The 115343-nt window shown below is 65.9% G+C and carries 108 protein-coding genes and 5 pseudogenes (2 of these 113 cut by a window edge); 39 read left to right on the top strand and 74 right to left on the bottom strand.

The genetic code is table 11. The annotated features are described in order from the left end of the window. Both ACFWUP_RS16375 and map read right to left on the bottom strand, forming a co-directional pair. Positions 1-1279, bottom strand: the 5' portion of a protein-coding gene (locus ACFWUP_RS16375) for a cobyric acid synthase (protein ID WP_379235006.1). 314 nt of this gene lie to the left of the window's left edge; the window shows 1279 of its 1593 coding nt (coding positions 1-1279); the start codon lies at positions 1277-1279; its stop codon lies off the left edge, out of view. Positions 1280-1287: 8 nt separating this feature from the next. Beyond that, entirely contained in the window at positions 1288-2151 is an 864-nt protein-coding gene (gene map, locus ACFWUP_RS16370; RefSeq protein WP_379234977.1) for a type I methionyl aminopeptidase, read from the bottom strand. Positions 2152-2174: 23 nt separating this feature from the next. On the opposite strand from map, the gene ACFWUP_RS16365 reads away from it, so the two are divergent. From ACFWUP_RS16365 to fdhD, 7 genes are all read left to right on the top strand, one after another. Next, positions 2175-3107, top strand: a complete 933-nt coding sequence (locus tag ACFWUP_RS16365; protein ID WP_379234975.1) for a LysR substrate-binding domain-containing protein — start codon at positions 2175-2177, stop codon at positions 3105-3107. A gap of 250 nt (positions 3108-3357) precedes the next feature. Continuing rightward, positions 3358-4755 (top strand): OFA family MFS transporter, encoded by a 1398-nt coding sequence (locus ACFWUP_RS16360; RefSeq protein WP_379234973.1) that lies wholly within the window; start codon positions 3358-3360, stop codon positions 4753-4755. A 21-nt stretch (positions 4756-4776) separates the two neighbouring features. Further along, on the top strand, positions 4777-4905 hold the full coding sequence (locus tag ACFWUP_RS16355; protein WP_379234971.1) for a hypothetical protein: 129 nt from the start codon (positions 4777-4779) through the stop codon (positions 4903-4905). Between the two features lie 9 nt (positions 4906-4914). Next, positions 4915-5388, top strand: a complete 474-nt coding sequence (locus ACFWUP_RS16350) for an NAD(P)H-dependent oxidoreductase subunit E (RefSeq protein WP_379234969.1) — start codon at positions 4915-4917, stop codon at positions 5386-5388. Continuing rightward, positions 5388-6944: a formate dehydrogenase beta subunit gene (locus ACFWUP_RS16345; RefSeq protein ID WP_379234967.1), complete on the top strand. Its 1557-nt coding sequence runs from the start codon at positions 5388-5390 to the stop codon at positions 6942-6944. The genes ACFWUP_RS16350 and ACFWUP_RS16345 overlap by 1 nt, the downstream gene beginning before the upstream one ends. After that, entirely contained in the window at positions 6944-9946 is a 3003-nt protein-coding gene (fdhF, locus tag ACFWUP_RS16340) for a formate dehydrogenase subunit alpha (RefSeq protein WP_379234965.1), read from the top strand. Before ACFWUP_RS16345 ends, fdhF begins: the two co-directional genes overlap by 1 nt. Positions 9947-9978: 32 nt before the next feature. Next, on the top strand, positions 9979-10815 hold the full coding sequence (fdhD, locus tag ACFWUP_RS16335) for a formate dehydrogenase accessory sulfurtransferase FdhD (protein ID WP_379234963.1): 837 nt from the start codon (positions 9979-9981) through the stop codon (positions 10813-10815). Positions 10816-10863: 48 nt separating this feature from the next. Here the strand turns inward: fdhD and ACFWUP_RS16330 are convergent, their stop codons facing one another. The 4 genes from ACFWUP_RS16330 to ACFWUP_RS16315 form a co-directional block, all read right to left on the bottom strand. Further along, positions 10864-13140, bottom strand: coding sequence for an FdhF/YdeP family oxidoreductase (locus ACFWUP_RS16330; protein WP_379234961.1), 2277 nt, complete (start codon positions 13138-13140; stop codon positions 10864-10866). A gap of 148 nt (positions 13141-13288) precedes the next feature. Then, positions 13289-14254: an AAA family ATPase gene (locus tag ACFWUP_RS16325; RefSeq protein WP_379234959.1), complete on the bottom strand. Its 966-nt coding sequence runs from the start codon at positions 14252-14254 to the stop codon at positions 13289-13291. A gap of 4 nt (positions 14255-14258) precedes the next feature. Beyond that, positions 14259-14684, bottom strand: a complete 426-nt coding sequence (locus ACFWUP_RS16320) for a ribulose bisphosphate carboxylase small subunit (protein WP_379234957.1) — start codon at positions 14682-14684, stop codon at positions 14259-14261. Between the two features lie 10 nt (positions 14685-14694). Continuing rightward, entirely contained in the window at positions 14695-16158 is a 1464-nt protein-coding gene (locus ACFWUP_RS16315) for a form I ribulose bisphosphate carboxylase large subunit (RefSeq protein ID WP_379234955.1), read from the bottom strand. Between the two features lie 109 nt (positions 16159-16267). Here ACFWUP_RS16315 and ACFWUP_RS16310 point away from each other — a divergent pair, with 109 nt between their 5' ends. Then, a complete protein-coding gene (locus tag ACFWUP_RS16310) occupies positions 16268-17179 on the top strand; it encodes a LysR family transcriptional regulator (RefSeq protein ID WP_379234953.1) in 912 nt (303 codons plus the stop codon). Positions 17180-17214: 35 nt separating this feature from the next. Next, entirely contained in the window at positions 17215-18210 is a 996-nt protein-coding gene (locus ACFWUP_RS16305) for a class I fructose-bisphosphate aldolase (RefSeq protein WP_379234951.1), read from the top strand. 89 nt (positions 18211-18299) lie between these two features. Here ACFWUP_RS16305 and ACFWUP_RS16300 read toward each other — a convergent pair whose 3' ends face one another. Further along, positions 18300-18905 (bottom strand): TetR/AcrR family transcriptional regulator, encoded by a 606-nt coding sequence (locus ACFWUP_RS16300; RefSeq protein WP_379234949.1) that lies wholly within the window; start codon positions 18903-18905, stop codon positions 18300-18302. An 88-nt stretch (positions 18906-18993) separates the two neighbouring features. On the opposite strand from ACFWUP_RS16300, the gene ACFWUP_RS16295 reads away from it, so the two are divergent. Beyond that, positions 18994-21153 (top strand): MMPL family transporter, encoded by a 2160-nt coding sequence (locus tag ACFWUP_RS16295; RefSeq protein ID WP_379234947.1) that lies wholly within the window; start codon positions 18994-18996, stop codon positions 21151-21153. Here the strand turns inward: ACFWUP_RS16295 and ACFWUP_RS16290 are convergent. From ACFWUP_RS16290 to ACFWUP_RS16280, 3 genes are all read right to left on the bottom strand, one after another. Then, positions 21135-21320 (bottom strand): hypothetical protein, encoded by a 186-nt coding sequence (locus ACFWUP_RS16290; protein ID WP_379234945.1) that lies wholly within the window; start codon positions 21318-21320, stop codon positions 21135-21137. The genes ACFWUP_RS16295 and ACFWUP_RS16290 overlap by 19 nt on opposite strands. Before the next feature lie 144 nt (positions 21321-21464). After that, complete coding sequence (locus tag ACFWUP_RS16285) at positions 21465-22634, bottom strand: GAF domain-containing sensor histidine kinase (protein WP_379234943.1); 1170 nt, start codon at positions 22632-22634, stop codon at positions 21465-21467. After that, positions 22631-23299, bottom strand: coding sequence for a response regulator (locus tag ACFWUP_RS16280; RefSeq protein ID WP_379234941.1), 669 nt, complete (start codon positions 23297-23299; stop codon positions 22631-22633). Before ACFWUP_RS16280 ends, ACFWUP_RS16285 begins: the two co-directional genes overlap by 4 nt. Before the next feature lie 105 nt (positions 23300-23404). Here ACFWUP_RS16280 and rpe point away from each other — a divergent pair, with 105 nt between their 5' ends. From rpe to ACFWUP_RS16265, 3 genes are read left to right on the top strand one after another with little or no spacing between them, the layout of a single operon-like run. Further along, positions 23405-24127, top strand: coding sequence for a ribulose-phosphate 3-epimerase (rpe, locus tag ACFWUP_RS16275; RefSeq protein ID WP_379234939.1), 723 nt, complete (start codon positions 23405-23407; stop codon positions 24125-24127). After that, the gene (gene tkt / locus ACFWUP_RS16270; protein WP_379234938.1) at positions 24124-26085 is read left to right on the top strand and encodes a transketolase; all 1962 of its coding nucleotides are present in this window, start codon (positions 24124-24126) and stop codon (positions 26083-26085) included. Before rpe ends, tkt begins: the two co-directional genes overlap by 4 nt. Further along, positions 26082-26771, top strand: coding sequence for an HAD family hydrolase (locus tag ACFWUP_RS16265; protein WP_379234936.1), 690 nt, complete (start codon positions 26082-26084; stop codon positions 26769-26771). The genes tkt and ACFWUP_RS16265 overlap by 4 nt, the downstream gene beginning before the upstream one ends. Positions 26772-26790: 19 nt before the next feature. Here the strand turns inward: ACFWUP_RS16265 and ACFWUP_RS16260 are convergent, their stop codons facing one another. From ACFWUP_RS16260 to ACFWUP_RS16245, 4 genes are all read right to left on the bottom strand, one after another. After that, positions 26791-27666, bottom strand: a complete 876-nt coding sequence (locus ACFWUP_RS16260) for a phosphoribulokinase (protein WP_379234934.1) — start codon at positions 27664-27666, stop codon at positions 26791-26793. A gap of 11 nt (positions 27667-27677) precedes the next feature. Then, positions 27678-28754 (bottom strand): class 1 fructose-bisphosphatase, encoded by a 1077-nt coding sequence (locus ACFWUP_RS16255; protein WP_379234932.1) that lies wholly within the window; start codon positions 28752-28754, stop codon positions 27678-27680. A gap of 81 nt (positions 28755-28835) precedes the next feature. Beyond that, complete coding sequence (locus ACFWUP_RS16250; protein ID WP_379234931.1) at positions 28836-30266, bottom strand: MFS transporter; 1431 nt, start codon at positions 30264-30266, stop codon at positions 28836-28838. Positions 30267-30337: 71 nt separating this feature from the next. Beyond that, positions 30338-30814 carry a MarR family winged helix-turn-helix transcriptional regulator gene (locus ACFWUP_RS16245; protein WP_379234929.1) on the bottom strand — a complete coding sequence of 159 codons (477 nt, stop codon included), beginning with the start codon at positions 30812-30814 and terminating at the stop codon, positions 30338-30340. A 109-nt stretch (positions 30815-30923) separates the two neighbouring features. Here ACFWUP_RS16245 and ACFWUP_RS16240 point away from each other — a divergent pair, with 109 nt between their 5' ends. Further along, complete coding sequence (locus ACFWUP_RS16240; RefSeq protein WP_379234927.1) at positions 30924-31934, top strand: LLM class flavin-dependent oxidoreductase; 1011 nt, start codon at positions 30924-30926, stop codon at positions 31932-31934. 93 nt (positions 31935-32027) lie between these two features. Here ACFWUP_RS16240 and ACFWUP_RS16235 read toward each other — a convergent pair whose 3' ends face one another. Then, positions 32028-32636, bottom strand: coding sequence for a DUF4126 domain-containing protein (locus tag ACFWUP_RS16235; RefSeq protein WP_379234925.1), 609 nt, complete (start codon positions 32634-32636; stop codon positions 32028-32030). 84 nt (positions 32637-32720) lie between these two features. Here ACFWUP_RS16235 and ACFWUP_RS16230 point away from each other — a divergent pair, with 84 nt between their 5' ends. After that, positions 32721-33479 carry an SMI1/KNR4 family protein gene (locus tag ACFWUP_RS16230; protein WP_379234923.1) on the top strand — a complete coding sequence of 253 codons (759 nt, stop codon included), beginning with the start codon at positions 32721-32723 and terminating at the stop codon, positions 33477-33479. A 70-nt stretch (positions 33480-33549) separates the two neighbouring features. Here the strand turns inward: ACFWUP_RS16230 and ACFWUP_RS16225 are convergent, their stop codons facing one another. Both ACFWUP_RS16225 and ACFWUP_RS16220 read right to left on the bottom strand, forming a co-directional pair. Next, complete coding sequence (locus ACFWUP_RS16225) at positions 33550-33888, bottom strand: hypothetical protein (RefSeq protein ID WP_379234921.1); 339 nt, start codon at positions 33886-33888, stop codon at positions 33550-33552. Between the two features lie 41 nt (positions 33889-33929). Further along, positions 33930-34931: a hypothetical protein gene (locus ACFWUP_RS16220; RefSeq protein ID WP_379234919.1), complete on the bottom strand. Its 1002-nt coding sequence runs from the start codon at positions 34929-34931 to the stop codon at positions 33930-33932. A gap of 229 nt (positions 34932-35160) precedes the next feature. On the opposite strand from ACFWUP_RS16220, the pseudogene ACFWUP_RS16215 reads away from it, so the two are divergent. After that, positions 35161-35319, top strand: a pseudogene (locus tag ACFWUP_RS16215) (transcriptional regulator); the annotation flags it as partial. A gap of 199 nt (positions 35320-35518) precedes the next feature. On the opposite strand, the gene ACFWUP_RS16210 reads toward ACFWUP_RS16215, so the two are convergent. Next, the gene (locus ACFWUP_RS16210; RefSeq protein WP_379234917.1) at positions 35519-40180 is read right to left on the bottom strand and encodes a hypothetical protein; all 4662 of its coding nucleotides are present in this window, start codon (positions 40178-40180) and stop codon (positions 35519-35521) included. A gap of 438 nt (positions 40181-40618) precedes the next feature. Here ACFWUP_RS16210 and ACFWUP_RS16205 point away from each other — a divergent pair, with 438 nt between their 5' ends. After that, positions 40619-41020, top strand: a complete 402-nt coding sequence (locus tag ACFWUP_RS16205; RefSeq protein ID WP_379234916.1) for a hypothetical protein — start codon at positions 40619-40621, stop codon at positions 41018-41020. A gap of 128 nt (positions 41021-41148) precedes the next feature. Here the strand turns inward: ACFWUP_RS16205 and ACFWUP_RS16200 are convergent, their stop codons facing one another. Further along, complete coding sequence (locus tag ACFWUP_RS16200) at positions 41149-41346, bottom strand: hypothetical protein (protein WP_379234914.1); 198 nt, start codon at positions 41344-41346, stop codon at positions 41149-41151. Between the two features lie 333 nt (positions 41347-41679). Here ACFWUP_RS16200 and ACFWUP_RS16195 point away from each other — a divergent pair, with 333 nt between their 5' ends. From ACFWUP_RS16195 to ACFWUP_RS16175, 5 genes are all read left to right on the top strand, one after another. Next, positions 41680-41961, top strand: a complete 282-nt coding sequence (locus ACFWUP_RS16195) for a hypothetical protein (protein WP_379234912.1) — start codon at positions 41680-41682, stop codon at positions 41959-41961. A gap of 433 nt (positions 41962-42394) precedes the next feature. Continuing rightward, entirely contained in the window at positions 42395-42835 is a 441-nt protein-coding gene (locus ACFWUP_RS16190) for an SMI1/KNR4 family protein (RefSeq protein ID WP_379234910.1), read from the top strand. 75 nt (positions 42836-42910) lie between these two features. Continuing rightward, positions 42911-43345: a contact-dependent growth inhibition system immunity protein gene (locus tag ACFWUP_RS16185; protein WP_379234908.1), complete on the top strand. Its 435-nt coding sequence runs from the start codon at positions 42911-42913 to the stop codon at positions 43343-43345. Positions 43346-43453: 108 nt separating this feature from the next. Then, entirely contained in the window at positions 43454-44047 is a 594-nt protein-coding gene (locus tag ACFWUP_RS16180; RefSeq protein WP_379234906.1) for an HD domain-containing protein, read from the top strand. 68 nt (positions 44048-44115) lie between these two features. Next, complete coding sequence (locus ACFWUP_RS16175) at positions 44116-44550, top strand: DUF6086 family protein (protein ID WP_379234904.1); 435 nt, start codon at positions 44116-44118, stop codon at positions 44548-44550. A gap of 423 nt (positions 44551-44973) precedes the next feature. Here ACFWUP_RS16175 and ACFWUP_RS16170 read toward each other — a convergent pair whose 3' ends face one another. Continuing rightward, on the bottom strand, positions 44974-46239 hold the full coding sequence (locus ACFWUP_RS16170; protein ID WP_379234902.1) for a serine/threonine-protein kinase: 1266 nt from the start codon (positions 46237-46239) through the stop codon (positions 44974-44976). A gap of 28 nt (positions 46240-46267) precedes the next feature. Between ACFWUP_RS16170 and ACFWUP_RS16165 the strand changes: the two are divergent. Further along, a pseudogene (locus ACFWUP_RS16165) lies at positions 46268-46779 on the top strand (transposase); the annotation flags it as partial. Positions 46780-46950: 171 nt separating this feature from the next. On the opposite strand, the gene ACFWUP_RS16160 reads toward ACFWUP_RS16165, so the two are convergent. The 4 genes from ACFWUP_RS16160 to murF all read right to left on the bottom strand — a co-directional run bounded on the left by ACFWUP_RS16160 (position 46951) and on the right by murF (position 53199). Then, positions 46951-48876 carry an AAA family ATPase gene (locus ACFWUP_RS16160; RefSeq protein WP_379234900.1) on the bottom strand — a complete coding sequence of 642 codons (1926 nt, stop codon included), beginning with the start codon at positions 48874-48876 and terminating at the stop codon, positions 46951-46953. A 760-nt stretch (positions 48877-49636) separates the two neighbouring features. Further along, positions 49637-50650, bottom strand: a complete 1014-nt coding sequence (locus ACFWUP_RS16155) for a DUF4365 domain-containing protein (protein ID WP_379234898.1) — start codon at positions 50648-50650, stop codon at positions 49637-49639. 286 nt (positions 50651-50936) lie between these two features. Then, complete coding sequence (locus ACFWUP_RS16150; RefSeq protein WP_379234897.1) at positions 50937-51716, bottom strand: phosphotransferase enzyme family protein; 780 nt, start codon at positions 51714-51716, stop codon at positions 50937-50939. A 103-nt stretch (positions 51717-51819) separates the two neighbouring features. After that, positions 51820-53199 (bottom strand): UDP-N-acetylmuramoyl-tripeptide--D-alanyl-D-alanine ligase, encoded by a 1380-nt coding sequence (murF, locus tag ACFWUP_RS16145; protein ID WP_379234895.1) that lies wholly within the window; start codon positions 53197-53199, stop codon positions 51820-51822. A gap of 358 nt (positions 53200-53557) precedes the next feature. Between murF and ACFWUP_RS16140 the strand changes: the two are divergent. Beyond that, positions 53558-53662, top strand: a pseudogene (locus ACFWUP_RS16140) (hypothetical protein); the annotation flags it as partial. Between the two features lie 2 nt (positions 53663-53664). Here ACFWUP_RS16140 and ltrA read toward each other — a convergent pair. From ltrA to ACFWUP_RS16125, 3 genes are all read right to left on the bottom strand, one after another. Beyond that, the gene (gene ltrA / locus ACFWUP_RS16135; RefSeq protein WP_379234893.1) at positions 53665-55155 is read right to left on the bottom strand and encodes a group II intron reverse transcriptase/maturase; all 1491 of its coding nucleotides are present in this window, start codon (positions 55153-55155) and stop codon (positions 53665-53667) included. An 809-nt stretch (positions 55156-55964) separates the two neighbouring features. Beyond that, on the bottom strand, positions 55965-56441 hold the full coding sequence (locus tag ACFWUP_RS16130; RefSeq protein WP_379234891.1) for a DNA-directed RNA polymerase subunit beta: 477 nt from the start codon (positions 56439-56441) through the stop codon (positions 55965-55967). 166 nt (positions 56442-56607) lie between these two features. Beyond that, on the bottom strand, positions 56608-56823 hold the full coding sequence (locus ACFWUP_RS16125; RefSeq protein ID WP_379234889.1) for a helix-turn-helix domain-containing protein: 216 nt from the start codon (positions 56821-56823) through the stop codon (positions 56608-56610). Between the two features lie 239 nt (positions 56824-57062). On the opposite strand from ACFWUP_RS16125, the gene ACFWUP_RS16120 reads away from it, so the two are divergent. Further along, the gene (locus ACFWUP_RS16120; protein WP_379234887.1) at positions 57063-58337 is read left to right on the top strand and encodes an XRE family transcriptional regulator; all 1275 of its coding nucleotides are present in this window, start codon (positions 57063-57065) and stop codon (positions 58335-58337) included. On the opposite strand, the gene ACFWUP_RS16115 is transcribed toward ACFWUP_RS16120, so the two are convergent. Further along, positions 58334-58981, bottom strand: a complete 648-nt coding sequence (locus ACFWUP_RS16115; RefSeq protein WP_379234885.1) for an HAD family hydrolase — start codon at positions 58979-58981, stop codon at positions 58334-58336. The two genes, ACFWUP_RS16120 and ACFWUP_RS16115, sit on opposite strands and share 4 nt — an antisense overlap. A gap of 168 nt (positions 58982-59149) precedes the next feature. Between ACFWUP_RS16115 and ACFWUP_RS16110 the strand changes: the two genes are divergently transcribed. The 3 genes from ACFWUP_RS16110 (at position 59150) to ACFWUP_RS16100 (ending at position 61283) form a co-directional block, all read left to right on the top strand. After that, positions 59150-59506 (top strand): hypothetical protein, encoded by a 357-nt coding sequence (locus tag ACFWUP_RS16110; protein WP_379234883.1) that lies wholly within the window; start codon positions 59150-59152, stop codon positions 59504-59506. Positions 59507-59580: 74 nt separating this feature from the next. Further along, entirely contained in the window at positions 59581-60426 is an 846-nt protein-coding gene (locus ACFWUP_RS16105) for a helix-turn-helix transcriptional regulator (RefSeq protein ID WP_379234881.1), read from the top strand. Between the two features lie 92 nt (positions 60427-60518). Next, the gene (locus ACFWUP_RS16100; protein WP_379234879.1) at positions 60519-61283 is read left to right on the top strand and encodes a glucose 1-dehydrogenase; all 765 of its coding nucleotides are present in this window, start codon (positions 60519-60521) and stop codon (positions 61281-61283) included. A 128-nt stretch (positions 61284-61411) separates the two neighbouring features. Here ACFWUP_RS16100 and ACFWUP_RS16095 read toward each other — a convergent pair whose 3' ends face one another. From ACFWUP_RS16095 to ACFWUP_RS16070, 6 genes are all read right to left on the bottom strand, one after another. Beyond that, complete coding sequence (locus ACFWUP_RS16095; RefSeq protein WP_379234877.1) at positions 61412-62209, bottom strand: ABC transporter permease; 798 nt, start codon at positions 62207-62209, stop codon at positions 61412-61414. Positions 62210-62211: 2 nt separating this feature from the next. Then, a complete protein-coding gene (locus tag ACFWUP_RS16090) occupies positions 62212-63108 on the bottom strand; it encodes a 2-aminoethylphosphonate ABC transporter permease subunit (RefSeq protein ID WP_379234875.1) in 897 nt (298 codons plus the stop codon). 286 nt (positions 63109-63394) lie between these two features. Beyond that, the gene (locus ACFWUP_RS16085) at positions 63395-64597 is read right to left on the bottom strand and encodes an ABC transporter ATP-binding protein (protein ID WP_379234873.1); all 1203 of its coding nucleotides are present in this window, start codon (positions 64595-64597) and stop codon (positions 63395-63397) included. 28 nt (positions 64598-64625) lie between these two features. Then, positions 64626-65657, bottom strand: coding sequence for a 2-aminoethylphosphonate ABC transporter substrate-binding protein (locus ACFWUP_RS16080; protein WP_379234871.1), 1032 nt, complete (start codon positions 65655-65657; stop codon positions 64626-64628). Positions 65658-65791: 134 nt separating this feature from the next. Next, positions 65792-66478, bottom strand: coding sequence for a phosphonatase-like hydrolase (locus ACFWUP_RS16075; protein ID WP_379234869.1), 687 nt, complete (start codon positions 66476-66478; stop codon positions 65792-65794). An 8-nt stretch (positions 66479-66486) separates the two neighbouring features. Continuing rightward, entirely contained in the window at positions 66487-67614 is a 1128-nt protein-coding gene (locus ACFWUP_RS16070; RefSeq protein ID WP_379234867.1) for a TIGR03364 family FAD-dependent oxidoreductase, read from the bottom strand. 97 nt (positions 67615-67711) lie between these two features. Between ACFWUP_RS16070 and ACFWUP_RS16065 the strand changes: the two genes are divergently transcribed. Beyond that, positions 67712-68434, top strand: a complete 723-nt coding sequence (locus tag ACFWUP_RS16065; protein WP_379234865.1) for a GntR family transcriptional regulator — start codon at positions 67712-67714, stop codon at positions 68432-68434. A 3-nt stretch (positions 68435-68437) separates the two neighbouring features. On the opposite strand, the gene ACFWUP_RS16060 is transcribed toward ACFWUP_RS16065, so the two are convergent. After that, positions 68438-68797: a DUF4254 domain-containing protein gene (locus ACFWUP_RS16060; protein ID WP_101468584.1), complete on the bottom strand. Its 360-nt coding sequence runs from the start codon at positions 68795-68797 to the stop codon at positions 68438-68440. A 399-nt stretch (positions 68798-69196) separates the two neighbouring features. On the opposite strand from ACFWUP_RS16060, the gene ACFWUP_RS16055 reads away from it, so the two are divergent. Next, positions 69197-70075, top strand: coding sequence for a helix-turn-helix domain-containing protein (locus ACFWUP_RS16055; protein WP_379234863.1), 879 nt, complete (start codon positions 69197-69199; stop codon positions 70073-70075). Here the strand turns inward: ACFWUP_RS16055 and ACFWUP_RS16050 are convergent. From ACFWUP_RS16050 to ACFWUP_RS16030, 5 genes are all read right to left on the bottom strand, one after another. Continuing rightward, positions 70069-70878, bottom strand: a complete 810-nt coding sequence (locus ACFWUP_RS16050; RefSeq protein WP_379234861.1) for an ABC transporter permease — start codon at positions 70876-70878, stop codon at positions 70069-70071. The genes ACFWUP_RS16055 and ACFWUP_RS16050 overlap by 7 nt on opposite strands. Continuing rightward, the gene (locus ACFWUP_RS16045; protein WP_379234859.1) at positions 70875-71747 is read right to left on the bottom strand and encodes an ABC transporter permease; all 873 of its coding nucleotides are present in this window, start codon (positions 71745-71747) and stop codon (positions 70875-70877) included. The genes ACFWUP_RS16050 and ACFWUP_RS16045 overlap by 4 nt, the downstream gene beginning before the upstream one ends. Next, positions 71741-72538, bottom strand: a complete 798-nt coding sequence (locus tag ACFWUP_RS16040) for a thioesterase domain-containing protein (RefSeq protein ID WP_379234857.1) — start codon at positions 72536-72538, stop codon at positions 71741-71743. The genes ACFWUP_RS16045 and ACFWUP_RS16040 overlap by 7 nt, the downstream gene beginning before the upstream one ends. A gap of 304 nt (positions 72539-72842) precedes the next feature. Next, on the bottom strand, positions 72843-73286 hold the full coding sequence (locus ACFWUP_RS16035) for a hypothetical protein (RefSeq protein WP_379234855.1): 444 nt from the start codon (positions 73284-73286) through the stop codon (positions 72843-72845). A 245-nt stretch (positions 73287-73531) separates the two neighbouring features. Continuing rightward, positions 73532-74875, bottom strand: a complete 1344-nt coding sequence (locus ACFWUP_RS16030; protein ID WP_379234854.1) for a TIGR03118 family protein — start codon at positions 74873-74875, stop codon at positions 73532-73534. 117 nt (positions 74876-74992) lie between these two features. Here ACFWUP_RS16030 and ACFWUP_RS16025 point away from each other — a divergent pair, with 117 nt between their 5' ends. Together ACFWUP_RS16025 and ACFWUP_RS16020 are read left to right on the top strand one after the other, a co-directional pair. Continuing rightward, entirely contained in the window at positions 74993-75490 is a 498-nt protein-coding gene (locus ACFWUP_RS16025) for a peroxynitrite isomerase (RefSeq protein ID WP_379234852.1), read from the top strand. Positions 75491-75752: 262 nt separating this feature from the next. Further along, positions 75753-75950 (top strand): hypothetical protein, encoded by a 198-nt coding sequence (locus ACFWUP_RS16020; protein ID WP_379234850.1) that lies wholly within the window; start codon positions 75753-75755, stop codon positions 75948-75950. Here the strand turns inward: ACFWUP_RS16020 and ACFWUP_RS16015 are convergent. From ACFWUP_RS16015 to dxr, 5 genes are all read right to left on the bottom strand, one after another. Further along, the gene (locus ACFWUP_RS16015) at positions 75944-77734 is read right to left on the bottom strand and encodes a penicillin-binding transpeptidase domain-containing protein (RefSeq protein ID WP_379234848.1); all 1791 of its coding nucleotides are present in this window, start codon (positions 77732-77734) and stop codon (positions 75944-75946) included. The genes ACFWUP_RS16020 and ACFWUP_RS16015 overlap by 7 nt on opposite strands. A gap of 56 nt (positions 77735-77790) precedes the next feature. Beyond that, positions 77791-78645: a GNAT family N-acetyltransferase gene (locus tag ACFWUP_RS16010; RefSeq protein WP_379235004.1), complete on the bottom strand. Its 855-nt coding sequence runs from the start codon at positions 78643-78645 to the stop codon at positions 77791-77793. Between the two features lie 88 nt (positions 78646-78733). Next, the gene (ispG, locus tag ACFWUP_RS16005) at positions 78734-79888 is read right to left on the bottom strand and encodes a flavodoxin-dependent (E)-4-hydroxy-3-methylbut-2-enyl-diphosphate synthase (protein ID WP_379234846.1); all 1155 of its coding nucleotides are present in this window, start codon (positions 79886-79888) and stop codon (positions 78734-78736) included. 223 nt (positions 79889-80111) lie between these two features. Further along, positions 80112-81302 carry a M50 family metallopeptidase gene (locus tag ACFWUP_RS16000; RefSeq protein ID WP_379234844.1) on the bottom strand — a complete coding sequence of 397 codons (1191 nt, stop codon included), beginning with the start codon at positions 81300-81302 and terminating at the stop codon, positions 80112-80114. A 39-nt stretch (positions 81303-81341) separates the two neighbouring features. Continuing rightward, positions 81342-82511: a 1-deoxy-D-xylulose-5-phosphate reductoisomerase gene (gene dxr, locus ACFWUP_RS15995; RefSeq protein WP_379234842.1), complete on the bottom strand. Its 1170-nt coding sequence runs from the start codon at positions 82509-82511 to the stop codon at positions 81342-81344. Positions 82512-82606: 95 nt separating this feature from the next. Between dxr and ACFWUP_RS15990 the strand changes: the two genes are divergently transcribed. Next, the gene (locus ACFWUP_RS15990) at positions 82607-82876 is read left to right on the top strand and encodes a DUF2631 domain-containing protein (RefSeq protein ID WP_379234840.1); all 270 of its coding nucleotides are present in this window, start codon (positions 82607-82609) and stop codon (positions 82874-82876) included. Positions 82877-82932: 56 nt separating this feature from the next. Here ACFWUP_RS15990 and ACFWUP_RS15985 read toward each other — a convergent pair whose 3' ends face one another. The 4 genes from ACFWUP_RS15985 to ACFWUP_RS15970 form a co-directional block, all read right to left on the bottom strand. Continuing rightward, positions 82933-83886 (bottom strand): LysR family transcriptional regulator, encoded by a 954-nt coding sequence (locus ACFWUP_RS15985; protein WP_379234838.1) that lies wholly within the window; start codon positions 83884-83886, stop codon positions 82933-82935. A 35-nt stretch (positions 83887-83921) separates the two neighbouring features. After that, on the bottom strand, positions 83922-85058 hold the full coding sequence (locus ACFWUP_RS15980) for a serine/threonine-protein kinase (protein WP_379234836.1): 1137 nt from the start codon (positions 85056-85058) through the stop codon (positions 83922-83924). A 95-nt stretch (positions 85059-85153) separates the two neighbouring features. Then, positions 85154-86815 carry a serine/threonine-protein kinase gene (locus tag ACFWUP_RS15975; protein WP_379234834.1) on the bottom strand — a complete coding sequence of 554 codons (1662 nt, stop codon included), beginning with the start codon at positions 86813-86815 and terminating at the stop codon, positions 85154-85156. Between the two features lie 168 nt (positions 86816-86983). Continuing rightward, complete coding sequence (locus tag ACFWUP_RS15970; RefSeq protein ID WP_379234832.1) at positions 86984-87406, bottom strand: uL11 family ribosomal protein; 423 nt, start codon at positions 87404-87406, stop codon at positions 86984-86986. Positions 87407-87512: 106 nt separating this feature from the next. On the opposite strand from ACFWUP_RS15970, the gene ACFWUP_RS15965 reads away from it, so the two are divergent. Both ACFWUP_RS15965 and ACFWUP_RS15960 read left to right on the top strand, forming a co-directional pair. Then, positions 87513-88316 (top strand): transglutaminase family protein, encoded by an 804-nt coding sequence (locus tag ACFWUP_RS15965; RefSeq protein ID WP_379234830.1) that lies wholly within the window; start codon positions 87513-87515, stop codon positions 88314-88316. Positions 88317-88938: 622 nt separating this feature from the next. Then, positions 88939-90159 carry a hypothetical protein gene (locus ACFWUP_RS15960; RefSeq protein ID WP_379234828.1) on the top strand — a complete coding sequence of 407 codons (1221 nt, stop codon included), beginning with the start codon at positions 88939-88941 and terminating at the stop codon, positions 90157-90159. A 5-nt stretch (positions 90160-90164) separates the two neighbouring features. Here the strand turns inward: ACFWUP_RS15960 and ACFWUP_RS15955 are convergent, their stop codons facing one another. After that, positions 90165-92111, bottom strand: a complete 1947-nt coding sequence (locus ACFWUP_RS15955) for a hypothetical protein (protein WP_379234826.1) — start codon at positions 92109-92111, stop codon at positions 90165-90167. After that, positions 92108-93190 (bottom strand): glycosyltransferase, encoded by a 1083-nt coding sequence (locus ACFWUP_RS15950; protein ID WP_379234824.1) that lies wholly within the window; start codon positions 93188-93190, stop codon positions 92108-92110. The genes ACFWUP_RS15955 and ACFWUP_RS15950 overlap by 4 nt, the downstream gene beginning before the upstream one ends. A gap of 51 nt (positions 93191-93241) precedes the next feature. Between ACFWUP_RS15950 and ACFWUP_RS15945 the strand changes: the two genes are divergently transcribed. Next, on the top strand, positions 93242-94123 hold the full coding sequence (locus tag ACFWUP_RS15945; RefSeq protein WP_379234822.1) for a pentapeptide repeat-containing protein: 882 nt from the start codon (positions 93242-93244) through the stop codon (positions 94121-94123). A 40-nt stretch (positions 94124-94163) separates the two neighbouring features. Here the strand turns inward: ACFWUP_RS15945 and ACFWUP_RS15940 are convergent, their stop codons facing one another. From ACFWUP_RS15940 to rlmN, 5 genes and pseudogenes are all read right to left on the bottom strand, one after another. Beyond that, complete coding sequence (locus ACFWUP_RS15940) at positions 94164-94454, bottom strand: hypothetical protein (protein WP_379234820.1); 291 nt, start codon at positions 94452-94454, stop codon at positions 94164-94166. Between the two features lie 206 nt (positions 94455-94660). Further along, positions 94661-95230: pseudogene (locus ACFWUP_RS15935) on the bottom strand (radical SAM protein); the annotation flags it as partial. 55 nt (positions 95231-95285) lie between these two features. Next, positions 95286-95881 (bottom strand): annotated as a pseudogene (locus ACFWUP_RS15930) (nucleotidyl transferase AbiEii/AbiGii toxin family protein). Beyond that, positions 95878-96084 (bottom strand): hypothetical protein, encoded by a 207-nt coding sequence (locus ACFWUP_RS15925; RefSeq protein ID WP_101466481.1) that lies wholly within the window; start codon positions 96082-96084, stop codon positions 95878-95880. Before ACFWUP_RS15925 ends, ACFWUP_RS15930 begins: the two are co-directional and overlap by 4 nt. A 667-nt stretch (positions 96085-96751) precedes the next feature. Next, a complete protein-coding gene (gene rlmN / locus ACFWUP_RS15920) occupies positions 96752-97861 on the bottom strand; it encodes a 23S rRNA (adenine(2503)-C(2))-methyltransferase RlmN (RefSeq protein ID WP_379234818.1) in 1110 nt (369 codons plus the stop codon). Between the two features lie 101 nt (positions 97862-97962). Between rlmN and ACFWUP_RS15915 the strand changes: the two genes are divergently transcribed. Continuing rightward, positions 97963-98331, top strand: a complete 369-nt coding sequence (locus ACFWUP_RS15915; RefSeq protein WP_379234816.1) for a lipopolysaccharide assembly LapA domain-containing protein — start codon at positions 97963-97965, stop codon at positions 98329-98331. On the opposite strand, the gene ACFWUP_RS15910 is transcribed toward ACFWUP_RS15915, so the two are convergent. From ACFWUP_RS15910 to rpsB, 5 genes are all read right to left on the bottom strand, one after another. Continuing rightward, positions 98328-99200 carry a phosphatidate cytidylyltransferase gene (locus tag ACFWUP_RS15910; protein WP_379235002.1) on the bottom strand — a complete coding sequence of 291 codons (873 nt, stop codon included), beginning with the start codon at positions 99198-99200 and terminating at the stop codon, positions 98328-98330. The two genes, ACFWUP_RS15915 and ACFWUP_RS15910, sit on opposite strands and share 4 nt — an antisense overlap. Before the next feature lie 111 nt (positions 99201-99311). Continuing rightward, on the bottom strand, positions 99312-99869 hold the full coding sequence (gene frr / locus ACFWUP_RS15905) for a ribosome recycling factor (protein WP_101468579.1): 558 nt from the start codon (positions 99867-99869) through the stop codon (positions 99312-99314). A 49-nt stretch (positions 99870-99918) separates the two neighbouring features. Further along, a complete protein-coding gene (pyrH, locus tag ACFWUP_RS15900) occupies positions 99919-100647 on the bottom strand; it encodes a UMP kinase (protein ID WP_379234814.1) in 729 nt (242 codons plus the stop codon). Between the two features lie 168 nt (positions 100648-100815). Next, positions 100816-101640, bottom strand: a complete 825-nt coding sequence (tsf, locus tag ACFWUP_RS15895; RefSeq protein ID WP_379234812.1) for a translation elongation factor Ts — start codon at positions 101638-101640, stop codon at positions 100816-100818. Between the two features lie 108 nt (positions 101641-101748). Further along, positions 101749-102639: a 30S ribosomal protein S2 gene (rpsB, locus tag ACFWUP_RS15890; protein WP_379234810.1), complete on the bottom strand. Its 891-nt coding sequence runs from the start codon at positions 102637-102639 to the stop codon at positions 101749-101751. Positions 102640-104029: 1390 nt separating this feature from the next. Here rpsB and ACFWUP_RS15885 point away from each other — a divergent pair. Further along, positions 104030-104611, top strand: coding sequence for a M23 family metallopeptidase (locus tag ACFWUP_RS15885; protein WP_379235000.1), 582 nt, complete (start codon positions 104030-104032; stop codon positions 104609-104611). Positions 104612-104672: 61 nt separating this feature from the next. Further along, positions 104673-105185, top strand: a complete 513-nt coding sequence (locus ACFWUP_RS15880) for a DUF1990 family protein (RefSeq protein ID WP_379234808.1) — start codon at positions 104673-104675, stop codon at positions 105183-105185. 12 nt (positions 105186-105197) lie between these two features. Here ACFWUP_RS15880 and ACFWUP_RS15875 read toward each other — a convergent pair whose 3' ends face one another. The 13 genes from ACFWUP_RS15875 to ACFWUP_RS15815 all read right to left on the bottom strand — a co-directional run. Next, on the bottom strand, positions 105198-105539 hold the full coding sequence (locus tag ACFWUP_RS15875; RefSeq protein ID WP_379234806.1) for a hypothetical protein: 342 nt from the start codon (positions 105537-105539) through the stop codon (positions 105198-105200). 139 nt (positions 105540-105678) lie between these two features. Continuing rightward, entirely contained in the window at positions 105679-105978 is a 300-nt protein-coding gene (locus tag ACFWUP_RS15870; RefSeq protein ID WP_379234804.1) for a DUF202 domain-containing protein, read from the bottom strand. Then, entirely contained in the window at positions 105975-106340 is a 366-nt protein-coding gene (locus ACFWUP_RS15865; RefSeq protein WP_379234802.1) for a YidH family protein, read from the bottom strand. The genes ACFWUP_RS15870 and ACFWUP_RS15865 overlap by 4 nt, the downstream gene beginning before the upstream one ends. Positions 106341-106653: 313 nt before the next feature. Next, positions 106654-107577: a tyrosine recombinase XerC gene (locus tag ACFWUP_RS15860; RefSeq protein WP_379234800.1), complete on the bottom strand. Its 924-nt coding sequence runs from the start codon at positions 107575-107577 to the stop codon at positions 106654-106656. Between the two features lie 159 nt (positions 107578-107736). After that, positions 107737-108918 (bottom strand): DNA-processing protein DprA, encoded by a 1182-nt coding sequence (gene dprA / locus ACFWUP_RS15855; protein WP_379234798.1) that lies wholly within the window; start codon positions 108916-108918, stop codon positions 107737-107739. After that, entirely contained in the window at positions 108915-110423 is a 1509-nt protein-coding gene (locus tag ACFWUP_RS15850; protein ID WP_379234796.1) for a YifB family Mg chelatase-like AAA ATPase, read from the bottom strand. The genes dprA and ACFWUP_RS15850 overlap by 4 nt, the downstream gene beginning before the upstream one ends. Beyond that, positions 110423-110779, bottom strand: coding sequence for a YraN family protein (locus ACFWUP_RS15845; protein WP_379234794.1), 357 nt, complete (start codon positions 110777-110779; stop codon positions 110423-110425). The genes ACFWUP_RS15850 and ACFWUP_RS15845 overlap by 1 nt, the downstream gene beginning before the upstream one ends. A gap of 91 nt (positions 110780-110870) precedes the next feature. After that, positions 110871-111176: a DUF2469 domain-containing protein gene (locus ACFWUP_RS15840; protein ID WP_011210678.1), complete on the bottom strand. Its 306-nt coding sequence runs from the start codon at positions 111174-111176 to the stop codon at positions 110871-110873. Between the two features lie 46 nt (positions 111177-111222). Next, positions 111223-111927: a ribonuclease HII gene (locus ACFWUP_RS15835; protein ID WP_379234792.1), complete on the bottom strand. Its 705-nt coding sequence runs from the start codon at positions 111925-111927 to the stop codon at positions 111223-111225. A gap of 78 nt (positions 111928-112005) precedes the next feature. Then, on the bottom strand, positions 112006-112770 hold the full coding sequence (gene lepB / locus ACFWUP_RS15830; protein WP_379234790.1) for a signal peptidase I: 765 nt from the start codon (positions 112768-112770) through the stop codon (positions 112006-112008). Between the two features lie 86 nt (positions 112771-112856). Then, complete coding sequence (rplS, locus tag ACFWUP_RS15825; RefSeq protein ID WP_062986944.1) at positions 112857-113198, bottom strand: 50S ribosomal protein L19; 342 nt, start codon at positions 113196-113198, stop codon at positions 112857-112859. Positions 113199-113354: 156 nt separating this feature from the next. Beyond that, positions 113355-114254 carry a hypothetical protein gene (locus ACFWUP_RS15820; RefSeq protein ID WP_379234788.1) on the bottom strand — a complete coding sequence of 300 codons (900 nt, stop codon included), beginning with the start codon at positions 114252-114254 and terminating at the stop codon, positions 113355-113357. 24 nt (positions 114255-114278) lie between these two features. Further along, positions 114279-115343, bottom strand: partial view of a Tex family protein gene (locus tag ACFWUP_RS15815; RefSeq protein ID WP_379234786.1) — the final stretch only. Its footprint extends 1311 nt past the window's final position; 1065 of the gene's 2376 nt are visible here — the last part of the coding sequence; its start codon lies off the right edge, out of view — the gene reads right to left on this strand; the stop codon is at positions 114279-114281.

Below are 115343 nucleotides of genomic sequence, written 5' to 3'. Positions count from 1 at the left end.
ATAGGTCGCCGGTGCGGATGACTCTGCCGTGGTGGATCTCGTAGCCGTGCACGGGAATCGGACCCGCGTTGCCGCTCACCTGGCGGGCGATCTTCGGGTTCGCGAATTCGATGTCGAGGTCGAGTAGGCCGAGGCCGGCCACCACGGAGAGGCTCGGCGAGGTCTCGCAGCGAAGCTCCCCGGCGTCTGGCGAATCCGCGGCGACCGGCGGTGGGGGGTGCTCGATCCCGTCGGTGATGCGGTGGCCCAGCATTTGGTAGCCGCCGCAGATGCCGAGGATGGGACGTCCCGCCGCCGCGCGAGCCTGGATGGCGTCGGATAGACCGTTGGCGCGCAACCACTCCAGATCAGAGACGGTGGCCTTGCTGCCGGGGATCACTACCAGGTCAGCGGTGGCGATCTGGTGCGGGCTGTCGGCCCAGCGCACAGCAACGCCCGGTTCGCAGGCGAGAGCTTCGATATCGGTCGAGTTGGAAATCCGAGGCAGCCGGATGGCGGCGACGGTCAGCCACTCGGTGCCGTGGGGTGGGCCCGGCCGACCGACGGGGGCACCGGAAATGGTGCCGAGGGAATCTTCGGCGTCGAGCCACAGGTCTTCGGCGAACGGGAGGACGCCGAGGGTCGGGCGACCGGTCATGGCAAAAAGCTGGTCCAGCCCGGGCTGCAACAACGACACATCACCGCGGAATTTGTTGACGATGAAACCCGAGATGAGTTGCTGGTCTTCGGGTTCCAGCACCGCGACGGTGCCGAACAGATGCGCGAGCACACCGCCCCGGTCGATATCGCCGACCACCAGAACCGGAATGTCAGCCGAACGCGCCAAACCCATGTTCGCCAAATCGGTGGCACGCAAATTGATCTCGGCTGGCGAACCCGCACCCTCACAGATCACCACATCGAATTCAGCACGCAGAGAAGCGAGTTCGCCCGCGACCACCGAGCGCAGTTCCTGCCGACGCGTGAAATAGTCACGCGCACCGACAGTTCCGACGGCCTGACCCCGAACCACCAACTGCGACCGGCGATCACTACCGGGCTTCAACAGCACCGGGTTGAACCGCACACTCGGCTCCAACCCGCAGGCCCGAGCCTGCAGAGCCTGTGCCCGCCCGATCTCCCCACCATCGAGCGTGACAACCGAGTTGTTGGACATGTTCTGCGCCTTGAACGGCGCCACCCGCACCCCGCGCCGCGCCAGCATCCGGCAGATACCAGCCACCACAACGCTTTTACCCGCGTCGGAGGTGGTACCCGCGATCAGCAGCGCCCCGCGCAAGGGCACACTCACGGCAGGGTGAGGATCTCAGCGCCCGTTTCGGTGACGACCAACGTGTGCTCGAACTGCGCCGTCCACTTGCGGTCCTGGGTGACCACGGTCCAACCGTCGTCCCAGATGTCGTAGTCGATCCCGCCGAGGTTGATCATCGGCTCGATCGTGAACGTCATGCCGGGTTCGATGACCGACTCGATGTTGGGCTGGTCGTAGTGCAGCACCACCAGACCGCTGTGGAAGGTCGGGCCCACACCGTGGCCGGTGAAGTCGCGGACCACGCCGTAGCCGAAGCGGTTGGCGTAGGCCTCGATGACGCGGCCGACCACGTTCAGGGCGCGACCCGGCTTGACAGCCTTGATCGCCCGGTTGGTGGCCTCCTCGGTGCGCTCGACGAGCAGGCGCACCTCCTCGTCGACATCGCCGGCGAGGAAGGTTTTGTTGGTGTCGCCGTGCACGCCGTGGATGAAGGCGGTGACGTCGATATTGACGATGTCACCGTCCTCGATCACGGTCGAGTCGGGGATGCCGTGGCAGATGACCTCGTTGAGCGAGGTGCAGCAGGACTTGGGAAAACCCTTGTAGCCCAGCGTGGAGGGGTAGGCGCCATGGTCGCACATGTACTCGTGGGCGATGCGGTCGAGTTCGTCGGTGGTGACGCCGGGCGCCACCGCCTTGCCCGCCACTTCGAGGGCCTGGGCCGCGATCTTGCCCGCGATCCGCATCTTCTCGATGGTCTCGGCGGTCTGCACCCAGGGCTCGTTGCCCTCGTTCGCGGTCTTCTTCCAGACGTACTCGGGACGCTCGATGGAGCGGGGAACTTCCCGGATCGGCGACTGGGTGCCGGGAACTAGTGGCTGACGGGTGCGCACGGACATAGAGGCAGTGTATCTATGGGCTCATGCTGCTGCGTCAGATGGAGTACTTGGTCGCGTTGGCGCACGAACAACACTTCGGTCGCGCGGCCCTGGCCTGTCACGTGACCCAGCCCGCGCTGTCGGCGGGCATCCGCAAGCTGGAGAGCGAGCTGCGGGTGCAGATCGTCCAGCGTGGGCAGCGATTCGCCGGGTTCACCGCCGAGGGCACGGAGGTCCTGGAATGGGCGCAGCGGATGATCGCCGAGCAGGAACAGCTGCATTCGACGTTGTCGAGCATGCGCGGCGGGCTCACCGGAGTGTTGCGCATCGGTGCCATTCCGACGGCGCTGACGGCCGCGTCGCTGGTGACCACTCCCCTGCACCTGCGACACCCGCTGGTCCGGTTCTCCCTGGAGTCGATGTCCTCGCGCGAGATCGCGACGCGGCTCAACGACTTCGACATCGATATCGGAATGACCTACGTCGACGGTGATCCGCTGGGCCGGGTGCGGGTGGTTCCGCTGTACCGCGAGCGCTACCTGTTCCTGACCCCGGCCGACGGCGAGTTCGGCGCCAGGGAGTCGATCAGCTGGGCCGATGCGGCCACCGCGCCGCTGTGTCTGCTCACGCCGGTGATGCAGAACCGCCGGATCCTGGACGGGCACTTCGCCGAGGCCGGGGCCCAGGTCGAACCGGTGGTCGAAACTGACACTGTTTCCGCGATCTACTCTCATCTAGAGTCGATGAGACTGTCCAGTGTCATTCCACACGCGTGGTTGCACAGCTTCGACATCCCACCCGGTGCCCGGTTGCTGACAATGCCGCAACCGCGCCGATCCTTCCACGTGGGACTGGTACTGGCCGGTAAGGACCCGAAGTCGATTCTGGCGCGCACGCTGGTCGACACGGTCGGTGAACTCGATATCGCCGGTGAGCTGGACCGGGGCCTCGCCCGTCGCCTGAAACCCGATTTCTGATAAATCCTGCTTATCAATTCATCGAAGTTAGGACTTTGACGTTGATCACACGTCGGCCTTACTTTTCAGGACACGGGACGACGTAGCGCGATCAGCGGCGCAGCGTGACCCGCTGACCGGCAGGTGATCATGAGCAGGGTTCGACGTCGAAACACCGATGGCCGCAAAGCCGTCGGTGTTTCGCGCGGTCTCGGTGCAGGCACCACCCCGGCTACCCACCCGTAGAAGCCACACCTCGAGGAGGTGCGCAGTGCCTGCGCTGTCTTTCCTGGACCGGGAGCACACCATCGCTCCCCCCGGCTACAGCCGGTGGCTGATCCCACCCGCCGCGCTGGCCATCCACCTATGCATCGGTCAGGCGTACGCCACCAGTGTCTACAAGGACGCGCTGGTCAAGCACTTCGATTCGAGTCTCACCGCGATCGGGCTGATCTTCTCGATCGCGATCGTGATGCTCGGGCTCTCGGCCGCGATCTTCGGCACCTGGGTGGACCGCGTCGGCCCGCGCAAGACGATGTTCACCGCGGCCTGTTGTTGGTCGTCGGGATTCCTGGTGGCGGCGGCGGGTATCGCGACCGAGCAGCTGTGGCTGGTCTATCTCGGGTACGGCTTCATCGGCGGTATCGGGCTCGGCCTCGGCTACATCTCCCCGGTGTCGACGCTGATCAAGTGGTTCCCGGATCGCCCGGGCCTGGCGACGGGCATGGCGATCATGGGTTTCGGCGGTGGCGCCATGGTGGCCGCCCCGCTCTCGCGTGAACTCCTCGCCCGCTTCGGCGGTGCCGAGGCCGGTGGTGACGCGGTGATGAAGCTGTTCATCACCTTGGGCATCGCCTATTTCATCGTGATGATGCTGGGCGTGTTCACCGTGCGGGTGCCGGCGCCCGGCTGGAAGCCCGCGAACTTCGATCCGAGCACAGTCGCCGCCAAGCCGATGGTCACCACCGCGAACGTCTCGGCCGCCAATGCGATCAAGACCCCGCAGTTCTGGCTGCTGTGGATTGTGTTGCTGTGCAACGTGACCGCTGGCATCGGTATTCTCGAGCAGGCCGCGGACATGATCCAGGACTTCTTCCGCAATGCCGACGGGGTGTCCACGGTGACCACCGCGGTGGCGGCCGGATTCGTGGGTCTGCTGTCGGTGGCGAATATGAGCGGCCGGTTCGTCTGGTCGACCACCTCGGACTATCTGGGCCGCAAACCCACGTACATGATGTATCTGGGTGTCGGCATGGTCGCCTATCTCGCGCTGGCGCTGGTCGGGTCGAACGCGACCGCGCTGTTCGTGATCCTGTGCGTGATCATCATTTCCTTCTACGGCGGCGGTTTCGCCACGGTGCCCGCGTATCTGCGCGACCTGTTCGGCACCTTCCAGGTCGGCGCGATCCACGGGCGCCTGCTCACCGCCTGGTCGACGGCCGGTGTGCTCGGTCCGCTGATCGTCAACGGGGTGCTCGACGCCCAGGGCGAGCCCGGCCATCTCATGGCCCGCGACTACCGGCCCGCGCTGTTCATCATGGTCGGCGTGCTGGCCATCGGCTTCGTCGCGAACCTCCTCGTCCGCCCGGTCTCGGCGCGCTGGCACGAGAAGCAGCCGGTCACCGACGCCGCCGACGGCGCGGCCACACCCGCCGCCGTCCGAACCTGAAACACGTAAGGAGCCCACCTCATGACCGAAGCCGAACATCCGCACAGCTACCGGGCCCAGCTCGTGATCTCCTGGACCGTTGTCGGATTGCCGCTGGCCTACGGACTTTTCAACGCCGTCAAAGCAGCACTCAAACTCTTCAGCGGATAGAGGGAAGCGATGGGAGACACGACCGGACAGCTGGCCGAACTGGTCAGCACCGTAGCCGACAAGCACCGCGACGAACGCGGGCCCCTGCTACCGATCCTGCACGACATCCAGCACCTACTCGGCTACATCGCGCCCGAGATCGTGGGTCTGGTTGCCGCCGAATTGAATCTCTCGCGCGCCGATGTGCACGGGGTGGTCAGCTTCTACAAGGACTTCCGGGCCGAGCCGGTCGGTCGGGTGTGTGTGCAGGTGTGCCGGGCCGAGGCCTGCCGGTCGGTCGGCTCGGAAACCCTCGCGGGCGAGCTCGAGCAGTGGCTCGGCACCAAGACCGGGCAGACGACACCGGACGGGCGCGTCACCCTCGATCAGGTGTTCTGCGTGGGCAATTGCGCGCTTGGCCCGTCGGCGCTGATCAACGGGCAGGTGTACGGGCGGCTCGATCGAGACCGCGTCGCCGAGATCGTGTTGGCGGAGGACGAATAATGCGCAAAGTCACCAAGGTCTACGTGCCGCGCGATTCCGCGGCGACCTCGGTCGGGGCCGATGAGGTCGTGATCGCGCTGTACTCGGCGGCTTCGCGTATCGGCCAGGAGATCACGGTCGTGCGCACCGGCACTCGTGGCATGCTGTGGCTGGAACCGCTCGTCGAGATCGAAACCCCGCGTGGGCGTATGGGTTACGGCCCGGTGCGCGTCGAGGACATCGACGACCTGGTCGAGCTCGGCATGCTCGACGGACTGCCGCACGAGCTGAATCACGGTGTGGTCGAGGATCTTCCGTGGATGCGTGAACAGCAGCGCTTGTGCCTGGCCAGGGTCGGCGTCACCGACCCGCTCTCCCCTACCGACTACGTGGCCCACGGCGGGCTGGCCGGGTTGCGCCGCGCCTTCGAGCTCACCCCGGCCGAGGTGATCGCCGAAGTCACCGAGTCCGGCCTGCGAGGTCGCGGCGGCGCCGGATTCCCGGCGGGCATCAAGTGGCAGACCGTCGCCGACGCGCCCGGTCCGCTGAAGTTCGTGTGCTGCAACGCCGATGAGGGCGACAGCGGCACCTTCGCCGACCGTGTCGTCATGGAAGGCGACCCGTTCAGCCTCCTCGAGGGAATGACCATTGCCGCGTACGCGGTCGGCGCGAGCGAGGGCTACATCTACCTGCGGTCGGAATACCCGGACGCCGCATCGGTGCTCGAGCAGGCGATCGAGGTGGCCAGGGCGCAGGGTTGGCTCGGCCGCGACATCCTCGGCTCCGGTCTGGATTTCGATATCCACCTGCGGATCGGCGGCGGCGCCTACATCTGCGGCGAGGAGACCGCGATGCTGGAAAGCCTCGAGGGCAAGCGCGGCATGGTCCGTCCCAAACCGCCGATTCCCGCGATCACCGGACTGTTCGGCAAACCGAGCGCGGTCAACAATGTGCTCACCCTGGTGAGTGTGCCCGCGATCCTCGCCGACGGCGGCAAGGCCTACGCGGCGCTCGGCGTCGACCGCTCGCGCGGCACCCAGGTGTTCCAGCTCGCCGGAAACATCGCGCGCGGCGGGGTTTTCGAGTCCGCGTTCGGCATCTCGCTGCACGATCTGGTCTACAAGTACGGCGACGGCACCCGCTCCGGTCGCCCCGTGCGCGCGGTGCAGGTCGGTGGCCCGCTCGGCGCCTACATTCCGGCCGACAAGCTGGACCTGCCCACCGATTACGAGGCGTTCGGCGCGGCCGACGCGATGCTCGGACACGGCGGCATCGTGGTCTTCGACGACACCGTCGACATGGCCGGGATGGCCCGGTTCGCCATGCAGTTCTGTGCCGAGGAGTCGTGCGGCAAGTGCACACCGTGCCGGGTCGGGGCGGTGCGCGGGGTCGAGGTGATCGACCGGATCGTCGGCGGCGTCGACCCCGACGGCAATCTCGCCCTGCTCAACGACCTGTGCGAGCTCATGGTGAGCGGTTCCCTGTGCGCGATGGGCGGACTCACGCCCAACCCGGTGCGCAGCGCGCTGCTGCATTTCCCGGAGGACTTCACCCACGCACCACCCGAGGAGACCTGATGACGCTGCTCCCCGAAAGGGACCTCGGCACACCCGCTCCCCCGGCCGACGCCCCACCCGTCACCGTCGAAATCGACGGTCTACCAGTAACAGTCGGCGAGGGCACCTCGGTGATGCGGGCCGCCGCCCTGGCCGGTATCGACATTCCGAAGCTGTGCGCCACCGACAGTCTCGACGCGTTCGGCTCCTGTCGACTGTGCCTGGTCGAGGTCGACGGCAGGCGCGGCACGCCCGCCTCGTGCACGACCCCCGTGACAGAGGGCATGCGGGTCCGCACCCAGACACCGCAACTGGAGAAGCTGCGCCAGGGTGTCATGGAGCTCTACATCTCCGACCACCCCCTGGATTGTCTGACCTGCCCCGCGAACGGCGATTGCGAACTGCAGGACATGGCGGGGGTGGTCGGGTTACGTCAGGTCCGCTACGGCTACGAGGGCGAGAACCATCTCGACCTCGAAAAGGACACCAGCAACCCGTATTTCGACTTCGATCCGACCAAGTGCATCGCGTGTTCGCGCTGTGTGCGTGCGTGCGGTGAGATCCAGGGCACCTTCGCGCTCACCATCGAGGGTCGCGGTTTCGAGTCGAAAGTTTCTGCGGGAGCGGGTGAGTCGTTCGTCGACTCCGAGTGCGTGTCGTGCGGTGCGTGCGTGCAGGCCTGTCCGACGTCGACGCTGCAGGAGAAGTCCGTTGTGCAACTGGGCATTCCGACACGCTCAGTGTCCACCACGTGCGCGTACTGCGGTGTCGGCTGCTCGTTCAAGGCCGAGCTGCGCGGCACGGAACTGGTGCGGATGGTCCCCGACAAGAACGGCGGCGCCAACGAGGGCCACGCGTGCGTGAAGGGCCGCTTCGCCTTCGGTTACGCCACCCACCCCGACCGCGTCCTCGAACCGATGATCCGCGAAAAGATCACCGACGAGTGGCGAGTGGTGGACTGGGACACCGCGATCGGCTACGTGGCCGAGCGGATGCGTGCCATCCAGGAACGCCACGGTGCGGGCGCGATCGGCGGGATCAGCTCCTCGCGCTGCACCAACGAGGACGTCTACGTCGTGCAGAAAATGGTGCGTGCGGCGTTCGGCAACAACAACATCGACACGTGCGCGCGAGTGTGTCACTCCCCCACCGGATACGGTCTCAAGCAGACCTTCGGTGAGTCCGCGGGCACCCAGGATTTCCGGTCGGTCGCTGCGGCGGATGTGATCGTGGTCATCGGCGCGAACCCCACCGACGGGCATCCGGTGTTCGCCTCGCGGATGAAGCGACGGCTGCGCGAGGGCGCGAAACTGGTCGTGATCGATCCGCGCCGCATCGACCTGGTGCGCTCACCGCACATCGAGGCCGCCTACCACCTGCCCTTGCGGCCGGGCACCAACGTGGCCGTGGTGAACGCCCTCGCCCACGTGGTGGTGACCGAGGGCCTGGTCGACACCGAATTCGTGCACAGCCGCTGTGAAGACTTCGATGAGTGGGCGGAGTTCATCGCCCGCCCCGAACACAGCCCCGAAGCCGTCGCGGATCTCACCGGCATCCCCGCCGAAGACCTGCGCGCGGTCGCCCGCCTCTACGCCACCGGCGGCAATGCCGCGATCTACTACGGTCTCGGCGTCACCGAGCACAGCCAGGGCTCCACCATGGTGATGGGCATGGCGAACCTGGCCATGGCCACCGGCAATATCGGCCGCGACGGCGTTGGCGTGAACCCGCTGCGTGGCCAGAACAATGTGCAGGGCTCCTGCGATATGGGGTCGTTCCCGCACGAACTGCCCGGCTACCGGCACGTCTCCGACGACGCCGTGCGCGAGGTCTTCGAAACCCTGTGGCAGCGACCGATTTCCGCCGAACCGGGCCTGCGAATTCCGAACATGTTCGACTCGGCCATCGACGGCACGTTCCGTGGGCTGTACGTACAGGGTGAAGACATCGCCCAGTCCGACCCGAACACCAAGCACGTCTTCGCGGCACTGGCGGCACTGGACCTGCTGGTCGTGCAGGACCTGTTCCTCAACGAGACCGCGAAGTTCGCGCACGTATTCCTACCCGGCACTTCGTTTTTGGAGAAGGACGGCACCTTCACCAATGCCGAACGCCGGATCAACCGGGTGCGCCCGGTGATGGCGCCCGCCACCGGCAAGCACGAATGGCAGATTCCGTGCGAGATCGCCACCGCCATGGGCTACCCGATGGACTACGACGATCCGAGCCGGATCATGGACGAGATCGCCACGCTCACACCGACTTTCGCGGGCGTCTCGTTCGCGAAGCTGGATCGCCTCGGCAGCATGCAGTGGCCGGTCACCGATGCCGCCCCCGACGGCACACCGATCATGCACGTCGACGAATTCGTCCGTGGCAAGGGCAGATTCGTCACCACCACCTTCGTCCCGACCACCGAACGCGCCACCCGCCGCTTCCCGCTCATCCTCACCACCGGCCGCATCCTGAGCCAGTACAACGTCGGCGCGCAGACCCGGCGCACCGCCAATGTGGTCTGGCACGCCGAGGACATCCTCGAGATCCACCCGCACGACGCTGAGGTCCGCGGCATCACGGACGGCGCCGAAGTGACCTTGGCGAGCCGGTCCGGCGAAACCCGCCTGCACGCGGTGCTCTCCGATCGGATGCCGCCCGGCGTCGTGTACACAACGTTCCACTACCCCACCACCGGGGCGAACGTGGTGACCACCGACAACTCCGACTGGGCCACCAACTGCCCCGAATACAAGGTGACCGCCGTGCAGGTGGCCCTGGGTTCACCGCTGCGCGACGCCTCCCACCGCGAACACCTCCCCGAGGCGATGCGCCTGGCCACCGAGATCGCCGCCCAGTTCCGCGACCTGCCCGAACACGACGCGGCCTCGGTCATGGCGACCCACATCCGCAAATACTGGGACCCGCGCATGCGAGAACAGTTGCGCGACCAGGTGACTCGCGCGGGCGCCACCTGCGATGGACACGTGCGGGCGACCGCCGAACTGCTCGAACTACCTGTCCGCTGACGGGTCGGCACCGACCGGGAATGGAGTACACAGTGGGGCGAGTGACCGCGCGTCGACGGGTGCTGCGCATCAGCGACGGACAGTACTCGGAACGACCCGACACCCTGGTCGCCGAGGAACCTCTCGAAATCCGGGTCGGCGGTAAGGCTATGACGATCACGATGCGCACACCCGGCGCCGACTTCGACCTGGCGGCCGGATTCCTGGTGAGCGAGGGCGTGGTGCGCACGGCGGAGGAGATCGTGAGCATCCGCTACTGCGCGGGCGCCACCGCCGACGGCTCCAACACCTACAACATCGTCGATGTGGAGCTCGCGCCCGGCGTGGCACCGCCCGACGCTTCGCTGGAACGCAATTTCTACACCACGTCCTCGTGCGGGCTGTGCGGAAAGGCCAGCCTCGACGCGGTGCGCACCCACACGCACTGGTCGGTCGCCGACGATCCACTGCAGAGCACACCCGGCGTGATCTCGACCGTGCCCGAACAGCTGCGCGGTGGTCAGCGGGTGTTCGACACCACCGGCGGTCTGCACGCGGCCGGACTGTTCACCGGGTACGGCGAATTGCTCTGTCTGCGTGAGGATGTCGGCAGACACAATGCCGTGGACAAGGTGATCGGGTACGCATTGCAGTCGGACATGCTGCCGCTGCGCGGAACCATTCTGATGGTGAGCGGGCGAGCCTCGTTCGAACTGGTGCAGAAGGCGCTGATGGCAGGCATCCCGATGCTGGCCGCCGTCTCTGCTCCGTCCTCACTGGCCGTGGACCTGGCCGCTGACAACGGGTTGACGCTGGTCGGTTTCCTGCGCGGCTCGTCGATGAACGTCTACTCGGGCGCGATGCGGTTGTCACAGCACGCGGTCATGTAGGCGGGAATTCGGCCCGGTCAATGGCGACCGGGCCGAATTACGCCGTACTCAGCCGACCGGCTCCAACCGGACGATGATGCCCTTCGACGTCGGTGTGTTGCTGATGTCGGCCACACTGTCGAGCGGGACCAGCACATTGGTCTCCGGGTAGTACGCGGCCGCCGAACCGCGACTGGCCGGATACCCGACCGCCACGAACTTCTCCGCCCGCCGTTCGGTCCCGTCGTGCCAAATGCTCACGATATCGACCACGTCCCCATCCGCGATCCCCCGCTCGGCGAGGTCCTCGGGATTGACCATCACCACCCGGCGCGCATTGTGAATGCCACGGTAGCGGTCATTGGCCGCATACGGGATGGTGTTCCACTGGTCATGGGACCGAAGCGACTGCAGCACAAGGTATCCCGGTGGTGCGTCGAGCATGTCGAAGTCGTTGCAGGTGAACTCGGCCTTGCCGCTGGCAGTGTGGTAAATGCCCTCGTTGACCGGGTTGACCAGCAACATCCCACCAGGCTGACCGACACGGGCATTGAAGTCCTCGAACCCCGGCACGACCCGGGAAATCCGGTCGCGCACGGTTCCGTAGTCGGCGATGAACTCCTCCCACGGAATCGTGGACTCCTCCCCAAGCGTGGCGCGCGCCAGCCGCGAGATGATCGCCACCTCGCTCAGCAGATCGGGCGAGGCGGGATCCAGTCGCCCTCGCGAGGTGCGGACCTGGCTCATCGAGTCCTCGACCGTATAGAACTGCTCACCGGTGGCCTGGATATCGCGGTCGCTGCGACCCAGCGTCGGCAGGATCAGCGCCGTGTCACCGCACACTGTGTGGGAGCGGTTGAGTTTGGTGGAGATCTGCACGGTCAGCGAGCACCGCCGCAACGCCGCCTCGGTCACATCACTGTCTGGCGTGGCACGCGCGAAATTGCCTGCGACACCGACGAATACCTTCGCCTCGCCGTCGCGCATGGCACGAATGGAGTCGACCGCGTCGAGACCGTGTTCGGCGGGCGGGGTGAAGTCGAATTCCTTGCCGAGGGCGTCCAGGAACGATTGCGGCATCCGTTCCCAGATCCCCATGGTGCGGTCGCCCTGCACATTGCTGTGCCCACGCACGGGACACACACCGGCACCGGGGCGCCCGAGATTGCCACGCAGCAGCAGGAAGTCGACCACTTCACGGATGGTCGGCACACCGTGTTTCTGCTGGGTCAAACCCATCGCCCAGCACACGATGATCTTCTTGCTGCCCAACACCTGCTGGTGGACGGCCTCGATCTCCTCGCGCGCCAACCCGGTCGCGAGGAGCGTGTTGTCCCAGCTCACCTTCTTCGCGTGCTCGGCGAAAGCGTCGAAACCTGTTGTCTGCGAAGCGATGAACTCGTGGTCGAGAACAGTGCCCGGCGCCGCGTCCTCGGCGTCCAGGAGCAGCTTGTTCAGCATCTGGAACAGCGCGAGGTCGCCACCAGGACGGATCTTGAGGAAGATATCCGCGATCTCGGTGCCGCGCCCGATCACCCCGCGCACCTTCTGCGGGTTCTTGAACCGGATCAGCCCCGCCTCGGGCAGCGGATTCACCGCCACGATCTTGCCACCGTTGCGTTTGGTCTGTTCCAGCGCCGACAGCATCCGCGGATGATTGGTGCCGGGGTTCTGACCGACGACGAAAATCAGGTCCGCTTCGTAGATATCATCAAGCGACACAGTGCCTTTGCCGACACCGATGGTCTGCTGCAGCGCCGAACCGCTCGACTCGTGGCACATGTTCGAACAGTCGGGCAGGTTGTTGGTGCCGTACGCCCGCGCGAACAGTTGCAGCAGGAACGCGGCCTCATTGTTGAGCCGGCCCGAGGTGTAGAACAGGGCTTCGTCGGGGGTAGCGAGGCCGCGCAGTTCACGGGCCAGCAGGTCGAGGGCGTCGTCCCAGCCGATCGGTTCATAGTGGGTGGCACCGGGACGCTTCACCATCGGCTCGGTGAGCCTGCCCTGCTGGTTGAGCCAGTAGTCCGACATGGTGTCGAGCTCGGCCACGGGGTGTTCGGCGAAGAACTGCCTGGTGACACGGCGGGTGGTCGCCTCGTCGTTGATGTGCTTGGCACCGTTTTCGCAGTACTCGTTCAGGTGTCGATGCTTCGGCTCCGGCCACGCGCAGCCGGGGCAGTCGAAACCCTTGGTCTGATTGATGTTCAGCAGGGTGAGCGCCGTGCGGGCCGGAGAGTTCTGCGAGAGCGAATACTCGATCGCGTGGACTACCGCGGGAACGCCGACCGCCCAGGTCTTGGGCGGCGTGACGGTCAGATGATCTTCAGGGTCCTCGATCGAGGTCATGTATCAGCTCATTTTCAGTTCTGCGACACCGCGCGACGACATATGTGACCTCAGGCTTCTCACAATGGTCGCGCTTGTCAAAGCGGAAAGCCCGATCACCTGATAGATCTCGGTTATCGGGCTTCCCGCCTGCGGTGACGCAGTCGCGCTACGGCTCGAACACGCTACTTCCGTAGACATCCTCGGCCGTGAGCGTGATCAGATCCGACTTGCCCAGTGGGCGGTCCAACGCCACCAGTCGGCGTGCCTGCCGCAGTCGACACCGTTCGATGGCATTACGCACGCTGCGCGCGTTCGAGAACCTGGGCTGCTGCATGCGCAACGTCAGGTATTCGGCGAAAGCCTTGTGGGCTTCGTCGTCGAAAGCGAAACCTTCCGACTCCACCATCAGACCCGCGATCTGGGTCAGCTCGGCGTGGTCATAGTCCTCGAACGTGAGATGGTGCGGCACACGGGAACTCAGGCCCGGGTTGGCGGCGAAGAACGTCGCCATCCGGTCGGGATAGCCGGCGAAGATCACCACCAGATCGCCGCGCTCGTTCTCCATCTCGGTGAGCAGGATCTCGATCACCTCCTGCCCGTAGTCGCGCTCGTTCTCCGGACGGAACAGGTAGTAGGCCTCGTCGATGAACAGCACCCCACCGGCCGCGCGGGCGATCGCCTCCTTGGTCTTTGGCGCGGTGTGGCCGATGAACTGGCCGACCAGGTCGTCGCGGGTGACGGTGTGCACGCGCGGTGCCCGGATGTATTCGAGCGCGTGCAGGATCGCCGCCATCCGCAGGGCGACCGTGGTCTTGCCGGTACCGGGACCGCCCGTGAAGCTCATGTGCAACGTCGGGCGCGTGGTGGTGAGCCCGAACCGGCGCCGCGCCCGGTCGACCTGCAGCAGCGAGGCGACCTCACGGACCCGGCGCTTCACCGCGGCCAGGCCGACCAGCTCGGCGTCGAGGGCGGCCAGGGTGTCGGTCACCCTGGCCGCGGCCTCGTCGGCCGAGAGATCGAGCACCTCGTCGTCGCCGAGAATCGCGGGCTCGTGCGGTTCCTCGTCGACAGCCGTCTGCCCCGAACCGTGGACGCCCGGCCGGTGGAACCCGAATCCCTTTGGTGTGTCCATCAGTTCACTCGCCCACGTACCGATCGCCGGTCGGACGGGCGGTGGCGTAGGACTTCACCGAGTACCGCTGGGTGCGGTCGGGGCCCTCGACACGTTCGAGCAGGAAACCGGGTTCGTGCGCCGGTCGCTGGACCAGGAACTGCATCGCCGTGGACTGCCGACCCAGGCTCGCGTCGTAGGCCAGCAGCCGGATGTAGTGCTGCGGGAAGGTGGCCCGGCAGTCGTTGAGCTGGGCGAGCACGCCGTCGGGTTCGGCCAGGTCGAACATCGGCAGCCCCCACATCTCCCAGTACACATTGCGCGGGTGCGGGTCGTCGGTGTATTCCAGCGAGACCGGCCAGCCGTGATCGAGGGCGTATTTCACCTGGGCGGCGATCTCGTCGTCGGTGAGGTCGGGCAGGTAGGAGAAGGTGCCGTAGCGAAGTTTCATCGGGTGCTCCTTAGATCGAGGGCACCGGAGTCGCCACCACATCGGGCGCGTCGGTGCTGGTGTAGTCGAAGGTGATGTCGCCCCAGGTGTCGAGGGCGGCCTGCAGTGGTGCGCAGTGCTTGGCGGCGTTGCGCAACACGCCAGGGCCTTCGAGCAGCAGGTCGCGACCTTCGTTGCGCGCCTTGACCATTGCCTCCAGAGCGACCCGGTTGGCTTCGGCACCGGCGGCGATGCCGTAGGGGTGGCCGATGGTGCCGCCACCGAACTGCAGGATCACGTCATCGCCGAAAAGATCCAGGAGCTGGTGCATTTGACCGGCGTGGATGCCACCGGAAGCCACCGGCATGACGCCGGGCATCGAGATCCAGTCCTGATCGAAGAAGATGCCGTTGCCCAGGTTCGTCGGAACATCGTTGTCGCGCAACGTGTCATAGAAACCGCGTGTGGTGGCCGGGTCGCCTTCGAGCTTGCCGACGACGGTGCCCGCGTGCACGTGATCGACACCCATCAGCCTGCACCACTTCGCGATCACCCGGAAGCTCACGCCGTGGGTCTTCTGACGGGTGTAGGTGGAGTGGCCCGCCCGGTGCAGGTGCAGCAGCACGCCGTTCTCGCGCGCCCAGAGCGCCATGGACTGGATGGCGGTGTAGCCGATCGTGAGGTCGATCATCACCACCACACTGCCGAGCTCCTTGGCGAAGTTCGCCCGCCGGTACATCTCCTCCATAGTGCCCGCGGTGACATTGAGGTAGTGGCCCTTGATCTCGCCGGTTTCGGCCATTGCCCGGTTCACCCCCTCCATCGCGTAGAGGAAGCGGTCACGCCAGCGCATGAAGGGCTGGGAGTTGATGTTCTCGTCGTCCTTGGTGAAGTCGAGGCCACCACGACAGGCCTCGTAGACGACGCGCCCGTAGTTGCGGGCCGACAGGCCGAGCTTGGGCTTGATGGTGGCACCGAGCAGCGGGCGACCGTACTTGTTGAGCATCTCCCGTTCCATGACGATGCCGTGGGCGGGGCCCTGGAAGGTCTTGGTGTAGGCGACGGGGATGCGCATGTCTTCCAGGCGCAGGGCCTTGAGCGGCTTGAAGCCGAAAACATTGCCGATGATCGAGGAGGTCAGGTTCGCGATGGAGCCCTCCTCGAAGAGGTCGATGTCGTAGGCGATGTAGGCGAAGTACTCGCCAGGCCTGCCTGGAACGTCGTCGACCTTGTACGCCTTGGCCTGGTAGTGGCTGTTGGCGGTGAGCCGGTCGGTCCACACCACAGTCCAAGTGGCCGTGGAGGATTCGCCCGCGACGGCGGCCGCGGCCTCGATCGGGTCGACACCGTCCTGGGGCGTGACGCGGAAGACGGCGAGCACGTCGGTGTCCTTGGGGACGTAATCGGGGTTCCAGTAACCCATTCCGGCATAACTCTGAACACCCGGATCCCACCGCTCTTTGATGGCCGGGCCCTCGTTCTCGATCGTCGTCATCGCCGTCGTCCTTTCGCATCACACCTGGAGAAGCACTCCCAGTGTGTGGGCGCGGACAGTTCAACGACAATGGAATCTTTCCTGTGCACTGTTAAGACATAATTGAACTATGTTCGCCAGCCCGGACCTTCCCGCCGCCGCCACCTGGGGTCGGCTGCGTACCTTTCTCGCGGTGTACGAGACGGGCAGTGTGCGGGCGGCGGCCGAAACACTGCACGTCACACCCCCTGCGGTGTCGGCTGCCATCACCGCTTTGGAAGAAGCTTTGGGCACAAGGCTTTTCGGTAAATCCGGCCGTGGGATCGTGGCGACGGACTCGGGCGAGATCTTCGCCGGGTACGTGCGCAGACTGCTCGGGTTGCTCGCCGAGGCGGCCGGGGCGGTCCACGATGCCGATCGAGGGCGGGTGCGCATCGGGGCGGTGGCGACGGCGAGTGAGTATGTGCTGCCGCTGTTGATGGCCACGTTCGCTCGCGCCCACCCGCACGTCGAACTCTCGCTGTCGGTGCTGACGCGCGGCGAGTTGTTCGCCCGCGCCGCCGACCACGTCTTCGACATCGCGCTGGCGGGCCGACCACCGCGCGGATCCGGGCTGATCACGGCGGCACGACGGGCGAACCGCCTCGTCTTGGTCGGGCGACCCGGCCTGGTCGAGGACCCGCTGACCACGCCATGGCTACTCACCGGGATCGGCTCGGGCACCCGCGACACCACACTGTCGTTGCTGAGCAGACTGCAGGCCGCACCTCCCCTGCTCACCCTCGGCACCTCGGGCGCCGCTGTCGCCGCCGCCCGCGAAGGCCTCGGCGTCACGCTGGTGCACGAGGAAGCGGTGCGCGAGCAACTCGCCTCGGGAGAACTGGTCGCCTACGGCGTGCCGGGCACCCCCCTCGATCGCCCCTGGCACGTCTGCACCTCGGCCGAACCGACCTCGGCGGCCCGGCTGTTCGTCGCCCATCTCTGCGATCCGGACCAGGTCGGCGCCGCCGCATTTCACACCCGGTCTCGCCCGAAGGGGTGAGGACGGCTCACCACGCCGCCCGCACGCTGGTCGTCATGACGACACTTCCCGCCACCGCCCTCGCCGACATCGCCCAGCAGCTGACCAGCGGCGGCCGCGGCATCCTCGCCGCCGACGAGTCGATCAAAACCATGTCATCGCGCCTCGAACAAGAAGGGGTCCCCGCGAGCGCGACCACCCGGCGCGACTACCGCGAACTGCTGCTCACCGCCGACGGCCTGTCGGAGTGGATCAGCGGAATCATCCTGTGCGACGAGACTTTCGGCCAGGATCTCGCCGATGGCCGTCCCTTCCCGATCGCGGCCCGCGAGCTAGGAATCCTGCCCGGCATCAAGGTCGACACCGGCACCACACCACTGCCCGGCCAGAACGGCGCACTGATCACCGAAGGCCTCGACGGCCTCGGCGCGCGGCTGGCCTCCTATGCCGACCGCGGCGCCGCGTTCGCCAAGTGGCGCGCGGTGTTCGACGTCCACACCATCACCCCCGACTCCGCCCGCGCCAACGGCCAAGCCCTGGCCAGGTACGCGACACTGTGTCAGCAGCACGGCATCGTCCCGATCGTCGAACCCGAGGTGCTGTGCACCGGCGACCACGACCTCGCCGCATCGGCAACAGCCAGCGCGCTCGCCCTGAGTTCCCTGTTCGAGGCTCTGACCGATGCCGGGGTGGACCTGACCGGGATCGTGCTCAAGCCGAACTTCGTCACGCCGGGCCTGGGCGCCACCCCCATCGCGCCGACCGAAGTCGCCGCCGCCACCTTCGCGGTGTTGCGCGATCAGGTCCCCGCCGAAGTCGCGGGAATCGCGTTCCTCTCCGGCGGGCATCCCACCACCAGCGTGTGCGAGTTCCTGAGCGCGCTGGCCGCCATCGCCGACCGCCCATGGCCGGTGACCTTCTCCTTCGGACGTGCCCTGGTGAGCTCCGCCCTGCATACTTGGGGAGGCACGCCCGCCGAAGTCGCTGCCGCACAACATGTTCTGCTCGAAAACTGCCGCACCGCCTCCCACGCCACCGATCAGGCGCAGTAGCCGAGCTCCGGCGAGGCATCCTGACGCGGTGGCAACACGCAGCGGCGGTGCCACCCCTCGGGCATCGCTGCTGCGCTTGTTGGTTCCGGCTACGAGCTCCCACTCCCCCGAGCCAGCAGATACGACCGCAGGACCACGCGCAGTTCCTCGGTCAACGCCGCGCGCTCGCCCTCGGGAGCCTCGACGATCATCGGCATCATGGCCCGCACCGTCTGCACCGCGACGGCGGTACAGCGTGCGCGCACATCCGGGGCGAGATCGGGGTAGACAGCGCCGAGCAGACCTTCCGCCCGAAGGTGGACGGCTCGATGCGCGGGGTCGACAGCGTCGCGGAGCGCGGTGGGCATGTCGGCGCGCGCGAACAGCGCCTTGAACCCGGGGTTGGCGATGTTGAACTCGACCAGCGGCCCGATCACATGGTCGAGCAGCACGTCGAGATCGCCCGGGCCGACGGCGGTGCCGAACGTGCTACCGAAAGCGGCAAGGCGCTCCCGGTACAGCTCGGCCAGCGCCGTCGCCAATTCCTCCTTGTTGCGGAAGTACTGATACAGCGAGCCCGGCGAGATGCCCGCGGCGGTGGCGATCGCATTGGTCGTCGCGTTCTCGTACCCACGTTCGCCGAACACCTGCGCCGCCGCGTGCAGGATCTCCTCCATCCGACGACGGCCGCGTTCCTGACGACGTACCTCGGCCATATTCCTCCTTGAATATGCGAGTAATTACTCGTATCTTCGATCTTACGAGTGATTGCTCGTATCTTCGCAGGCTAGCAGAGGAACGCCCATGCTCGGACGGTTCGTCACCCATCGACCCCGCGCTCTACTCGCCGCCGCCCTGGCGTTGTTCGTCGCACTCCTCGTCGCCGCCGGTGGCGCGATGGACTCGCTCTCGCTGAACAGATTCGAGCATCCGAGCTCCGAATCCGGCACCGCCGCACGCGAATTGGCCGACCGATTCGGCACCGGCGCCCCGAATATCGCGATCCTGGTCACCGCGACCGGCGGCGATGTGCGCGATCCCGGAGCCGCCGCGATCGGCGCTCGGCTCACGGCGGAACTCGGCGCGTATCCGGGAGTCGGCGACGCCTGGTCGTTCTGGTCGCCGGGAGCGCCCGACACCCTGGCCGCGACCGATCACCGCAGTGCGCTCGTGCTCGCCTGGGCGCCCGGCGACGCCGACCGGGTGCGCGGCGAACTCCTGCCCGGTATCGAAACCCAGATCGTCGAAACGGTCACCGATCCCGCTGTCGCGCTCACCCTCGGCGGCGCGGACGAGGTGTTCCGTGATCTCGCCGAGCAGGCATCGGCGGACTTCCTGCGTGCCGAACTCATCGTGCTCCCACTGGTTTTCGCCCTGCTGGCCCTGGTGCTGCGACGAGTCACCCTGGCGCTGGTCACCGTCGCGGTCGGCCTGTTCTGTGTGGTCGCCACGTTGACGGCGCTGCGGTTGGTGAGCGTGTTCACCGACGTGTCGACGTTCGCCGCGAACATCGCGCTGGTGATGGGGATCGGGCTCGGCGTCGATTACGGGCTGTTCATGATCTATCGGTTCCGGGAGGAGCTGACCGCGGGGCACGACGTGGCGGCAGCGGTGCGCCGGGCGGTAGCGAGCGCGGGACGAACCATCACGTTCAGCGCCTCGACCGTGGGGATCAGCTTGGCTGTGCTGTTCGCCTTCCCGTTCCCGTTCCTGCGATCGTTCGCCTACGCGGGGATCGCGGTGGCGACGACCGCGGTGCTCGCGGCGGTGGTGATCTTGCCCGCCATCCTGATGCTGCTCGGCCGTCGCGCCTTGCCCGCGAAGCCGACCGGGGTTGCGGAGCAGAGCTTTTGGTACCGAACAGCGGAGAAGGTGATGCGCAGGCCGGTGGCGGCGGGCGGCTCGGCATTGCTGGTCCTGATACTGCTCGGCGCTCCCGCGCTCGGCATGAACTTCGGTCCCCCCGACGACCGGGTACTCACCCCCGAACAGCCGGTGCGCGCCATGTACGACACGATCCGTGCCGACTTCGAGACCGAGGAAGCCGACGCCGTACACGTCATCGCACCGAAGGCCGGGCCCGACACGCTCGGTGACATCGCGGGGTACACAGAGCGGCTCGCCACGATTCCTGGTGTGCTGCGGGTGGATTCGGCGTCAACGGCCGATCCGGCGCGCTTCACCGAGGGTGCGGCGACCTGGTTGCGCGTGGTACCGACCGCTACCCGGCTCGCCACCGACTCGTCCGGCCTTGTCGCCGATATCCGTGCCGTCCCCGCACCTTTCGATGTCCTGGTAGGTGGATTCCCCGCCGAGATGGTCGACTATCGCGACGGTGTCACCGCGCGTCTGCCGGTGGTGGCGGCACTGATCCTGCTGGTCACTTTCGCCGTGCTGTTCCTGATGACGGGCAGTGTGCTCGCTCCGCTGAAGGCGTCGCTGCTCAATCTGCTCTCGATGTCGATCATGTTCGGCGTGCTGGTGTGGGGTTTTCAGAACGGCGCGTTGGCCGACGTACTCGGTTTCACCCCGACCGGCAATATCGAGCCGAGCATCCCGATCCTCATGTTCTGCATCGCTTATGGCCTGTCCATGGACTACGAGGTGTTTCTGCTCTCACGCATCAAAGAGGACTACGACCGTACCGGCGACCCGATCGGCTCGGTGCCCCGCGGCATCGCGCGCTCGGCACCACTGATCACTGCCGCGGGCCTGATCTTGGCGGCGTCGTTCGCGGTCTACGCCACCAGCGGTGTCACCTTCCTCCAGCAGCTCGGCATCGGCATGGCGATCACCATCGCGATCGACGCCACCCTCGTGCGAGGCATCCTGGTTCCCGCTCTCATGCGCCTGGCCGGACACGCCAATTGGTGGGCGCCCGGCCCGTTGCGGCGCTTTCACGACCGCTTCGGTTGGCGAGAATCGGCTGATGCCACTACGGCGGCTCAGGCCGCGGTCGGGTAGCCGAACAGGCGGGAGACGAAGGCGCTCGGCGGGTGTAGGTGCAGGACGGGGCGCGTACCCGTGCCCCCGGGGATCGGCTCGTCGACGATGTCGACCTGCCATCCCTCGGGCAGAGCGTGCTGCATCCGGGCGGCCTGGCGCTGCATCGGGGTACTCGGTTCGGTCATGTGCCTACCCCTCTCGAGAGTCCGTCGGTGTTCTGTCATCCCAGACTATGACCACTCTTTCCGCAGGTCACGACCTAGAACGGCAATTGGGGGCGTCGACGGCGGGAGTTAGGGGCGTTGGGGGAAATGCCCCCGGCTCGCGGTCTAGCTGGTGCGGATCGGCAACTCGACCAGGACGGTCGTTCCGCGCCCCCGCATCGACTCCACCCGCAGCGAGGCTTCGATGATGGCGCAGCGTTCTGCGATGGAGGTCAGGCCGAAGTGTTGTTCGGTGTCGGCGGCGCGGTTCGCGCGGCGCTGGGCGGGGTCGAAACCGGCACCGTCGTCGGAACATCCGAGGACCACCGAGTCACCGACCCGACGCAAGGAGACGACAATGCGTTGTGCGCCCGCGTGTTTCACCGCGTTCGCGAGGGATTCCTGGGCGATCCGGTAGAGGGTGGCTGCGGCGTGGTCGGGGATGTCGTCGATGGCGGCGGAGGGGTCGACGAGGAACTCGATCTCCGGTGGGCCGTCGCCGGTCACCGTGCGCACCAGCGATTCGATCGCGGCGACCAGGCCGAGGTCGTCGAGGACGAGGCTGTGCAGGCCGGAGATGGCGGCCCTGGTCTCGTTGTAGGCGAAGTCGGCCAGTTCGCGGGCGCTGACGAGTTCGGCGCGGGCCCGGGCCAGGTCGCGCAGGCTGGCTTCGTCGGTGACGGCGACGTGGGCGGCGAGTTCGGAGACGGTGAGGTCGGCGGCGGACAGGTGGAACGACATCGAGGCCAACGCGGTGGTGACGCCGTCGTGCAGGTCGAAGGCGATGCGGCGGCGTTCGGCCTCCTGGGCGGTGATCGCCTGTTCGACGAGGCGGTCCCGTTCGGTGCGGTGCTCGTTGACAGCACGGAACAGACGTTGCGCGTGCAACCACAGCCCGAGCACAGCGGCGTGTGGTTGCGCGCCGTCGAGGTCGAGTTGTCCGAAGGGGTCGCGTGGGCCGCGGTGGACCGCCAGCACGCCGACCACGTCACCGTCGAGGCCCGGCAGCGGCAGGCACATTCGGGCGACAGTCTGATGCGGTTCCAGTCGTAAGAGCCTGCGGTGCAGGGCATTACGTGGCGAGTCGTTGTCGAGCAGCACCGGCTTGCGGGTGCGGGCCACCAGTCCCGTCACCCCGAATCCGACCTGCAACCGCAGGGAACTCGCGGAGGGATGCGCGGGCCACATGTCGACGATGCTCAGATCCTGGCCGTCGATGGCGTAGAGCAGCACCCCGTCGCCCCCGAGCAGTGGGGCGAGTTCCGCCGCCGTAGGAACCACGCCGAGGTGACTCACCGAAACAGCCCCTCCCGCAAGGCAACCGCGATCGCACCGCTGCGATCGGACACCCCCAGCTTGCGATACAGCCCGCGAATGTGAGTCTTCACCGTGTCCTCGCTGACCACCAGCTTGCTCGCAACCGCCCGGTTCGAATGTCCGGAAACCAAGAGCCCCAACACTTCCGACTCACGCTGGGTCAGTCCGAGGTGCGCGCCGGACCAGAACTGGCCCGCGTTGAGCCGGGCCGCGGCCAGGGCCACCCGGCCTGCCAGTGACGCGTCGACCACGGTCTCGCCGTCCTGGACGCGGCGCAACTGCGCGACGAGTTCGCGACCGTCGACCCGCTTGAGGATGTAACCCGACGCACCGACGCGCAGCGCCTGATACAGGTAGTGCTCGTCGTCGTACACCGTGAGCAGCACGACCTTGGTGGCGGGATGCTGCAGCGTGATCTGGCGGCAGAGGTCGAGCCCGCTGGCCTTGCCGATGCGCACATCGCACAGGACGATATCGGGCCGCTGCTCGGCGACCATCCGCAGCGCGGCGGTGTCGGTGGTGGACTGGCCGACTATCACGACCTCGTCGGGAAAGTGGCCGAGCATGGCGTCGAGCCCGTGCAGCACCATCTCGTGATCGTCGACGAGCACCAGCTTCAACGGGGTCGGAGGCAACTCCGGCATCCCCCCACCCTACGGCCGACGGCACCGCGCATACCGGCATTGACGAGATCTCACCCCGGCCGCCACCCCCGAGGGGGAGTGCGGCGGGTGAGCCGGTGCGGTCCGATGAACGGACCCGATCAGAAAGGCCGCGCCATGCCGGAGTCCACAGTTCGTCGGCCACTCATAGTGCCGTCGGTGTTGCCCGCCGATTTCGCTCGACTGGGTGAGGAGGTGCGCGATCTGTGCGCGGCGGGCGTCGACCGGATCCAGTGGGATGTGATGGACGGCGTGTTCGTCCCGAACCTCACTTTCGGGCCCGACGTGATCGCGTCGGCGCGTTCGCACAGCACGGTGGGGTTCGAGGCGCATCTCATGGTGGTGAATCCCGATGAGCTGCTCACCGAGTACATCGATGCTGGTTGCGAGCTGATCATCGTGCACGCCGAAGCGTGTACGCACCTGCATCGCACCCTCGCGCGGATCCGCGATCTCGGTGCGCGCAGCGGTGTCGCGCTGAACCCGCACACCCCCGCCGAGACCGTCGCGCATGTGCTGGCCGAGACCGATCTGGTGCTGGCGATGACCGTGAATCCGGGGTTCGGCGGGCAGGCCTACATTCCGGCGGTCGAGCCGAAGATCGCGCAGTTGCGACGGATGATCGACGAGTCGGGGCGGTCGATCGAGCTCGAGGTGGACGGCGGGATCAACGCCGACACGATCGGCGGTGCGGCTGTCGCGGGCGCCGGTGTTTTCATCTCGGGGTCGTGGATGTACGGCTATCCCGAAGGCAAAGCGGCGGCGGTCAAACGCTTGCGCGAAGCCGCCACGATCGGGGCCCTCCGATGACCGATATCGCGACTTTCGTCCCCTCGGTGGCGACCGATCAGCTCGCCGTCGACACCCTGCGGTTCCTCGCGGCCGACATGGTGGAGGCCGCGCAGTCCGGGCACCCCGGCATGCCGATGGGTGCGGCGCCGATGGCGTGGACGCTGTGGAGTCGGCACCTGCGCCATGATCCGGCCGATCCCGAATGGGCCGATCGGGACCGGTTCGTGCTCTCGGCCGGGCACGGGTCGGCGCTGCTGTACGGGCTACTGCACCTGTTCGGCTACGACCTGCCCGTCTCCGAGTTGAAACGGTTCCGGCAGTTGGGGTCTCGGACACCGGGGCATCCCGAATACGGGGACACCGCCGGGGTCGAATGCACCACCGGGCCGTTGGGTCAGGGCCTGGCGATGGCGGTCGGTATGGCCCTGGCCGAGCGCATGACCGCTGCCAGGTACCCCGAGATCACCGGGCATCGCACGTACGCGATCGTCGGCGACGGGTGCCTGATGGAGGGCGTCAGCCACGAAGTCGCTTCCTTCGCAGGGCATTTGGGGCTCGGCGGGTTGATCGTGCTGTGGGACGACAACGAGATCACCATCGACGGTGCGGTCGGGCGTTCGTGTAGCGACGATCAGGTGGCCAGGTTCGCGGCCTACGGGTGGCATACCGAAGTGGTGGCCGACGGGACCGATATCGCGGCGATCGATGCGGCGTTGATGCGCGCCAAGGGCGATCCGCGGCCGAGCTTCCTCGCGGTGCGGACGGTGATCGGTCATGGTGCGCCCGGTGTCGCCGGTACGTCCAAGGCGCACGGAGCACCCTTGGGCGCCGAGCAGCTGGCGCGGGCCAAAGAGCTTGCGGGATGGACACTTCCATCGTTCGCCGTGCCCGAGCAGGTAGCGGCGACGTGTGCGGTGCTGGCGACGATCGGCGGTGAGGAGCACGCGACCTGGCTCGAGGAATTCGCGGCATTCGACGCGGTAGCGCCGGAGCGGGCCGCCGAATTCCGGCGTGCTCGTGCGCGATTGCTGCCCGCGGAACTGCTGCCCGCGCTGGAAGCCGTTGCGGCGGAGGCACCTCGGGCAACACGACAGTCCTCGCAGGCGTGTCTGACGGCGGCGATGGCGGTCATGCCGGAATTGGTGGGCGGATCGGCCGACCTCGCCGGATCCACCGGCACGGTGTGCGGTGAGGTGGTGAACCGCGATGACTTCGCCTCCAGCGCTATCGCTTTCGGTATTCGCGAGTTCGGGATGGCGGCGATTCTGAACGGGATGAGCCTGCACGGTGGGTTCCGGGTGTTCGGGAGCACGTTCCTGGTGTTCGCCGACTATCTGCGGCCCGCTTTACGCCTGTCAGCGTTGATGAAACAGCCGGTGATCTATGTGCTGACGCATGATTCGATCGCGGTCGGTGAGGACGGGCCGACGCATCAGCCGGTCGAGCATGTCGAGTCGCTGCGGGTGATTCCCGGGGTTCAGGTGTTGCGGCCGGCCAACGATGCCGAAACGGTGCTCGCCTGGGAGCTGGCGTTGAGTCGCGTCGACGGGCCGACCGCGCTGATCCTTTCCCGGCAGTCCCTCCCCCAGTTCGAGGTCGGCATCGAATCGCGAACCGGTGACAGTGCGGCCGACGCCGAGCTCGCTTCCGCGAACGTCGCGCGTGGGATCGACATCGTGGCCACCGGTTCGGAAGTCGCGCTGGCGGCCGGTGTCGCCGAGCGACTGCGGGCCGAGGGATACGACGTTCGCGTCGTGTCGGCATTGGATCGGTCGCGCTTCATCGCCGATCCTTCCGCGCACACCATCAGCATCGAGGCAGGCAGCACCGCAGGCTGGGCCGGTCTGGTCGACCTCGCGATCGGCATCGACGAGTTCGGGCACAGCGGTCCCGGCGACGAGGTGATGGCGCATCACGGGTTCACCGTGGCAGCCGTGCTCGACCGGATTCGCGAATACCTCGACGGTGCACCGTGACTCCGCTGCGGGCGGTGATCTTCGATGTCGACGGCACCCTCGTCGACAGTGAACGCGACGGGCACCGGGTGGCCTTCAACGCGGCCTTCGCCGAGGCGGGGCTCCCTGATCGCTGGGAGGTCGAGGAGTACGGGAAGTTGCTGAAGGTCGCCGGTGGCGCGCAGCGACTGGCGTTCTGGTTCGAACAGCACGGGCGGACGGGTTCGGAGGCCCGCGAACTCGCACAGCAGTTGCACCGCATCAAGACCCGGATCATGCGGCAGATGGCGGCCGACGGGCACATCCGGCCCCGTCCGGGCGCGCGGGAGCTGATCGAACGACTCCGGGCGCACGGTGTCCGGCTACACGTCGCGACCACCGGCACGCGCGCCTGGGTCGAGCCGTTGCTGAAACACGCGTTCGGAGAGCCGTTCGACACCGTGACCACCGGAACCGAAGTCCCCGTGCTGAAACCGAGCCCGGCGGTGTATCTCGACGTGCTGATCCAGACCGGACTGTCCGCCGACCAGGCAGTGGCCGTGGAGGATTCGGCCAACGGCGTGCGGTCGGCGGTGGCCGCTGGACTGCGGTGCGTGGCCGCCCAGAACACCTACACCCGCACCGACGACCTGTCCGCGGCGGTGCTCGTCGCCGACGGGCTCGACGATCCGGAGCTGGTGACATGGTTCGACGACCACCTCGGGTGAGGTGGTCGTCGAGTCCGTCTCAGCGGGTGCGGCCGCGACGTTCCATGAGCCGCAACAACATCGGCGTGAAGATCAACTGCATGGCCAGGTCCATTTTCCCGCCCGGACACACGATCGTGTTCGGGCGGGACATGAACGAGTCGTGCAGCATCGACAGCAGATACGGGAAGTCGATGCCGTGCGGGTCGGCGAACCGGATCACCAGCATCGATTCATCAGGCGTCGGAATCGTCCGGGCGACAAACGGATTCGACGTATCCACCACCGGAACCCGCTGGAAATTCACGTGGGTGCGGGAGAACTGCGGGCACATGAAGTTCACGTAGTCGTGCATGCGGCGCAGGATCGTCTCGGTCACCGCCTCGGTGGAGTAGCCGCGTTTGTCCTTGTCGCGGTGCAATTTCTGGGTCCACTCGAGGTTGATCACCGGCACCACCCCGATGAGCAGATCCGCGTACTGCGCCACGTCGACCTGCTCGTTGGCGACCGCACCGTGCAAGCCCTCGTAGAACAGCAGATCGGTGCCGGGCCGGATGTCCTCCCACGGCGTGAACGTGCCGGGTTCCTGGTCGTAGGGCGCGGCTTCTTCCTTGTCGTGCAGGTACTTTCGCACCCTGCCCGTTCCGGTCTCACCATAGCCACGGAACAGCTTCTCGAGATCTTCGAAGAGATTGGCCTCCGGGCCGAAGTGACTGAAGGTGTGGTCGCCGTCCGACAGCGCCCGCGTCAGCTCCTCCTTCATGCCGGCGCGGTCGAACTTGTGGAAGCTGTCGCCCTCGACATACGCGGCATCGATGCCTTCCCGCCGGAAGATCGAATCGAACGTGCGCATCACCGACGTTGTTCCGGCACCGGATGATCCGGTGATGGCGACGACAGGGTGCTTGGCGGACATGAATCTCCTCCTCAGGTGGTGGAACGGTAGAGGCCGCGTAGACCGAACAGCGGACTCCACTGGCCGTCGGGCTCCTCAGCCGCTTCGGCGTGGTATCTCACGATGCGCGCTACCTCCTCGCGGGACCCGAAAATGAACGCGATCCGCTGGTGCAGCTCGGTGGGGGCGACCTCGAGAATCCGCTCACGACCGGTCGAGGCGAGACCACCGGCCTGCTCGATCAGGAAGGCGATCGGATTGGCCTCGTAGAGCAGCCGCAACCTGCCCTCCTTGGACGGGTCCTTGGAATCGCGCGGATACAGGAAAACGCCACCGCGCGTGAGGATCCGGTGTGTCTCCACCACCAACGAGGCCACCCACCGCATGTTGAAGTCCTTCTCGCGCGGACCCGTCGCGCCCGCCAGGCATTCGTCGATATAGCGCTGCACCGCCGGTTCCCAGAAGCGACGGTTGGAGCTGTTGACCGCGTACTCCGACGTGGACTCCGACAGTTGCAGGTTCTGCCCCGTCAGGAAGAATTCGCCGAGCTCGGGGTCGAGAGTGAAGGCGTGCACGCCGGTGCCGACGGTGAGCACGAGTTGCGTTGCCGGACCGTAGATCGCATAGCCCGCGGCCACCTGTTCGGTGCCGGGCTGCAGGAAGTCCTCCAGGATCGCGTCCACGCCGGGGTGCGGTGCGCGCAGAATCGAAAAGATGCTGCCCACAGCGACATTCACATCGATATTCGACGAACCGTCGAGCGGATCGAACGCCAGCAGGTACTTGCCGCGCGGGTAGTCGGGCGGGATCCTGTACGGGTCGTCGAGTTCCTCCGACACCATGCCCGCCAGCTGACCACCCCACTCGTTGGCGCGCAGGAACAGGTCGTTGGCGACCACATCGAGCTTCTGCTGCTGCTCACCCTGCACATTCACCACCCCGGCGCCGCCCAGGACACCGGTGAGCGCGCCAGAGGCGATGCGCTTGGAGATCGCCTTGCAGGCCAGCGCGACGTCGAGGATCAGGGAATTGAGCTCACCGCTGGAACCGGGATGGCGGCGGCGCTCTTCGATGAGGAACTGGGTCAACGTCGTGCGATCGGTCAGCATCCTTCGAGGACACCACCGAACCCCCGGGTGAGCATCCACCCGGGGGGTGAATCGCAGGGGTGGTTCCTGCGACTCGTCGCGTCAGACGGCGAGGACCGGCGCGGCCACCGACTCGGTTTCGGTGCGGTTCCGCTTGCGCAGCACGGTGGCGCTGACGAGCAGGGCCGCGGCGAGCAGTCCGGCCGCGACGGTGAACGCAAGCCGGTAACCGCTGGTCAGAGCCTCGGCGTCGGAGGCACCCGTCACCAGTTCGATGCCGGTCCGCGCGGCGGCGAGGGTGGACAGGACCGCGACGCCGATAGCCATGCCGACCTGCTGGGTGGTGTTGAACAGTCCCGATGCCAGGCCCGCGTCGTCGGCGTCGGCACCCGACATACCGAGTGCGGTGAGGGCGGGCAGCACCAGGCCGCCACCGGAGATCGCCACCATCACCGGCAGCACGTCGGTCAGGTAGGCGGCGTCGACGGGCAGCCGGATCAGCCAGGACATCCCCGCGAGCAGCAGGGCCAGACCGGCGATGAGCACAGCGCGCTCGCCGAAGCGGGTGATCAGCCGAGCGGAGGCGAACAGCGACACTGCGCCGATGGCGACGGCGGCGGGCAGCATGGCCAGGCCGGTCTGCAATGCGTTGTAGCCCAGCACCTTCTGCAGGTAGAGCGCCACGATGATCTGGAAGGCGAACATGGCTGCGAGAGTGAGCATCTGGACCACATTGGCGCCGGAGACCGTGCGGGAGCGGAAGATTCGCAGCGGCAGCAGCGGGTTGGTCGCGGTGGCCTGACGGACGACGAAGGCGGCGAGCAGTGCGGCGGCCAGTGCGCCGAGGCCGAGGGTGTGCGTCGAGACCCAGCCGTAGAGTTCCACCTCGACGACGGTGTAGATACCCAGCATCAGACCGGCGGTGACCAGCGCGGCACCCAGCACATCGGCACCGGCGGCCCAGCCGAGACCACGATCAGCGGGCAGGGCTTTCATCGCGACGAAGACGGTCAGCACACCGATCGGCACATTGATCAGGAAGATCCAGTGCCAGTTCAGCGCATCGGTGAGCACGCCGCCGAGCACCTGCCCGATGGAGGCTCCCGCGGCACCGATGAAGCTGAAAACGCCGATGGCCGTTGCTCGTTGGCGTGGCTCGGTGAAGATCGTCACCAGGATGCCGAGCACCACCGAGGCGGCGATCGCACTGCCGATGCCCTGCAGGAAGCGGGCCGCGACCAGCACGACGGGCGTGGTCGCGACGCCTGCCAGCACCGAGGCGGCGGTGAAGACGATATTGCCGGTGACGAACATCGTCTTGCGGCCGATCAGGTCACCGAGGCGCCCCGCCAGGAGGAGCAGGCCGCCGAAGGCGATCAGGTAGGCGTTCACGGTCCAGCTCAGACCGGCGGGCGAGAAGCCCAGGTCTTCCTGGATCGCCGGCATGGCGACGGTCACGATGCTGCCGTCGAGGATGGTCATCAGCATCGCTGCCGACAGCACCGCGAGGGCGGTGCGCTGGGACTTCGTCATGGTCATCTCCTGCTCGTGTCGAACAAGAGTGACACTACTAGATAGTTTCGTAGCAGACAATCTCTAACGGACTATTGCCTGGCGCGGCGCGCGGGAGCAGCTTCGACCAATGTCGATAAATGGCCTTCTGCCAGGTGATTCAGTGCGCGCAACAAGGATTCGCACTCAGCCTTCGGTAGTGAATCGAGCGCGTCCCGATGGACGCCGTCGACGATTTCCGCACTGCGGGCGGCAAGTTTCGCGCCCTCAGGGGTCACCGAGATGATGCGGGCGCGGCGGTCGGTGCTCGACGGCTTGCGTTCGGCCAGACCAGCTTTCTCCAGCGCGTCGACGGTGACGACCATCGTCGTCTTGTCCATGTCGCCGAGCTCCGCGAGCTGCGCCTGCGTGCGCTCCGCCTCCAGCGCATGCACCAACACGCAGTGCATCCTGGCCGTCAGCCCGATGTCAGCCAACGCCGCCGCCATCTGCGTGCGCAGGACATGACTGGTGCGGTCGAGCAGGAAGGACAGGTCCGGTTCATTGCGCGTCGGCGCGAGAGCAGTCATACCGCTCACTATAGTTTTGTCATAGATAATCCGCATCCATCCATAACTCGGGAATGTTATCGGACTGCGGTCCGTTTAGAGTGTGACACCATCCCGAAGAGAGGTTCACATGGAACTGGGGCTTACGACCTTCGCCGAGCTGTACCCGACCGGCGACCGGCCAGCGCCGACCGCTGCCCAGCGACTGCGCCAGGTGGTCGACGAGGCCGTGGCGACCGAGGCCGCCGGGCTCGATGTGTACGGCGTCGGCGAACATCACCGCAAGGATTTCGCCGCGTCCTCCCCCGCTGTCGTGCTGGCCGCGGCCGCCGCGCGCACCGAGCGCATCCAGCTGACCAGCGCGGTCACCGTGCTCAGCTCCGATGATCCGGTGCGCGTGTATCAGGACTTCGCCACGTTGGACGGGCTCTCGAACGGGCGCGCGGAGTTGATGGCAGGGCGTGGGTCGTTCACGGAATCGTTCCCGCTGTTCGGGTACGACCTGTCCGACTACGACGCGCTGTTCGAGGAGAAGCTGGCGCTGTTGCTGCGTCTGCGCGAGGAAGGGCCGGTCACTTGGTCGGGCCGGTTCCGTGCGCCGCTACAGGACGCGACGGTGTATCCGCGCACCGACGGTAGGTTGTTGCCGGTGTGGATCGCGGTCGGCGGCAGTCCCGAATCGGTGATTCGCGCCGGACTGCTCGGCCTGCCCCTCGCCATTGCGATCATCGGTGGTGAGCCCGCGCGGTTCAAGCCGCTGATCGAGCTGTATCACCGGGCGCTCGCCGAAGGTGGGCACGAGAAGCAGCCCGTCGCGGTGCACGCGCACGGTTATGTGGCGGACACCGACGCGCAGGCTGTTGCCGAGTTCTACGAGCCCTACGCCCTGGCCATGTCGACCATCGGCCGGGAACGCGGCTGGGGGCCGATGACGCGCGAACAGTTCGACGCGCTGCGTTCGCAGAGCGGTTCGCTGTTCGTCGGCACGCCCGACTACGTGGCGAACAAGATCGGCGAGGTGCGCGACACCCTCGGCCTCGACCGGTTCATGCTGCACACGAGCGTGGGGACACTGCCGCCCGGACAGGTGCTGCACAGCATCGATCTGTTGGGGAACAAGGTGGCGCCACAGGTGCGGTGAACCCCGCGCGGATGGATGGCCACCCATCGCTTTCGCGTCGCGTCGTCGTGCTGTGGGTCGGCGCATGGCCCGCAGGTCGGTTCCCGCCCGGAGTTATTCGAGGGCGGGGTCGATGCCCGAAGTCCGCTCGGCGCGGCGCTCCCTCCGTCGTCGCAGGTATCGGCGGATTCGGCTGGCGCACAGATAGACCACCGATAAACCGACCGCCAGCAGGACAGCGGCGATCACCGCGGCCAGCACCGGGAAGAACACCGCGAGGGTGACGACACCGCCGACCGTGAAGTCTTCGGCGGTGCTCATCGCGATATTGGTGACCGGTTCCGGGGAGGTGTTGATCGCCATCCGGGTGCCCGCTTTGACGATGTGACTGAGCAACGCCGTGGTCCCGCCCACCGCCGCCGCGAACATCGTCGGCAACGAATCATCCTGCCCCGCAATCAAAGCCGAGACGATCGCCCCGGACGCAGGCCGCACCACAGTGTGCACCGCGTCCCAGAACGAGTCCAGATACGGAATCTTGTCCGCCACCGCCTCGATCAAGAACAACACCCCGGCCGCAACAAGCACATCCGTGCGCTGCAACCCAGGCGGCACATCCCCCGCCCACCCGATCCGCCCGAACAACCCGAGCAGAAACACCACCGCATACGCGTTGATCCCGCTGGCCCAGCCCGCGGTGAAGATCAGAGGTAAGACCGACACGCGCCCAGCGTAAACCGGACCACCGACACAGCCCGGCAAGCCGAGGGTCCGGCGCTGCCCGTTGACCGACACGGATCAGTCGGTGTGGCCTGCTACGTTGCGGTGGTGCACGCGATCGAGCTCTTCGAGGACTATGTGAATTGGCTGCGAATCAACGTTCCACGAGCGTATGAGAACCTCGCCCCACCCGCTACCCGTGACAACATCGACAAGCTCGAACAGGCACTCGGGCAACGTATCCCCGACGATGTGAAAGCCGTATTGATGATGCACAACGGTCAGCGGCTGACCGATGTCGCCACCCATGACGAGGATGGCGCGGTCCCGTGCATTCCGACTCTTTCGTTCTTGTCGACGGGCCTCATCGAAGAGTGCTGGTCGTCCTGGGCTGATATGTGCGAGGACGACGACATCGAAGATCTGCACGATGGCTGTGAGGCCATGCCAGGCGCGGAGGGGCGAGTGCGGCCGTTGTACGCCTCGCCCGGTTGGATTCCGCTGTGGTCGGATCCCGTCAGAAGTGACTACATCGGTCTCGACCTGGACCCGGACTCGGCCGGGATTCGTGGGCAGATCATCAATTTCGGGCGAAACGAAGGCCGACACTTCGTGTGCGCGGACAACTTCACCGAACTGCTGCAGATCCTGCTCGACGAGGTTCGGTCGGGGCGGTGGCCTTCCTCGACCGTCGTGTGCGACGAAGCGGGGAACGAACGATCAGTGTTCGGCGAGGTCGAGCACGGCGTGGGGCGTCCGTTCTTCGGCGACCTCGAAGACCACTTCTTCAACCCCCTGTACAACCACGCCATGGCCCGCAGCGGCATCGACGTGTCCGACGGATAATCTTGTGCTCCGTCGCTCACACTGCACGCCGCAGCGTCCCCGACCTGATCGAAGGCTCTCCAGGGACCGCTCACGCGGGGAGCGCATCTCCGGGGAAGCCGTGGCACGGAAGCGCCTCGTAGGTCATCATTCCAGCTCCCACACAGGGGTCTCCGGCCATGATCGCCGCGGCTTCCTCGGCGGGCACGGTCATGATCGCGATACCGGCCACGGTGTCGGAGCCGACCGGGCACAGGATCGCGATCACCCCGTCGGCGCGCAGTGAGACCATTCTTCGCTGGTGTTCGAGTTCGATGGCGTCCGCGCCGTCCATGGTTCGCTCCGGCGTCCACCGAAGCAGCACCAGACTGAAGGGTTTCGCAGTCGCGGCCAAGGCTTGAATCTGTTCGTCGGTCACTGTCGTGCTCATGATCTCCCCAATTCTGGATGCGGATCTTGCGGCGGACGTGACTAACCGACTCTGCCTCGTCCGGGTGGATCGATGCGTCGCTGCCGGTCGATGGGGTCGTCGGGGTGCAGGGTCTGTTGGAGCTCGCGGATCGCCTCGTCGTCGAGGTCGGCGTCGTGGGCGGCGGCTGCCCAGTCCCAGCCGGGTGTGGACCAGACATAGTGCATCGCGCCCCAGCGGGGAGCCCAACCTTCGTCGCTGCGTGGGCGCCGGGAGAGTATCGTGTGCTGGTTCATGGCATCGAAGGACCCTGACTCAGGATCGCTGAACGGCACGGCATCCGGGGTGAAGTCGATCGGCACGCGAATGAACATCGGTGCAGCAGTGACTGTTTCAGCGAACCAATCAGTCTGTGCGCGCTTGACCGCCTCGTACCGCTCCTGGAGAATCTGCTGATGCTGCTCCGGGGTATACACCGGACCGTCCCACGCGAACCGTGCATCGTCGATGTCTTCCCCCACCACAAGGTCGACGAACTGCGCCCCCACACCTGCATCCTCGGACCGATACCCGAGCATCTGCCCCGACGCGATGTCCACCCAAATCCGCAGCGGCACAGGCTTTCCAGGAGGCGGGGCCAACTCGACAGTCCAACATGCCCGACCGACGAACTCGACCTCTCCCACCGCCCCGATAGGCTGGGTGAAATCCTCACCCGCCCACTCCGCCGCATGGCGTCGCCGCAACAGAAACTGATTCCGCCCGAGATAACGGACGCGGTCAGGTGGACCAACGCGGGGACGCTCCGGATCCGCGGTGAAATCCCACGCCTGAACCCCGTCCGTGACGAAGATCGGCCGCCCATCCTCGTGCTCGACGCGGAGACGTTCCCCGCTTCGCCACACCCGACATCCGTCACGAGCGACGACCAGCATGGGCCCTCGTGTCCCGATCGAGGCGAACCCTTCAGTCCGATCGGCAGGAGCCACCTCCCGAACCGTGCCTCGAATAGGCAGGTCAGGACCAGTGGTAAGCGCCGTCAGCACCTCGATCCACGCTGTCATGACGTGAGTCTAGAACTCCCAAGGAGCCCCCTGGCAAACCTCGCCAACCCACCTACACCTGTCCTGCGGATAGCCCGGCGTAATCGACCACTTCGCCTCCATCCAGTCAGTTTTCTGACTATTCGGCGACGAAGTGGCCGATTACGCCGGTGTCGCGACATCACGCGCGCTCAGCCTGTCCGGAATCATTGCCGGCAGGTTCACTCGGCCACGTTGCTACCTTGGATTCATGGTCAGTGCGGCATCTGCTCGGCGGCGGGAACAGTTGCGTGAGTTTCTGCGGTCGCGGCGGGAGAGGTTGAGTCCTGGCGAGGTGGGGCTGCCTGTGGCCGGTCGGCGGCGGACTCCCGGGTTGCGGCGGGAGGAGGTCGCGATGTTGGCGGGGGTGAGATGTCGGTTACACATCCCTTGTATGCCAATGGCAGGAACGTCACATGATTGTGCAGCAGCCCCGTCCTTCCCTCACTTCGCCGCGGCATCCAGATAGCTTCTGACCACGGCGAAGTTGATTAACTCAGGGTGGAGGTGCCCGCTGGCACAGGATGTTGACCTTGAATCCGAGAAATTCACGTCGGACGGACGCCTTGTCAAACACCGGTTCCCAGGTAGTTTCGCACGGCTCCATCAATCGCTTGATCTACTCCATAGGCACCGAGTTCGAGCAGGCGATCGAGGATATCGAGTAGCGTCGTGATGCGCTGTGGGTCGCGAGTCTGCGCCAACCCACGGACCACCAGATCCGAAATGTAATGAGCATCCCCGGCAGCACCGGTCCTGATGTCGGCCACATCTTCACCATGGATGTTCAGAAAGTGGTGTGCAGCGAGGTCGATGAGATCGTCGACCTTGTCCGGCGCTTCCTGGAGCGTGATGAGCAGTTGCGGGGTCGCGTGTACGTAGCTTGGTGACGCGATCAAGTCGGCCAGGAACTCGGCGTAAGGGCGCAGGTCGTCTCCACGCAGGTGACCGGCCAGCGTGCCGACCTTCTTCCGAACCTCATCGTCCTCGTCATGCATCAGGTGGCGCAGAGTGGACAGCACGAGTTCTGAATCGGCGGATCGATCAACCCTTGCTGCGCAGACCTCAGCCAGGCCGCCTCGAACTTCCACATCGCTGGCCAAAGCTCGCTCCATTAGCGCTGGACGCCCCCATTGCAGCGCAGCAAAAGCTGCCAGGCGACCCCCGGCTCTCCGAACCTCGGCATCTGTTGAGCTGAGCATGCGATTAATAACCGGATCGATCACTTCTGGATCGGCGTTGCCGATATAAATCATCAAGTCGTACAACTTGTCGGAGGCAAGTAGGAGATCATCGGCGTCGATGAGGCGTTCGAAGGCTGCATAGGCCGTTGGCCGTGCATGCCGTAGGCAGGCAGCGATGGTGTGGGCGACACAGGCGCGGACGCTCAGTACTGGATCGCTCGCCAGCTCGGCGAGGTGAGGGGCCACGAGTTCCGTGCGCGTGCCGTCAAGGTCATGGACCAGGAGGTCGCCGAGCGACTCAGCCAAGCTTCCTCGCGAGGTGTTGTATCCGTTCTGGAACATGTCACGTCCGGGTTGGTGGTCGTCTCGGCGTACGAAGACTGGCGAGTTGTCGACAGGGTCAGGAGCGTGCAGCGCTCGGTCGAGGACCATCTCAACGATGTCCAAAGGTGCCTCGTCATAGACGCGACGGACCGCCCAGCCAAGCCAGCGGTCACAGCCATCGAGGCCGAGACTCATGACGTGACGGATCGCGTCGAAGACAGCGTGCTGCGCTTCCTCTGGAATCGATGCTTCTCCGAAGCCCAACAGGATCGCGCTGGGATAGGCCTCGTTGGTCTCGGGCGTCAATTGCATTGCCAATCCAGCGAATCGAAGAGGATCCTCAGCCGTTCGCTCCTTCAGCTGCTGCGCCAACTCGCGAGCACCGCCTACCTCGCTGCCGAAGTCGCGGTCGTCGTTGTCGTGCGTCGCCATGGCCTGCAGCCACTGCGCGTCGCTCATCTTGCCTGTGGCTGAGCCACCAATCGGCGACCCGACCGTGTAGGTGACGATGCCGGTCGGTGGCTCGGGCAAATCGCAGTCGAATTTGCGCTGGTACTCCTGTAGCCGTCGAAGTCCCAACGGTGTTAACCGCCCGAGGTCGAGCGCTGACAGGAACTTGAAGGCGGTGTAGCCGAACCACCGAAGCCTGTAATGGAGGTCGGAAGATTGGTATGTCGCGGGAAGGTCTCGGAGTTGCTCTTCGAGCTGCAAGTGGACCTCGTCGCTGACAATCGGCGCTATGGCCTCAACGACCTCACGCGAGAGCCAGTGCGAATCGGACAGGTAGCCCGCTTTCAGGCGGTTGCCGCCTTGGAGAATCAGCTCGGCTGCCCACGAGGCAAAGGTCACGGCCCCAGCAATCAGTGCGCGATACAACAACGACTGCGCCGCATCGTGTTCGTTAGCGGCCAGAAGCCGCAACATCGACTCGATGGCTTCCGGCGACGTCTGCGCACACTTCCCGAGCGCGTCCGCCACGCCGTTGTACAACGCGTCATCGACGTCGCCGTACCCTGGCTCCACTCGAAGCCTCAGACTGAAATGCCGGTCACGAAGAAGATCCTGCTCGAAGCGCTCATAGTGCGTGACCTCCATGATTGCCAGCAGGTGCGGCACGAACGCCTCGGCGAACGCTTGAGGTTCTGCTTCGCATGCTGCCTCGATCATCTGAGTGGCGCCGTACTCATGAATGCCGAGGAGCGTTACTTTGTCGTCACTACCGAGCGCCAGAGCAGACGGACTCTCCACGAAGCAGGCCTTGAGCATCTCGATTGCCCAGAGTGGCTGGTGTTCCGCCAGCTTGTGTACCGACAGCCAGTGGTTGCGATCGGCGGGGTCGATCTGGCCGGCACGGATTGCGTCCAGCAACAGCTCGAATAGCCGCCGGTGGAGATGCAGGTCGGCGCGCTGCGCCACCCAACGGAGCCACATCACATAGTCGGGTGACTGCTTCCGCGCCATCAAGAGGCCAGCCACCTCGGCGCCGTGCTCGGCGCCGGCGTTGCCCATCCAGTTGACGCTCCTATCGCGTGGTGCGGCGTCGTCGCCGTCGAGCCACCTTTCGATGTGACCCTGGGCGCAGAACGGGCCGAACCACGTAGGGCGTGCGAGCTGCAACAAAAGCCGTTTCGTGAGCGTGGACTCCCTGTCGGCAAGGCGCAGCACAAGTTCGACATCCTCGACTGTCGGAGCACTGACGTTCGCGAAGACGGCAACCACCGTCTCCTTAATGTGGAAGCGAACATCTGCGCTACTCAGGGCCGCCTCGACCTCCGTCCGGAACCGATCGGGATCTCGCTCACGGAGAAGCTCGAGGATCTGCCGCACCTGCGCGCGTCGGAACAGTTCTTGCTCCTGGGCGCAAAGGAATTCGACCATCGACTGGTGTCGTGACAGCCACTGACGGGCGAATGTGAAGTCGAAGAACGTCTCGTGAAAGAAGGAGACCCGGTCGTCTTCGATCGCAATGACCTGTTCGGAGGCGAGGACCCGAGCGTGTTTGATGAAGTCGCCAGGGTCGAGGATCTCGACAGGGACAGACAACGTCTGGTTGTCGCTCGCGGCGTGGGCGATCCGGGCCAGCACGTCGTTGAACAATGTTCCGGGCCGTCGCTCCTCGGAGGTCTGCTCTTTGCGCAGCCAGAAGGCTTCGAACAACGATCCTCGGGAGGTGAAGTTCAGGGCACCTGGCTGGTCGGCGATCGTCTCCAGCAAGACGAGGTTAAGCGGTGACCTGAGGAGTGCACGTTGCGTAGCAGTAAGCAGGCCGGGATCGAGACCCATGGCTGAGACGGCGCCCGCCGCGGCTTCGTCAGGTAGCAGCTCAACAGTCAGACGCTCGACATCGTTCCGCGCATCGAGTTTGCGGATGCGGTGGTCGTTCTCGACGTCGAATAGTCGGCAGGCCAAGATGACGCGCACCCCGTCAACCGCCGTTGCTTCTTGAATGAGATCGGCAATGACGTCGTAGCGCGCCGAGAGGCGCCCGGACACTAGCGACACGGCGTCGAGTTGGTCGATGATCAGGAAGGCGTCGCGGCCGTCTGCCGCCTGTCGCAACGCCGCAACCGGCGAAGTCGAGAGGCCCAGCTGAATACCCAGTTCGACGGTCGAACCGAAGGCGCCTCGGCGGTCGAGCCGGAACGCCAATACCTCGGCGTCCTGCGCCTCGAACTCGCGCGCAGCCTGATAAAGCACAGTACTCTTTCCACCACCGCCAGCCCCGACGACAAGTGCAAGCCTGGTCGTAGTCATGAGGTCGACGAGAGTTACAGCTTCTTGCCTCTCGATCGGCGGCGAGAGCAGTTCGCGCTCGATCGTGCCGCGCCAGCTCCGGGTCGTTGCCACCACCTGCTCATGGGACGTTCGCGTGGCCCGGGAGCCGCGCCAGGTGATCCCTTTTCGAGCAAGAGCGTCCAGCAGCTCGCGTTGCGTCATCCGCGTGCGCAGGTTGTCGAGCAGCACCGCACCTATGGCAACCGCCATGAGGTCGCCGGTCGCGCCCTCCAAACTCACGTCGGCCAGCATGGCGTTGGTCATGACCATCTGCTCTTCGACTTCAATCTCAATCCACATACCGCGCAGGGTCTGCCAGGCCGCCTCAGAGCTTCCGAAGACATTCACCGCAGTCAGCTCAGCGAAGGTTGGACTCAGCTTCTCCGTGAGCTGGTGCGCAATGAACTGCCGTGCGTCCACCGATTGCCGTGACAGGCCAGCCATGACCCGAAGTGCCCCGCTCGGAGTCATCGAACTGAAGTGGAACTCACGCCCAGCAGCAACGTGGCGAGCAGCTGCCGCCAAGACTCCGCGATCTCTGAGGGCTCCGATCGTCCAGTGATCGGTGATGTTGTTCTGGCGCTTCACCTGGGTCACCGCGATGTCGCCGTGCTCGTTGACGTAGGTGAACTCCGAGCCGTCAGCCAGTTCAGGGTCGATCTCTTCGAGCGTGAGACTGCGGCGCTCGTCCTGGATGCAGAACAGAGCGTGACGGATGGCCCAGGCCAACTCGTATCTATTGCCCAGCTTGTCCGCGACGCCACCACTGGCGCCGGCCATTCGGGGCCGCGCCAGATTCTGTGGCATGGTAGTTGCCGCGCTGCTCGACTGTACGGATTTCTCGATCTCCCCATCATGACAGTTGCTCATGGCATTCCAGCTGTCAGCCCCAATATTCGCCGGGACACGCGTTCCCGCGCCGACAGCGTGGTGGAGGTCCAGCTTCACCTTGCCAAGAAGTCGTGAGGCGGCTCTTATGCATCCCGATGTGGATCTTGTCAAATTCCTTGCGCAGCAAGTGATCGTAGACTCGCAGGTATAGCGTGGCGTGCTGTCCAGCGCGCTGAAGCCAGCTGTCGAGCCTGACGTTTGCGAAGCCGTCTGCGGATCGTCCGCAGTTCGAACCGCAAGGAGTGCGGAGGCGGTACACCTGGTTGGGGTGAGATGTTCGTTACACACTCCTCAAATCAGAGGACGGGAGGGAGTCAACAACATCGCCGCTCCCATCTGCGGATCAGTCTTCGACCACATCGCTAACACCGAGTCGGTCGGAGCATCCTGAAATGCCTATTTCAGTGCGTTTCGTCCGGGCTCGACTGGCCTTCGTGGACTCTCATGTACTCATGATTGCGGTCGGCATGATGGACTCGTCGGATGGAGAAAGCTATGGGTCTCGATACTCATTTCGCCCGGCGAGCACAAGACATGGAGCTGAAGCCGATCGACCCAAACCGGCTTACCGAGCGTGAATACCTCCAACAGTTCGCGGCGCGCCCGGGCATGTTCATCGGCTTCACCAGTGTTCGTGGCGTGACGTGCTTCCTCGACGGTTACGACTATGCCGCGCGACGATCAGGCAGTCCGGGCCTTGATGGCTTCCGCGACTGGCTTCTTGCCAATCACCTTCGCCGCCACAGCAGCTTCGCCTGGCCCGGTCTGGTCATGCAGATCGCGCTGCCCGAGTGGGACTTCGTCACAGATCTCAGTCCCGAGCAGGAAATCCACACCCTCGAGGTTCTGTTCGACCTGCTCGATCGATTCCTGGCAGAACGTGAAGCCGTGAGCTGAATTTCCGCTTCTGCCGCGTACGGTGCTGACCGACCCGCCAGCGCGGAGCCCCGGAAGCGCAAGCGGCCGGGCCGGGCCGGCGACCGGTCAACGCCTGCAACAGCCGAATGGCATGAGCCCCTGGGCGGTCAGAATTCCAACTGGGCATCGAGTCGACCGATGATCGCGCGGAGCTCGCGCGCGCTGCGGGGTGACATCGCTGAGATCACGATGCCGAGCAGGTCGCGGGCCTCCACCGGACTGCCACAACAGAAGTCGTGCACATCCCCGAACTCGTAGTAATGCCGCAGCTCGCGGGTCGGACGGCGGACGTGGTTCTTCCACAAACGAACTGCATTGCCGACATCCCCTGTCCGTAGGTAGTTCCGGGTGCGCTCGAGGCGAGCGATCTCGGAACTCGCTGACGACGACAGTCCGTCGATAGCGGAGGCGGCGCCCTGGGGTCGGGGCCTCAACGCAGCGGCGGCCCGGACCTCGCATGGGCGGTTACGCGGCATGGGCCTTTCGGCTGGAGATCATGTCGAACATGATGCCACGATACGAACCCTGGCGAACATACTCAATTGCCGCGTACCGCACTGACCGAACCGGCCAGTGTCGCGTGTGGTCGAGGGTCGTCAGACCCGCCTTCTCACAGGGAAATCGCATAGTCTGCCGCGGTGCCCGCGCTAATGCTGTCGAACCCTTTCGCAGAGAAAATAGTCACGGTCTGGCTCGAACCGTGGGGCCGGGATTACTGGATGCGACCGGGAGATGTCTTCATCATCGAATCCGACGACCGCGTCTCCTTCGAGCAGGCGAATGATGATCCGCCATTCGAGGTGTCGTGGCTCGAGAACGGCATCATGGTCGGTGTGATGGTGGACAGCACCGTGCGGGGTCGGGACGGAATTGAGCTCGAGTGCGGCCATCAGCGGCCTGTTGACCTCGACGGGCGGTAACTCCGTAGCTCGGGCTAGATCAGTGCGTCGAGACTGCCTCTAGACATCCTCTTCTGCCGCCTACCGCGCGACCGGCCAGCCTCTCCGACACTTGCAAATGCCGCCTGCGCACAGCCTTGATCGGCTGACCGGCTGGGGCTGGGCGAGGAATTCTGAGGTGTTCTTTGCGCTGCGTAGACGACGTGGAGTACGTAGCGTGCACACCTGGCCGGAGTGAGATGTGCGTTACACACTCCCAAGCTCTCACACGGGAGAAACGACGATGTCGCCTCTCCCGTCAGCAGATCGGTCTCGACCACATCGCTACTACCAAGTCGGTATGAGCATCCTGAAATGCCGATGGGCGGGCGTTTCAACGACTCCGACCGGAAGACGAGATTGCACTGGAAGAGCCACGGGTTGAACTACTTTCACCGTATGTCAGGATCGACGAATGTGGAAGGACCTGATCCGAGAACTCTACGAGGATGCGGAGTTCGCACCTGCTGCCTCCGATACGGAGATAGACCAGGTCGAGGGGCGGTTGGACCAGACCGTGCCGAACGAGTTGCGAGATCTGCTGCGGCACGCGAACGGTGTGCACGCCGAGTGGGGGGCCGGGCTGGTGTGGTCGGTCAAGGAGATCATCGATCTGAATACCCAGTTTCGTCACGATGCCGAAATCGCGGAGCTATACATGTCCTTCGAACAGCTGATGTTTTTCGGTGACAACGGCGGTGGCGATCAGTTCGCCTACGTCCGGTTGCCGTCGGGGCAGAACACCGGAGTGTATGTCTGGGATCACGAAACCGATGACCGTAAGTGGGTTGCCAGTTCGTTGACCGACTACTTGCAGCGGCGAGCAGGTACTGAGGGCGATGGTTGGTTCAGGTGACCACGCCGCCGATTCCGACCGGGGGTCTCCCACGAGACGTCCGCAAATGCCGATGACCGTGCACAGAATGCAGAAGTGCTGGAGTTGGATACGGAGGGCTGCATGCCTGCCAACCCATCGGTAGAACAAATCGAGGGTGAGACTTGGCCTGAGCCAGCATCAGATGCCACCTACGTGATCCGAAGAGTCCACCAGTTGCGTCGGGTTCCAGTTGGAGAACTGAGCATTGAAGACCTACGAATCATGTTGTCGCAGAGCGTCGGAACCGTCGCGATCCTGCCTCGGGTACTTTACCTACTGGAGGAGAATCCGCTGTCGGCGGGCGACTTCTACCCGGGAGATCTCTTGGTTGCCACACTGCGGCTTCGCCGTGACCACTGGTCGGATCACGTCGGACTGCTTTACAGGGCACAGCACCTAGCCCAGCGAGTGGATGCCATGACCAATCAGCCGAACGGAGTTCAGACCCCTGAACTTCGCCGCATGGTCCGTGAGTTCTTGTCGAACTAATTCGGTTCGACTGACATCGAACAGACTCACATGCCGCTGATCGCGTGCTGGCCGGACATGGTTCCGATCTCGATGAACACCGATCCTGGAGGGCCTACCATGTCTGGGATGACCTCCGCTCTGCTGCAGCGTGCCCTGGCCGACCCTGGATATACGGGCCTCCGATCGCTGCCTCATCGAGTCGAGTTTCTCCTCGCGAGCCTCGACGCCCCGCCCCGGCTGGGTGCTCACCTGCGCGCGGTTCACGACGTGGCTTGGCAGTTGGCACATTGGGTCGGCCAACATCACTGCGGTGTGCGGTTCGACCGGGAAGCAGTACTATTCGGCGCCGCAATACATGACATCGGAAAGATCGACCATCCCGATGAGCTGTCAGGACCAGGCTCAGCACACGAACAGGCAGGGTATGAGCTTCTCTTGGCGCAGGGCTTTGACGACGAGTCGGCACGCTTCGCAAGAACCCACGGATCGTGGTCCGCAACCGACCTCGGCATAGAGGATCTGCTTGTCAGTTTGGCTGACAAGGTGTGGAAGGCGAAGCGCATCCCCGAGCTCGAACAGTTGGTGGTGCACCGCCTTGCCGCCGTGGACGGACAACAACCGTGGCAGGTGTTCATGACCCTCGATGATGAACTCGACCGGATCGCCACAGACGCCGACCGCAGACTCGCCTTTCAAGCAAGTTACCCGGTCCGCGGCTGACCCGCAGTGGCGCAACGTCATTCGGAAGTCCCCTAGCGCGCATCTCCGGACCAGCAGAAAGACGCTGAATGAGCCAGTACTACGACGTGGACAATCAGACGCTGTGGAACCCCTCCAATACAGCGTCGAAATTGTTCCTGTATCAGGTCAGGCTGTTCGAGGAGGAGCTCGACCTCCAGTCAGGGATCGGGCCGATGAAGTCAGATGAATCTCGAGTTGCTCCCGTCGTGCTCGAACAGTTCGTCAACGCACTGTTGGCCTGGCGTGAGCGAACGAATCATGCCGTCATCCAAGCGCTGACCGACGGCTTTGTCGCCACGATGCTGGTCTTGGCGGAACGAGCAGGCGTCGAGGTGCGTTGGAATCCGTCAGCCGACGCCGGCGCGGACGGTATGCACGAAGTGCAGGTCTGTTCGAGTCCGATGTCTGCCGGTCACGACCGGAACGGGTATGTCGAGATTCGCGAGCAAGCACGGCAACTGGCCGACTCCATGCCACGCTGAGACGATCCTCTCATTGCCCCCTTACCGTCGCGTGTTCATCTATTTCCGGCCGATGGAGCCACTTCAATGCACAATCAACCAGGTGACCCGCGTGATCCGAGGGCTGCAGCACCAGCCGACGAACGCACTCAACTGCCGATGATCGCGCGAGCTGCTCCGGACTTGAGAGAATGCAGAGGCGGCCCCACTCACCGGGGTGAGATGTCGGTTACACACTCCGTTGGTGCTGTTATCGGACACCACTCGTCCCGTCGGGTTCGAAGGGGTGAGTTGACGTCGACGGGTGGTGCAGGTTCGGGCCAGCGGATCAACCTGCGTTGCGCCAGAGTTTTGGCATATCAGCTGGCTCCGGTCGGGCACACGCCCGACCGGTGCGAAGCCGGGGTCGGAAGACACCGCCAGCCCGAAGGTGCAGAGCCACCTCTAGTTTCGCCAGACACCGTTTCCTTCAGGAAGCGTCATCGGTCGCGTGAGAGTTCCCTGGCCCGCATCTGCAAACCAACCGAGCCAGCGTTCAACGAACTGCTCCCCACCTTCACCGCTCATACCAGCGGGCGGCCAAGCTACCTGTTCTATGTGCATTCCCCGGGCCAACGCTAGCCCGGCATCCCGCTCAGACGGTGGGATCGCGTACGGCTCAACTACTGTGCCCGCTCCGATTCGGTAGAAGGCGGTCTCGAACCAGTGGTACTCGCCTTCAACCTGGGCATCGCAGAACCAAAGACTGTGTTCTCTGCCTCTCCAGCCCTGCCTGAACCCCCTTCCCGTGATCTCCACACTAATCGTTCCTGCGCAGACCACATCGAAAGGCATCAAGTCATACTGGTGGCTGGCCTCGGTGGGGCTTTGGAGTACTAGCCTTCCTGACCCGAGCTGGTACGTCATTTTGCCTCCGGTGCTTTCTTTCTCAACGCCAGGCAGAGTGTCCAGGGCCTCGTGTATGGGATTGATCCACTCATGGGCGATCAGCAGCGCCGACTGCGCCAGTTGTCGTCTGCGTTCCTGCTTGGTTCTCGCGGCTGCCGCGGCGGCATCGACCTGTGACTGCTTGAGTACCTCACTGTTCGACAGTGCGAGAATTTTAGCCATTGCCGGGGACGCAACCACGCGGCTAGCGGCAGCGAGTTCATCCAGAATTTTCGCAGGTGCTGGGCGAGCTTCGGGTGCTTTGGCCAGCATTCGCACGATCAGTGAGCTGAGCAGCGGAGAGCAGTCGGGCGGCGGAGGTGCAGTGTTGCGGTGCTGCTCATAAAGGTCCGGCCCTTCGAATGGAAGATTGCCGGTCACGAGTTGGAACGCGACTACGCCCAGCGAGTACACATCGGACTTGATTGTTGCCCGTTCGCCGACCCACCGCTCCGGTGCCTGCCACGGGCGGGATCCGGCGTGTTTGTAGGTGTACGTCTGAGTGTCGTCGTCGGTGTAGCGCGCGATCCCGAAGTCCGCCAGGCACCAAGCGCCCTGGTACCGAAGAATGTTCTGCGGCTTGATATCACGGTGAACCACGATGCTACCCAGGTCTACGAGCGCAGTCGCGACATCGGTTAGTGCCTCTATGACCTCGGATTCATCGAGCTTTCCGCGTGCCAGCAGGTGCGCGTTGAGCGATCCCTCGGCTTTGGGCATCCGCAGCCAGAACTCGGTACCGGCGTCGAAGATCTCATGAACCGCCCCGGGTTTGGTGCCCACCTTCTTACTTGGGAAGGATGGGCAGATCATGCCTGCGAAGTACGACGAAGCGACCAAAGCCAAGGCCGTCCGGCTGGTCGTCGATCAGCGCGACGACTACGACAGCGAGTGGGCCACGATGAAAGCGGTCTCCGCGCGGCTGGAATGACCGCGGAAACCCTGCGCAAATGGGTCCGTCAAGCCGCAGTCGACACCGGTGACGCCGAAGGGATCACCACGGAGGCGGCACGAACGATCCGTGAGCAGGAACGTAAGATCGCCGAACTTGAGCAGACGATCGAAATCCTTTCTGCGGCAGCGTCTTTCTTCGCGCGAGCGAACGACCCGCGACAACGGTAGTTTGCGCGTTCATCGCCGAGCATCGGGCTCGGTTCGGGGTCGTTCCGATCTGCCGCGCGCTGACCGCGCACGGCGTCAAGATCGCCCCGAGAACCTTTCCACGCCTGGGCTCGGCGGGCGCCGTCGAAACGGGCCATGTGGGACACCACCCTCACCGAGGTCCTCGCCGGGCATTACGAACCCGACGAGCAGGGCCGGCGGCATCTTTGTACGATGGGCGCATTCGGCGGGCAATCAGATCTGGTTCAACGTGACGAGTTGCAAATCCGCCGGAATATTATCCGCTAGTCGGCACGAACTGATGTTCAGCCGCCACGCTCAGCGCTGGAATCGGAAGGGTGTCAGAAATTGGTAGTACCAGCCAGCATGGGCCTAGCGAATCAGTGAATTGAGCCGAATGAATAGCTCCTCGACACGTTCCAGTGTAGTGCTGCTTAGACGTGGTATCAGAGTGGCTTGCTCCCGCAGAAGTACTACCGCGGGCTTGTAGTGATTAAATCTGCCCGTAGCGATTTCCTGCTGATGAAAATATCCCTCGACTCGGCGAACGATCCGGGGAGAGTTGCCAGAGAGATCTGCGGTGGTGACAGGGCTGGGAAGCTGCGATGCGAACGCGCGATTCACCAACTCAAGGTAGAAGTCGGGTTCGAACAAGTCCTCGATGTCGGCATCGTCCTCGGTGGTGAACTCGCTGACTTCCACCAGTCCGTTGTTGGCAAGGCGGTCGTTGTCGCGCAACCGCTTCACCGCTTGGGTGTCCTGGGTGCTGGAGTCGATGAGAACGGCGACATTCAACTTGTTCGAGCCGAGCAGGGTTGCGAAGGTCGACAGTTTTCCGGAGCCACCGATCGGTGTCTTTACCCACCGGGGGTCGAGGCCTGTGCGGCCCGCGGCTTCTGCGGCCTCACTGAGTACATCCAGGTAAATCAGGTCGCTCGATCCCTCAACCAGTAGCGTATTTTCCCCGATGAACAGGGTTTGAGTTAGTTCGATTCCCATCGCCGCGAGCAAGGGAAACGCTGTGTCCGCGTCAGCTTTGAGTATGTCAGATGACACTCGTGTGCCACCCTTCTCGTGGTCGACGACGGTTCGGACCCGGTCGAGGTGCTTGGGCGAGACCATGAACGGCGAATGGGTCGTGTAGATGACCTGGTGTTTGGGTGCTAGGCGCTTGTCGATCAGTGTCAGCAAATCGGCTTGTGCCACCCCGTGCAACGACAGGCCGGGCTCATCGAGCAGTAGGATCAAATCGGTGTCCTCAGCTACCTCGACCTTGTTGAAGTAGGCGAGGAAGCTGAAGAACCACACGAAACCCCTCGACCGGTCGTCGAACGGTACCGATACCCGATGGCGTTGATTCCATACCCGGATCTGGAGAATCTGGCCCTCGTTCAACGGGGCAGTGGCACCTTCTTCGGCTTGGAGCACTTTGAGATCGACGGCGAGGTCCGTGTTTTGTGACCAGTACTCGAAAACTTCTTCGGAGATCGCGTTTCCACTGTTTTCCAGATCACGGATCAGCCGTTCGTGGCGGTCGTTCTTGCTGAAGTCCCCCAAGCTCACCCCGGCCATATCGAGAAGGCTCAGCAGGGCCAGCTCGCCGCGGCTGAGCTGGCTAACCTTGTTACGGCGGATGAGATCGGGTATCGAGACCTTTCCCGGCATAACGTCGTAGTCACCGAAGTAGACGAAAGTCGGCATCCATGGCAAGGCGTACTCATCAATCAGATGGAGGCCGAGGCTCTGTTCGCGCCAACCACGGATCCGTTCGGCCAGCAAGGTGGCTGCGGCTGGCGGCTCTTCCAGGTTCTCAAGAGCCGCGAGCAATCCTTTGATGCTTGTGGTCGGCTGTATCGAAGCAGCGGCGGTCGGTGCCAGTTCCAGGCCGGATTTCAGGTGTTCGACGGCAACCAACTGGTTATAGCTGTGGCTGAACGTTTTCGTGGTGTCGCGGTAGCCGAGGGCGACGGTGAACTCGTGACTGCGCAGAATGCCCTCGCCCAGGTCCTTCTCGATCAGGTCGATCTCGTGTGGCTCATAGCGAAAAGTTGCGACGACCACGGGGATTCTCTCGTCGTCAGCCCAGTCCCGGCGGCGTCTGGTGAGGTTGGCCGGGAAGTCGATTACCTCGTCCAGCGCGATGCTCTCGACGGGCTTGAGGCGGTAGAGCGCCTGCAAGATGTTGGTCTTACCGGACTCGTTCTTCCCGACAAGGCATGTGACGTCGGGCTCTATGTCGAACTGTTCGGAGTCCTCGATCGAGCGATAGTAGGTCACCTGAGCGTTGACCAGCTGCAACTCTCCTCCTCGGGAGGGCTAGGTAGCGGCACGCCGAGGCGATCAGCGACAGCGATCTTGCGTCGACGGCAAGTCTCACCTCAACTCCAGCCCTGAAACAAGCTCGAAGATCATGGCTGGTGCTGTCGTCGGTTTCCGGGCGCGCCGGATATGGGTGGTGATGATTCGCCACTCTAGACCGCCGGACCGGCACGCGCGGCCGTCTGAGAGGGATGCAGAGAACAGGACTTTGGCTATTTCGGTGTCGTCGGCGACGAATTGGTGCCGTGATGGCTCTGACGGCGAAAGCGGAGCGTGAGGCGCACCGGCTAGCGGAGATGGGATCACAGGTTCCAGGGCCTTAGCAGCCGGGTGAGCGTGCGACGGAGCTCGATCGGACTCAAAGGCACGGCACCGATCATGACTTCGCGTGCTGCCACCGCCACGATCGGGCCGAGTCGGGTTGGGTGGCGTGGCCCCACACCCGGCGCGACACCCTGCCTGGTCGATAGCTCGTATCGGCCCGGCAATGGGTGGTCGTGCATGGACAAGGCCGCCTCGCCTAGTTCGACGGAATCGTCAGCGTCCCGCGCCAACGCCTCGACGCCGCAACCCCACGGTCACTACGCACGAATAACTCAAAGCTCCATCAGCGCGGTCCGAGCGACAGGCGGCATTACTGCGCGTTCGGAAAGCCCAGCTGAACAGAGTTCAGCTCTGTGGAACCGCTTTGATTCCGAGGCGGATCAGTCCTTGTCGGTCTGGTCGTGGCTGTTGATGACTAGTGCGGCTTGCTGACCAGGTGTGATAGCCATGTCGGCAGGTGCCATTCCCTGACCATCTCTTCATAAATCCTGCTCAGGGTGGTGGCCAAAGCAAAGGTGCTGTGGATCTCGACGCCTGCCATGATCATCTGCGTGTCGTCGAGCGGCCGCCCATACGAAGGCAGCAGCCCGCGCAGCGCCACGAATCGGGCTTGGACATCGTGCAGGACGAACCAGCCTCCACGATCGATGGGTCGCCAGATGTCGAGTCTGAGGTTCGAGGCGAGGAAGTGCTCAACCATGGCCAGGATATGGTCGGGTAGCGGGCTTGGACCGGTAGCGACCTCGAGCCTGTAGTGATCCAGATCATCTAGTAGACAGCGGATTTCGTTGTGCTGGTAGTTGAAGGTATTGAAGGCCGAATACAGCTTTGATCGGCGAGCGAGCAACCAGAGGTAGGTGATGCTCGCATCATCGCGGTCCAACACGTTCTGCGTGGGTATATGGATCGTTACTGTCGTTTGCGAGGCAAAGTCGGGGTTGCTGGGTAGTAGGACCTTGGAAATGTAGTCATTGAGGCATACGTAGTAGACGAGCTCGGTGTCCATTGTCGCGACACACAGCAGCACGGGCGTGGCATTGCCCATCGCCTCGATCGTGAGGATCTCGTCCACATCTAGGACGCAGGGCAAGACCTCGATCTGGGCGGACTCGCCGCCGCTCGTCTGCTTCGGCCCATACTTGGAGACGCTCCTACGTTCATGGAGCTTTATCGTCCGAAACGTCGACGTCGCACGAGATTTCACCTGGACGAACAGGTGCTCTCCAAGAGTGTCGGCACTTTTTCTGCTGTTGTCGGTCCAGTCAAAGACCTCGACGTGCAGATCGATGCCGAAGTCGGCGCTGATCTTGCGAGTCAACCACTGCCGCGGAAACGCCGCCGCGACCAACTCCTCACCAGAGTCCCCCTGCATCTGGTTCAGGCTGCGCCGCTTGCGATGCGCGATCCGCCCGCGCTCAGATCCAGCCACGTCCGCAGTAGTCCATCTACACCGAGGGCGTGCGCTCGTCCGCCGGTACGGCCCACAGGATGGGGCAGGGTCAGGGCAACGCACGCGAAATCGATTCGAGTTTAGCTGCCGTCTTCGGGGTTCAGGTCGGCGTGAGTGAGGATGCGTGACTCTGTGGCCAGCGAGAACCTATACAGCGAGGCTGTTCGGTTCTCGACAGACGTCACCCATACGAAACTTCGTGTATTCGGAGGTTCGCTGCGCAGTAATCGCCCTTTGCGCGGGAGTTACGGGTTTCGGCCCTCGTTCAGGGCGCAACCCACCTCCACGGCCGCACGCCCCGGTGCCCGCGAATGCAGGCCAGCCGGTAGTCGGCCTGGTGGCGAGCATGGTCGGAGACCGCAGCGTGGCGTAGAGCGAACAGGCACAACTCGAAGGATCGGACGTCACGGATCACCGGGTATCCCTCCCAGTTGGTGATGTCGGAGCCGTAGGCGTCGGCGAACTGTTCCCATCTCGCTGGTGGGTCCGCGAGGGTGTCGGATTGGAAGGCGACGGTGGCTTGGTCCCACTGCGGGGGGCCTATGCAGCAGCGTTCCAGGTCTACGACGTGTCCGCCGGTGGCTGCGGCCATGGTGTTGGCTGGGGATGGGTCGCCGTGGATGACGCACCACGGGCTGGGCCACTCCAGCGCGTGCCACCGTTCCGCGATGTCTTCGGCATAGCGCCGCAGCCAGGCCTTTTCCGTGTCGTCGGTGAGGCATTGGTCGATGCGGTTGCCGAAGTCGGGCAGGGTGAAGCGGGGCAGGCCGAGGTGGCTGGGCACGCGAAGTGTGTGTAGCCGTGCGAGCATCGTCCCGGTTTCGGCAGCCTCGGCCGGTCCGCCCGAGCCGAGGTCTTCCCAGAAGGTGACAGGCCGCCCGTCGACCACGACCGGGTCGGGCACCAGTGGTTCGGGTGCGCGAACGTGGTGGGAACGCAGCCAGTCCGCGGCCCGCAGCTCCCGGACCGCCGTCGCCAGTTCCCCGCGCTGATGTACACGGATGATGGTCGCGGTGTCTGTGCGCAACATTGCGTTGTCGCGCAACCGAATTGGGTCGATCCGAGCAGCGGCGACCTGAGCCTGAACGCAGGCCGTTCGTGCCAAAGCCACGATGTCTTTGCTTCTCATGGTGTTTCGCTTCTTCTGGTCAATGACCGGCGGCGAGTGCTGCGGCAGTTTCGAACAGACCAGCGGAGTTGGCACCCTTGATCAGGACCACGTCGCGACCGCGCAGACCTTCGGTGAGTATTGCCAGGACTTGGTCTTTGGTTTCGACATGGGTGACCTGCGCCGAGCCCGCGTCTCGGGCGGCGGTGGCCATGAGTTCGGCGTGGTGGCCGCCGACGGTGATCAGGGTGCCGATACCCAGGTCGGCGACCTGACGTCCGATCGTTGCGTGCAAGGCCGGTGCGGTATCGCCGAGTTCCCGCATCTCCCCGAGGACCGCGACGGTGGGCCGTTCAGTCGCGGCGATCGTGGCAAGCGACCGCAGAGCGGCTTCGACGCTTTCCGGCGAGGCGTTGAACGCATCGTTGATCACGGTGATCCCGTCGGGGCGTTCGGTGACCTCCATCCGGCTGCCCGACGCCAACCTCGCGCCGTCGAGACCTTCAGCGACAGTGGTGAATTCGACGCCAGCGCTCAACGCCAGCGTGGCCGCGGCGAGTGCGTTGGTCAGGTGGTGCTCGCCGACCACGCCGAGGGTGACCGGCGCGGAATGGTCACCGTGGCGCAGGGCGAACTGCGCACGGGCATTGGCGTCGAGGGCGATGTCGGTGGCACGCACGTCGGCATCCAGGCCGGTGCCGAAGCGCAGGACCTTGGCGCGGGTGTGCTCGGCCATCTCCGCTACCAGCGGGTCATCGGCGTTGAGGACGGCGATACCGGAGGCGTCGAGGGCTTCGACGAGTTCGCGTTTGGCGACCGCGATTGCCTCGCGGCCGCCGAATTCGCCGATGTGGGCTGAGCCGATGCCCAGGACCGCGCCGATCTGTGGGCGGGCGATGGCGGCGAGATGGCTGATGTGACCGCGCCCGCGCGCACCCATCTCCAACACGAGGAAGTCGGTGTCGGCCTCGACTCGCAGCACGGTGTGTGGGAATCCGATCTCGTTGTTGAACGAACGCTCGGTGGCGACGACGCTGCCGTGGCGGGACAGGATCTGGGTGAGCAGGTCCTTGGTGGAGGTTTTGCCCGCCGAACCGGTGATCGCGAGAACTCGGCCGGTGTAGCGGGTAGCTACGGCGTGGGCCAGATCGCTCATCGCGGTCACCACGTCGTCAACGATGATCGCCGGGGTGCCGGTCGGACGGGATGCCAGGACCGCGACCGCGCCCTTCTCTATTGCGGCAGTGGCGAAGTCGTGGCCGTCGACACGGTTGCCGTCCAGCGCGGCGAACAGTCCACCGTCCTCGACGTGGCGGGAGTCGAATGCGGTCGGTGCGGTGACGGCGACTTGGTCGTCGGTTACGGCGTCGAGCCGACCGTTGACGGCTTGGGCGATCTCGGCGAGGGTCATAGGGATCATGGGTTCGACCTTTCGATTTCACTGCGGTGTCGGGAGTTCGGGGCGAGATCTTGTGCGGACGGCGAGATCGGGTTGCGCGCCACGATCATGCTCGTCACCGGACCGGTTTGATCGCCCGGATTGGCTCGAGTCGGCCACAGTTGGCCGATCGCTGCCTCTGCGCTCAGGTCCCACACTTTGCGGGTGCGGAACAGAAAGTGGTGGGTGGCCCCGGACATCGCGATATCGCCGGGAAACGAGTCCGGGGCCGCCTTCGCTCGCGCCGTGGTGAGGTGTCTCGGGGCCCCACCCGGGTGTGTCGAAGGCCATTCAATTGGTCGGGATGCGAGCCGGTTGTGCGGCTAGGGCAGCAGGTAGAGTCGGGTCGGCCAAGGGCGCGGTGTCCGGATTGCTCCGAATCCGTTTCCCTTGGCCGCCCGCCGAACCGGACGTGCGACTTTCACCGCATCCGGCTCTCCATGGACGTCATGCTCGTGAGAGTGTGTCGAGTTGTTCGGCCAAAGCGCTCCATGGTGTCGGGATCGTGTAACCCCGCCATCGGTATCGTTCGATGACTATTTCCGCGGGGCTATAGAGCACGGTCCCGTTCTCGGCTGGCAGCCAGGCCGGATACCTCGGATCGGAGTATCGGCGTCGGAGTTCCCGCCAGCGAACACGACGGTGTTTCATGCTCATCCAATGCGCAACTTCGCGCCACATGTAGTGACCGACGTAGCTGAATGTGTCAGAGGAAACACCGTGCCGGAAATACATACACCATCCCCGAACCACCAGATTCAGGTATTTGAGCACCTTTTCCAACGACATATAGGTCATTGATCTGCTGGTGATGCGCCTGACCTTCGCGACGATCGAAGCCAGAGACTTCTTCGACGGATAGGTATAGACGATCATCTTCTTCCGGTCCGTACCTCGCTTGGCCCGGCGCTGGATACGCCAGCCGAGGAAGTCGAACCCTTCATCGATGTGCAACACACGAGTCTTCTCCGGCGACAGGGCCAACCCCATCGGCCGTAGAATCTCAGCAACCTCGATCCTGGCCTGTTCGGCGTGATGTTGCCCGCCATGGACCAGGACCACGAAATCGTCCGCGTAGCGAACGCATCGATAGGTCGCCTCCCCCTTGGCACGTAGATACTTTCGTCGCGAGCCAGGATAGGAAAGCAATCCGCTGCCACCCGCGACATCCCACTTGTGTTGATAGTGGTCATCCAGTACCGACAGGGCGATATTCGCCAGTAATGGCGAAAGGATTCCGCCCTGGGGAGTTCCTGCATGGGAATCCCGGTTCAGTCCTTCCTCGGTGAGGACACCGGCTTTCAGGAAGGCTTTGACCAGGGCCAGGACCCGTTTGTCTACGATCCGGTGACGCACCCGTTCCATCAGAGCGGTGTGGTCGATCCGGTCGAAACACGCCTCGATATCGGCTTCGAGCACCCAGTGATAACCCTGGGAACCGAAGTGATGGATCTCGGCGATCGCGTCCTGAGCGCGACGACGAGGACGGAACCCATAGGAACTGGGCTGGAATCCGGCCTCGAAGATCGGCTCGAGCACCAACTTCAGTGCGGCCTGAACGACACGGTCCGCCGTTGTCGGTATTCCCAACCGGCGCTTCTTCAAGGGGTAGCCCGGTTTCGGAATCAACTTCTCACGCACCGGCTGCGGACGAAATCTTCTCTCCCGCAGCTCGACACGCAATGTCGATAACAACACTGTCGACTCTTTCGGGATCGACCGAGGTACTACCCCGTCGATCCCGGCGGTCCGACCGCCCTTGTTACCGTGGACCCGTTCCCAGGCGTGTACCAGAAACGCCGGATCACACACCAGATTATGCAGATCATCGAACTCTCGACCCGGATTCCGGGTCGCCCACAAGTACAGCTTGGCCTGCATCCGCCGTACTCGCGACCAGGCTTCATCGAAGTCCGGCCACGATTCACTCGAATTCACGAATGACTCCGTCCATTACAGTTCCTTACTGTTGATATCCACTGGGGCCCTTCGCCATGTGCCCGGCTTTCCCGGGCTCGGACTACTACGACCCCTCCGCCCCATCACGTTCCATCAGCCGACGACGAGCCTGCCCAGCGAAAACCGTTGGCTACGATCACCAATGGGCGAAACGAGATGGTTCCCACGTTCACTGCTATCCGTTCGGGACAGGAGGCGGCCGGCTTTGCTCCAGCGGCCTCGCCACGGTTACGCCGCAGGCATTCACCGTGGCCTCCCCTCAGATAAAGCCATCCTTTAGGGAGTTCCCCGAACCCGTAATGAGGGGTTCGGGTGCGCACCGCAAGCCAACCCATATCCACCGAGTTGGAGTTGGCACCCACAACTTGAGGAGCTTTATGACACCGGTTCCTCTCGTCCACCTCTGTCCCACGCTCACCGGACCCGCACCATTCGGCAGTACTGGCACGTCCCGACTTTGTCAGGGCTGCTTTCCGCCCTCCCCGGCGTCTCCCGGATCAGGCTGCCCTCAGCTACAGCAATCGTGCTGCGACACAATCACTTCGGAGTCATTCCACCTCCAATATGGATAGCAGCGCCTCGTGGCGCACGGCGCTCGTTGGGCAGCCTTGGGAGCCCGACACAGTGGCCGGAATCGACGGCGACAGCGCAGGGTCGGCGTGCGGCCATGTCTTGCACGAACACGAGTGCGGCAGTCAGGCATGCGGCGAAATCCATTCGTACACTGGCAAATTGGATGGTGAGGTGAATATCGGGCTCGTCGGGACAAGGGGACCGGCGGCCGGGTTTCATCGGGGGAACTGGCTCGGTAAGCACGCGCGGGTGCATTCGAGGACAACCGCCCCGGATGGCCGGAACTTACTGATTGCCGGGGAGACCCACGTTCGGGCGATCAGTGCGTCCGGCACCGGTGACGGCAACGCGATATCACCCTCACGGATCACCACTACCCGCGCACGCCATAGGCGTGCCACGACGGCAGCGTCACCGATCGGGCGAATGTCGGACCTCACCAAGAATGTCCACATTCCGGCTCGGGGGTGGCCGATAATCGGCAACGGCGCAACACCACGCATATCGAGGGCGGTTTTGACCCGTTGCGCCAGTTCGGAGGGCATCATCACCGCACCGACGAACCCGGCCTTCATGGTGATTCGCCCGGTGTCGGGGTCGATCACGGTGGGTAGCGAGCACTCGTGCCGGTAGAACTCGCAGCGTGAGCGGGGAGTTTCTGCGTAGGCGGCGGGTGGCCTGGTCTGCGTCATCGGCATTCCCCGGGCAACTCGGTCGCGGGGATGCGCGTCCCTGTTGCATCGACGGATGGTGGAGTGGGTGCGTTCGTGAGCCAACCGGCTTCGCACATCGCTTCGAGCGTTCGGGTGAGTTGGGTGAGCGATGGCTGTGGCGCGGGCGTGGCCGGGGTGAGGTGACTCATCGCGCAGCCTGCCGTTCCGTGTGACTCTGTCCGGCTGTGATCTGCCACGCCGCACGCCGGTTTCGAAATACGTCGCCGTTGCGGCGCAACGAGTGCAGGGCGCGCGCCACGCGTCGGGGTGGCACGTTCAGATTGCGGGCGATCGTGTCGGCGGTGAGCTGTCCACCGACCGCGAGAATGGCGAGGACATCGGTTTCGATGGTGGATGTCATCTGATCGCCGATGAAGTGGGCCACCCAGTGACGACCGCATTTGGCTGACCACTTGACGGGTCGGGCTCGTTCATCGTTCCTCCGTGTCGTCCTTCGCGCTACCGCAAGCTGATTCGCTCTGCCAGACCAACATTGACTCATCGCAAAGGTCGAAAGAAGGACAAATAAGAGGACATTGAGCGGCCATATGCAAAAGCCTCTCTCGTCAAATGTCCAGATAGCGGACTACTCTCGCTTGCATGGCAAACAATGGGAATGCGGCTCTTCGCGCGGCCCGTCAGGCGCTGGGATATCGATCTCAGGCGGCCTTGGCTGATGCGTTGACCGACGCCGCACGTGCGATCGGACTCCGCATCGAGGTAGCAGCCCGCACCGTCAGGCGTTGGGAGTCGACCGATCCGCCGTGGCCACATCCAGAGCATGCGGCAGCCCTGGAAGCGCTGTTCAAACGCCCGATTACCGAACTCGGGTTCGCACCTCCCTGGCCGAATGGCTCGGAAGGTCGAGGTTCCAGAGAAGCGTTGGGCGCCAATGCAATTCAGAACCCCGGCCGATACCGGCGCGCGATGGGTGGAGCGGAACTGCCAGCAGCGGTCGCGAAGAACTACGTGGCGATCACGGTTGCCCATCGGGGCATGTACTGGTCACTGCCGGCGAAGCAACTGCACCGGTCCGTTTCGTATCACGCTCGGATGGGGTCCGATCTCATCCCGCAGATCGACGTACGGGCCACCGCCCCCTTGGCACGAGCAGTCGCTGAATCAGCCCTGCTGGCAGGCCGTCTCGAATTCTTCGATCTTCAGCAACCCGACGAAGCCCAGACCAGTTTCGTCCTCGCGCTACAGGCCGCCCACGAAGCAGCAGACGCACTACTCGGCTGCGCCGTCCTCGCGCACATGGCCTTCATTCCCGCATTCTCCGGCGAAGCGAAAAGGGCCGAGGAAGCGAGAGAGCGCGTTCGAGCGGCCCGAGCATTCGCGCGGCGGGGCAACGGAAACCACGAACTGACGGCATGGCTCGATGCTGTCGAGGCCGAAGTCGAGACGCGGTTCGGCAATACCCGACAGGCACTGAGCCTCATCCGCCATGCCGAACAGACCTATGCCCTGCATGATCCGCAGGAACAGCCGTCGCCCCAGTGGCTGGATTGGTTCTCCCCGACGCGGCTCGCGGGCTTCAAAGCCAACACTTTGATTTCCGCGGGAGACGGCCGGGAGGCCCTGGCGACCCTGCGGCAAGTCCTTGACGACCTTCCCGCGGAGTCGGTGAAACAACGATCGGTTTACCTTGCCGATGCTGCGGCCGCGTGTGTGTTGGAGAAGCTGCCAGAGCAAGCGTGTGGCTTCCTCGAGGATGCGCTGGACGGAATCGGCGAGCACTGGTACGCAACGACTTTGGATCGGATCAAGGTGGTTCGGCAGGACCTGCGCAAGTGGGACTCGCTACCCGAAGTGCGGGCGCTGGATGAGCGGTTGTACGACTGGCATACAACCGTCAACTCGCTCTCTGGCTAGCGCTCAGCGTTCACGATGTCGGGGAGTTCCGACAGGCTGAGGATTCGCCAGTCCGAGAGCTCCTTGACGTCCTGCCGGTCCTTGTGGATCCATCCCCATGGTCCGCGCTGGATATAGGCGGTTCGCATACCGACCTTGGTGGCCGGGGTGATGTCGTTGTCGATGCGGTCACCGACGTAGATGATCTGTTCTGCCGGGCATCCCGCGACCTCGACAACCTTGTCGAAGAACGCGATGTCGGGCTTTGCTACCCCCCAGTCATCGGAGGTCGCGATGAAGTCGGTCGGCAGATCGAGACCGCGCAGCAGGCCGCCCGCGCGGACGGTCTGGTTTCCGACGATGCCCACCCAGACACCCATCTCGCGCAGGGCCGACAGAGCTGGACGGACATCCGAGTAGAGGTCTTCCTCGCCGAACCACTCCGGCTTGCCTGCATCTGCGCGAGCTTGGCGCTGTTGATCGAGATCGAATCCTGGCTTGAACACCTGGAACGTTTCTCGGTAGTCCAGCCCTTGGGCGATCACAGCGCCGAACACGGAGACGAAGGTATGGCGGGGTACGCCCAACCAGTCCGCCCAGGTGCCGTACTCCCGAGTCTCGTCCACAAGGGTCTCGCCGACATCGAACACAACAGCCCGGATCACCACAACTCCTACTCCAACCGCATACTGTGCGGTGCCAACATTGCCGGAGTCAGTCTAGGGCGAGCAGGACAGATGGGCCCCGACGTCCATCTGCGGTCGTTTCGAACCGAGCACGCTGCGTCGCAACAGCGGAGATTTAGGGTCAGTGGCGCAGTGCAGGATAGGCCCATGAGTTACGACCTGGACGTCTGGGAAGGCGAGCAGCCAACCAGTGATGCTGAACTGCGGCAGAAGATCATCGATATTGGTGACATGCGCGATGGCCGGTATCTGCGGGACGAGCAGTGTGATCGCCCGAGTCCGAAGATCGCAGAGTTCAGGCAGGCTCTGCTGCGCCGTTGGCCAGATGTCGGCGAGGAAGGCAGTCCTTGGAAGGTCAGGGGTGCGGGGGATGCTGATGGACCGACATTCCGGATCTATATCCGAGAGGATTGGGCAGGTGAGGTTGCCCCGTTCGTGGCCGGCTTGGCGAAGGTGTATGGGTTGGTCTGCCTCGACTGTCAGACAGGACGCCTGCGGCCGTAGTCGGTACTCGCCCTGCGTAAGGCAAGCCACCGATGTCCGTCGCAACCCGATAGTCACCTTGTTACCTTGGTTGGATGACCAGTGCGGCATCTTCCCGGAGGCGCGAACAGCTCCGCGACTTCCTGCGGTCGCGGCGGGAGCGGATCGGGCCGAGTGAGGTGGGCCTGCCGGTGGTGGGACGGCGTCGGACGCCTGGGCTGCGGCGCGAGGAAGTTGCGATGCTGGCCGGGGTTGGGGTCTCTTGGTATACGTGGTTAGAGCAGGGGCGGGATATCACGGTGTCGGGGGAAGTGCTCGATGCGGTGGCGGGGGTGTTGCGGTTGAGTGCGGTGGAGCGGGGGCACTTGTATGTGTTGGCTGGGTTGAATCCGCCGGTGGCTGGTGGGTCGGCGGTGGAGGTTACCGCGGAGGTTCGGGCGGTGATCGATGGGTGGGAGCGGGGGCCTGCTGTTGTTCGGGATCGGTACTGGAATATTTTGGCGTTCAATGGGATTGCGGGGTGGGTGTTCGGGTGCGAGGCCGGTGAGCCGCACAACTGTCTGGTCACGTTCTTCACCAGCCCTCGCTACCGGGATTTGCCCGAGTTGTGGGCCGAGGCCGCGCCGGGGGTGGTTGCCGCTTATCGCGCGGATGCGGCGCTCGTTCCGCACGACAGCGAATTTCAGCGGGTGGCAGGCGAACTCGCTGCTTCCGAGCCCGCGTTCGCTGAACTCTGGGAACGGCACGACGTCGGTGCGCCGCTGCAAGCTGTGAATGCGCTGCGGCATCCCGAGGTCGGGGATCTCTACTTCGATGCCACTACGCTCACCGTCGCCGACCACCCGAATTGGTCACTGGTGCTCTACAACCCGAAGCCGAATACCGATACCGCAGACCGCCTGGCGCGGCTTCCCCGGCTGCGTCTGTCCGAATCCGCCTGACGGCTGGCCGATGCTCACCGCGATCCTGGTGTTGGCGCACCCCTGATAACTGCGCACTGCCTACTCGGTAGGCCGTCCACCACGCTGAACCCATGACGCACAACAGTTCTCGATTCGATGGTAAGACCGCACTGATCACCGGCGGGAGTAGTGGGATGGGGTTGGCTACCGCGCATCGGTTGATCGCGGAGGGGGCTCGGGTGGTGGTTACCGGGCGGGACAAGACGCGGCTCGATGCGGCTGTCGCTGAGCTCGGTCGCCAGGCGTACGGGATCGCCGGGGACGCAACCGATCTCGATGATCTCAACAGTCTGGCCGCGGCGGTTGCCGACCGCTTCGGTCATCTCGATTTGCTGTTCGCCAACGCGGGTATCGGTTCGTTCCAGCTGATCGATCAGGTCACCGGGGCGCTCTTCGACCAGGTGATCGGCAGCAATCTCAAGGGCGCGTTCTTCACCATCCAGAAGACTCTGCCGCTACTCCCCGATCATGCTTCGATCGTCATCAACGCCTCGTTCGGCCTGCACCTCGGGGTCCCCGGCTCGGCCCTGTACTCGGCGAGCAAAGCGGCGGTCCACAACCTGACCCGCACTCTCTCAGCGGAATTGGCGCCACGGCGAATTCGGGTGAACTCGGTGAGCCCCGGCTACATCGACACCCCCGCTTTCCACCGGGAGATGCCCGAAGACGCCAGGCGTGCCGTCGCGAGCTTGCCGCCTGCGGGCCGGGTCGGTACCTCCGAAGATGTGGCGGCCGCCGTCGCATTCCTGGGTTCGGCCGACGCCGCGTACGTCAATGGCCACGACCTGCGCGTTGACGGTGGGCTTACCTCGGTTGCTGCTGGGGCGTTCGAGTAGGGCACACCACGCTGAGCGCCCACAACTTCGAGTATCGGTCGAGAATTGCACCATTCGCGCGAATAGTGCGCGCTCAGCGTGGCCGACTCGCCGCGCACTCAACTCTGGGCCGCCGCAGTCGGGCCGGATCAACGGACGGCGGCACGTCCTCGTACGCGGCCGAGGACTACCAGCACGATCAAGGTCACCACCACGAGGACTGTGGTTCCGGCGGCGGCGTCGAAGACTTCGCCGCGGTCGGTTTGGGCGAAGATGCTGACGGGCAACGTCTTCCAGGTGGCGGGGTAGACCATGATGGTCGCGCCGAGTTCGCCCATGGAGAGGGCGACTGCGAGGCCTGCGGCGGCGCCGAGGGCGGGTAACAGCAGGGGCAGGGTGATTTGGCAGAGGACTCGAACCGGTCCTGCGCCAAGGGATTCGGCGGCCTGGCGGTAGGCGGGCTCGAGGCGGTCGAGGGCGGCGGAGACCGCGCTGAAGGCGTAGGCCAGGACCAGGACGGCGTGGGCGAGGATGACGATCCACTTGGTGCCGCCGAGCAGCAGCGGGCGTTCGTTGAAGGCGATGAGGACGCCGAGGCCGACCGCTACCGAGGGGACGGCGACGGGGAGGTGGAAGACGGCGTCGGTCAGGCGGCGCAACCAGGAGGGTGCTTCGCGGGAGGCGAGGGCGGCCCAGGTGCCGAGGACGAGGGAGATCGCGGCTGCCAGGAGGGCGGTTTGCAGGCTGACGGAGAGGCTGGCTGCTTGTTCGCCGCTGAGGGCGTTGCCGATATTGGTGAAGCCGAGGTCGGAGGGCAGGGGGCCGGTCCAGCTGCCTGCCAGGGCGGCGGCGATCACGGTGGCGATCGGGGCGATGAAGACCACCGTGACCACGAGCGCGAAGATGCCGAGTACCAGGGCTTTTCCGCGGGGAGTCCAGACGAGCACGATCAGTCCCCCTTCGGGCGGGCGATGAAGCGGGCGAACACGAGCCGGTAGATCAGATAGAGGCTCAGGGAGAGCAGCACCTGTACCGAGGCCAGCACGGCGGCGCCGGGGAGATCGAAGGTGACGATGCCTCGGGTGTAGATCAGCGCGGGCAGGGTGATGACGCCCTTTGCGCCGGTGAAGAGCACGATGCCGAACTCGTTGAGCGTGAGCAGCAGGACCAGGGAACCGCCTGCGGCCAGGGCGGGCCACGCCTCGGGCAGCACCACCTGACGCAGCACCCGCCACGGTGAAGCGCCGAGACTTGCTGCCACGTCCAGTTGTTCGCGCGGCATCTGGGCGAATGCCGCGAGCACCGGGCGCACCACGAACGGGGTGAAGTAGGTGATCTCGGCCAGGATCACGCCCAGCGGGGTGGTGAGGAAGTCGATGACCGGTGTTGTGGCGCCGGTCAATTCGGTGATCAGGGCATTCACCGCGCCGGCCGTGCCGTAGAGGAATGTGAAGGCGAGGGTGATGAGGAACGACGGCAGCGTCAGGATCGTGTCGATGAGGCGACCGACCACACCGGAACCGGGGAACGGGACGAAGGCCAGCACGATCGCCAGGAACGTGCCGAGGACCAGGCATCCGGCCGTGGCACAGACGGCGATGGAGACGGTGCGCCACAACGCTTCCCGGAATGCCTCCGATCCGAGCACGGATGTCCAGACGTCGGTGCCACGACCGGTCGGGGTTTGGGTGGACTCGGTCAGCACCCGCAGAATCGGGTAGCCGGCGACGCCGAGCACCACCAGGACGGGCGGCAAGGTCCACAGGATCGGTAGCCACGACCTACGCGGTGCGCGATCGTTCGACGGCGGCGACACATCGGGTCGATCGAGAATGACTGCGCTCATCGCCGCACCCCGCTGATGCCCCGCTCACACATGATCCGATCGGCGGAGTTTCTGCCTGCCGTTGTCATGGAATCGGCTGCCTCCTCGCCGATCACCCACTCTCGCACCATTTCAGGGGAGAGCGGGCCAGAGGAATCGGCACACCGCGCCCCGGCTTCAGTCCGTCGCGGACTGCCGTGCCATAACCCGATATCGCGGCGTCGCGCAGCACTGGGGCGCGCATCGGGGGCACGGACTCCTGAGCCGTTGAGCCGTTCACCTCGGGACCGGGTCGAGGGTGTTGTCTTCACACCGCACCGTCCGAGGGCACGGAATCGGCTGCCATGGCCGATGTCTCACCGATCGTGCGCGGGATGAGCACCCCGGCCGGGTCCGGGAGCTTCACTCCGACGATGGCACCGACTTCCACGGTGAAGTGCCCCGACACGTCGGCCGCGAGCACACCGGGTAGGCCGTCGACGGCCAGCTCGACTCTGGTGGTCGCGCCGCGCCACACCGAGGTGCGGACGGTGGCACGCAAAGCGTCCCGTTCGCTGGGTTTACCGACGGTGATCGTGTGCGGACGGATGCACAGCAGGGCTTCGTCGCCGGGCGCCCAATCCGCCAGTCCCACACCGGGTTGCGGTGCCTGGGCCCGGAGGGTGTTGGCACCAGCGGTGACCAGGGCGGCAGTGCCGGTGACATGGTTGACGGTGCAGGGCACCAGGTTTGCGCCACCGAGGAAACCTGCGGTGAAGTCGGAAGGAGGTCGCTGCCACAGGTTTTCGGCGGTGTCGATGTCGATGAGGCGGGAATCGCGCATCACCGCGATCCGGTCCGCCAACGCCAACGCTTCCGCTTGATCGTGGGTGACGTACAGCATCGCGGTGTCGGGCAAGGCTTTTCGCAGGGCCTGCAGTTCGCCGAGCATCGAGTGACGTAGCTGCGCATCGAGCGCGGCGAGTGGCTCGTCGAGCAGTAGGACGCTGGGTTTGATGGCCAGCGCTCGGGCGATCGCCACGCGCTGCTGCTGACCGCCCGAAAGTTCACGCGGCAGCCGCTTCGCATACCCGCCCATGCCAACCATGTCGAGCGCCTCGGCGACCCGGGTGGAGATCTCCGTACGCGGCACCCGATGCGATTTCAGACCGAAAGCCACATTGCTGTGCACGTTCATGTGCGGGAACAGCGCGTAGGACTGTACGACGACACCGATCCCGCGCTTGGCGGGCGAGAGATCGGTGACGTCGCGGCCCGCGAGGCGGACCGAGCCCGTGGTGGGCCGGACGAAGCCTGCCAGCGCTTTGAGCGCGGTCGACTTGCCCGACCCACTGGGCCCGAGGAGCGCGACGGTCTCGCCGACGGCGACGCGCAGGGTGAAATCGGCCAGCGCGACAGCGGCCTTGCGGCCCCGGCCGTAACTGACCCCGACCCGGTCGAACACGATCGCGGGTTCGTTGGTTGCCGCCACCGAGGTGGCGGATTTCATCTGGAGGTCACCGTCGGACATCGTCAACTCCCTTAGGTCACAGCCGCATTCAGCTGCCGGTTGCCTTCTGGTACGCCGCGACATCGGCGTCCAGCTCGGTCAGCACCTTGTTCCAGTCGACCGAAACGACGTCGACTCCGGTCATCGTGGCGGCCGGACCACCGTCGGACGGGGCGGGCACATCGGTGCGGGGCGACACGGCGAACGCGTCGGGGCCGAGCTTCGCCTGGGCGGCCGGGGCCATCAGGAAGCTCATCAGCTTGGTGGCGTCGTCCTTGTGCGGAGCACCCTTGGCCAGACCCATCATGTACGGGACTGCCACGGTGGAACGCTTGCCGTCGGCGGCGGGGAAGAAGACGTTGAACTTGGAGCCCTTCTCCTTGACCGTGGTCAGGTTCATCTGCACGTCACCGTTGGCGATGAGCAGCTCGCCCTTGTCGACCTTGGCCTGCAGCTTGCCGGTCGACGACGACGGGCCGACATTGTTGGCCTGCAGTGCGGCAAGGTAATCCAGCGCACCCTGCTTGCCGCGCAGCTGCTGCAGCAGCACCAGCACGGCGGTGCCGTCGCCGGCCTGGCCGGGGGTGGAGTACTGCAGCTTGCCCTTGTACTCCGGCTTCAGCAGGTCTTCCCAGGTCAGGGCCGAGGCGTCGACCGCGGGGTTGGCGATGAAGCACAGGAAGTTGTTCGCCATGGTCACGTAGGTGCCGTCGGCGTCCTTCGCCGCGGCGGGGATGGCGGCGGTGTCGATGCCGCTGGGCTGCAGCAGGCCCGACTGCTTGGCCTTCTGGATGAACGGCGGCAGGGTGACGACCACGTCGGCCTGCGGGTTGGACTGTTCCTTGTCGACGCGGTTCACGACCTCGCCGGAACCGGCCTCCACCAGGTTGACCGCGATGCCGGTTTCCTTGGTGAACGCGTCGAACTGGTTCTTGTACCAGCCACCGACACCGTCGGCGGAGTACACGGTGACGGTCTTGCCGCTCGCGGATTCGGTGCCGGTGCCACCACAGGCGCCGGTGAACGCGACCGCGGTGATACCGGCCAGCAGCAACGCGGCCTTGGTGAGTGAAGTACGCACGATTACAGCAACTTTCGTTCAGATGTCGGGGGAATCGCAGGGACGGGTGGATCGGAGGACGACGCCGCGGCGACTACCGCGACGGCAGGTTCAGTGGGGCCGAGTTCGAGGTCGAAGCACCGCGGCACCAGCTCTCAGCAGGCGAGTACCAGGGCAGGGAAATCGGCGACGGAGTCGACGACATGGGTAGCGCCCGCGGCGCGCAGCTGATCGGCGGTGTGCGCGCCGGTGAGGGCGCCCGCGACGATGCCCGCACCGGCGGCGAGGCCGGTGGCGATGTCGCTGGTGGTGTCACCGAGGACGGCGATCCGGTCGACGGCGTCGACGCCCAGGCGCAACGCGGCGGCCAGCACCATGTCGGGATAGGGACGGCCACGACCGGCATCCGACGGCGCCAGCGTGAGGTCGACGAGGTCGGCCCAGCCGAGAGCGGCGAGTAACTTGTCCTGGGTGCCGCGGCTGAATCCGGTTGTCAAGGCGACCCGGACACCGGCTTCGCGCAGCGCGGTGATCGCCTCGACGGCACCGGGGATCGGCGCGATATCGGCTTCGTCGATCAGTGCGTCGTAGGCGATTTCGAAGGCGCGGTTGGCGTGCTGGGCGGCCGCTTCGTCGCCGTTGAGCAGGGCGCGGAACACCTCGATCTTGGACTGGCCCATGGTGTCGACGACGTAGCGGCGAGCCTGTTCCCGGTGCGGGCCCTCGGTCTCGATGCCTGCGGCGGTGGCGGCGCTCTCGAAGGCGCGCAACACCAGTCCACCGTCGGCGACGGTGGTGCCTGCCATGTCGAGAGCGGCGAGCTGAATCTTGTTGTCCGACACGGTGTTCCTCACAGTCCGATCTGGTCGGCGGTTTGTTCGCCGATGGCGGGGCCCAGGGTCATACCGCGACCGCCGGGGCCGGTGACGACCCAGACGTTGGTATCGGCCCGGACCCGGGTGACGATGGCGCCGGGATCGACGCTCTGGCTGTAGACACCGGCCCAGCGCCGCACGATCGGCGGCAGCTTGCGGCCGAGCAGTTCCTCGGTCACCTCGGTGAGATGGTCGTAGGGCGCTTCGTCGACGTCGAAGGCGAACGGCTCGACGTATTCGTGGGTGTCGCCGATGGTCAGGCCGCCGTGCAGGCGCTGCACGCACAGCAGCTGCATCTTGTGCTCAGCGGCGGTGGCGGCCTGGGACTGCTCGGCGGCCAGCGAATCCACCTGCGGGCCTGCGAAACCCGGGTAGTAGCGGAAGCTGTCACCGTCGGCAATCGCGGTGGTGAGCGGTTCGCCCAGCGGGGCGGTCTGCATCATCTGCAGGCGCACGCGGCGCACCGGGAGGTCGGACACGAGCTCGCGGGTGAGGCCGGAGTGGGCGGCGCCGGGGCAGTGGATGACCAGGTCGGCTTCGTGGCGGCGACCGTGATCGTCGACGACGACCGCGCCGGTTCCGGTGTCGAGTACCGAGCGGGCCTCGGTGCTCTCGTGGAAGGTGTAGCGACCGGACGCGGCCATATGGGCGCGCAGCGCGGGCAGCGCCTGACGCGACTCCACCGCGGCGTCTGTCGAGCAGTGCAGGCCCGCAAGGTATTTGCCGCGCACGGCCGGGTTGATCGCGCGCACCTGGTCGGGGTCGAGCAGGGTGAATCCGCGGGCTTCGGCGGTGTCACCGGCGGCCGCGGCTTCGGCCACGGCGAGTTCGGCGGGGGTGCGCACAAGGGTGATCGAGCCTGCGGGCCGGAAGCCGACGCCGGCGACCCGGCCGCCGATCTCCTCCCACAGCTCGCGCGAACGCAGCGTCAGCTCGAGCTCGTTCGCCGAGCGGCCCGAAACCCAGACCAGACCGAAGTTGCGGACCGTCGCGCCGCGGGCTTCGCGTTCACGTTCGAGGTGGGTGACCTCGTGTCCACGGGCAATCGCGGCCCAGGCGTGTGCGGTGCCGAGGATCCCGCCACCGATGATGACCAATCGCATGGCACCGATAGTGGCAAATGGTCTAGACCGATAGGTGTGGGCCGCGAGAACGGCAAGTTAATTTTTGGTATAGACCAATCCGGGTAGGCTGGGCGACATGGATTCGCCGCAGACGACCCGCGTTCCGAAGGTGTTCTTGGTTCGCACCGAAATCGATCTGATCCTGACCGATCTCGCCGAGGGCGACCCGGTGCCCTCCGAACGCGACCTCGCCACCCGCTTCGGTGTCGCCCGCGAAACCGTGCGACAGGCACTACGAGAACTACTGGTGGAGGGCAGGATTCGGCGGCAGGGTCGTGGCACCGTCGTCTCCCGGCCCAAACTGACGCAGCCACTGTCACTGCGCTCCTACACCGAGGGTGCGATCAGTCTCGGTCGCACCCCCGGCCGCATCCTGGTCGCCTGGGAAGACATCGCCGCCGATGCCGCGACCGCCGCGGATCTCGAGGTGGAGGTGGGCACCGACGTGATGCACCTGGAGCGGGTACTGCTCGCCGACGGTGAACGTGTCGGACTGGAGAGCACCTACCTACCCCTGCACCGCTTCGCCGACCTGCGCGGCACCTATGACCCCACCACATCGCTGTACGCCGCGATCCGCGCGACCGGCGTCGAACTCGCCGGTGCGCGCGAACGCATCGAAACCGTACTCGCCGCCCCGCGCGAGGCGGGCCTGCTCGAATGCACCACCGCACTACCGATGTTGCTGCTGCACCGGCGCAGTGTCGACGCCGACGGCGCCCCCATCGAACGGGTGCGCTCGCTCTACCGCGGTGACCGCATCGCCTTCGAAGCGCGACTGTCACCGGAGCCGGTGTAGCCCTTACTGTTCGGGCAGCCTTCGCCGTCCACCGGCCACATCTGTGACCAGATCTGTGTAACCGTCCACAAGCTCGGCGAGGTGATACCAGTGCTTGTGCGTGTTGTCGCTTCGCGCACCGTCGATGTCGATGGCCTGGTTGGCATCCACCCAGCTACGCGCCATCCGGTCGACGACCGCACCGAGACTTTCGGTGTGCAGCGAGGCGCCGTTGCGATGCAACGGGATCTCCTGCACACACCAGTCGTTGATGTCGTCGACCAGTTCACTTCGACGGCAATCGATCTCGGCGATCAATGCCGTATCACGTACCTGCCCCCGCCGTTCGTGCAGTTCAGCGAGTGCGTGCGCTGATCGCAACAATTCGCGATCTTGAAAACGCCGCCCCTGAAATGCGCACAACAATTGCGGAGCGGTCGGAAGTACCCCCATCACCGGCGCGCTCATCGCAACGCCCCGAATTCACCCGACACCCAAGATTTGTCTACCAACATGATTGGCTCTCGATTCGGTTATCCCGGTCTTCTGTTCGGATTGTTCGCAACCAGGCTAACGCCGATCATGCTCGCTCAGAAGGCGAAACGCAAGATTGCGTTATCACTCCTGCAGTAAAGCCGCCCTGACAGAATCCCGGGTCACATCGGCAGTCTCGCACAGTCTTCCGGCGAGCCGCGCTGACGCGCCGAACACCATGACAGGCCCTATGTCGCAGTCTTCGCCGAACGCGTGACAGAGTGGCCTTGCAGCGCAATAATGCGATTCATGGCAGGCAAGCGTACGACCCTGACCGTCCGGCTCCGCAGGCTCGCGGCCATGCTTCGTGAGTTGCGTGAAAGCGCCGGGCTGAGCAAGGAAGACGTCAGCGCCCGAACCGGTATCAACGTCACCACGCTGTACCGGATCGAAATGGCTCAGGCGCGTCCGCAGCGTCGCACTCTCGGCGCCATGCTCGATCTGTATCAGGTCGATGACAAAATGCGCGAGGAAGCACTCAGCTTGCTGACCGACGCGCTGAAACCCGGCATGTCGCGCCCTTACGAGGGCGCGGTGTCGGAGGTGTACGCCAATTACATCAACTTCGAAGCGGAAGCATTGTCGGCACGGCAATACCAGACCTCGACGGTGCCCGGCCTGCTGCAGACCTTCGAATACGCCGCCGCCGTGATCGACACCTCGATGCCGCGGCTGGACGCCTCGGTGATGGAGAGCCGGGCGCAGGCGCGCATGGATCGCGCCATCAACCTGACCAAGGAAGACCCACTGGAACTGTGGGTGGTGATGGACGAGGCGGCGATCCGCCGTGTAGTCGGCGGACCCGCGACGATGGCGGGCCAGCTCGACCGGCTGCTCGACGAGACCAAGCGCAAGAACGTGATCCTGCAGGTACTTCCGTTCGACGCGGGCGCGCACCCCGGCATGGCAGGCTCGTTCACACTGCTCGACTTCCGCAATCCGGTGGATCCCGAACTGGTGTACGTGGAGAGTATGTCGGTGCACGACCTGGTCGAGGGGCACTCCGAGATCCGTCGGTTCGGCGTGATCTTCGATCAGCTGCGGGCGATGGCGTTGAGCCCGCGCGATTCGGCGAAACTGATCACCGAGGCACGCGACGCGATCACCCGGTCCGCGCCCGCTCAGTAGCGGCTGGCACGGCGGAAGCCGATCGCCGCGGGTAGCGCGAAGACCGCGACCGCGCCGAGCGACCAGGCCAGCGTGGCGAGCAAGGGTCCGCGCACGGGACCGCCGAGCGAGAGTCCGCGCATGGTGTCGATGGCGTGGGTGAGCGGGTTGTGTTCCACGATCGGGCGGGCCCACGCCGGGTAGGCGATGAGCGGCACGAAACCGGTGCTGAAGAACATCATCATCGATGACGCCAGCGAAACGACCTCTACCAGTGTGGCTTTCGCGGTGTAGACGGCCAGCGCGGTGACCATGGTCGCGAAGCCGACGCCGTACAGCACCGGAATCGCGAACAGCGCGATCGCGGCCGGGACCCCCTGGGTGAAGCGGAAACCCAGGGCGACGCCGACGGCGAAGATCACCAAGGTGCACAGCAGGATTCGCACGCTTTCGGCCAGCACGCGCGAGAGCAGGCCCGATGCGCGGTGGACCGGCAGCACCCAGAATCGGGACAGCAGTCCTTCGTCTCGCTCGCGACCAAGGGTGACGGCGCCGGCCAGGGAACCCGACATCACGCCGACCAGCGAGACCATCGGGACCGAACCGTAGAGGGCGTCGGCGCCCGCGAAGGACGAGACCTGTTTGCCCAGTACGGCATTCAGCATCACCAGCAGGAGGGCAGGGAAGAGCAGTGCCTGCATCACTGTCAGCGGGTCCCTTGCCCAGCGGGTCAGGAGCCGTCTGGTTTGGATCATGGTCTGCGGCAGCAGCATTCGCAGGGACTCGGTGTCGCGGGTGACCTGCGGCAGGGCGATGGTCGTCATGCGGCCCGCCGTGCGGCGTGGCGCCAGGACAGCCCGCCACAGACCACCAGGATGCCGAGTACCCAGGCCAGGCCCGGTCCCAGGGTGGCGATGTCGACTGCGCCCGCGTTGCCGGTGGAGTCGCCCGCCAGTGCGCGCAAGCCGTCGACGAACTGGGAGACGGGCTGGTTGCGCACGAAAACCTGGATCCAGCTGGGGAATTGGTTCGCGGGGGCGAATCCGGTGGAGACCATGCCGAAGATCAGCTGGGGTAGGACCAGGATCTGGGTGGTGGCCTCGGGGCTGGCCGACATGCTGCCGAGGAGATCGGCACCGCAGCACAGGGCGGTCGCGATCAGCAGGGCGAAGGCGAGGAAACCCGCTGTGTGCCAGCAGCTTCCGTAGAAGCGGAAGCCGATGACGGTGCCGCAGACGAGCGCGGCGCCGACCGCGATCACCGCGCGGTGGGCGGCCACGGTGATCCTGGCCGCGAACGGGACCCCGCGGGGCATGGGCAGGGTGGCGAAGCGGACGTCGAGGCCGTCGCGGGCGTCGGTGGCGGCGCGGAACGCGGCGGCGATGGCGCAGAACGCGACCGCCTGCATGACGATCATCGGCATCAGGAACTGGGCATAGCTGCTCAGGCCGTGGCCGTAGACGGTCATCACGAGGTTGAGGGGTACATAGAAGCCGATGGTGAACACGGCGGGGGCGAGCAGGGCGGTGAGGATCTCGCCGGTGCGCCAGGCCGGGCGGATCAGGCGTTGCGAGAGCACCCACCACTGCGTGAGCGCCACCGTCGGGGCGCGGTCGGTGCCGGGCTCGTCGGTGGTGTGCACGTGCCCATCGTGGTCGATGGGTGGTGTGGCGCCGGGGAACTCGGTCAGCATGTCGCGGGCGGGGTGGTCGCGAGGATTCGGGCGATCTCGGGGAGGAGGTCGGGGGTGGTGAGTTCGTCGGGGGTCGCGTCGATGACGTAGCCGGTGACAGGGCCCTCGACGTACGGGCGCCAATTGCGCACCGTGGCAGCGGGGTCGAGGCGGTCGGTGCCGTCGGGTTCGCGGCCTGCGATGCACACGGTGAGGTCGCCGGGGAGCCAGGCGGGGCGGTGGCCGGTCACCATGTGTGCGGCCATGGCGCTCAGGTCGGCGAGGGGGCCGAGGTCGCTGCCGAGGTCGGCGCCGAGCAATCGGGCGAATCCGTCAACGGACAGCGGCGCGGGTGTGGGTGCGGCGGGGTCGGTGGCGAGGAGGACGATGCGGACGTGTTCGCCTGCCTCACGGAGTCGCACAGCGATCTCGTGGGCGACGAGACCGCCTGCGGACCAGCCGAGTAGCTGGTAAGGGCCGTGGGGGGCGATGCGGCGGATCTCGGTGAGGTAGCGGGTGGCGTATTCGCGGATCGTGCGCGGTTCGGGACTCGCCTGCAGGCCGTAGATCGGGACGCGGGGGTCGAGGTGGGTGACGAGGCTCGCGTAGTTCCAGGCCAGGACCGCTTCGCCGGCCAGGCAGAACAGGGGGTCGCCGTCGACATAGGTGCTGCGCGGGCGGATCGGCAGCACGATGTCGGATGCCGTGGACGCGGCGCGCTCGTCGTCGGACTCGACCGGACAGACATCGGGCCGGTCTGGCGTCCACCCGCACGTGGACGGCGGGTCGGCCAGGTCATCGCGAGTGCGCACAACAAAGGATACGTCGTACGAAACTCCCAGCAGCCCAACACTTTCGGGGGCACCAGCAGCCAAGCGACCTCGCATCCGAATCTCCTTCGCCGACCCGACAACAGGTGTTGTAGTCCACTGTCGCGCAGGTCAGCCGTGCCCCCAACCAACCCCGGGGCCCGGACACGCCCACCCAGGTGGCGAGAAAACCACCCAAGGGTTTCGAGCGGCACCCGCACCGTGGGCGATCCGAGTCCACACACGGTTCGCACACCATGTGAGGTGTGGATTCCGTCGGTGCTGGCCGTAAAGGTGCGTGCTGCCGTCAATAGGTGTGCGCAGGGAGGCTGCGTACACCTGACCACAGGTCGTCGATCAGGCGTTCGTAGGTGTCGGCGAGGTCGTCGAGGCGGATCCACTCGTCGTAGAAGACCGATTCGGGGGCGTCTGCCAGGGCGACAAAGGTTTGGGAGCAGTGTCGGGCGAGGCGGTCGACCAGGCCGCCGAGGGTTTCGCAGTGTTCGTCGGCCGCGGCGGGCGGCACGGGAGCGGCGAGGATGACCCAGCGGTCGATCGCGCGCATCAGCTGGGCGCGACGGCGGTCGATCCGCTCGGACTCGCTCAGCGGCGTTCGCTCGCGCAACTGGTGCAGCACCGCCAACTCGCCCGCGGCGTCGAGGATGGGGTGGTCATCATGCGGCAAACCGCGGAAGGCCGCGAGGAGAACGTCGCGGCCGGGCAGCATCGCCTCTCGTGCCGAATGCCGCATGTCACCGCTCCCCCGCCGAGCCGCCGACGTCAACGCGCGAAACCTGCATCTGGCACACCTCCGGCTCGGGCACGACACCCCGGTGGAGGTGCCATCGCGTGCGGACGGAACGGCCCCGAACCCGCGCAGATCGCGCCCAACCGGCAACCATTCCGCCACCACTGTCCCTCACAATGCCCTCAGCGGAAGCGGTTTCTCCCCGGACACTCGAATTGTCCGGTACGCCTACCTTGTCCGCCTCCTACTTACTGCACGCGCAGGCTGCCGAAGAGGCCGTCTTTTTCGTCCTCCGGGCCTGCCGTGAAGTACAGGGCGTTCGTGTCGCCAAGGCTTTCGCCGTTGCCGAACATCAAGGCCCACAGACCCTCGATCTCGACCGGCTTCGACTCACCGTCGCGCAGGTAGTCGACGAAGGTGCCGGTGGTGTCGTCGTAGGCGAGGACGCGGCCGAGGCCGCCGAAGTTGCCGATCAGCAGCTTGCCCGAGAGCGCGCCGAAGTTCGACGGCGCGATCGCCACACCCCACGGCGCGTTGAGCCTGCCGCCGTCGTCGATGATGCGCACCAGCTTGCCTGCGGCGTCGAACTCGGCGACCTTGCCCCGGTCCGGCTTGCCGTCCGAAGCCTTGTCCTGGTCGGCGTCGAGCGAGGCCTCTTCGCCCTTGTCGAAGGCCTTCGGGTCCTTCTCGTCGGGTGCGGTGACGGCGTAGGAGACGAACACCCGGCTGCCGAGGGTGGTGATGTTGAACGGTGCCGGGTCGCCGGGCTTTGCCTTCTTGCCCTTCTCCGGCGAGGACGGGTCGATCACCTCGCCGGTGGCGAACGGGTTGGCGAAACCGGTGGTGGCGACCGGCTGCCAGTTCTTGTCGAACGTGCGCACCTGCGGGTCGGTGCCGAAATCGGCGGCGAGCAGCTTGTCGCCCGAGGGTGACAGCGCGATGCCGAAGAAGGCCATGCCCTGCGCGGAGCCGTCGAACACCTGGTTCGCGCCGCCGTCGCGGCGCACGATCGCGCCGTCGGGAGCCTGCTCGGTCCAGGCCGAGATCTTGCCCGAATCGGTGGCGAAGATGAAGCGCGCGGAACCGCCGAGCGGGATCGGCATGCCGTCCACATCGACCCACTGGTCGCGCACCACGAACAGATCCGAGGTGATCGGCGCCGGGTTGAACACCACGCCGGTGGCCTTGCCGATGCTCTTGTCGGAGGTGTCGGCGTCGGCGCCGGGGATGCCGACGAGCTTGAGCTGGTCCTGGGTCAGCTTCTGCAGCTTGGGGTCCGACGACTCCTGCACATCACCGAGGAACTGGAACGACTTGCCGCCCGCGCCGACCCAGAAGTGCCCGCCCGCACCCTTCGGCCGATCGGCCAGACCCCAGGCATTGACCATGCCGGGCAGCGTGAACTGGGCGTGATAGGAGTCCTTGTCGGCGGCCAGATTGGTCTGGCTGTAGCGGTTGCCGTCCAGCGCGGCGGGCTCGGTCGATGGCTCGGTGTTCGAGCACGCCGCGGCGAGCAACACTGCCGCGCCGAGTACCGCACCGCGCACCAGCCCGGACCGCGCCCCGCGGGCACCCCTCACATGTCCGTTCACGTTCTGTAGTCCTTTCGACCTTCCGCCGGACGGCGTTCAGGCGAGGCTGACCTTATCGTGGCTGCTGCGACGGTGTGCCGTGACCGCCACCGGAACCACCGGACTACGCTGTCGGCCGTGGTCGAACCCTCCCCCAACATCGCCCCGCATCCCGACATCGCCGCTCTGGCACCGCTACTCGGTACCTGGCGCGGACGGGGGCACGGCGAATACCCGACCATCGAATCCTTCGACTACGTCGAGGAGATCACCTTCGGGCACCTCGGTCGGCCGTTCCTCACCTACAAGCAGCGGACCAAGGCCGGCTCCGACGGTCGGCCGCTGCACGCGGAGACCGGTTACCTGCGCAGCCCGGCGCCCGGCCGGGTCGAACTGATCCTCGCCCACCCGACCGGAATCACCGAGATCTGCGAAGGCACGATCACCGAAACGGTCGACGGAATTCGGCTGGAATTCAACTCGACGAATATCGGTCTGAGCGAATCGGCTAAGCCGGTTACCGCGGTGAGCCGATCGTTCCATGTCACCGGCGACGTGATCGAGTACACGCTGCGGATGGCCGCTGTCGGCGAATCTTTGCAGCATCATCTCGCCGCAACTCTGCAACGCGGCTGAGTCACGTGTAATTCGGTAATTTACCCGAACATTGCCTCTGATCAGCGCATTTGCGCGAGCAAAACCGGTAGTTCACCTTTTCATCACGGTGCGGTAGCGGTTGTGTTCGAACACGCCCGCACATAGGGCAACAATTGTGTGTCGCTTGCTGCCGTCGCCTGTCGCCGTAGTAACTGCCGTTCTACGGTTGTGCATCAGCTAATCCTCGGCCAATCGTTAGACCCCGCCAACACGTCGAAACCCTGAATGAGGGAGACGAAATATGAGGCGTTCCACTCTGATCTTGACCACTGCGGGGATGATTCTCGGCGGCGCGGCCGCCATCGACATCCTCGACGGCGCGGCCATGGGGGCCGCACCCGAGCCGGTAGTCAACTACAACGTGCTGCACGACACGGCGTCCTCCCACACCGAGAGCACCTCGCTCGCGGTGGTGCGCGGTCTGCTGGCGACTCAGTAGCCTGCGGGTAGGGCGGCGAACATATCCCGGGTGGTGGCGACCGCGTTGTCGGAGCTGCCACCCTTCACCAGCAAGGTCGCGAACGCGATATCCCCGCGATAGCCGACGAACCACGAGTGCGATCCACCGTCGACCTCGGCTTCCCCGGTCTTGCCGTACACCTCGCCCTGGTCCCTGATGCGTTCGGCCGTACCGCCGGTGACCACCATGCGCATCATCGACCGCAGCCCCTCGACCACCTCCGGCGCGATCGCCGGTCGCTCGCCGGTGATCTCGGTGGGCCTGCCCGCGATCAAGTACGGCACCGGCGCGGCACCGTGGGCGACCGTCGCGGCCATCACCGCCATCCCGAACGGGCTCACCACCACACGTCCCTGTCCGATGCCGTCTTCGGCGCGCTGAACGAGGCCCTCGGCTTTCGGCACCGAGCCGGACATGGTCGGTAGACCTTCGACCTTGTAGTCCTGGCCGATGCCGAGACGCGCCGCCGCCCGGGTGAGCGCGTCGGGTTCGAGCTTGCTGGCCAGTCGCGCGAAGGTGGTGTTGCACGAGCGTTCGTAGGCGGTGGCCATCGGCACCTCACCGACGGAGAACATGTTGTAGTTCGGGATGGTGCGTTCGCCGATGATGGTGCTGCTCGGACAGGCGAGCACGGTGTCGGGCGTGGCCAGCCCGGACGCCATCGCCGCCGACGCCGTGACCGTTTTGAAGATCGAGCCCGGCGGGTACTGACCGCTGGTGGCCACCGGGCCGTCGCGGTCGGCGAACTTGTTCTGGGCCACCGCGAGAATCGCACCGGTGGACGGGCGGATCACCACCATCATCGCCTGCTCGGTGCGCAGGTCGACGGCGTGCTGGGCGGAATTCTGGACGAACCGGTCGATGCTCAGCGCGAACGACGGCGCGGGCTCAGCCGCCACCTCGTGCAGCACGGCGAGATCGGCGCCGTCGGCATTGCGGGTGACCACACTCCAGCCCGCCTTGCCGTCGACCTCGGCGATCACCGTCTTGCGGACCTGGGTGAGCAGGTCGGGCGCGAATTTGCGGTCGGTGGGCACCATGTCCCACTCCTGGGTCAGGGTCACCCCGGGCAGGCCGATCAGTTCGCCGCCGATGGTTTCGGCCTCGTATTCGTTGAGCAGGATCACGGTGTGCGCACCCTCGGTCTTGCGGGCGGCGGTGAGGATCGACTGCGGGGTGTAGGCGACCGGGTCGATGCGGCTCAGCGCACCGGCGAGCGCACCGGCGACCCGGGTGGGGTCGGGGGCGTCGGCCACGGTGAATTTCACCCGCGAGACTTTGCCGGGGACGAGTACGTCGCTGCCCGCCGACTCGTTCACCCTGGCGCGCGGGGCGGGGCGGGTGCGCAGTTCCATGCTCTGGGTGTCGCCGAGTTCGGGGTGGATGTCGGCGGAGTTCCAGCGGACCAGCCAGCGGCCGTCGCTGCGGCCCATCTGCAATTCGCCGGAGTAGGTCCACTGGCGCCCCTTGGGCAGGGTCCACTCGTAGGTGTAGTCGACGGTGGCGGTGTCGCCGTTCACGCGCGCGTCGCCGGTGCGGATCGACAGCTTCTCCGCCTGCAACGCCTCCCACGTCGAAGTCAGTGCCGCCGTTGCCTTCTCGGGCGCGGTGGTGAGCGCTGCCGCCGCGGCCAGATCGTGGTCGGCGAACGCGGTGGCGAAGGCGTCGGCGGCGGGCACCGGGCCTTGGGCACCGGAAGAACAGGCGGTCGCCGCGACGGCGAGGGCGGCCACCGCGCATGTGGTGAGCATCCGTGTCCTCATCGGGACCGATGGTAGCGGCGAAGGGCCCGCTGACCTCGGCGCCACGCGCCAAAGATTCAGTCCACCAGGACAGTTGCGAAGGTAGCGATCTGGCGGAAGCCGACTCGGCTGTACGCGCGGCGGGCGATGCTGTTGTAGTCGTTGACGTAGAGGCTGGCCGTACGGCCCGTTGCCACAACGGCATTGGCGACCGATGCGGTACCCGCGGTGCCGACGCCCGCGCCCCGGTGCTCGGGATGTACCCAGACGCCCTGGATCTGGCCGGTGCGGCGCGACAGTGCCCCGATCTCGGCTTTGAAGATGACCTCGCCGTCTTCGAAACGTGCCCAGGCCCTGCCGGATTCGATGAGACTCTTGATCCGCCGCCGGTAGCCGCGGCCGCCGTCGCCGGTGCGCGGATCGATGCCGACCTCTTCGATGAACATGGCGATCGCGGCGCTCAGGTACCGGTCGATCTCGTCGGGCCGGACCCGGCGCACTCCCCCGTCGGCGCGCGCGGCGGCCGGTTGGGCAAGTGCGAGCAGGGGTTGGTCGGCGCGTAACTCCCTGGCCGGACCCCAGGTGGGGAGCAGCATCTCCCACAGCGGGAGGGCGAGTTCCTGCCTGCCGACCACCGAGGAACACACCCGTGGCCAGCGGCCTGCCCGGTCGGCGAACGCGCGTAATGCCTGCTGGTCACCGCGTAACGGCACCAGGTTCGCGCCGGAGAAACACAGGGAGTCGGCCGGTCCGCCACGGCTCCACAGCTCACCGACACCGGTGCGCGCGTCGAGCCCGAATTCCTGTACGCGGGCGGCGATCATGCACGAGGCGACCGGGTCGGCGTCGAGGACGCGCAGCACTTCACCGAGATCTCGCACGGCCACCGGACGCGCGGGAGCGGTCTTCGACCGTCGCGTCGGCTCCAGCAGACTCCGCACGGCACCAGCCTGCCACGAAAGCACGCCGAACGGTACGGGTCCGCCGAATCCGACGCCGGACCGTGAGTGGGAGGTTGGTTCAGCTGACGGTGACGACGGGTTCGCCGCCGGGCTGCTCGCCCATTTCCTCGGCGATGCGCATGGCCTCTTCGATCAGGGTCTCCACGATCATGTGCTCGGGCACGGTCTTGATGACCTCGCCCTTGACGAAGATCTGGCCCTTGCCGTTGCCGGAGGCGACACCGAGGTCGGCTTCGCGGGCCTCGCCCGGACCGTTCACGACGCAGCCCATGACGGCGACGCGCAGCGGCACTTCCAGACCGTCCAGACCTGCGGCGACGGCGTCGGCGAGGGTGTACACGTCCACCTGAGCGCGGCCGCACGACGGGCAGGACACGATCTCGAGCTTGCGCGGGCGCAGGTTCAGCGACTGCAGGATCTGGCCGCCGACCTTGATCTCCTCGGCGGGCGGGGCCGAGAGCGAGACGCGGATCGTGTCGCCGATGCCCTCGCTGAGCAGCGCGCCGAAGGCCACCGCGGACTTGATCGTGCCCTGGAACGCCGGGCCCGCCTCGGTGACACCGAGGTGCAGCGGGTAGTCGCTCTGCGCGGCGAGCTGGCGGTAGGCCTCGACCATGATCACCGGGTCGTTGTGCTTGACCGAGATCTTGATGTCGCCGAAGCCGTGCTCTTCGAACAGGCTCGCCTCCCACAGCGCGGACTCCACCAGCGCCTCGGGAGTGGCCTTGCCGTACTTCTCCAGCATTCGCTTGTCCAGCGATCCGGCATTCACGCCGATGCGAATCGGGATGCCCGCGGCACCGGCGGCCTTGGCGACCTCGCCGACGCGGCCGTCGAATTCCTTGATGTTGCCCGGGTTCACGCGCACCGCGGCGCAGCCCGCGTCGATCGCGGCGAAGATGTAGCGCGGCTGGAAGTGGATGTCGGCGATCACCGGGATCTGCGACTTCTTCGCGATCGTGGCGAGCGCGTCGGCGTCTTCCTGACGCGGACAGGCCACCCGCACGATGTCGCAGCCCGAGGCGGTGAGCTCGGCGATCTGCTGCAGGGTGGCGTTGATGTCGTGGGTCTTGGTGGTGGTCATCGACTGCACCGAGATGGGCGAATCGCTACCGACACCGACATTGCCGACCATGAGCTGGCGGGTCTTGCGCCGGGGTGCGAGAACAGCAGCGGGGGCGGCGGGCATCCCCAATCCGATGGTGCTGGTCACGGTCGGCTGCCTTCTTTCGTACGGTTCGCGGAATGACCGGGCTTGTTGTTGCCGAGCTTAGTCGCGCAGGGTGACCAGGCGCCCTGTGAGGGGCACTACAGTGGAAACTTCGCAGTTTTCGGCCGCCCCGGATCCGAGGGGCGAGACGGAACGCCGCAGGCGCAGTATCGCCCCTCGGATTCGGGGTTACGAGGCCGAAAACCCGCGGCGCCAGCCGCCGAGATTACCGCAGGGTGATCGGGTTGACGATGTCGGCGGCCAAGGTGAGCAGCATGAACGCGCCACCGATCACTACCGCCACATACGTCAGCGGCAGGAGCTTGAGGTAATCCACCGGGCCGGCAGGGGCCTTGCCGAGCCAGCCGCGGATCATGTTGCGGGCCTTCTCGTAGAGCACGACGGCGATGTGACCGCCGTCCAGGGGCAGCAACGGCAGCAGGTTGAACGCGCCGAGGAAGAAGTTCAGGCTGGCCAGGATCAGGATGAACATGCCCCACAGGCCACGCTCGGCGGTCTCGCCACCGAGGCGGCTGGCACCGTAGACGCTGACCGGGGTCTCCGGGTCGCGCTCACCGCCGGTGACGGCTTCCCACAGCGCCGACACCTTTTGCGGCATCTTGGCCAGGGACTTCACCGTCTCGATGAAGAAGTCGCCGGTGAACACCACGGTGGCCGGGATCGCGGCGAGGACGCCGTACTGCTGCGGCGGGACGAAACCGGGTCCGACGCCGACCACACTGACCTCGCGGCCCGGTCCCTCCTTGGGATAGCGCAGCATCCGCTCGGGCGTGACCGTCACCGTGCTGGTCTGGCCCGCCCGCTCGATCGTGTAGGTGAAGGTGCCGGTCTGGTTCTGCGTCTCGGCCTGGAACTCGTCCCAGTCGCTGACCGGGACGCCGTTCACCGCCGTCACTACGTCGCCGGAGCGCAGGCCCGCTCGCTGAGCCGGGCCGTCGCCCGAGCACTCCTGCACGGTCAGGTCCGGATTCTGCACACCAACGCAGCCCATGCCGCCGATGACCGCTGGTTGCTTCAGCTGCGGCAGACCCCAACCGACGGCCAGGATCACCAGCAGGATGAACCCGAGCAGGAAGTTCATCGCGATACCGCCGAACATCACCACCAGGCGCTTCCAGGTCGCCTGGCGATACATCGCCCGGTCGACTTCCTCGGGCTCGAGCTCGTCGAGCGCCGTCATGCCCGCGATATCGCAGAAACCGCCGAGCGGCAGCGCCTTGAGCCCGTACTCGGTCTCACCGCGACGGACCGAGAACACCTTCGGCCCGAAGCCGATGAAGTAGCGGCGCACCTTCATGCCGGTGGCCTGCGCGGCCCACATGTGCCCGCACTCGTGCAGCGCGATCGAGATCGTGATACCAAGGGCGAACAGAGCGAACCCCAGCGCGAAAACCATGTTCTCCCTGCCGTGTTTGTTGGCGGCCGAACGAGCGAGTCAGGACGCGATGATCTTCGCGGCATACTCCCGTGCCCAGCGGTCGGCCGCTAGGACGTCGTCCAGGGTATCGGGTTCGGCGTGCCACCGGTCGGCGGCCTCTACCGCACGGGTGACGGTGCGCACAATCGTGGGGAAAGTGATCTTGCCGTCGAGGAAGGCTTGGACGGCGACCTCGTTGGCGGCGTTGTAGACCGCGGTGACGCTGCCGCCCGCTTCACCTGCCTGCCTGGCCAGGCGGACGGCGGGGAATACCTCGTCGTCGACCGGTTCGAAGGTCCAGGTGGCGGCGGTGCCGAAGTCGCAGGCGGTGGCCGCGCCGGGGATGCGGTCGGGCCAGCCGAGGGCCAATGCGATGGGGAGTTTCATGTCGGGCGGGCTGGCCTGGGCGAGGGTCGAGCCGTCGGTGAAGGTGACCATCGAGTGGACGATCGACTGCGGGTGGACGGTGACGTCGATGCGGTCGTAGGGCACGCCGAAGAGCAGGTGGGTTTCGATCAGCTCGAGGCCCTTGTTGACCAGCGAGGCCGAGTTCAGGGTGTTCATCGGGCCCATCGACCAGGTCGGGTGGGTTTTGGCCTCGGCGGGGTTCACGGACTCGAGCATCTCGGTGGTCCAGCCGCGGAAGGGGCCGCCCGAGGCGGTGAGCACGAGGCGGTCCACCTCGTCGGCGCGACCGCCGCGCAGGCACTGGGCCAGCGCGGAGTGCTCGGAGTCGACGGGCACGATCTGACCGGGCGCGGCCGCGCGCGTCACCAGGGAACCGCCCGCCACCAGGGATTCCTTGTTCGCCAGCGCCAGTCGGGTGCCTGCCTGCAGGGTCGCCAGGGTGGGCTCGAGGCCGAGCGAACCGACAAGGGCATTGAGGACAACATCGGCTTCGGTTCGACGGACCAACTCGGTGGCCGCTTCCGGCCCGCCGAGTTCGAGATCGAGCGCCTGCGCGGCGGCGGGATCGGCGACGGCGACATTGCGGGTACCGGTGGCGGCCATCTGCGCGGCGAGCAGGGCGGGATTACCGCCGCGCGCCGCGAGGCCGACCACCTCGAAACGGTCGGGGTTGGCGGCGATCACCTCGAGCGCCTGGGTACCGATCGAACCGGTACTGCCAAGAAGCAGCACCTTCACCCGGTCGGTGGACGGGGAACTGTCGTTTGCGGGGTGGGACACGGGCCCATTGTGGCAGGGCTGCTGGCTACGACGGACGGTCGTATGCCACGATATGCTCACTCGCCCAACCAGAACTCGAGCCCTTAGGAGCGATCGTGGCAGCCACGGACCTCGACAAAGCCAGCACCGAGCGTGCCGTCGCCACCAGCGTCGACCCCGCCGAGGTGCCCTCGGCAGCATGGGGCTGGAGCGGTGAGTCGCGCAAGACCTTCCGCATCGCGGGATGGTTCGTCGTCCTGGCACTGCTCGGCATGACCATCGGCAACCACCAGGGTCACGTCGAGGACCTGTTCCTCATCGGCCTCGCCGGTCTGATGGCGGTCATCCTGATCGTCGACTCGCTCACCCGGCGGATGCCGAAGTAGTTTTTCGAACGTCCACGCCTGCGGCAATCACTGTGTGCCGCAGGCGTTTTCGTGTGTCAGCGGCCGCGTCGGGCAGGTTTGCGGCCGCGTGCGACCGGCTTCTTCGGCGCGGGCTTCTTGGCTGCGGGCTTCTTCGCCGCCGGTTTACGCGCGGGTGCCTTTTCCGGTTCCGCCACCCCGCCGCGTGAGCTGTTGGCCGAGCGGCCGCGCACGATACCGACGAACTCCTCGAGCAGATCGGTGTCGGTCCCCGCGGGCCAGGCCAGGGCGATCTCGGTGAACTCGGTGTCGAGGATCGGACGGTAGACCAGGTCGCGACGGTGGTGCAGGCGGGCAATCGACTGCGGCATGATCGCCGCGCCACCGACAGCGGCGACCATGGCGAGAATGTCGACGGCCTGATCGAGATCGGCGGTGTCCTGGATCGTTTCGTCGGCCAGATCCGCGGGGCTGATCGCGTCGAGCAGTGACAGCGCGTCGTCTTTCTGGACCACCGCGACCGGTGTCTCCTGCCACAGCGGGATCGCGTTCGTCGCGCTCCGGTCGATGGGCAGTCGCACGAAGCACACGTCGACCCGGCCCTCGCGCAGCGCCGACTCCTGCTCCCCCTGCGCCACACCGACGACCTCGAGCGGGTGGTCGGGCAGTCGATCGCCCCAGATCCGCGCCCACTTCGACACCGTCACCCCCGGCACGAAGCCCACGCGCAGGCTCGCGGGCGCGTCGGGCTTCTGCTCCCGCTCGGCCTGCTCCTGCGCCCGGATCAGATCCCTGGCACGGACGAGCAGGGCGGTGCCGTCATCGGAGAGCTGGGTGGGCGAGGCGCCGGGAACGAAAACGCGAGTGCCGAGTTCTTCCTCCAACTCGATCACGGTGGCGCTCAATGCCTGGCGCGGAATCCGCAGGGCCTTGGCGGCGCGCGCGAAATGCAGCTCCTCGGCGACGGCGACGAAACGACGCAACCGGTCGAGGTCGATGGTGTCGGCGGCGGTGACGTCGAAGTCGCTCATTCTGACCAGAATATGGCACTTGCCGGACGGGTCGGTCAGAGGTTGGCCAGCAACGCGATCATTCCGGCGACCACGATCGCCACGATCACCATCACCGCGTAGATGCCGAGCGCCGACCCCCAGCCGCCGCGTTGCGGGGGCGGAGCCGGGATCGGGGCCGGTTGCTGCCAGTACTGCGGCTGCGGCGCGTACTGCGGTTGCGGCATCCGCGGTGGCATCGGCACCGGGTTGTACGGCGGGATGGGCGTGGCCGCCGAACTCACCGGACGCATCGGCGACATGCCGACGAACGGCTGCGCGTGCGCGCCCGAGGTAGGTCTGGCCAGCGGGCGGGCACCCGTGGTTCCGGTGCGCACCGCCCGCTGAGCGGCCTCAACGAACTCTTCGCACGAGCTGAACCGGTCGGCGGGTCGCTTGGCGAGCGCGCGGGCCATCACGGCGTCGAGCACCGGCGGCAGACCGGCGCGGCGCGGGCTCACCGGCGGCGGGGGCGACTGCAGGTGCCCGGTGATGACGGCGGCCGGGCTGGTCGATTCGTACGGTGCGCGGCCGGTCAGCAGGGTGAACAGTGTGCAGGCCAGGGAGTACTGGTCGGCGCGGTGATCCAGCGCGGCACCGGTGAGCTGCTCGGGCGCGGCATAGGCGAGCGTGGCGGTGAACGAGCCGGTCTCGGTCAGGTGACCCGAATCGTCGCGCAGCCGGGCGATCCCGAAGTCGGTGAGATACACCCGCTCCTGACTGCTGGAACGCGCCAGCAGGATATTGGCGGGCTTCACATCGCGGTGCAACACACCCGCGCGGTGCGCGTAGTCGAGCGCGGCGGCGGTCTCACCGATGATCTGCAGGGCGCGGTCCGGCGGCAGGTTGTGCGGATCCAGCGAGGAGGCGTCGATCCCGTCGATGTACTGCATGCTGATCCACAGCTGATCGCCCTCGACCCCGCGATCGAACACGGTCACGATATTGGGGTGATCGAGCTGGGCCACCAGATCGGCTTCCCGCTCGAACCTGGCCCGGATCTCCTTGTCGGAGAACAACTCCCGATTCAGCAGCTTCAGCGCGGTCCACCGGGGCAGGCGTGGATGCCTGGCCAGATACACCGAGCCCATTCCGCCCTGACCCAGCTGCCGGTCGATCGTGTAGCCGGCGAACACCGTCCCGTCAGAAACCATCTCTCTGACCCCCGAATCTCGCTCGTCGTCCGACCGCTGGACCCTACCAAACGAGGGAGCCTCGAATCAGTGCCGGACATCGCCTCAGAGCGGGCTCAGTTCAGATCGAAGCGGTCGATCTCGGCGAGAAGAGCGGGCATGTCGGCTTCCAACTTGGTGAAAGGCGATCCACGATGGAACACCAGGACCCACCGTTCTCGCGCCTTATCACTGAAGGTCGACACCACGGCCGACCCGTAGTAATTGTCGACGGCCCCCTGTACGAGCTGGCGGTCGGTGCGCGATCCGGTCGACGTTTCGCCGTTCTCGATGGACTCGTTCCGAAAGCGACTCACCGCCTCGGCAGCGTCCGCTGCGGTCGCGAAGGCGTGCACCGAATAGTCGGTATCGCTGAGTTCCGGACCGGTGCACGCCCATTTCGCGCCTGATTTCTGGAACGCCATCTCCCACCCGAGCTCACCCCGGGTCGTCGTGTTGACGTATGCGCTACATGTGCGGCCACCGAAACCGACGACTTGGATGTATGGATTCCCGAGCTCGAGACCGCTGACCTCCCCCGACGGCAACAGCTGCGGGAAGGCCTCCGACAGCGCCGCGATGTCCTTGTGGGCCCGCGTCCGATTCAGAATTTCCGCAACGAACGTGCTCTCGTCCCGCCAGCCCCAGTACCCCACGCCTATGACGACGGCCAGCACCACCAGCAGTACCGCAGGAGCAATGCCTCGCGAAGTCCGTCTTCCCCGAACGGGAACGGACCGCACGGCATTTCCGGCGGGGCGTGGGCTTCCCTGGGACGGCTGCCACACCGGCGCTCCGACGGGCCCCTGCGGCAAGCGCGGCTGCGGCACACTGCGGGGCCGCGCGGGCATGTACGGATTCGCCTGCTGGAACTGCGGCATCGATTGCGCCGCGAAGACGGTCGGCTGTGCGCCGGTTCCGCTCAAAGCCCTTCGTGCGGCGGCGGCGAATTCCGCGCAGGAGTCGAAGCGGTCGGCGGCGCGTTTGGACAGAGCTCGGGCGAGGACGGCGTCGAGGGCTGCGGGGAGATCCGGTCGGCGGGTGCGCAGTGACGGTGGTGGCGATTGGAGGTGGCCTTGGATGACCTGCACGGGGTTGGTCGCTTCGAACGGGGCTGCGCCGGTCAGGAGCGAATACAGGGTGCAGGCCAGGGAGTACTGGTCGACGCGGTGGTCGAGGTGGGCGCCAGTGAGTTGTTCGGGGGCGGCGTAGGCCAGAGTCGCGGTGAACGAGCCCGTCTGGGTGAGGTGGTGGACGTCGTCGCGGGGGCGGGCGATGCCGAAGTCGGTGAGCAGGACGCGTTCTCTGCCGTCGGTGTCGGCGAGCAGGATGTTGGCGGGCTTCACGTCGCGGTGCAGGACGCCGTTGCGGTGGGCGTGGTCGAGGGCTGCCGCGGTGGCCTCGATGATGTGCAGGGCGCTGTCGGCGGGGACGGGGTGTTCGATGGTGGCCGCGTCGACGCCGTCGACGAACTGCATGCTGATCCAGAGGCGACCGTCGTCGACGCCACGGTCGTACACCGTGACGATGTTCGGGTGCTCGAGTTGCGCGGCGAGGTCGGCCTCCCGTTCGAACCTGGCCCGAATCTCGTTGTCGGCGAACAGCTCCGGGTTCAGCAGCTTGAGCGCGGTCTGCCGTGGGAGGCGCGGATGCCTGGCCAGATACACCGACCCCATCCCGCCACGGCCGAGCTGACGCTCGATCGCGTACCCGGCGAAGACTTCACCCGTGGTCAGCATGGTCCCCCGTTGTCCGGTCGAATCGGTCCCCGGCCGACTACGAAGACCGACCCCGACCAACCTAACGCCTACCGACGACGGCAGCGCGAATGGCCCGGCGCCGGCATGCACGACCGGTTGCGCTCGCCGTGCATGCCGGCGAAGGCCACCGTGTTCGCCATGCCGCGGTCAGTTCTCGACCCGCACGCCCATCGACCGCGCGGTGCCCGCCACGATGCGCATCGCCGCCTCCACATCGGTGGTGTTCAGATCGGGAAGCTTTCGAATCGCGATGCGGCGCAGTTGCTCCCGGCTGATCGACCCGACCGGTTTGTGCCCGGGTTGCGGCGAGCCGGGGTGGCCGACGGCCCTGCGGATCAAGGAGGCGGTGGGTGGGGTTTTGAGCCGCATCGTCCAGCGTTTGCGGGCGTCGATCGTGATGACGGCGGGGATGATCTCGCCGCGATTGTCCGCGGTGGCGGCATCGTAACGCCGTTTGACCTCGAACGGTGGGACACCGGTGGGACCGAGCATCTTGCCGAGGATCATCAGCGAGGCATTGCCCGCTTCGAGCTCGAGAGTGACTGTGACAGAGGCTGTTTCGCGCGCCATAGTCAACGATCTCGGACGCGCGCGTCGATCCGGTCCCGCGACGATAACGTCTGAGCCGCAGCCGTTCGGTTCGCGCGGGCAACGTTCGCCTGTCACTGTAGTTGGCGTGAAACGTGACGTTTCCGCCCACTTGGAGGTCGCGGTCCATGCCGATGCGGTACTGCAATGTCAGATCGCGGTGGCCCGCACGCCCGGACAGGATCTGTCCGAGTCCCTGACCTGCTCGCTGGACGGGCAGTTCCTCACCCCGCGCGAGATCATCGGGTCGCACGGGTCCCGGATCCACGTCCTCGACGTGCGCGCGGGCACCCTGCGGATCGACTATCAGGCGACCGTGCGCGGCATCGCCTTCATCGAACCGCACTCCGACTATGACCTCGCGCTGTACCGCCGTCCCAGCCGCTATGCGGAGTCGGACAAGCTGCTCGGCTTCGCGGCGGCCGAATTCGGTTACGGGATCGCCGATCCCGAGGTGGCCAACCGGGTTGCGGCGTGGATCGGCCGGCGGATCAGCTACCTGCCCGGCAGCAGCACCCCCATCGACGGCGCGGTGGAGACCATGCTGTCGGGCACCGGCGTCTGCCGTGACTTCTCGCACCTTATGGTCGCGCTCCTCCGCGCGGTCGGCGTTCCGGCACGGGTCGCAGCGGTGTACGCACCGGGATGCGTGCCGATGGACTTCCACGCCGTCTGCGAGGCCTACATCGACGGCAGATGGCAGGCCTACGACCCGACGGGCCTGGCACCACGCTCGAGCCTCGTCCGCATCGCCACCGGCCGCGACGCCTCCGACATCGCCTTCCTGGACAACCACGGCGGCGACATCACCCTCAACGTCATGTCGGTGAACGCCTTCGTCGAAGGACCACTCCCCTACGACGATTTCGTGACGCCGACCAGCATCGTCTGACCGGACGCATCAATTCTCTACAGGGAAGTACCGGAATTGATTTTCGCCGAATTACCGGCCGCGGAATCGGCACCTTCGATATGTCTCCATCGACGATCGGCCCGGCGACCCCGGAAGGTGCGCGGACCGGCCGTCGACTAGCGTGGGACGAAGCGGACAAGCAGGAGGATCGAGCACCACGTGAACACCGAGAACGACCCTGTGGTGCCGGTCACGGTCGCCGACAGGTGGGCAACTGTATCGGCTTCGCACACAGTGTTGTTCGTGGTCCACAACATCACCACGCTCACCCGGATTCTCGATATCGTGCCGGTGTTCGAGAACGATCCGCGCGTTCACCTGTATCTCACCTGCACGCCCTCGGACCCTTTCCGAGCCGGCGTCGATGAGGCCGCTGACGACACCGGAATCGCTCGCATTTCCTGGAAAGACGCCGTCGAAACAGAATTCCACTTGGCCATTTCCGCCAGCCATCACGACAATATCGACGAACTGATTTCCCCACTCGCGATATTGCCGCACGGTATCGGATACACTAAATACTCACCGGAGAGCCGAGAGCCGAGAGCCGAGAGCCGAGAGCCGAGAGCCGAGCGTCTTCGGTCTTTCGCCGGAATGGGTGTTGCGCGACGATGTTCCGCTCGCTCGGGCGCTGGTCTTCTCCCATACCAACCAGTTGACCCGACTGCGCGAGGCGACGCCTGCCGCACTGCCGGTCGCCCACGTCGCGGGCGATCCGTGTTTCGACCGTATCCTCGCCAGCCGCACATTTCGCCGCCGATACCGGCACGCGCTCGGCGTCGGTGATCGAACCCTGGTTCTCCTGTCGACGACCTGGTCGCGCAAGTCCACGATCGGCGTGCGATTCGACCTGGTACGAAGTTTGCTCGCCGAATTGCCCAGGGACGAATACGCCGTCGCGATCGTGGTCCATCCGAATGTGACGCACCGACACGGTGTGAGCCAGGTGGGGTTGTGGTTCGCCGATTGCCTGCGGGCAGGTCTGATCGTGCTCGACGAAATCGACGGGTGGCGGCCAGGTCTGATCGCCGCGGACGTAGTGATCGGCGACAATGGTTCGGTCACCGGATACGCGGCCGCGCTCGGTACACCCACCTTGCTCGCGGCATTCCCGGATGTTCCGCCCCACACCGCCATCTCGGAGCTGGGCGCCGCCGCTGGGCGCCTACCCGCGCACGGCCCGTACCGCGCTGTCATCGACGAGGCTCGCGCCGACGACGCCACCGACAGATTCGCCCGCGTGGCCGCGCTGATGACCTCGGAGCCCCGCCGTTCACTCACCTTGCTCCGCGATATCTTCTATCGCATTCTCGAACTGCCGGTCCCGGATTCGGAAGTCCGTGATTCCATCCTGCCCGCTCCGGTCAGCCGGCCGGTACCGGATACCTTCGCCGACATTGTTTCGGTGACCGTCGAAGCAGCGGTGATCCGAATCCGGCGACGTCCCGCGGAAATTCAGACCCGAGCGAATTTCCCGACGTGGCATCTGTGCTGCGCCACCGACTACCCGATCCGCTCGCTGCGAGAGAACGCGGCTGTGCTGGTCGGTCGGTCCGGCGACACCGGCGGCGATTTCGTGCGCTGGTCACGCACGCAACTGCTGCACAACCCGCTCGCCGTCGTCGTGGCGACCGAGACCGCTCGCGGCTGCGTGGCCATGACGCGAGAGGGGGTCGCCGTCCAGGTCACCGGGTGCCCGGCCGAGATCGCCGCCTCGATGCTCTACGCGTGGCGCGAGACGAACAGCGACCACTGGCCCGGCACGCACGAGGTCGTCGTCGGCAACGTCGGCTACGAGATGGACGTCGAAAGGCTCAGCTGAGCGGGTCACTGACGAAGGCGCTGCGCCGTCGCACGATGAACCTCAGCGGCCGCCGGCTCGGCCAGCTCCGCCAGCCTGTCGTGGACGTCGGCGGCATTGCGCCGCATGTGATGACGTTCGAGCACGAGGGCCGCGGTCGAGAGCAACGCTCGTGCGTCGACCAGATCGCCACGGCGCGTGGCGATCTCGGCCAGCAGGGTAGTGCAGCGGGCGGCGTTGTTGGCATCGCGCGGCCTGGTCGCGAACAGCTGCTCGGCCGCGCGCAGGAACGGCTCCGCCTGCTCGTCGCGCCCGAGCTGCGTCAGCGTGCGGCCCAGATGCATGTCGATCAGCGCCGCCGACCTGGCTCGCTGGGCCTCGGCGGTGATCGCACCGACGGCAGCCCGCGCGGCGAGCAGCAGCTCGTAGGCCTGCTCGTACGATCCGAGCGCCGCGCGCTGCAAGGCTTCGTGTTCGAGTTCACCCCACCTGCCGGGCGCGTACCCGAGGGCGCGCAGGCTGTGCAGCCGAGTGCCCGACTCGATCGGCTCGCCGCGGCGCTCGTGCAGCGCGGCCAGATCACGCAGGAGCTGCCAGCGGGTCGCGATGTCGTCGAGGATTGTCCAGGCGCCGGTCAGGTCGTCGAGAAGAGCGCAGTAGCCGTCGACCAGTTCCGCTGTGCGAAATGTCTGATATCCGAAGGGCCACAGCGCAACCCACAGGGTCAGCGCATCCAGTTCGAGTCCGAGCTGGGTGGCGCGGCGAGCGGCGGCGACGAAGCCGGACCAGCCCGCGGCGAACTCGGCGGAAGCCCGCTCGGCGCCTGGTGTGCCGTCGTATCGGCGTGGCGTGTCCGCGTAGACCGCGGCAACCGCGGGCGCCGGAATCCATCGGTCCGACAGCGAACGTGCCAGTGCGACCGCGCGACGCGCGCACAGGCGCAACACCCGGTGCTCGACGTCCGCGGGATCGATCGCCCTCGACTTCGCGTTGGCGTGTCGGCGCATCAGCACCGGGAATTCCCACATCTCGCCATCGAGATCCTGCAGCAGCGAGCGCTCGACGAGTTCGCGCAGACTCCGCTTGACCACCGCGACCGGCGAATTCAACAGCGCCGCCGCGAATTCCAGATCGAAAACCCCGCCCGGCGCCCAACTCAGCCAGCGGTAGGCGGTTGCCGCGGCCGTGCTCGATCCGGCGTACGCCGCATCGCACACCGCGAGTCCGACGGGTTGTCCATCGATACTGAGTTCCTCGGACATGTCATCCCACGATGCCATCCGGAGCCGGGCCAGATACTCGGCTACCGTCTCGACGCCGTCGGCCAGACGCACCGCCATCGCCTCGATGAGCAGTGGCACGCCCCCGACCAGTCGCACCAATTGTTCGAGCTCGGCGGAGTCGGCGTCGCTCAGCACCGGACCGCCGAGGGCGCGCAGGTGGCTGACCGCGTGCTCGGGCGGGAAGCCGCGCAGCTTCACCGTGGCGAAGTCGGCGAGTTCGAGGCGACCCAGGTGCTTCTCCCCGGCCACCAGCACCGCGGCGTTGCCGAGGTCGCCGAGCAGCGGCAGGACCTGTTCGGCCGACTCGATGTCATCGAGGGCGAGCAGCACCGAACGGCGCGCCAACATCGAACGCAGCATTTCCACTCGCAGCCCAGGGGCCGGGATCTCCTGCCAGCCGATCCCGAGTTGCACCAGTAGCGACTCCGCGACCTGCGCGGGACCTACTGTGCTGTGTGGGTCCGCCGGGCGGGCCTCGTAGAACAGCACCTCGGAGTAGTCGTCGCTGTGGCGATAGGCGAGCGAGACCAGCATGGTGGTCTTGCCGACACCGTTGGCACCCGACACCGCGAGCAGCAACGGTCCGCCCGCCGCCACCGCGTCCTCGCGCAGGTGCTGAACCAACCGGAGCTCGTCATCTCGGTTGAGGCACACCGGTTTACGCGGCAACGCGTGGTGCCGAGTTGTCACGCTTCCCCCTTCGTCGCCGAGGACGATACGACGATAGCCGAATCGCGGCGCGCGGGACCACCGAGCAACTCGAGCAAGACGTCGGCCGCGCGTTCGGCACCGTGTGCGACTTCGGCGCGTTCGCGCAACCACTGTAACCGCCTGCGCACCAAGGGGTCCGCGCGCAAACCATCGGCTAGAGCGCGCAGGTCGCAACCATGGCGCGCGTACGCCGCCACACCGAGTTCGCACAGTCTGTCGGCGGTGCGGCGCTGTTCGGCACTGCGCGGCGCGAGCAGCATCGGCACTCCGGCCATGATCGCCTGGTGCACCGAATTCATCCCGGCATGGGTGAGGAACACATCGGCCGAGAACAGTTCGGCCTCCTGTGCGATCCACCCCGCGGCGACCACATTGCCCGAGAGTGGGCCGAGTTCGGCGACGGGAAGGTCGCCGGTGGCCATCACCACGGTCCATGGTGTGTCGGCGAACGCGGTGACGATGTCGTGGAAGAACGCCGCGGGGCGAGCGAAAACACTCCCCGACGCGACGACCAGCACCGGCCGCGATCTCGGCGACACAGGGCGTGGCCGCGGACGCGCCGACAGCGGACCGACGAAATGGACTCCGGCACCGAATCGACCCCGCCGTGGCTGTAGTTCGGGCACAGCGTTGACCAGAACCGTCCCCCCGCGACCGGCGCGCCGAGCATGAGTGGTCCACAGCGGAACCGCCGCAACGCGGTGCCGCCGTGCCGTTCGCTCGATGAGCGGTAGGTGTGGATCGAAGACACACAGCCGCACGGTCCTGGGTGACAGTGCCGCGTCGACGGTCTCGATCGTCGCCCTGATCGCACGAAGCTTGTTGTACTGCAATCTGATTCGTTCCGTCGTGGCCGCCGGTCCATAGCCCGACGGTACCCGTGGCACGTGCGCCACCGGCGCGACCAGGTGCCGCGCACCCGAAGCGGCGACGTCGGCGCCGAACCGGGCATCGGCAACGACGGTGACCAGCACATCGTGGCGCGTGAGCTCGGTGACGACCGCCAGCGTCGGAGTGAGATGTCCGATCGCCGAGTACGGCACGAAAAGCACTTCCATGCCGTCATTCTCGCCGCCCACGAGTGGAGTTGATGACCGGATCATGGTGGTATGTCAGCCATGATCGGGACCGCGAAAGTGGTCGCTGCGCGCGGCTCGCTGGTGATTGTCGTCGTCGGCGCTGTTGTCGCGGCGGTGTGGTTGCTGTATCAGGTTCCCGTCTGGTTCGCCGGTAATCCCAAGGACGCGGAGCCCTTTCGGGGCAGCCTGGTGCAGCTGATCGGTTTCGGAGTGGCCGCCGCCGTAGCCGCGTACGGCATCAAGAAGCACTATCTGGACCGCGACAAGCAGTACACCGACAGTTACAGCGCCGCCGTCACCAAACTCGGTTCCACCGACACGTTTCTGCGAGCAGGCGGGGCGCGCGAACTCGCCCGGATCATGCACTACAGCCCCGCCGACCGGACACGGGCCGTGGAAACCTACGCCGACTTCCTGCGCCTGACGACCTGCGCGGCGGGTTACGTCGCCGCGGCACCTCCCGCACCCGATATCGAGGCGGTGGTCGCGGCCCTGCGACGGCGCGACCCCGTGCGCGGTGAACCCGCCATCAACCTGACCCGGGTCCAGCTCCCCCACGCCGACCTGCACGGCGCACCGCTGACCGGCGTCGACCTGTCCCACGCCACCCTGACCGCGGCGAGCCTGGCCGGGGCCGACCTCACCCGAGCTGACCTCCGCGGCGCGCTCCTGAACAAGACCGACCTGACACGGGCCACCCTCGCGGGCGCCGACCTGACCGGCGCCCGCCTGATCGGTGCCGACCTGCGCGGCGCCGACCTCACCGGCGCGGATCTCACCGACTGCACCCTCAAAGCCGCCGACCTCCGCGGAACAGACCTGCGGCGCACACTCGGCCTTCGCCGTGAACAATGGGACACCGCCATCACCGACTCGGCAACGCGCGCACCCGAATTCGACGACCCGGAATGACCCGAACAGTCATTTCGGAGCCTCAGCCGCGTGTTCCAGGTCAACTGGTAGACGGCAGCATGACCGTGGTCAGGCGAAAGAGGTCGACCGGACCAGCGAAGTCGGTCATCACTCCCAGCAACCCCTGACAGGTTTTTTCATCGTAGAAGAAGATGCCGGTGCCGCCCCCGAGCGACCGGAATCCGTGCCAGAACTCGAGATCGGCGAGATGGACGGTCGGCTCAACGCCCGAGGACCGACGCCAACCGCGCTGCTGCGCGACTCGGTCGATCGCCGCGTCGATCAATGGGTTCGTGGACGGTTGACCCGCGTTCATGAAGTCCGCCCGCATCGCCAATTCGTCGTGGAAGTAGTTCCACGGGACAAGGAAATCCTTTGCCGTACGGAGTAGTTCCCGCAGGTGAGCCACTCGGTCCGGCAGCGAGGTGGATGATTCAGAAACCATATTGCGACCCCTGGTTCGTGCGACGAATACCATCAGTCGAGCTGAGGTGCCAAGGGTAACCGGTCCCACCGACACGAACTGCTGCCGCTCGATCAGCCCTCGGCAGCCAATTGACCGCAGGCGGCGGCAATCTCCTGGCCGCGGGTGTCACGGACCGTGCACGACACACCCTGAGCGATCACGCGGCGCACGAACTCCTTCTCGACCGGCTTGGGGCTGGCGTCCCACTCGCTGCCCGGAGTCGGGTTGAGGGGGATCAGGTTCACGTGGACGAGGGGGCCGAGGGCCTTGTGTAGCTTCTTGCCGAGCATGTCCGCACGCCACGGCTGGTCGTTGATGTCGCGGATCAGCGCGTACTCGATCGAGACGCGGCGCCCGGACTTGTCGGCGTAATAGCGTGCGGCATCGAGCACTTCGGCAATGGACCAGCGGTTGTTCACCGGCACCAGGGTGTCGCGGAGTTCGTCGTCGGGGGTGTGCAACGATACCGCCAGGCGCACCGACATGTTCTCGTCGGCGAGTTTGCGGATCGCGGGGGCGAGGCCGACGGTCGAGACCGTGACCGAGCGCTGCGAGATGCCGAGGCCGTCGGGGGCGGGCGAGGTGATACGGCGGACGGCGTTCACCACGCGCTTGTAGTTCGCCAGCGGCTCGCCCATGCCCCCTGATTTACAAACGTTCCGACCAGCGCTGACGGCTGGAATATCACGTCGAGAGTTAGTCGGCGCTCGGTTGGCTCTGCATCTCCGCCAGCAGTTGGGCCAGGTCGCGGTCCCGATCGAAGCCTCGCTCGGTGATCAATTGAATCGCCTCAGCAGCGTCTGCAATATCGTCCGCGGTTGCGACCGCGGCCAAGCTCCTGAGGTCCGCACTGTCCTGCGGGCGGCTCTCGTCATCGCGAGCAAGCAGCTTCAACGCGATCAGATGCCCAGTGCGAGCAATGGGCACGACCAAACCGGGAAAAATCTCAAGCGGCTCCGACGCACGAACAATCTCCGGCTCGATACCCGAACTGGCAAAAAGTAGGTCAACGACCACGGGAACCCCGTCGATGCGCCGCTTGAGCCGGACAGTCGCCAACCGGCCGTTGTCGTGCTCGACCGAAGCGAACAACTGGTATCCGGCCGCTATCAACGACCGCACCAGACCTTCAGCTTGGCGTCATCAGCCACCGCAGCAGCGATGTCGATATCTGCCGTGAATCTTGGATTCGACCGGGCCGACACCGCGAACCCGCCAACAATCGACCACCGACATCCGCGCTGATCAAGATCGGAAGCAGCCTTCCGGAGCGCAGCCTCGAGCGGATTCATGCGAACCTGGCAGACGGTCGGCCTCGCCCGCCGCCAAGTGGCTCGAACGGTCGCGACAGCAACCACTCGTCAATCGCCGAATCGATCACCGACTCATCCGCATCCGGCCGCTCGCGACGAAGTCGCGCGCGCTGCATGCCCAAGCCGAACTCGAACATGTCGATCGCGAGCCGGAGCCGATCCGCAGGTGAGTCGTCGTCCATGTACAGAGCCTACCGTCGGGGTCGGTCGCCACACCGGCCATCCGCACGCAGTAGCCACGCACCCGGCGCCCTCGTCAGGAACGACTTGGCCACCCATTTGGCGTTGAGGGCCTTGGCACTTCATATTCAGATCGCCCACAGCCGCAATCCACTTCCAGTAGTTTGGCCACCGGTTCTATCCCGGTGACACCAAGGGACGGGAGGATGGTGAGCCAAGCAGTCTGCCGCAGTGATGACGCGATCCACCAGGCAGTAGGGAAGGAACCGATGTCCGACGTCAGTTTTTCTGTGGCGGTTCGCGCCTTTTGCCCGGTCGAACGCGGTGGGAGCCAAAACTCGCCCAGGAATACGTGCTGCCGACCGAGTCCGACGACGACCCACCTGAACCATCCGATGCACCGGACTCCGTCCACCGACCCGCACCCGATCAGCTCCTGCTGTTCGACGAGGAAGATGAGGTATTGGCACCGCTCTGACGCCGAGGTCATCCGATCTGGGCGGACGCCACTTCCGCGAGGGGTCGTCGATGGCGGTATCACCGGCGGAGCTGTCGCAGCGATTCTCCGTGATGCACGAGACGGGCCGAACCTGGCTCGGGGCCGTAGCGCCAACGCCGGCGGCCGACCGTGCGGTTTGCACGGTGTCGCCGAACGGAAGTACGAAGACCTCAGCCTTCTGCTGCGAGCTGCCCACACGCCGCCGCGATCTCCTGCCCACGCGTGTCGCGGACCGTGCACGTCACGCCTTGCGCTTGAACCCGACGCACAAACTCATCCTGCACCGGCCTGGGACTCGCATCCCACTCACTACCCGGCGTCGGATTCAACGGAATCAGATTCACATGCACCAACGGCCCCAACGCCTTACGCAACTTCTTACCGAGCATGTCCGCGCGCCACCCCTGGTCGTTGATATCACGGATCAACGCGTACTCGATCGACACCCGACGACCCGACTTATCCGCGTAATACCGTGCCGCGTCCAGGACTTCAGCCACCGACCAACGGTTGTTCACCGGAACCAAGGTATCCCGCAGCTCATCGTCAGGAGTATGCAGCGACACCGCCAACCTCACCGACAGATCCTCATCCGCGAGCTTGCGGATCGCCGGAGCTAGACCAACGGTCGAGACCGTCACTGACCGCTGCGAGATACCGAGCCCGTCCGGCGACGGAGAGGTGATGCGCCTAACAGCTGATAGCACACGTCTATAATTGGCTAGTGGTTCGCCCATGCCCATGAACACGATGTTGGACAGGCGGCCGGGACCGCCGTGTACTTCGCCGTCGCGCAGGTCGGCCGCGGCCGCACGGACCTGGTCGACGATCTCCGCGGTCGACAGGTTGCGGGTGAGCCCGGCCTGCCCGGTCGCGCAGAACGGGCACGCCATCCCGCAGCCTGCCTGGCTGGAGATGCACAGGGTGTTGCGGTCGGGGTAGCGCATGAGCACGCTTTCCAGCAGCGTGCCGTCGTGGGCCTTCCACAGCGTTTTGCGGGTGTCACCCTCGTCGCAGGCGATATTGCGGACCACCGACAGCAGCGGCGGGAACAGGGTTTCGGCGACCTTGTCACGCACGTCGGCGGGCAGATCGGTCATCAGCGCCGGGTCGGCCTGCAGGCGGCCGTAGTACTGGCGGGCCAGTTGATCGGCCCGGAACTTCGGCAATCCGAGTTCCTGCACCGCCGCCTTGCGTTCGTCCGAATCGAGATCGGCGAGGTGGCGCGGCGGCATACCGCGGCGCGGGGCATCGAACACGAGGGGCAGGGAGGTGGCCATAGTTTCACCATTGTCCCAAACATCACGTCGGGCCCGCCACGCCGGGCGACGTTATCGAGAAGTTGCGTGCGTGAGAGATAGTAGTCGGCAATGATCGAACTATGAGCACACACGCGGAATCCGGTGCGTCACCGGCCGAACACGACCCGCCGACCACCGAACACACCGACAAGCACAGCAAGACGGTCGAACCCGCGAAGACCGCACCGGTCGCGCACGACGCCGTGCACGGATCGCGCACCGGCTACACCTGGATCGCCCTGATCGCCGCCGCCCTGCTCGGCATCGTCCTGCTGGTCTTCATCATCCAGAACCTCGACAAGGTCCGCACCGAGCTGCTGTTCTGGAGCTTCGAGCTGCCACTGGGCATCACCGTGCTGCTGTCGGTGATCGCGGGCGCGCTGGTGATGGCACTGGTCGGCGGGGTCCGCATCCTGCAGTTGCGCCACGCGGCGAAGAAGTCGCTCTAGATCAGCGCGCTCAGGACCAGCCAGGACACGAACGCCGAGGGCAGCATCGAGTCGAGGCGGTCCATGATGCCGCCGTGGCCCGGCAGCAGCGTCCCCATGTCCTTGATGCCGAGTTCGCGCTTGACCTGCGACTCGATCAGGTCACCGATGGTCGCCACGGCCACCAGGCCGACACCGAGCACCACACCGATCATCGAATTCGCCTCGAGCAGCAGCGTGACGGTCAGCAGACCACCGATCACGCTGAACACCAGCGAACCGCAGAACCCTTCCCACGACTTCTTCGGGCTGATCGCGGGCACCATCGGATGCCTGCCGAACAGCACACCGGCGACATAGCCGCCGACATCGGAGCACACCACCAGGATCATGAACGTGAGCACCCGCAGGTTGCCGTCTGGCTCGAGCAACAACAGCGTCGAGAACGCGGCCAGCAGCGGGATCCAGGTGAGGGTGAACAGCGCGATCGCGGTGTCACGCAGGAAGTTCTTCGGCGCGGTACCGAGGCCGTGGTCGAACAGGCGCCACACCATGCACACCAGCGCGGTGGCAGCGAACGCGCCGAGCACCCCGCTCGCTCCCCACGGCCAGCCCAGCCAGAACACCGCCTGACCGCCCACGAGCAGCGGGATCCGCGGCACCAGCACATCGGCTTCGCGCAGGCGCTTGGTGACCTCCCAGGTCGCCACACCGACACCGAGACCGGCGACCGCGATGAACACCTTCGGCACGAACAACAGGATCGCGATCAGCGACAAACCGAGCGTCAGCCCGACCGCCAGCGCCGCAGGCAGATTGCGCCCCGCCCTCGACGCCGGAGCAGGCGGCTGCTCATCCTGCGGCGTGGTCTGCTCGACCACGTCCGGCATGGGATCCGGTGCCGCCCCGGTGGCGGCGGCGTCTTCGGCCACGATTGTCCCGTCGCTCAACTCGTCGTTCCGTTCATCCCCCGCAACGAGCGGGACTGGCGATATCCGCGCTCAGACCTCGAGCAGTTCGGCTTCCTTGTGCTTGACCAGCTCGTCGACCTGGGCCACGTACTTGGCGGTGGTCTTGTCGAGCTCCTTCTCGGCGCGCCCGACCTCGTCCTCGCCCGCTTCGCCATCTTTCTGGATGCGACCGAGTTCGTCCATCGCCTTGCGGCGGACGTTGCGAATCGAGACCTTGGCGTCCTCGCCCTTGCTCTTGGCCATCTTGACCATCTCGCGGCGACGTTCCTCGGTGAGCTGCGGCACCGAGATGCGCAGGATGTCGCCGTTGTTGGTCGGGTTCACGCCGAGGTCGGAGTTGCGGATGGCGTTCTCGATCAGGCCGAGCGAGCTCTGCTCGTAGGGCTTGATCACGACCATGCGCGGCTCGGGCACGGTGATGCTCGAGACCTGGGTGATCGGGGTGAGCGAGCCGTAGTACTCGATCAGCACGCGGGTGAACATGCCCGGGTTGGCGCGACCGGTGCGGATGCTGCCCAGGTCGTCCTTCGCCACCGTGACGGCCTTGTCCATCTTCTCTTCGGCATCGAAGAGCGCTTCATCAATCACGACCGAATCCTCCACAGCATCGTCATCGTCATCGTCCGCGAATGCGGGGTCACGACCGAACCAGGGTGCCGATGGGTTCACCGGCGACCGCACGGGCAATATTGCCCTTGATCAACAGATTGAACACCAGCATCGGCATCTGGTTGTCCATGCAGAGACTGAAAGCGGTGGCATCGGCCACCTTCAGGCCCTTTTCGATCACTTCCTTGTGGGTGATCTCGGTGAACATGCTCGCAGTGGGGTCGACGCGCGGGTCGGCGTCGAACACGCCGTCGACCGCCTTGGCCATCAACACCACCTCGGCGCCGATCTCCAGCGCGCGCTGGGCGGCGGTGGTGTCGGTGGAGAAGTAGGGCATACCCATGCCGGCACCGAAGATCACCACGCGCCCCTTCTCCAGGTGGCGCTTGGCGCGCAGCGGCAGGTAGGGCTCGGCGACCTGGCCCATCGTGATGGCGGTCTGCACGCGGGTGTCGATGCCCTGCTGCTGCAGGAAGTCTTGGAGGGCGAGGCTGTTCATCACGGTGCCCAGCATGCCCATGTAGTCCGACCGGGCTCGTTCCATGCCGCGTTCTTCGAGCTCGGCGCCGCGGAAGAAGTTGCCGCCGCCGATCACCACGGCCACCTGCACGCCGGTCTCGACGATCTCGGCGATCTGCTCGGCGACCGTCTGCACGACGTCGGGGTCGAGGCCGACACCGCCGCCACCGAACATCTCCCCACCCAGCTTGAGCAGCACCCGGTTGTATCCAGGGCGGTCGTTACCCGGGTCCGTCATGGGTGTCGGTCTCCTTCGGCGAGGTCGAGAGTGGGGCGAGCAGGCGGCATCCATCCTGCCCTATCAGGTTGCGGTCACCCAGAAGTGGGGTCACCTCGATCCATGAGGAAAGCCCCTCCAGCGCGGCATCACACCGCGCCGAAGAGGCTTTTCGTCATGTCAGGCGGATCAGGCCTGGCCGACCTCGAAACGAGCGAAACGCTTCACGTTCACGCCCGCCTCTTCCAGAAGCTTCTTGACAGTCTTCTTGGAGTCGGTGACGGCGGCCTGCTCGAGCAGGACGACGTCCTTGAAGAAGCCGTTGACGCGGCCTTCGGTGATCTTCGACAGCGCGGCTTCGGGCTTGCCCTCTTCGCGCGCGGTCTCCTCGGCGATACGACGCTCGGCGTCGACGACGTCGGCGGGCACCTCCTCGCGGGTCAGGTACTTGGCCTTGAGCGCGGCGACCTGCATGCCCGCGGCACGCGCGGCATCAGCAGCGGCGTCGCCGGTGCCCTCGTACTCCACCAGCACGCCCACGGCGGGCGGCAGATCCGAAGCACGCTTGTGCAGGTAGGTGGCAACCGGGCCGTCGAAGGACACGACGCGACGCAGTTCCAGCTTCTCGCCGATCTTGGCCGACAGCGCCTGAACGGCGTCGTCAACGGTGCCGTCGGTCAGCTTGAGCGCCTTGAGGGCGTCCAGGTCGGCCGGCTTGGCCGCGGCAGCCGCGGTCACGATCGCGTCGGCCAGCTGCTGGAACTCGGCGTTCTTGGCGACGAAGTCGGTCTCGCAGTTGATCTCGACCATGACGCCGTCCTTGGCGATGACCAGACCCTCGGCGGTCGCACGCTCGGCACGCTTGCCGACGTCCTTGGCGCCCTTGATGCGCAGCACCTCGACGGCCTTGTCGAAATCGCCGTCGGAATCGGCCAGCGCGTTCTTGCAGTCCATCATGCCGGAGCCGGTGAGCTCCCGGAGCCGCTTCACATCAGCAGCGGTGTAGTTCGCCATATGTGGCGACCCTCCTCGTGTGTGGGGTGCTTGGGTGTTAACACCACCTTGCCGACCGCTTCTGAATTCAGAAGGGCCGGCAAGGTGAACGTAAAGCTACCGGTCAGCTCAGAAGTCGGCCGGGGTGTGCTGCGCCGGGTCGGCCTTGACCTCGGCCTCGGCCTCAGCCGGGGTCTCGATCGGGGTCTCGGCGGCTTCGACAGCCTCGACGACCTCAGCGGCCGGGGTCGCCGAAGACAGGAGCTCCTGCTCCCACTCGGCCAGCGGCTCGCCTGCGCCGGCTTCGGGCTTCGCGTCGCCGGAAGCCTGGCCCGCGCGGGCCTGCACGCCCTCGGCCACCGCGGAAGCGACGACCTTGGTGAGCAGTGCGGCGGAACGGATCGCGTCGTCGTTACCCGGGATCGGGTAGTCGACCAGGTCGGGGTCGCAGTTGGTATCCAGGATCGCGATGACCGGGATGTTCAGCTTGCGCGCCTCGCCGACGGCGATGTGTTCCTTGTTGGTATCGACGATCCAGATGGCCGAGGGAACCTTGGCCATGTCACGGATACCACCGAGGGTGCGATCCAGCTTGGTCATCTCACGCGTGAGCATGAGGATTTCCTTCTTGGTGCGACCCTCGAAACCACCGGTCTGCTCCATCGCCTCGAGTTCTTTGAGGCGCTGCAGGCGCTTGTGCACGGTGGAGAAGTTGGTGAGCATGCCACCCAGCCAACGCTGGTTGACGTAGGGCATTCCGACGCGAAGCGCCTCGGAAGCGATCGACTCCTGGGCCTGCTTCTTGGTACCGACGAAGAGAACGGTGCCACCGTGGGCGACAGTCTCCTTGACGAACTCGTAGGCCTTGTCGATGAAGGTCAGCGTCTGCTGCAGGTCGATGATGTAGATGCCGTTGCGGTCGGTGAAGATGAACCGCTTCATCTTCGGGTTCCACCGACGAGTCTGGTGGCCGAAGTGTGCGCCGCTGTCGAGCAGCTGCTTCATAGTTACGACAGGCATAGCCTTCGTATCTCTCTTTCGTTGCCGGTTGTCGCGGTCGATCGGCGATCGACTGCCCTGGCGCCACCGAAACCGCCGGACCCGATTCGAAGAATCCGGGACCAGCCGACGATTTCCCTGTTCATCCGCTGGAGAACTCGCGCTGACATGCCCTCTCGGACCGTCTGCATTGCGAGCGACGACCGGGATGGACGAGCACGGGTGGCGCGCGAAGTCGGTCCGTGCTGTGCACACGCAATGGCTGCTGAGCACAAACCGCTTGTTCAGTCTACGCGGAGAGGGGCCAGGGCCGAAATCGCCCCTGTGCATCGACCGCCCATTTCGTGGATGAAGTAGGAGATATCCACATATGGGAAAGTTGTCCACAATCCCGAAATCGTTGTCCCACTGGGGTTGTGCGGCGCACAGAGTGGGGGCATGAACACGCTGACACGCACCCTGATCACCACGTTTCCGCTGCTCTGCGCGGCGGGAGTAGCTGCCGCACCGGCGGCCGCGCATCCGAATCCGGCCGATTCGGGGGCGCCTCCGGCGGTCGCTCGGCCCGCCGAGCCGGTGCCGAAATGCGCCGGCGGTGGGGTGGTGCTCGCTCACCCGCCGACGCGACGGAGCACCGATCCGAGTGTGCCACCGCAACGTGCGGCTGCCCCGGGCACGGTGCCGTCAGCGCCGCCGAACCCCCAAGACGGACCTCGCGCAACAGGCGATCAGGCCCCACCTACCGGTTCACGTGTCGCGATTTCTGTGCAGCTTTCGATCGGGTCGACGCAGGACGGCGCGAGGGAACCGTCGCCTGATCGCGCATCCGGTGTCGGTCCTGCGGGCTCTTGCGGCCGGACACCAGCCGTCGTGCCCGTGACGGTGCCGCGGCGTGAGCTCGTTCCCGCGCCCGTGCCGGTTCAGATCACGACCCATGACCTCGGTTCAGTACCCGGCCGACCTCAGGGCGTGGATCAGAGTGCGGGGGCTCGGTCGGAGATCGCGATCGTGGTGCGGGCCGGGGGCGGGACCGGGTCGGCGGCGGAGTTGCCCGCTGTCCTACGGGAGATGTTGCAGTCCGTGGCCGCTCAGCAACGCGTTCCTACGCCCCGACCCCACCGCTGAGGGCGCGATGTCCACCAGGTTCACGGCCGGTCGCCACGCGGTGAGTCGTTCTCCGCGCGCAACTCGCCCTCAGCCCGGCACCAGGCTGTGGCCGACACGCACCCACCAGCCCGACACCAGACCGTCGCCGGCATGCACCCAACGACCCGACCTACACCAGCTCGACGCCAGACCCTGGCCGACGCGCGTCGACCGGTCCGATCCGCGCTTGTCCCGACCATCACTGGAGCTGCCTTCCATAAATCAGGTGAGTCGCCCCGGGCCCGCAACCGTGGTGTGGCCGGGCATGCTCGATCGCGAGCAGTATTCGAGCAGGCCCTCGAGATCGCGGCGCGCGGTGCGCAGGGTGCGGGCGATTCTCGGTCGGGTGCTGGGTGTCGTGTGCTTGGTGGCGATCGTGCTCAGCGGGGCGGTGCCTGCCGACGCGGCGGAGTCGGGGGCGTTCGGTTGGCCGTTGCGGCCGCGGCCCGCGGTGGAACGCCGGTTCGACAAGCCGGAGCGGAATTGGTTGCCGGGGCATCGGGGCGTGGATCTGGCGGGCGTCGCCGGGCAGGCCGTGCTGGCGGCGGGCGGGGGCGTCGTGGTGTTCGCGGGGGAAGTGGCGGGCAAACCGGTGGTGTCCATCGATCATCCAGGCGGCTTGCGCACCACCTACGAACCGGTGGAGGCGAAGGTCGCGGTGGGAAACCGGGTAGGCAGGGGCACGCCGATCGGCAGGCTGGTAGCCGGACACGAGGGGTGTCCGGCCGCCGCCTGCCTGCACTGGGGCGCTCGCCGCGAAACCGGCGCCCACAATCGGCGCGAATACGTCGACCCGCTCGGACTCCTGCACGAGGTGCCGGTCCGCCTGAAACCACTAGAGGCATAACGTGACGAACCACTCCACCACCTCGGCCCTGAACCGACCGCCCAGAGACGACAATCGAGACGTGTCCAAGGAATCAGCGCCCTTCACCTACGCCGAGGTCGGTACCACCCGCACCACCATGCCCGCCGGCTACCACAAGTTCCGCAATCGTCGGCCACTCGGCCACGGCCGCGACCTGTTCGACCGCGTGGCTTCACACATCCTCGACTTCGGAATTCAGAAGGACGTCGGCACCTTCCGCGGCTCCGATACCGAAACAGCGCAGCCCGGAACCGAATTGACGGTCGCACTCCAGATCGGACCACTGACCTTCAACGCGCCCTGCCGCGTCGTCTACGTCCTCGACGAACCCGACCGGCGAGGCTTCGCATACGGCACGCTGCCCGGGCATCCCGAGGTCGGCGAGGAACTGTTCGCCGTCGAGTACGACCCGACCGACGACACCGTCTACGGCCTGATCACCGCGTTCTCCAAGCCGGGCACCTGGTACGTCCGGCTCGGCGGCCCCGTCGTCCGGTTGATCCAGCGCTGGTTCACCCACCGCTACCTGAACACCTTGCCCACCAACGACTGACGCCGGCGGCCGTCAGAGCAGTGCGGTCAGCGCGTCTGCCTCGGCGGTCAACCGATCACGGCGATCGGTTGCGCCCAGTCGGTCGTATTCGGTTGCCGCGACTCGTCTTTCGTCGATCTCATGACGAACGATCGCTTCGATCTCGACGTCGGTGAGGTCGCGGCGACTGACCTCCGCCGCACCGAGGCCGACCGGGCTGTCTTCCAACGCACCGGCTTTCACCTCACCGGCATCGACCGCCTCCGCGTTGTCGATCGACGCGAGGGCCGAGCGGATCGCCGAGACCGCGTCACGGTCGCGGGCCTTCATCGCGGGCTTCAGCGCGGAACGCAGCCGCTCACGCAGGGAGGTCACGACCACCACACTATTTCCGGTGGTGCGGGGCGTCGACCGAATTCGCGTTCGGTGGTAGACGCGCCACACATCCCGATCGTCTGTTGGACCACGACGCACGGGAGGAATCAGGACGGGTGATGCGGCGGCGTGCTCCGCGCTACCCGTTGAACAGCACACTGAGAACGGCGATGAACGCGAGGATCGCGACGGCGACGGTGGTGGTCGCGACAGGTCGGTCACTGATGCCCGCGTGGCCCCGGTCGAGCGCGTGACCGCGCAACCAGCCGACGCAGGCCAGCAGCAGGGCAACGGTGGCGGCGGCGAGTGGAAGCACCACTGTCCGCCGACTGTCGGTGGTTGCCTCGTGCACGAAGAGCAGCGCGCACACCGCCGCGGCGAGAGATGTGCGCCGCCAGGCCAGTGCGGTGCGCTCCATGGCCAGACTCGGCACGGTCACGACAACACCACCGCCAGACAGGCGAGTGCGGCGACCACCGCGACACCGACCGACAGGACGGGCACCAGGAGCGTGCCCGGCAGTGGTCCCCCGGCGCGCATCGCGTGGTTCACCCGGCGCCAGTGCCAGAAGGCGATAACGGCGACGACCAGCGACAGGACCACGCAGATCATCGAGATGGGTCCGGCGAATCCGGCCAGCCGGGTCGGCTGCACGAGGGTGTGCACCGCGACACCACCCGCGAGCAGACCGAGCGCGGTCCTGATCCACGCGAGGAACGTGCGTTCGTTGGCCAGGGTGAACCGATAGTCGACCTCCTCCTCGCCGTCCCCGGATTCGGCCCCGACCTCGGGCAACGTCACGACGACCACCTCCTGGTCCCATCATGCGCCAGATCGACCGATCCGCCCGTGACCGCCGTAAGCGCGGCGCCGCCGGTCCTATCTCCTCGGTCTCGACGGCACAGTCGCACAGTGCGGAAGGGGCGCACCGATCGATGTCACCGCGCCACGAGTCTCTCGCTCGCCGAGCTGCTCTCGGGCCCCCTTAGCCCGGCTACAGCCTCGTGCGAGGCGACCCGGCACCTGATCGTGCTGGTCGCGAATCATTCGAAGTCACGATGTACGCCCGGGTGAGCTCGGCGCGAACCCGACGAGCTGATGGCTCAGGCCGGGTTCACGCGCGGGGGTGGGCCTGGTCGTGGACTCGTTTGAGGCGTTCGACGGAGACGTGGGTGTAGAGCTGGGTGGTCGCCATGCTGGCGTGGCCGAGGAGTTCCTGGACGACGCGCAGATCGGCGCCGCCTTCGAGCAGGTGCGTGGCGGCGGTGTGGCGTAGGCCGTGGGGGCCCATGTCGGGGGCGCCGGGGATCGCGGCGATCACGTCGTGGACGACGGTGCGTGCTTGGCGCTGGTCGAGGCGGCGGCCGCGTTGGCCGAGGAGCAGAGCGCGGCCGGAGTGGCCGTTGACCAGGGACGGGCGACCCGCGCGCAACCAGGCGTCGAGGGCGGTGTCGGCGGGGCGGCCGAAGGGCACCGAGCGTTCTTTGTTGCCCTTGCCGAGCACGCGCACGAGGCGCCGCTCCCGGTCGATGTCGTCGATATCGAGACCGCACAGCTCGCTGACGCGGATTCCGGTGGCGTACAACAGCTCCACGATCAGCCGGTCCCGCAGCGCCATCGGATCCTGCTGTGCCGCCCCGGATTCCGCCGCATCCATGGCCTGCTCGGCTTGATTGCGCCCGAGCACCGCGGGCAGTACCCGATGCGCCTTCGGGGCCTGCAGGCGCAGACCCGGGTCGACCTCGAGTCGCCCGGTTTCGGTGAGCCACGCGGTGAAAGTCCTTGCCGCCGAGGCCCGTCGAGCCAGCGTCGTCCGCGCCACCCCCGCCGCCGCTAGCTCCGCCAACCACGACCGCAGCAGCGGCAGATCCAACTCCCGCACCGCCGAATCCGCCGACCGCGCATACAGATGTTCCAGCAACGACCGCACGTCCCCCAGATACGCCCGCACCGTATGCGCCGACCTGTTCCGCCCCAACCGCAGATGCCGCCCGAACTCGGTGAGCAACGCGGTCAGATCCTCGGGCAACACATCCATCCCCCAACCGTCACCCTTCCCCGTCCGCCACGCAAACCACCACGCCGTCGCCAACCCCGAACCCCAGCCGCGAACCTGCCCGAATCGTGCCGAGTAGCAGGAGGCCCGCTCTCGCCAGAACGCGGGACGTACCCACCTCGTCCGCTCGTCGGCAGCACCTCAACTCGCCCGACGACTCGACGTCCGAAACCATCCGTCGGAGTCGCAGCCGACCAGGTCGGCCAGTTCCAGACTCGGTAGGACCGCGCGGACGGTAGCCAGGTCCAGACCCGATTGTTGGGACAGTTCCCGAGGTAGACGGGAACCGATGACGGGTAAAGCCGCGTAGATTTCGGCTTCGGCGCCGCGCAGGTGGGCGGCCGGGTCGGTGGTTGTGCCCTCGGCGACGGGAAGTCGGAGGGGGCCTGCCTCGTCGATGATGTCCTCGGCGCGGGTAACCAGGAGTGCCTCGCCGTCTCTGATCATTCGGTGACAGCCTACGGACGAGGCCGACCCGACCGGTCCTGGCACAGCCATGGCCGGCCTGCCGAGCCTGCGTGCCCATTTCACGGTGTTGCGGGCACCACTGCGCAGACCCGCTTCGACGACCAGGACACCGTCACCGAGTGTCGCGATCAATCGGTTCCTGGCCAGGAACTGGTGTTTCTGGGCCGAGAGGCCCGGCGGATATTCGCTGACGACGAGACCACTCTCGGCGATGGCGGCCAGCAGTCTGTCGTGTTGCGCCGGATACGGGCGATCAACACCGCAGGCGAGGACCGCGACTGTCCGCCCACCGACGGCCAGTGCCGCCCGATGCGCCGCGGCATCGATACCGAAGGCGGCGCCGGAAACAATCGTCCAGCCCCGGCCGGACAGGTCGCAGGCGATCTCGCTCGCCACCTGCAGCCCGTATCCGCTGCTGCACCGCGAACCGACCACCGCGACAGCACGTTCGGACGCGGTATGCAGCGAGAGGGGACCGCGTGCCCACAGCACCAGCGGGACCGCCGCCTCACGATCGCGTTCGGTGTCGAGCTGGTCGAGTCCGAGCATCCGCCAGCCTGGCCATTCTTCGTCATCGGGTGTGATGACCCGCCCACCCAGCCGGTCGATGAATTCCAGATCCTTTGCCGCTGAGTCGATTTCACGCCGTGCGGCAGTGGGTCCGCGCAAGGCGGCAGGCAGCTCGTGCTCACGAACAGCACGGGCGGCCTCACACACCCCGACCGAGGCGATCAGTGCCGACAGCGGTGCGCACGGCCCCTGCACCACCCGCGACAGGTACACCCAGGCGAGCCGCCGTTCGTCCCGATCGCCGTCCAGATCCACCCCGGCGCCGACCGCGCGCACCCCGCTCATTGGGCACCTCGCTGCCGAAAGTTCAACGACGCCATCACGTCCTGCACGGTGGGCATCTCGCCCTCGCGCAGATCACAGACCGTCCAGGCGACCCGGATCGCCCGGTCGGCGCCACGAGCCGACATCCGCCCGAGCCGCAAGGCCGCCTCGATCGGCGCGATCGATTCCCTGGGCAACTTGAACCGCTTTCGCAGAATATGGCCCGGCACTTCGGCATTGGTCGCCCACCCGTCCCCGCTCCACCGCTGCGCGGCACGGGCGCGAGCGCCGGCGACGCGCGCCGCCACGGTGGCACTGTCCTCGACCTGCTCGTCGCCGAAGGTCGCACCGGCCTGACCGTGCATCTGAACCCAGATATCGATGCGATCGAGTAGCGGTCCCGACAGCTTTCCCAGGTAGCGGCGCCTCGCCAGTGGTGCGCAGATGCAGTCCACATCGCGGGCGGGCGCACACGGACAGGGATTGGCCGCCAGCACGAGTTGAAAACGGGCCGGATATCGGGCGACGCCGTCTCGCCGGGCGATGCGCACTTCGCCTTCCTCGAGCGGAGTCCGCAGTGCCTCCAGGACTTTGGTGCCGATCTCAGCGCATTCGTCGAGAAACAACACCCCGCGATGCGCCCGGCTCACCGCACCCGGCCGTGCCATCCCGGAACCGCCACCGATCATGGCGGTCACCGAGGTCGAATGATGCGGTGCGACAAAGGGAGCCAGCGTCAGCAACGGCTGTTCGGCCGAGAGCGACCCCGCCATCGAATGGATCGCGGTCACCTCCAGGGATTCCGCGTCCGACAGCGGCGGCAGCAGACCTGGAAGACGTTGCGCCAACATCGTTTTGCCGATCCCGGGCGGCCCGGTGAGCAACAGGTGATGTCCGCCCGCCGCGGCGACTTCCAGCGCCCACCGCGCCTCGTCCTGACCGACCACGTCGCTGAGGTCACCACACGGCGTCTGTGTCCCTGGCACGACACCGTCGGGTTCGACCAGCTTGCCTTCCCCGCGCAGCCACGCCACCACCGCCCGCAGACTCGTCGCCCCGAGGACCTCGATCCCCTCGACCAGCCCCGCTTCGGCGACAGCTTCGGCGGGCACAACCACGGTGGGAAGGCCGGCCGCGCGGGCCGCGATCACCGCGGGCAACACCCCACGCACCCGCCGCACCCGGCCGTCCAGGGCCAACTCCCCCAGCAGCACTGTTTTCACCAGCCGCTCGCCGGGTACCGCCCCGGAGGCATCGAGGACGGAAACAGCCAGCGCGAGGTCGTACACGCTGCCCACTTTCGGCAACGTGGCCGGCGAGAGAGCCAAGGTCACCCGGCCGTCCGGCCATTTCTCCCCCGTATTGGCCACCGCCGAACGCACCCGATTGCGTGATTCCTGCAGCGCGGTGTCGGGCAGGCCGACCAGATTCACCGAGGGCAGACCCTGACCGATATCGGCCTCGATCTCCACCAGTTGCCCGTCGACGCCGGTGACCGCCACCGACAACGCCCGTCCGAGTGCCATCAGAACGCCGCGGTCAGGTGGTCGATGACCGGCCCGCGACCCCGCGGGACCAGCACCGACACGACGTCGAAGCGAATCCGCCGCCACGGCCCGCCCTGCTCGGCCAGCCACAGCAGCGCGAGCCGACGGATCCGCTGTTGCTTGCTGAAGGTGACCGCCTCGGCGGGCGTGCCGAAACCCAATCCCGACCGCGTCTTCACTTCGACGAACACCGTGGTCGAGGGGTCCTGGACGATCAGATCCAGCTCACCGTATCGACACCGCCAATTGCGGGCGACGATCTCCATCCCGGTCTCGCAGAGATACTGCGCGGCCAGCTTCTCCCCGTATGCGCCGAGCGCCTGTTTGTGTGCCATGAGCGAAAGCATGGCCACACACCCACACCTGGCCGCTCCACGCGACCTGGGCAAACAGAAAACCTGTGGATAACTGTCGCCCTGTGGATAACTACTCCGGCAAGCGCAGGTCCGGCTTCTCCAGCTCCTCGATGTTCACGTCCTTGAACGTGATCACCCGCACGTGCTTGACGAAACGTGCCGGGCGGTACATGTCCCACACCCAGGCGTCGCTCATCCGCACTTCGAAATACACCTCGCCGTCGGCGTTCTGTGGCCGCAGTTCGACAGAATTGGCCAGGTAGAAGCGCCGTTCGGTCTCCACCACGTACGAGAACTGGCCGACGATGTCCTTGTACTCGCGGTACAACGACAGTTCCATCTCGGTTTCGTACTTCTCGAGGTCCTCAGCACTCATCGGGTGGGATGTCCTCCTGCTAGCAGCGCCGCGTTCATTGGTGTCATCATCGCGCATGCGCCGCACGGGAAGCCACTCGGCTACCTCCGGGCACTTCCAGCTCGCGCACATTCCGCCATGAACGGCGGTGTTCTGTGCTCGGTCCGAGCTGCCGAAGGGCCGCGGTGTGCTCGGGCGTGTTGTACCCCTTGTGCCCGGCGAATCCGTAGCCGGGCAGCTGCGCGTCGAGCTCGACCATCATCCGGTCCCTTGTCACTTTCGCCAGGATGCTCGCCGCGGCGATGCAGGCCGCGGTGCCGTCGCCGCCGATCACCGGCAGCGAGGGTGCGGGCAGGCCGGGGACCTTGAATCCGTCGGTCAGGATGTAGCCGGGGGTGCGTGCCAGGCCTGCGACGGCTCGGCGCATGCCCTCGATATTGGCGACGTGGATACCGATCGAGTCGATCTCCCAGGCGGGCACCACCACGACACTCCAGGCCAGCGACAACCGCTGAACCACCGGGAACAGCTCCTCACGGGCCGCCTCCGTGAGTTTCTTGGAGTCGTCGAGCCCGGCAAGCTTGTCGTAGGCCTTGGGCGCCAGCAGGCACGCGGCGACCACCAGCGGACCCGCACAGGGTCCGCGCCCCGCCTCGTCGACACCGGCCACCGGCGCGAGGCCACCGCGCACGAGCGCCGCCTCCAGCGTGCGTAGCCCACCGGCGCGGCGCATCACCATCCGCGGCGGCCAGCTGATCCGATCCTGCCCCACAGTTCGATTGTCCCGTCGCGTCAGTTCTCCTGGGCGTTCCGGGTGCGCACTCGACCCGAAACGCCCGTCCTCAACGTGTCAGTTCTCTTGCGCGTTCTGGGTCTTCACTGGACCCATTCGGTTCGGGGGCCAGATCTTGAAGACCGTCTTACCGCGGACGTTGTCCCCTGGCACCGTGCCCTGCAGATCGTCGCTGACGTGGGCGCGCGAATCGGCCGACTCGTTGCGGTTGTCGCCCATCACCCACAGGTTGCCCTCGGGCACCTTCACCGGACCGAACACCCGACCCGCCGGGTACACGGCGTTGGGACGATCGGTGTACCAGGGGTAATCCTTCTTGATGTACGGCTCGTCTAGCGGTTTGCCGTCCACCATCACGCGGCCCTGCGGATCGCAACACTGTACGGTCTGCCCGCCGACCGCGATGACGCGCTTGACCAGATCGTTCTCGTCCGGCGGAACCAGTCCGAAGTAGGACAGGAAGTTCTGGATTCCGCGCACCACGGAATTGTCGGAACGCACCGACTTGTAGTGCCCGTTCCACGACGGCGGTCCGACGAAGACCACCACATCGCCCGGCCCGGGTTCGGAGCCGTAGTAGCTGATCTTCTGGACGTAGATGCGATCACCGATCAGCAGCGTGTTCTCCATCGACTGCGAGGGGATCACATACGGTCTGCCGACGAAAGTCACCATCAGCGCGGCGATCACCGCCGCGATCACGACGAGGATCGGCAACTCCTGCCAGAACGGGCGCTGCTTCTTGTCGCCGCGCTTTTTTCTGCGCCGCCCACCGTCGTCACCCGAATCGGACACCGACACCGAACCACTTTCGTCTGCCACGCCGAACAGAGTAGCCCGGCACCCCGACGTGAGTCGGGTACCGGGCTACCTGAAGAAATCTGCTACTGCGAAGTGCTACTGCGAGATCAGCGCTTTTCCTTGATCTTGGCAGCCTTGCCGCGCAGGTCGCGCAGGTAGTACAGCTTGGCGCGACGCACGTCACCACGGGTCACGACATCGATGTGGTCGATGTTGGGGCTGTGCACGGGGAAGGTGCGCTCGACACCGACGCCGAAGGACACCTTGCGGACCGTGAAGGTCTCGCCGATGCCGCCGCCGTGGCGCCGGATCACGACGCCCTTGAAGACCTGGATGCGCTCCTTCGAGCCTTCGATGACCTTCACGTGCACGTTCAGGGTGTCGCCCGGACGGAAGTTCGGGACATCGCTACGCAGCGACTTCTCGTCGACGAAATCAAGGGTGTTCATTTTCCACCTTTTCGGATTCTTTGCGTGAACAGAGGAACCTGGCGGCACTGTCGCGCTCGACCGGTTCATGCTCAGAACAGGAGTGCTCTCGGACATGACTCGTCCAAGGCAACCGGTTCATTGTGCCAGACCGGGTTGCCGCGACTGAAATCGGCCTCACTCGTCGCCGTGCTGGTCGGGGTTGTCGGGTGCGGAGTCGGTCCGGCGGCGCGGCAGCAGATGCGGGTGCGGCAGCGGAGCGGGCGGCGCCGGAACGACGGTGCGTGCGAGCACCGCCTCGGCGGCGGTGCGTGCGTGTTCGACATCGGGTTTGCCGGCGATCAGGTCCTGGACGAAGATCTTCGCGCGGATGACCGGTCGACGATAGCGCCGCTCGCGGGCGATGGCGCGGTTCATGGTCTTGGGCCTGCCCCCGTAGCGCCAGCGCGCCCACGGCGCACCCGGCCTGCTCAATCGCACGGCCCCCACCAGCAGCAACGGGGTGAAGAACATGCCGAACAGCCCGGTCCAGATCTTGCCCTTGGCGATCACCACCGCGGCGAGCGCCAGGTTCACCACGACCGTGATCGCCACGGCTACCCGCACCCCGACGCCCGCCGATTCACGGAATTCGTCATAGTCGAGGAATGTCGCGGGCTGCACGCCGAGCAGCAGCAGACCCGTCACCGCGAGCGCGACGAATACCGCATCGACCGAAGTGCGTCCCTGTTCGGACCAGTACACGTCACGCAGGTAGAAGATCAGCGCGAACTCGTCGAGCACCAGCGCCGCACCGATCCCGAAGATGGCCGAGAGCACGCTGGAGGTGATCTGGGTGGCGTCCTCGGCGGTGGCTATCAGCCCGATGCCCGAGAGCAGGACCGTGATCACGCCGAACACCATGTGGTGGATGTGGGTGTCGCCCGCCTTCACATTGCCCGGCCACCACCGCACATTGGCCCGGATCATGCGCACACTGATCCGGATCACCACGAAGCCGAGGATGAACCCCAGCAGGAAGCAGAGCAGGGGCAGGCGGCCGTGCGCGATCACCTCGTCTTCGAGCCACCGTCGCATGCCGCCCGCCCTGTCGTCGAGTTCCTACTTGTTTCCGAAACCGGCCGCACGCAACGCGTCGGCCATCGAACCGGTCGGTGCGGCGGCCTGCTTGCGCTGGTTGCCACCGCCGTTGCCCTGACGTGCTTGGTTGCGAGCCGGGGAAGGACCGCGACCACCCTGCTGCCCACGACCCTGGCCGCGCGACGCACCGCCACCCCGATTGTCCCCCTGCGCGGGCTTGCCAGGCTCGTCGTCGAGCCGCAGGGTGAGCCCGATCCGCTGACGCGCGACATCGACCTCGAGGACCTTGACCTTCACCACGTCACCGGATTTCACCACTTCGCGCGGATCCTTGACGAAATTGTGCGACAGCGCGGACACGTGCACGAGACCGTCCTGGTGCACGCCGACGTCGACGAAGGCGCCGAACGCGGCCACATTCGTGACGACACCCTCTAGGACCATCCCCGGCTTCAGATCGGCGACCTTCTCGATGCCCGCGGCGAATTCGGCGGTCTTGAATTCCGGTCGCGGGTCGAGGCCGGGCTTCTCCAATTCGGCGATGATGTCGCTGACGGTGGGCACACCGAACTTCTCGTCGGTGAAGTCGACGGGCTTCAGCGCGCGCAAGGTGCTGGTGTTGCCGATGACCTCGGCCATCTCGCGGCCGGTGTGCTCGAGGATGCGGCGCACCACCGGATAGGCCTCGGGGTGCACGGCGGAAGTGTCGAGGGGGTCGATACCGCCGCGGATGCGCAGGAAGCCCGCGCACTGTTCGAAAGCCTTGGGGCCCAAGCGCGGAACCTCGAGCAGCGCCTTGCGGCTGTTGAAAGGCCCGTTCTGATCACGGTGGGCCACAATGCTTTCCGCCACCGACGCCGACACACCCGACACCCGCGACAGCAGCGGCACCGAGGCGGTGTTCACATCGACACCGACCGCGTTCACCGCGTCTTCGACGACCGCGCCCAGCGAACGCGCCAGCAGCGTCTCGGACACGTCGTGCTGGTACTGGCCGACCCCGATCGACTTGGGATCGATCTTCACCAGCTCGGCGAGCGGGTCCTGCAGACGCCGGGCGATGGAGACCGCGCCACGCAGCGACAC

It is taken from the genome of Nocardia sp. NPDC058658, from assembly GCF_042716665.1.
Lineage (GTDB): Bacteria > Actinomycetota > Actinomycetes > Mycobacteriales > Mycobacteriaceae > Nocardia.
This window is presented reverse-complemented; position numbering and strand designations above follow the sequence as displayed.

What these genes read in the sequence shown, in the direction of transcription:
- ACFWUP_RS16020 (WP_379234850.1), top strand. Translation starts at nt 75,753, where the DNA reads ATGAGGCGTTCCACTCTGATCTTGACCACTGCGGGGATGATTCTCGGC.
- ACFWUP_RS16345 (WP_379234967.1), top strand. Translation starts at nt 5,388, where the DNA reads ATGCGCAAAGTCACCAAGGTCTACGTGCCGCGCGATTCCGCGGCGACC.
- rpsB (WP_379234810.1), bottom strand. Translation starts at nt 102,639, where the DNA reads ATGCCTGTCGTAACTATGAAGCAGCTGCTCGACAGCGGCGCACACTTC.
- ACFWUP_RS16355 (WP_379234971.1), top strand. Translation starts at nt 4,777, where the DNA reads ATGACCGAAGCCGAACATCCGCACAGCTACCGGGCCCAGCTCGTGATC.
- ACFWUP_RS15945 (WP_379234822.1), top strand. Translation starts at nt 93,242, where the DNA reads ATGTCAGCCATGATCGGGACCGCGAAAGTGGTCGCTGCGCGCGGCTCG.
- rplS (WP_062986944.1), bottom strand. Translation starts at nt 113,198, where the DNA reads ATGAACACCCTTGATTTCGTCGACGAGAAGTCGCTGCGTAGCGATGTC.
- ACFWUP_RS15915 (WP_379234816.1), top strand. Translation starts at nt 97,963, where the DNA reads ATGAGCACACACGCGGAATCCGGTGCGTCACCGGCCGAACACGACCCG.
- ACFWUP_RS16000 (WP_379234844.1), bottom strand. Translation starts at nt 81,302, where the DNA reads ATGGTTTTCGCGCTGGGGTTCGCTCTGTTCGCCCTTGGTATCACGATC.
- fdhF (WP_379234965.1), top strand. Translation starts at nt 6,944, where the DNA reads ATGACGCTGCTCCCCGAAAGGGACCTCGGCACACCCGCTCCCCCGGCC.
- ACFWUP_RS15840 (WP_011210678.1), bottom strand. Translation starts at nt 111,176, where the DNA reads ATGAGTGCTGAGGACCTCGAGAAGTACGAAACCGAGATGGAACTGTCG.
- ACFWUP_RS15980 (WP_379234836.1), bottom strand. Translation starts at nt 85,058, where the DNA reads ATGGTTTCTGACGGGACGGTGTTCGCCGGCTACACGATCGACCGGCAG.
- rlmN (WP_379234818.1), bottom strand. Translation starts at nt 97,861, where the DNA reads ATGGCCACCTCCCTGCCCCTCGTGTTCGATGCCCCGCGCCGCGGTATG.
- ACFWUP_RS15860 (WP_379234800.1), bottom strand. Translation starts at nt 107,577, where the DNA reads ATGGATGTGTTGCCCGAGGATCTGACCGCGTTGCTCACCGAGTTCGGG.
- ACFWUP_RS15850 (WP_379234796.1), bottom strand. Translation starts at nt 110,423, where the DNA reads ATGGCACTCGGACGGGCGTTGTCGGTGGCGGTCACCGGCGTCGACGGG.
- ACFWUP_RS15910 (WP_379235002.1), bottom strand. Translation starts at nt 99,200, where the DNA reads ATGCCGGACGTGGTCGAGCAGACCACGCCGCAGGATGAGCAGCCGCCT.
- ACFWUP_RS16050 (WP_379234861.1), bottom strand. Translation starts at nt 70,878, where the DNA reads ATGACGACCATCGCCCTGCCGCAGGTCACCCGCGACACCGAGTCCCTG.
- ACFWUP_RS16180 (WP_379234906.1), top strand. Translation starts at nt 43,454, where the DNA reads ATGACCTCCGCTCTGCTGCAGCGTGCCCTGGCCGACCCTGGATATACG.
- ACFWUP_RS16280 (WP_379234941.1), bottom strand. Translation starts at nt 23,299, where the DNA reads ATGCCGGAGTTGCCTCCGACCCCGTTGAAGCTGGTGCTCGTCGACGAT.
- ACFWUP_RS16045 (WP_379234859.1), bottom strand. Translation starts at nt 71,747, where the DNA reads ATGCTGACCGAGTTCCCCGGCGCCACACCACCCATCGACCACGATGGG.
- ACFWUP_RS16125 (WP_379234889.1), bottom strand. Translation starts at nt 56,823, where the DNA reads ATGACATCCACCATCGAAACCGATGTCCTCGCCATTCTCGCGGTCGGT.
- ACFWUP_RS16255 (WP_379234932.1), bottom strand. Translation starts at nt 28,754, where the DNA reads ATGCTGACCGATCGCACGACGTTGACCCAGTTCCTCATCGAAGAGCGC.
- ACFWUP_RS15950 (WP_379234824.1), bottom strand. Translation starts at nt 93,190, where the DNA reads ATGGAAGTGCTTTTCGTGCCGTACTCGGCGATCGGACATCTCACTCCG.
- map (WP_379234977.1), bottom strand. Translation starts at nt 2,151, where the DNA reads ATGTCCGTGCGCACCCGTCAGCCACTAGTTCCCGGCACCCAGTCGCCG.
- ACFWUP_RS15820 (WP_379234788.1), bottom strand. Translation starts at nt 114,254, where the DNA reads ATGCGACGGTGGCTCGAAGACGAGGTGATCGCGCACGGCCGCCTGCCC.
- pyrH (WP_379234814.1), bottom strand. Translation starts at nt 100,647, where the DNA reads ATGACGGACCCGGGTAACGACCGCCCTGGATACAACCGGGTGCTGCTC.
- ACFWUP_RS16245 (WP_379234929.1), bottom strand. Translation starts at nt 30,814, where the DNA reads ATGACTGCTCTCGCGCCGACGCGCAATGAACCGGACCTGTCCTTCCTG.
- ACFWUP_RS16205 (WP_379234916.1), top strand. Translation starts at nt 40,619, where the DNA reads ATGGGTCTCGATACTCATTTCGCCCGGCGAGCACAAGACATGGAGCTG.
- ACFWUP_RS16310 (WP_379234953.1), top strand. Translation starts at nt 16,268, where the DNA reads ATGTTCGCCAGCCCGGACCTTCCCGCCGCCGCCACCTGGGGTCGGCTG.
- ACFWUP_RS15940 (WP_379234820.1), bottom strand. Translation starts at nt 94,454, where the DNA reads ATGCGGGCGGACTTCATGAACGCGGGTCAACCGTCCACGAACCCATTG.
- ACFWUP_RS16250 (WP_379234931.1), bottom strand. Translation starts at nt 30,266, where the DNA reads ATGACGAAGTCCCAGCGCACCGCCCTCGCGGTGCTGTCGGCAGCGATG.
- ACFWUP_RS16225 (WP_379234921.1), bottom strand. Translation starts at nt 33,888, where the DNA reads ATGAGCACGACAGTGACCGACGAACAGATTCAAGCCTTGGCCGCGACT.
- rpe (WP_379234939.1), top strand. Translation starts at nt 23,405, where the DNA reads ATGAACGGACCCGATCAGAAAGGCCGCGCCATGCCGGAGTCCACAGTT.
- ACFWUP_RS16055 (WP_379234863.1), top strand. Translation starts at nt 69,197, where the DNA reads ATGGCAGGCAAGCGTACGACCCTGACCGTCCGGCTCCGCAGGCTCGCG.
- ACFWUP_RS15975 (WP_379234834.1), bottom strand. Translation starts at nt 86,815, where the DNA reads ATGCTGACCACGGGTGAAGTCTTCGCCGGGTACGCGATCGAGCGTCAG.
- ACFWUP_RS15925 (WP_101466481.1), bottom strand. Translation starts at nt 96,084, where the DNA reads ATGGACGACGACTCACCTGCGGATCGGCTCCGGCTCGCGATCGACATG.
- ACFWUP_RS15985 (WP_379234838.1), bottom strand. Translation starts at nt 83,886, where the DNA reads ATGAGCGACTTCGACGTCACCGCCGCCGACACCATCGACCTCGACCGG.
- ACFWUP_RS16220 (WP_379234919.1), bottom strand. Translation starts at nt 34,931, where the DNA reads ATGACAGCGTGGATCGAGGTGCTGACGGCGCTTACCACTGGTCCTGAC.
- tsf (WP_379234812.1), bottom strand. Translation starts at nt 101,640, where the DNA reads ATGGCGAACTACACCGCTGCTGATGTGAAGCGGCTCCGGGAGCTCACC.
- ACFWUP_RS16320 (WP_379234957.1), bottom strand. Translation starts at nt 14,684, where the DNA reads ATGAAACTTCGCTACGGCACCTTCTCCTACCTGCCCGACCTCACCGAC.
- ACFWUP_RS16300 (WP_379234949.1), bottom strand. Translation starts at nt 18,905, where the DNA reads ATGGCCGAGGTACGTCGTCAGGAACGCGGCCGTCGTCGGATGGAGGAG.
- ACFWUP_RS16105 (WP_379234881.1), top strand. Translation starts at nt 59,581, where the DNA reads ATGACCAGTGCGGCATCTTCCCGGAGGCGCGAACAGCTCCGCGACTTC.
- ACFWUP_RS16325 (WP_379234959.1), bottom strand. Translation starts at nt 14,254, where the DNA reads ATGGACACACCAAAGGGATTCGGGTTCCACCGGCCGGGCGTCCACGGT.
- ACFWUP_RS16260 (WP_379234934.1), bottom strand. Translation starts at nt 27,666, where the DNA reads ATGTCCGCCAAGCACCCTGTCGTCGCCATCACCGGATCATCCGGTGCC.
- ACFWUP_RS16015 (WP_379234848.1), bottom strand. Translation starts at nt 77,734, where the DNA reads ATGAGGACACGGATGCTCACCACATGCGCGGTGGCCGCCCTCGCCGTC.
- ACFWUP_RS16330 (WP_379234961.1), bottom strand. Translation starts at nt 13,140, where the DNA reads ATGACCTCGATCGAGGACCCTGAAGATCATCTGACCGTCACGCCGCCC.
- ACFWUP_RS16175 (WP_379234904.1), top strand. Translation starts at nt 44,116, where the DNA reads ATGAGCCAGTACTACGACGTGGACAATCAGACGCTGTGGAACCCCTCC.
- ACFWUP_RS15885 (WP_379235000.1), top strand. Translation starts at nt 104,030, where the DNA reads ATGCTCGATCGCGAGCAGTATTCGAGCAGGCCCTCGAGATCGCGGCGC.
- murF (WP_379234895.1), bottom strand. Translation starts at nt 53,199, where the DNA reads ATGATCCCTATGACCCTCGCCGAGATCGCCCAAGCCGTCAACGGTCGG.
- ACFWUP_RS16065 (WP_379234865.1), top strand. Translation starts at nt 67,712, where the DNA reads ATGGATTCGCCGCAGACGACCCGCGTTCCGAAGGTGTTCTTGGTTCGC.
- ACFWUP_RS16365 (WP_379234975.1), top strand. Translation starts at nt 2,175, where the DNA reads ATGCTGCTGCGTCAGATGGAGTACTTGGTCGCGTTGGCGCACGAACAA.
- ACFWUP_RS16100 (WP_379234879.1), top strand. Translation starts at nt 60,519, where the DNA reads ATGACGCACAACAGTTCTCGATTCGATGGTAAGACCGCACTGATCACC.
- ACFWUP_RS16295 (WP_379234947.1), top strand. Translation starts at nt 18,994, where the DNA reads ATGCTCGGACGGTTCGTCACCCATCGACCCCGCGCTCTACTCGCCGCC.
- ACFWUP_RS16350 (WP_379234969.1), top strand. Translation starts at nt 4,915, where the DNA reads ATGGGAGACACGACCGGACAGCTGGCCGAACTGGTCAGCACCGTAGCC.
- dprA (WP_379234798.1), bottom strand. Translation starts at nt 108,918, where the DNA reads ATGAGCGGGGTGCGCGCGGTCGGCGCCGGGGTGGATCTGGACGGCGAT.
- ACFWUP_RS16130 (WP_379234891.1), bottom strand. Translation starts at nt 56,441, where the DNA reads ATGACGCAGACCAGGCCACCCGCCGCCTACGCAGAAACTCCCCGCTCA.
- ACFWUP_RS16240 (WP_379234927.1), top strand. Translation starts at nt 30,924, where the DNA reads ATGGAACTGGGGCTTACGACCTTCGCCGAGCTGTACCCGACCGGCGAC.
- ACFWUP_RS16070 (WP_379234867.1), bottom strand. Translation starts at nt 67,614, where the DNA reads ATGCGATTGGTCATCATCGGTGGCGGGATCCTCGGCACCGCACACGCC.
- ACFWUP_RS16290 (WP_379234945.1), bottom strand. Translation starts at nt 21,320, where the DNA reads ATGACCGAACCGAGTACCCCGATGCAGCGCCAGGCCGCCCGGATGCAG.
- ACFWUP_RS16190 (WP_379234910.1), top strand. Translation starts at nt 42,395, where the DNA reads ATGTGGAAGGACCTGATCCGAGAACTCTACGAGGATGCGGAGTTCGCA.
- ACFWUP_RS16110 (WP_379234883.1), top strand. Translation starts at nt 59,150, where the DNA reads ATGAGTTACGACCTGGACGTCTGGGAAGGCGAGCAGCCAACCAGTGAT.
- ACFWUP_RS16035 (WP_379234855.1), bottom strand. Translation starts at nt 73,286, where the DNA reads ATGCGGCATTCGGCACGAGAGGCGATGCTGCCCGGCCGCGACGTTCTC.
- ACFWUP_RS15845 (WP_379234794.1), bottom strand. Translation starts at nt 110,779, where the DNA reads ATGGCACACAAACAGGCGCTCGGCGCATACGGGGAGAAGCTGGCCGCG.
- ACFWUP_RS16315 (WP_379234955.1), bottom strand. Translation starts at nt 16,158, where the DNA reads ATGACGACGATCGAGAACGAGGGCCCGGCCATCAAAGAGCGGTGGGAT.
- ACFWUP_RS16085 (WP_379234873.1), bottom strand. Translation starts at nt 64,597, where the DNA reads ATGTCCGACGGTGACCTCCAGATGAAATCCGCCACCTCGGTGGCGGCA.
- ACFWUP_RS15970 (WP_379234832.1), bottom strand. Translation starts at nt 87,406, where the DNA reads ATGGCGCGCGAAACAGCCTCTGTCACAGTCACTCTCGAGCTCGAAGCG.
- tkt (WP_379234938.1), top strand. Translation starts at nt 24,124, where the DNA reads ATGACCGATATCGCGACTTTCGTCCCCTCGGTGGCGACCGATCAGCTC.
- ACFWUP_RS16305 (WP_379234951.1), top strand. Translation starts at nt 17,215, where the DNA reads ATGACGACACTTCCCGCCACCGCCCTCGCCGACATCGCCCAGCAGCTG.
- ACFWUP_RS16120 (WP_379234887.1), top strand. Translation starts at nt 57,063, where the DNA reads ATGGCAAACAATGGGAATGCGGCTCTTCGCGCGGCCCGTCAGGCGCTG.
- ACFWUP_RS16090 (WP_379234875.1), bottom strand. Translation starts at nt 63,108, where the DNA reads ATGAGCGCAGTCATTCTCGATCGACCCGATGTGTCGCCGCCGTCGAAC.